The sequence below is a fragment of the Methylobacterium durans genome (genome assembly GCF_003173715.1).
GTDB classification, from domain to species: domain Bacteria; phylum Pseudomonadota; class Alphaproteobacteria; order Rhizobiales; family Beijerinckiaceae; genus Methylobacterium; species Methylobacterium durans.
In genome coordinates this window covers 3,646,176-3,757,349 of sequence record NZ_CP029550.1, presented here as the reverse complement: position 1 = coordinate 3,757,349, position 111,174 = coordinate 3,646,176, and the positions used below count along the sequence as shown (strand labels likewise).

The 111,174-nt window shown below is 70.4% G+C and carries 105 protein-coding genes, 1 tRNA gene, 1 other RNA gene and 2 pseudogenes (1 of these 109 cut by a window edge); 40 read left to right on the top strand and 69 right to left on the bottom strand.

Annotation, left to right across the window (positions count from 1 at the left end):
* The 3 genes in view from DK389_RS17200 to DK389_RS17190 are tightly spaced (at most 55 nt apart) and all read right to left on the bottom strand, a layout consistent with a single transcriptional unit that may run on beyond the window.
* Positions 1 to 769 carry the start of a glycosyltransferase family 2 protein gene (locus DK389_RS17200; RefSeq protein ID WP_109891386.1) on the bottom strand. The gene continues 1,244 nt to the left of window position 1, outside the view, so only the first 769 of its 2,013 coding nucleotides appear in the window; it begins with the start codon at positions 767 to 769; its stop codon lies off the left edge, out of view.
* A 48-nt stretch (positions 770 to 817) separates the two neighbouring features.
* A complete protein-coding gene (locus DK389_RS17195; protein WP_109891384.1) occupies positions 818 to 1,450 on the bottom strand; it encodes a hypothetical protein in 633 nt (210 codons plus the stop codon).
* 55 nt (positions 1,451 to 1,505) lie between these two features.
* Complete coding sequence (locus tag DK389_RS17190; RefSeq protein WP_109891382.1) at positions 1,506 to 2,000, bottom strand: invasion associated locus B family protein; 495 nt, start codon at positions 1,998 to 2,000, stop codon at positions 1,506 to 1,508.
* A 229-nt stretch (positions 2,001 to 2,229) separates the two neighbouring features.
* On the opposite strand from DK389_RS17190, the gene DK389_RS17185 reads away from it, so the two are divergent.
* Entirely contained in the window at positions 2,230 to 2,607 is a 378-nt protein-coding gene (locus tag DK389_RS17185; RefSeq protein WP_109891380.1) for a hypothetical protein, read from the top strand.
* A 95-nt stretch (positions 2,608 to 2,702) separates the two neighbouring features.
* Here the strand turns inward: DK389_RS17185 and DK389_RS17180 are convergent, their stop codons facing one another.
* From DK389_RS17180 to DK389_RS17145, 8 genes are all read right to left on the bottom strand, one after another.
* Complete coding sequence (locus DK389_RS17180) at positions 2,703 to 3,437, bottom strand: M48 family metallopeptidase (RefSeq protein ID WP_109891378.1); 735 nt, start codon at positions 3,435 to 3,437, stop codon at positions 2,703 to 2,705.
* 326 nt (positions 3,438 to 3,763) lie between these two features.
* Positions 3,764 to 5,146 carry a class II 3-deoxy-7-phosphoheptulonate synthase gene (locus tag DK389_RS17175; RefSeq protein WP_109891376.1) on the bottom strand — a complete coding sequence of 461 codons (1,383 nt, stop codon included), beginning with the start codon at positions 5,144 to 5,146 and terminating at the stop codon, positions 3,764 to 3,766.
* Positions 5,147 to 5,256: 110 nt separating this feature from the next.
* Positions 5,257 to 6,954, bottom strand: coding sequence for a methyl-accepting chemotaxis protein (locus tag DK389_RS17170; protein WP_109891374.1), 1,698 nt, complete (start codon positions 6,952 to 6,954; stop codon positions 5,257 to 5,259).
* A 351-nt stretch (positions 6,955 to 7,305) separates the two neighbouring features.
* Positions 7,306 to 7,599: an RNA polymerase sigma factor region1.1 domain-containing protein gene (locus tag DK389_RS17165; RefSeq protein ID WP_109891372.1), complete on the bottom strand. Its 294-nt coding sequence runs from the start codon at positions 7,597 to 7,599 to the stop codon at positions 7,306 to 7,308.
* Between the two features lie 58 nt (positions 7,600 to 7,657).
* Complete coding sequence (gene gor, locus DK389_RS17160) at positions 7,658 to 9,043, bottom strand: glutathione-disulfide reductase (protein ID WP_109891370.1); 1,386 nt, start codon at positions 9,041 to 9,043, stop codon at positions 7,658 to 7,660.
* Positions 9,044 to 9,149: 106 nt separating this feature from the next.
* Entirely contained in the window at positions 9,150 to 9,698 is a 549-nt protein-coding gene (locus tag DK389_RS17155) for a DUF2059 domain-containing protein (protein WP_109891368.1), read from the bottom strand.
* 83 nt (positions 9,699 to 9,781) lie between these two features.
* Positions 9,782 to 10,495, bottom strand: coding sequence for a ribose-5-phosphate isomerase RpiA (rpiA, locus tag DK389_RS17150; protein WP_109891366.1), 714 nt, complete (start codon positions 10,493 to 10,495; stop codon positions 9,782 to 9,784).
* A 128-nt stretch (positions 10,496 to 10,623) separates the two neighbouring features.
* Entirely contained in the window at positions 10,624 to 11,097 is a 474-nt protein-coding gene (locus DK389_RS17145) for a hypothetical protein (RefSeq protein WP_109891364.1), read from the bottom strand.
* Positions 11,098 to 11,358: 261 nt separating this feature from the next.
* Between DK389_RS17145 and DK389_RS17140 the strand changes: the two genes are divergently transcribed.
* On the top strand, positions 11,359 to 12,054 hold the full coding sequence (locus DK389_RS17140) for an HAD family hydrolase (RefSeq protein WP_109891362.1): 696 nt from the start codon (positions 11,359 to 11,361) through the stop codon (positions 12,052 to 12,054).
* A 189-nt stretch (positions 12,055 to 12,243) separates the two neighbouring features.
* On the opposite strand, the gene DK389_RS17135 is transcribed toward DK389_RS17140, so the two are convergent.
* The 5 genes from DK389_RS17135 to DK389_RS17115 form a co-directional block, all read right to left on the bottom strand.
* On the bottom strand, positions 12,244 to 15,468 hold the full coding sequence (locus DK389_RS17135) for an efflux RND transporter permease subunit (protein ID WP_109891360.1): 3,225 nt from the start codon (positions 15,466 to 15,468) through the stop codon (positions 12,244 to 12,246).
* A 245-nt stretch (positions 15,469 to 15,713) separates the two neighbouring features.
* Positions 15,714 to 16,175, bottom strand: a complete 462-nt coding sequence (locus tag DK389_RS17130; RefSeq protein WP_109891358.1) for a tellurite resistance TerB family protein — start codon at positions 16,173 to 16,175, stop codon at positions 15,714 to 15,716.
* Between the two features lie 80 nt (positions 16,176 to 16,255).
* Positions 16,256 to 16,453: a DUF3606 domain-containing protein gene (locus tag DK389_RS17125; protein ID WP_109891356.1), complete on the bottom strand. Its 198-nt coding sequence runs from the start codon at positions 16,451 to 16,453 to the stop codon at positions 16,256 to 16,258.
* A gap of 80 nt (positions 16,454 to 16,533) precedes the next feature.
* A complete protein-coding gene (locus DK389_RS17120) occupies positions 16,534 to 16,758 on the bottom strand; it encodes a YbdD/YjiX family protein (RefSeq protein WP_109891354.1) in 225 nt (74 codons plus the stop codon).
* 4 nt (positions 16,759 to 16,762) lie between these two features.
* Positions 16,763 to 18,820 (bottom strand): carbon starvation CstA family protein, encoded by a 2,058-nt coding sequence (locus DK389_RS17115; RefSeq protein ID WP_109891352.1) that lies wholly within the window; start codon positions 18,818 to 18,820, stop codon positions 16,763 to 16,765.
* 215 nt (positions 18,821 to 19,035) lie between these two features.
* On the opposite strand from DK389_RS17115, the gene DK389_RS17110 reads away from it, so the two are divergent.
* Positions 19,036 to 19,902, top strand: coding sequence for an NAD(P)-dependent oxidoreductase (locus tag DK389_RS17110; protein ID WP_109891350.1), 867 nt, complete (start codon positions 19,036 to 19,038; stop codon positions 19,900 to 19,902).
* Positions 19,903 to 19,906: 4 nt separating this feature from the next.
* Here DK389_RS17110 and miaA read toward each other — a convergent pair whose 3' ends face one another.
* Entirely contained in the window at positions 19,907 to 20,833 is a 927-nt protein-coding gene (gene miaA / locus DK389_RS17105) for a tRNA (adenosine(37)-N6)-dimethylallyltransferase MiaA (RefSeq protein WP_236960134.1), read from the bottom strand.
* A gap of 17 nt (positions 20,834 to 20,850) precedes the next feature.
* On the opposite strand from miaA, the gene serB reads away from it, so the two are divergent.
* Positions 20,851 to 21,747 (top strand): phosphoserine phosphatase SerB, encoded by an 897-nt coding sequence (gene serB / locus DK389_RS17100; RefSeq protein WP_109891348.1) that lies wholly within the window; start codon positions 20,851 to 20,853, stop codon positions 21,745 to 21,747.
* Positions 21,748 to 21,751: 4 nt separating this feature from the next.
* Here the strand turns inward: serB and DK389_RS32570 are convergent, their stop codons facing one another.
* The 8 genes from DK389_RS32570 to DK389_RS17065 form a co-directional block, all read right to left on the bottom strand.
* The gene (locus tag DK389_RS32570) at positions 21,752 to 22,603 is read right to left on the bottom strand and encodes a hypothetical protein (RefSeq protein WP_162560706.1); all 852 of its coding nucleotides are present in this window, start codon (positions 22,601 to 22,603) and stop codon (positions 21,752 to 21,754) included.
* A gap of 27 nt (positions 22,604 to 22,630) precedes the next feature.
* Positions 22,631 to 22,756, bottom strand: a complete 126-nt coding sequence (locus DK389_RS34995) for a hypothetical protein (protein WP_257791897.1) — start codon at positions 22,754 to 22,756, stop codon at positions 22,631 to 22,633.
* A 125-nt stretch (positions 22,757 to 22,881) separates the two neighbouring features.
* Complete coding sequence (locus DK389_RS17090; protein ID WP_109896494.1) at positions 22,882 to 24,420, bottom strand: Do family serine endopeptidase; 1,539 nt, start codon at positions 24,418 to 24,420, stop codon at positions 22,882 to 22,884.
* A 174-nt stretch (positions 24,421 to 24,594) separates the two neighbouring features.
* Complete coding sequence (gene hflC, locus DK389_RS17085; protein WP_109891344.1) at positions 24,595 to 25,560, bottom strand: protease modulator HflC; 966 nt, start codon at positions 25,558 to 25,560, stop codon at positions 24,595 to 24,597.
* Positions 25,557 to 26,723, bottom strand: a complete 1,167-nt coding sequence (gene hflK / locus DK389_RS17080) for an FtsH protease activity modulator HflK (RefSeq protein ID WP_109891342.1) — start codon at positions 26,721 to 26,723, stop codon at positions 25,557 to 25,559. Before hflK ends, hflC begins: the two co-directional genes overlap by 4 nt.
* A gap of 225 nt (positions 26,724 to 26,948) precedes the next feature.
* Entirely contained in the window at positions 26,949 to 27,452 is a 504-nt protein-coding gene (locus tag DK389_RS17075) for a dihydrofolate reductase (RefSeq protein WP_109891340.1), read from the bottom strand.
* Between the two features lie 15 nt (positions 27,453 to 27,467).
* Entirely contained in the window at positions 27,468 to 28,262 is a 795-nt protein-coding gene (locus DK389_RS17070) for a thymidylate synthase (RefSeq protein WP_109891338.1), read from the bottom strand.
* 83 nt (positions 28,263 to 28,345) lie between these two features.
* Positions 28,346 to 29,167 (bottom strand): CPBP family intramembrane glutamic endopeptidase, encoded by an 822-nt coding sequence (locus DK389_RS17065; protein ID WP_236960133.1) that lies wholly within the window; start codon positions 29,165 to 29,167, stop codon positions 28,346 to 28,348.
* Between DK389_RS17065 and ssrA the strand changes: the two genes are divergently transcribed.
* Together ssrA and DK389_RS17055 are read left to right on the top strand one after the other, a co-directional pair.
* Positions 29,159 to 29,529, top strand: a transfer-messenger RNA (tmRNA) gene (gene ssrA, locus DK389_RS17060). The two genes, DK389_RS17065 and ssrA, sit on opposite strands and share 9 nt — an antisense overlap.
* A 68-nt stretch (positions 29,530 to 29,597) precedes the next feature.
* Positions 29,598 to 30,227 carry an SspB family protein gene (locus tag DK389_RS17055; RefSeq protein WP_109896490.1) on the top strand — a complete coding sequence of 210 codons (630 nt, stop codon included), beginning with the start codon at positions 29,598 to 29,600 and terminating at the stop codon, positions 30,225 to 30,227.
* Positions 30,228 to 30,405: 178 nt separating this feature from the next.
* Here the strand turns inward: DK389_RS17055 and DK389_RS17050 are convergent, their stop codons facing one another.
* The gene (locus DK389_RS17050; RefSeq protein WP_109891336.1) at positions 30,406 to 31,794 is read right to left on the bottom strand and encodes a cytochrome P450; all 1,389 of its coding nucleotides are present in this window, start codon (positions 31,792 to 31,794) and stop codon (positions 30,406 to 30,408) included.
* A gap of 129 nt (positions 31,795 to 31,923) precedes the next feature.
* Here DK389_RS17050 and fumC point away from each other — a divergent pair, with 129 nt between their 5' ends.
* Genes fumC through DK389_RS17035 form a run of 3 tightly spaced genes read left to right on the top strand, consistent with a single transcriptional unit; the run spans position 31,924 to position 33,818 of the window.
* Positions 31,924 to 33,336 carry a class II fumarate hydratase gene (gene fumC / locus DK389_RS17045; RefSeq protein ID WP_109891334.1) on the top strand — a complete coding sequence of 471 codons (1,413 nt, stop codon included), beginning with the start codon at positions 31,924 to 31,926 and terminating at the stop codon, positions 33,334 to 33,336.
* A 60-nt stretch (positions 33,337 to 33,396) separates the two neighbouring features.
* On the top strand, positions 33,397 to 33,588 hold the full coding sequence (locus DK389_RS17040) for a DUF4169 family protein (protein WP_109891332.1): 192 nt from the start codon (positions 33,397 to 33,399) through the stop codon (positions 33,586 to 33,588).
* On the top strand, positions 33,585 to 33,818 hold the full coding sequence (locus DK389_RS17035) for a ribbon-helix-helix domain-containing protein (RefSeq protein ID WP_109891330.1): 234 nt from the start codon (positions 33,585 to 33,587) through the stop codon (positions 33,816 to 33,818). Before DK389_RS17040 ends, DK389_RS17035 begins: the two co-directional genes overlap by 4 nt.
* Positions 33,819 to 33,839: 21 nt before the next feature.
* Here DK389_RS17035 and DK389_RS17030 read toward each other — a convergent pair whose 3' ends face one another.
* Positions 33,840 to 34,640 carry a helix-turn-helix domain-containing protein gene (locus DK389_RS17030; RefSeq protein WP_109891328.1) on the bottom strand — a complete coding sequence of 267 codons (801 nt, stop codon included), beginning with the start codon at positions 34,638 to 34,640 and terminating at the stop codon, positions 33,840 to 33,842.
* Between the two features lie 88 nt (positions 34,641 to 34,728).
* Between DK389_RS17030 and DK389_RS17025 the strand changes: the two genes are divergently transcribed.
* Positions 34,729 to 35,706, top strand: coding sequence for an MBL fold metallo-hydrolase (locus DK389_RS17025; RefSeq protein ID WP_109891326.1), 978 nt, complete (start codon positions 34,729 to 34,731; stop codon positions 35,704 to 35,706).
* Positions 35,707 to 35,848: 142 nt separating this feature from the next.
* Here DK389_RS17025 and glcF read toward each other — a convergent pair whose 3' ends face one another.
* The 3 genes from glcF to DK389_RS17010 form a co-directional block, all read right to left on the bottom strand.
* Positions 35,849 to 37,198 carry a glycolate oxidase subunit GlcF gene (gene glcF / locus DK389_RS17020; RefSeq protein ID WP_109891324.1) on the bottom strand — a complete coding sequence of 450 codons (1,350 nt, stop codon included), beginning with the start codon at positions 37,196 to 37,198 and terminating at the stop codon, positions 35,849 to 35,851.
* 120 nt (positions 37,199 to 37,318) lie between these two features.
* The gene (locus DK389_RS17015; protein WP_109891322.1) at positions 37,319 to 38,503 is read right to left on the bottom strand and encodes an FAD-binding protein; all 1,185 of its coding nucleotides are present in this window, start codon (positions 38,501 to 38,503) and stop codon (positions 37,319 to 37,321) included.
* A 71-nt stretch (positions 38,504 to 38,574) separates the two neighbouring features.
* The gene (locus tag DK389_RS17010) at positions 38,575 to 40,029 is read right to left on the bottom strand and encodes a lipopolysaccharide biosynthesis protein (protein WP_109896488.1); all 1,455 of its coding nucleotides are present in this window, start codon (positions 40,027 to 40,029) and stop codon (positions 38,575 to 38,577) included.
* Between the two features lie 240 nt (positions 40,030 to 40,269).
* Between DK389_RS17010 and DK389_RS17005 the strand changes: the two genes are divergently transcribed.
* Positions 40,270 to 40,509, top strand: a complete 240-nt coding sequence (locus DK389_RS17005; RefSeq protein WP_109896486.1) for a hypothetical protein — start codon at positions 40,270 to 40,272, stop codon at positions 40,507 to 40,509.
* A 102-nt stretch (positions 40,510 to 40,611) separates the two neighbouring features.
* Here the strand turns inward: DK389_RS17005 and DK389_RS17000 are convergent, their stop codons facing one another.
* Both DK389_RS17000 and DK389_RS16995 read right to left on the bottom strand, forming a co-directional pair.
* On the bottom strand, positions 40,612 to 41,112 hold the full coding sequence (locus DK389_RS17000) for a GNAT family N-acetyltransferase (protein ID WP_109891320.1): 501 nt from the start codon (positions 41,110 to 41,112) through the stop codon (positions 40,612 to 40,614).
* A complete protein-coding gene (locus tag DK389_RS16995; protein WP_109891318.1) occupies positions 41,109 to 42,677 on the bottom strand; it encodes a glucan biosynthesis protein G in 1,569 nt (522 codons plus the stop codon). Before DK389_RS16995 ends, DK389_RS17000 begins: the two co-directional genes overlap by 4 nt.
* Before the next feature lie 696 nt (positions 42,678 to 43,373).
* Between DK389_RS16995 and DK389_RS16990 the strand changes: the two genes are divergently transcribed.
* Positions 43,374 to 44,540, top strand: a complete 1,167-nt coding sequence (locus tag DK389_RS16990; protein ID WP_109891316.1) for a type III PLP-dependent enzyme — start codon at positions 43,374 to 43,376, stop codon at positions 44,538 to 44,540.
* Positions 44,541 to 44,685: 145 nt separating this feature from the next.
* Complete coding sequence (locus DK389_RS16985; protein WP_109891314.1) at positions 44,686 to 45,237, top strand: GNAT family N-acetyltransferase; 552 nt, start codon at positions 44,686 to 44,688, stop codon at positions 45,235 to 45,237.
* A gap of 48 nt (positions 45,238 to 45,285) precedes the next feature.
* Here DK389_RS16985 and DK389_RS16980 read toward each other — a convergent pair whose 3' ends face one another.
* From DK389_RS16980 to fliL, 4 genes are read right to left on the bottom strand one after another with little or no spacing between them, the layout of a single operon-like run.
* Positions 45,286 to 46,149: a MotE family protein gene (locus DK389_RS16980; protein WP_236960132.1), complete on the bottom strand. Its 864-nt coding sequence runs from the start codon at positions 46,147 to 46,149 to the stop codon at positions 45,286 to 45,288.
* Positions 46,146 to 46,658 (bottom strand): DUF6468 domain-containing protein, encoded by a 513-nt coding sequence (locus tag DK389_RS16975; protein ID WP_109891312.1) that lies wholly within the window; start codon positions 46,656 to 46,658, stop codon positions 46,146 to 46,148. Before DK389_RS16975 ends, DK389_RS16980 begins: the two co-directional genes overlap by 4 nt.
* Before the next feature lie 4 nt (positions 46,659 to 46,662).
* Positions 46,663 to 47,880: a flagellar motor switch protein FliM gene (gene fliM / locus DK389_RS16970; RefSeq protein WP_109891310.1), complete on the bottom strand. Its 1,218-nt coding sequence runs from the start codon at positions 47,878 to 47,880 to the stop codon at positions 46,663 to 46,665.
* An 18-nt stretch (positions 47,881 to 47,898) separates the two neighbouring features.
* Positions 47,899 to 48,411 (bottom strand): flagellar basal body-associated protein FliL, encoded by a 513-nt coding sequence (gene fliL, locus DK389_RS16965; protein WP_109891308.1) that lies wholly within the window; start codon positions 48,409 to 48,411, stop codon positions 47,899 to 47,901.
* A 271-nt stretch (positions 48,412 to 48,682) separates the two neighbouring features.
* On the opposite strand from fliL, the gene flgF reads away from it, so the two are divergent.
* From flgF to flgH, 4 genes are all read left to right on the top strand, one after another.
* Positions 48,683 to 49,423, top strand: a complete 741-nt coding sequence (gene flgF / locus DK389_RS16960; RefSeq protein WP_109891306.1) for a flagellar basal-body rod protein FlgF — start codon at positions 48,683 to 48,685, stop codon at positions 49,421 to 49,423.
* 18 nt (positions 49,424 to 49,441) lie between these two features.
* A complete protein-coding gene (gene flgG / locus DK389_RS16955; protein ID WP_109891304.1) occupies positions 49,442 to 50,233 on the top strand; it encodes a flagellar basal-body rod protein FlgG in 792 nt (263 codons plus the stop codon).
* 63 nt (positions 50,234 to 50,296) lie between these two features.
* Positions 50,297 to 51,337, top strand: a complete 1,041-nt coding sequence (gene flgA / locus DK389_RS16950; protein WP_109896482.1) for a flagellar basal body P-ring formation chaperone FlgA — start codon at positions 50,297 to 50,299, stop codon at positions 51,335 to 51,337.
* 30 nt (positions 51,338 to 51,367) lie between these two features.
* The gene (gene flgH / locus DK389_RS16945; protein ID WP_109891302.1) at positions 51,368 to 52,114 is read left to right on the top strand and encodes a flagellar basal body L-ring protein FlgH; all 747 of its coding nucleotides are present in this window, start codon (positions 51,368 to 51,370) and stop codon (positions 52,112 to 52,114) included.
* A gap of 10 nt (positions 52,115 to 52,124) precedes the next feature.
* On the opposite strand, the gene DK389_RS33460 is transcribed toward flgH, so the two are convergent.
* The 3 genes from DK389_RS33460 to DK389_RS16935 all read right to left on the bottom strand — a co-directional run bounded on the left by DK389_RS33460 (position 52,125) and on the right by DK389_RS16935 (position 53,597).
* Entirely contained in the window at positions 52,125 to 52,301 is a 177-nt protein-coding gene (locus tag DK389_RS33460; protein ID WP_194075086.1) for a hypothetical protein, read from the bottom strand.
* A gap of 204 nt (positions 52,302 to 52,505) precedes the next feature.
* Entirely contained in the window at positions 52,506 to 52,925 is a 420-nt protein-coding gene (dksA, locus tag DK389_RS16940; protein ID WP_109891300.1) for an RNA polymerase-binding protein DksA, read from the bottom strand.
* 246 nt (positions 52,926 to 53,171) lie between these two features.
* Positions 53,172 to 53,597 carry a flagellar assembly protein FliX gene (locus DK389_RS16935; protein ID WP_109891298.1) on the bottom strand — a complete coding sequence of 142 codons (426 nt, stop codon included), beginning with the start codon at positions 53,595 to 53,597 and terminating at the stop codon, positions 53,172 to 53,174.
* 239 nt (positions 53,598 to 53,836) lie between these two features.
* On the opposite strand from DK389_RS16935, the gene DK389_RS16930 reads away from it, so the two are divergent.
* The 3 genes from DK389_RS16930 to DK389_RS16920 are packed head-to-tail and all read left to right on the top strand — an operon-like array spanning position 53,837 to position 55,820.
* Positions 53,837 to 54,961, top strand: coding sequence for a flagellar basal body P-ring protein FlgI (locus tag DK389_RS16930; RefSeq protein ID WP_418291950.1), 1,125 nt, complete (start codon positions 53,837 to 53,839; stop codon positions 54,959 to 54,961).
* Positions 54,962 to 54,997: 36 nt separating this feature from the next.
* Positions 54,998 to 55,348: a rod-binding protein gene (locus DK389_RS16925; protein WP_109891296.1), complete on the top strand. Its 351-nt coding sequence runs from the start codon at positions 54,998 to 55,000 to the stop codon at positions 55,346 to 55,348.
* Complete coding sequence (locus DK389_RS16920; RefSeq protein WP_109891294.1) at positions 55,341 to 55,820, top strand: hypothetical protein; 480 nt, start codon at positions 55,341 to 55,343, stop codon at positions 55,818 to 55,820. The genes DK389_RS16925 and DK389_RS16920 overlap by 8 nt, the downstream gene beginning before the upstream one ends.
* A 7-nt stretch (positions 55,821 to 55,827) precedes the next feature.
* Here the strand turns inward: DK389_RS16920 and DK389_RS16915 are convergent, their stop codons facing one another.
* The 6 genes from DK389_RS16915 to DK389_RS16895 all read right to left on the bottom strand — a co-directional run bounded on the left by DK389_RS16915 (position 55,828) and on the right by DK389_RS16895 (position 61,760).
* On the bottom strand, positions 55,828 to 56,196 hold the full coding sequence (locus DK389_RS16915) for a porin (protein WP_236960131.1): 369 nt from the start codon (positions 56,194 to 56,196) through the stop codon (positions 55,828 to 55,830).
* Complete coding sequence (locus DK389_RS16910; RefSeq protein ID WP_109891292.1) at positions 56,193 to 56,456, bottom strand: hypothetical protein; 264 nt, start codon at positions 56,454 to 56,456, stop codon at positions 56,193 to 56,195. The genes DK389_RS16915 and DK389_RS16910 overlap by 4 nt, the downstream gene beginning before the upstream one ends.
* A gap of 168 nt (positions 56,457 to 56,624) precedes the next feature.
* Entirely contained in the window at positions 56,625 to 58,436 is a 1,812-nt protein-coding gene (locus DK389_RS16905; protein WP_109891290.1) for a hypothetical protein, read from the bottom strand.
* Positions 58,437 to 58,444: 8 nt separating this feature from the next.
* On the bottom strand, positions 58,445 to 58,966 hold the full coding sequence (locus DK389_RS35285; RefSeq protein ID WP_335645474.1) for a flagellar basal body rod C-terminal domain-containing protein: 522 nt from the start codon (positions 58,964 to 58,966) through the stop codon (positions 58,445 to 58,447).
* Positions 58,879 to 60,321 (bottom strand): flagellar hook-associated protein FlgK, encoded by a 1,443-nt coding sequence (flgK, locus tag DK389_RS16900; protein ID WP_335645473.1) that lies wholly within the window; start codon positions 60,319 to 60,321, stop codon positions 58,879 to 58,881. Before flgK ends, DK389_RS35285 begins: the two co-directional genes overlap by 88 nt.
* Before the next feature lie 47 nt (positions 60,322 to 60,368).
* Complete coding sequence (locus tag DK389_RS16895; RefSeq protein ID WP_109896476.1) at positions 60,369 to 61,760, bottom strand: flagellar hook protein FlgE; 1,392 nt, start codon at positions 61,758 to 61,760, stop codon at positions 60,369 to 60,371.
* Positions 61,761 to 62,016: 256 nt separating this feature from the next.
* Between DK389_RS16895 and DK389_RS16890 the strand changes: the two genes are divergently transcribed.
* Positions 62,017 to 62,484 carry a BLUF domain-containing protein gene (locus DK389_RS16890; protein ID WP_109891286.1) on the top strand — a complete coding sequence of 156 codons (468 nt, stop codon included), beginning with the start codon at positions 62,017 to 62,019 and terminating at the stop codon, positions 62,482 to 62,484.
* A 62-nt stretch (positions 62,485 to 62,546) separates the two neighbouring features.
* Positions 62,547 to 62,999 (top strand): response regulator, encoded by a 453-nt coding sequence (locus DK389_RS16885; protein WP_109891284.1) that lies wholly within the window; start codon positions 62,547 to 62,549, stop codon positions 62,997 to 62,999.
* A gap of 4 nt (positions 63,000 to 63,003) precedes the next feature.
* Here DK389_RS16885 and DK389_RS16880 read toward each other — a convergent pair whose 3' ends face one another.
* Together DK389_RS16880 and DK389_RS16875 are read right to left on the bottom strand one after the other, a co-directional pair.
* Entirely contained in the window at positions 63,004 to 64,638 is a 1,635-nt protein-coding gene (locus DK389_RS16880) for a peptide chain release factor 3 (RefSeq protein ID WP_109891282.1), read from the bottom strand.
* A gap of 141 nt (positions 64,639 to 64,779) precedes the next feature.
* On the bottom strand, positions 64,780 to 65,523 hold the full coding sequence (locus DK389_RS16875; RefSeq protein ID WP_109896474.1) for an SDR family oxidoreductase: 744 nt from the start codon (positions 65,521 to 65,523) through the stop codon (positions 64,780 to 64,782).
* An 81-nt stretch (positions 65,524 to 65,604) separates the two neighbouring features.
* Here DK389_RS16875 and DK389_RS16870 point away from each other — a divergent pair.
* Positions 65,605 to 65,679: transfer RNA gene (locus tag DK389_RS16870), tRNA-Gln, on the top strand.
* Between the two features lie 120 nt (positions 65,680 to 65,799).
* Here the strand turns inward: DK389_RS16870 and DK389_RS16865 are convergent.
* Both DK389_RS16865 and DK389_RS16860 read right to left on the bottom strand, forming a co-directional pair.
* Positions 65,800 to 66,042: a hypothetical protein gene (locus DK389_RS16865; protein ID WP_109891280.1), complete on the bottom strand. Its 243-nt coding sequence runs from the start codon at positions 66,040 to 66,042 to the stop codon at positions 65,800 to 65,802.
* Between the two features lie 212 nt (positions 66,043 to 66,254).
* Positions 66,255 to 67,166, bottom strand: a complete 912-nt coding sequence (locus tag DK389_RS16860; RefSeq protein WP_109891278.1) for an alpha/beta fold hydrolase — start codon at positions 67,164 to 67,166, stop codon at positions 66,255 to 66,257.
* Between the two features lie 209 nt (positions 67,167 to 67,375).
* Here DK389_RS16860 and DK389_RS16855 point away from each other — a divergent pair, with 209 nt between their 5' ends.
* From DK389_RS16855 to DK389_RS16840, 4 genes and pseudogenes are all read left to right on the top strand, one after another.
* Entirely contained in the window at positions 67,376 to 68,467 is a 1,092-nt protein-coding gene (locus DK389_RS16855; protein ID WP_109891276.1) for an OpgC family protein, read from the top strand.
* Complete coding sequence (locus tag DK389_RS16850; protein WP_418291949.1) at positions 68,434 to 69,405, top strand: SGNH/GDSL hydrolase family protein; 972 nt, start codon at positions 68,434 to 68,436, stop codon at positions 69,403 to 69,405. The genes DK389_RS16855 and DK389_RS16850 overlap by 34 nt, the downstream gene beginning before the upstream one ends.
* A 96-nt stretch (positions 69,406 to 69,501) precedes the next feature.
* Complete coding sequence (locus DK389_RS16845; protein WP_109891274.1) at positions 69,502 to 70,965, top strand: oligosaccharide flippase family protein; 1,464 nt, start codon at positions 69,502 to 69,504, stop codon at positions 70,963 to 70,965.
* Positions 70,962 to 71,855 (top strand): annotated as a pseudogene (locus tag DK389_RS16840) (GNAT family N-acetyltransferase); the annotation flags it as partial. The gene DK389_RS16845 and the pseudogene DK389_RS16840, both read left to right, overlap by 4 nt.
* A 264-nt stretch (positions 71,856 to 72,119) precedes the next feature.
* Here the strand turns inward: DK389_RS16840 and DK389_RS16835 are convergent.
* Positions 72,120 to 73,622, bottom strand: a complete 1,503-nt coding sequence (locus tag DK389_RS16835; RefSeq protein ID WP_109891272.1) for an NAD(P)/FAD-dependent oxidoreductase — start codon at positions 73,620 to 73,622, stop codon at positions 72,120 to 72,122.
* A gap of 227 nt (positions 73,623 to 73,849) precedes the next feature.
* Here DK389_RS16835 and DK389_RS16830 point away from each other — a divergent pair, with 227 nt between their 5' ends.
* Positions 73,850 to 75,196, top strand: a complete 1,347-nt coding sequence (locus DK389_RS16830; protein WP_236960130.1) for a hypothetical protein — start codon at positions 73,850 to 73,852, stop codon at positions 75,194 to 75,196.
* A 56-nt stretch (positions 75,197 to 75,252) separates the two neighbouring features.
* Positions 75,253 to 75,648 (top strand): hypothetical protein, encoded by a 396-nt coding sequence (locus DK389_RS34360; protein WP_236960129.1) that lies wholly within the window; start codon positions 75,253 to 75,255, stop codon positions 75,646 to 75,648.
* A 60-nt stretch (positions 75,649 to 75,708) separates the two neighbouring features.
* On the opposite strand, the gene DK389_RS16825 is transcribed toward DK389_RS34360, so the two are convergent.
* From DK389_RS16825 to tpiA, 9 genes and pseudogenes are all read right to left on the bottom strand, one after another.
* Positions 75,709 to 76,092: a hypothetical protein gene (locus DK389_RS16825; RefSeq protein WP_109891270.1), complete on the bottom strand. Its 384-nt coding sequence runs from the start codon at positions 76,090 to 76,092 to the stop codon at positions 75,709 to 75,711.
* 32 nt (positions 76,093 to 76,124) lie between these two features.
* Positions 76,125 to 77,714 carry a S10 family peptidase gene (locus DK389_RS16820; protein WP_236960127.1) on the bottom strand — a complete coding sequence of 530 codons (1,590 nt, stop codon included), beginning with the start codon at positions 77,712 to 77,714 and terminating at the stop codon, positions 76,125 to 76,127.
* A 47-nt stretch (positions 77,715 to 77,761) separates the two neighbouring features.
* Complete coding sequence (locus tag DK389_RS16815; RefSeq protein WP_109891268.1) at positions 77,762 to 78,214, bottom strand: DNA polymerase III subunit chi; 453 nt, start codon at positions 78,212 to 78,214, stop codon at positions 77,762 to 77,764.
* A gap of 83 nt (positions 78,215 to 78,297) precedes the next feature.
* Positions 78,298 to 79,457 (bottom strand): annotated as a pseudogene (locus DK389_RS16810) (glutathionylspermidine synthase family protein).
* Positions 79,457 to 80,062: a DUF1190 domain-containing protein gene (locus DK389_RS16805; RefSeq protein ID WP_109891266.1), complete on the bottom strand. Its 606-nt coding sequence runs from the start codon at positions 80,060 to 80,062 to the stop codon at positions 79,457 to 79,459. The pseudogene DK389_RS16810 and the gene DK389_RS16805 overlap by 1 nt, the downstream one beginning before the upstream one ends.
* 14 nt (positions 80,063 to 80,076) lie before the next feature.
* On the bottom strand, positions 80,077 to 80,475 hold the full coding sequence (locus DK389_RS16800; RefSeq protein ID WP_109891264.1) for a DUF350 domain-containing protein: 399 nt from the start codon (positions 80,473 to 80,475) through the stop codon (positions 80,077 to 80,079).
* 13 nt (positions 80,476 to 80,488) lie between these two features.
* Complete coding sequence (locus DK389_RS16795; RefSeq protein ID WP_109891262.1) at positions 80,489 to 82,117, bottom strand: CTP synthase; 1,629 nt, start codon at positions 82,115 to 82,117, stop codon at positions 80,489 to 80,491.
* A gap of 180 nt (positions 82,118 to 82,297) precedes the next feature.
* A complete protein-coding gene (gene secG / locus DK389_RS16790) occupies positions 82,298 to 82,732 on the bottom strand; it encodes a preprotein translocase subunit SecG (RefSeq protein WP_109891260.1) in 435 nt (144 codons plus the stop codon).
* A 151-nt stretch (positions 82,733 to 82,883) separates the two neighbouring features.
* Positions 82,884 to 83,645, bottom strand: coding sequence for a triose-phosphate isomerase (gene tpiA, locus DK389_RS16785; protein ID WP_109891258.1), 762 nt, complete (start codon positions 83,643 to 83,645; stop codon positions 82,884 to 82,886).
* Positions 83,646 to 83,831: 186 nt separating this feature from the next.
* Here tpiA and DK389_RS16780 point away from each other — a divergent pair, with 186 nt between their 5' ends.
* Entirely contained in the window at positions 83,832 to 85,733 is a 1,902-nt protein-coding gene (locus DK389_RS16780) for a peptidylprolyl isomerase (RefSeq protein WP_109891256.1), read from the top strand.
* Between the two features lie 7 nt (positions 85,734 to 85,740).
* A complete protein-coding gene (trpE, locus tag DK389_RS16775; RefSeq protein ID WP_109891254.1) occupies positions 85,741 to 87,261 on the top strand; it encodes an anthranilate synthase component I in 1,521 nt (506 codons plus the stop codon).
* Positions 87,262 to 87,294: 33 nt separating this feature from the next.
* Here the strand turns inward: trpE and DK389_RS16770 are convergent, their stop codons facing one another.
* Positions 87,295 to 88,551 (bottom strand): methyl-accepting chemotaxis protein, encoded by a 1,257-nt coding sequence (locus DK389_RS16770; protein ID WP_335645472.1) that lies wholly within the window; start codon positions 88,549 to 88,551, stop codon positions 87,295 to 87,297.
* A gap of 287 nt (positions 88,552 to 88,838) precedes the next feature.
* Between DK389_RS16770 and DK389_RS35280 the strand changes: the two genes are divergently transcribed.
* The 7 genes from DK389_RS35280 to lexA all read left to right on the top strand — a co-directional run bounded on the left by DK389_RS35280 (position 88,839) and on the right by lexA (position 94,371).
* Positions 88,839 to 89,000 (top strand): hypothetical protein, encoded by a 162-nt coding sequence (locus tag DK389_RS35280; protein ID WP_335645471.1) that lies wholly within the window; start codon positions 88,839 to 88,841, stop codon positions 88,998 to 89,000.
* Positions 89,001 to 89,256: 256 nt separating this feature from the next.
* Positions 89,257 to 89,886: an anthranilate synthase component II gene (locus DK389_RS16765; RefSeq protein WP_109891252.1), complete on the top strand. Its 630-nt coding sequence runs from the start codon at positions 89,257 to 89,259 to the stop codon at positions 89,884 to 89,886.
* A gap of 61 nt (positions 89,887 to 89,947) precedes the next feature.
* A complete protein-coding gene (gene trpD, locus DK389_RS16760; RefSeq protein ID WP_109891250.1) occupies positions 89,948 to 90,961 on the top strand; it encodes an anthranilate phosphoribosyltransferase in 1,014 nt (337 codons plus the stop codon).
* A 9-nt stretch (positions 90,962 to 90,970) separates the two neighbouring features.
* The gene (gene trpC, locus DK389_RS16755) at positions 90,971 to 91,801 is read left to right on the top strand and encodes an indole-3-glycerol phosphate synthase TrpC (RefSeq protein WP_236960126.1); all 831 of its coding nucleotides are present in this window, start codon (positions 90,971 to 90,973) and stop codon (positions 91,799 to 91,801) included.
* Between the two features lie 13 nt (positions 91,802 to 91,814).
* Complete coding sequence (gene moaC, locus DK389_RS16750; protein WP_109891246.1) at positions 91,815 to 92,306, top strand: cyclic pyranopterin monophosphate synthase MoaC; 492 nt, start codon at positions 91,815 to 91,817, stop codon at positions 92,304 to 92,306.
* Positions 92,303 to 93,532, top strand: coding sequence for a molybdopterin molybdotransferase MoeA (locus tag DK389_RS16745; RefSeq protein ID WP_109891244.1), 1,230 nt, complete (start codon positions 92,303 to 92,305; stop codon positions 93,530 to 93,532). The genes moaC and DK389_RS16745 overlap by 4 nt, the downstream gene beginning before the upstream one ends.
* A gap of 113 nt (positions 93,533 to 93,645) precedes the next feature.
* Positions 93,646 to 94,371 (top strand): transcriptional repressor LexA, encoded by a 726-nt coding sequence (lexA, locus tag DK389_RS16740; RefSeq protein WP_109891242.1) that lies wholly within the window; start codon positions 93,646 to 93,648, stop codon positions 94,369 to 94,371.
* Here the strand turns inward: lexA and DK389_RS16735 are convergent.
* Positions 94,365 to 96,617, bottom strand: a complete 2,253-nt coding sequence (locus DK389_RS16735; RefSeq protein ID WP_109891240.1) for a ComEC/Rec2 family competence protein — start codon at positions 96,615 to 96,617, stop codon at positions 94,365 to 94,367. The genes lexA and DK389_RS16735 overlap by 7 nt on opposite strands.
* A gap of 157 nt (positions 96,618 to 96,774) precedes the next feature.
* On the opposite strand from DK389_RS16735, the gene gltX reads away from it, so the two are divergent.
* On the top strand, positions 96,775 to 98,202 hold the full coding sequence (gltX, locus tag DK389_RS16730; protein ID WP_109891238.1) for a glutamate--tRNA ligase: 1,428 nt from the start codon (positions 96,775 to 96,777) through the stop codon (positions 98,200 to 98,202).
* 213 nt (positions 98,203 to 98,415) lie between these two features.
* Entirely contained in the window at positions 98,416 to 99,705 is a 1,290-nt protein-coding gene (gltA, locus tag DK389_RS16725; protein WP_109891236.1) for a citrate synthase, read from the top strand.
* 90 nt (positions 99,706 to 99,795) lie between these two features.
* Here gltA and lpxB read toward each other — a convergent pair whose 3' ends face one another.
* The 8 genes from lpxB to rseP all read right to left on the bottom strand — a co-directional run bounded on the left by lpxB (position 99,796) and on the right by rseP (position 111,019).
* A complete protein-coding gene (gene lpxB, locus DK389_RS34355) occupies positions 99,796 to 100,953 on the bottom strand; it encodes a lipid-A-disaccharide synthase (protein WP_236960124.1) in 1,158 nt (385 codons plus the stop codon).
* Positions 100,950 to 101,831, bottom strand: coding sequence for an LpxI family protein (locus DK389_RS34350; protein WP_236960122.1), 882 nt, complete (start codon positions 101,829 to 101,831; stop codon positions 100,950 to 100,952). Before DK389_RS34350 ends, lpxB begins: the two co-directional genes overlap by 4 nt.
* Positions 101,832 to 101,839: 8 nt before the next feature.
* Positions 101,840 to 102,640 (bottom strand): acyl-ACP--UDP-N-acetylglucosamine O-acyltransferase, encoded by an 801-nt coding sequence (gene lpxA / locus DK389_RS16715; protein ID WP_109896468.1) that lies wholly within the window; start codon positions 102,638 to 102,640, stop codon positions 101,840 to 101,842.
* Between the two features lie 8 nt (positions 102,641 to 102,648).
* Positions 102,649 to 103,113, bottom strand: coding sequence for a 3-hydroxyacyl-ACP dehydratase FabZ (fabZ, locus tag DK389_RS16710; RefSeq protein WP_109896466.1), 465 nt, complete (start codon positions 103,111 to 103,113; stop codon positions 102,649 to 102,651).
* Between the two features lie 145 nt (positions 103,114 to 103,258).
* Positions 103,259 to 105,505, bottom strand: a complete 2,247-nt coding sequence (locus tag DK389_RS16705) for a hybrid sensor histidine kinase/response regulator (RefSeq protein ID WP_109891232.1) — start codon at positions 105,503 to 105,505, stop codon at positions 103,259 to 103,261.
* Between the two features lie 208 nt (positions 105,506 to 105,713).
* The gene (lpxD, locus tag DK389_RS16700) at positions 105,714 to 106,775 is read right to left on the bottom strand and encodes a UDP-3-O-(3-hydroxymyristoyl)glucosamine N-acyltransferase (RefSeq protein WP_109896464.1); all 1,062 of its coding nucleotides are present in this window, start codon (positions 106,773 to 106,775) and stop codon (positions 105,714 to 105,716) included.
* A 50-nt stretch (positions 106,776 to 106,825) separates the two neighbouring features.
* Positions 106,826 to 109,402: an outer membrane protein assembly factor BamA gene (gene bamA, locus DK389_RS16695; RefSeq protein ID WP_109891230.1), complete on the bottom strand. Its 2,577-nt coding sequence runs from the start codon at positions 109,400 to 109,402 to the stop codon at positions 106,826 to 106,828.
* 459 nt (positions 109,403 to 109,861) lie between these two features.
* Positions 109,862 to 111,019: an RIP metalloprotease RseP gene (rseP, locus tag DK389_RS16690; protein ID WP_109891228.1), complete on the bottom strand. Its 1,158-nt coding sequence runs from the start codon at positions 111,017 to 111,019 to the stop codon at positions 109,862 to 109,864.
* Between the last annotated feature and the right edge of the window lie 155 nt (positions 111,020 to 111,174).

Sequence of the window (111,174 nt, the reverse complement as noted above, 5' to 3'; positions counted from 1 at the left end):
CGCCGGGCGCTAGGAACAGGCAGGCGTCGGCGTCACCGCAGAGGTCGCCGAGCGCGTCCGAGGCGGCGCCGGGGCGCTGCTCCACGCGGGCGTCGTCGATGCGCGCGAGGCGGCTGCCGGTACCGTGCAGGACGAGGGCGTGCCAGGACGGGTGCGTCTGCGCGCCGAGCGCCGCCAGGGTGCGGGCGAGGCCGCCCCCCTCCCCTGCCCCGGCGCGGACGATCACGCGGACGCGGCGGGCGGGAGACGGCGCGTCGACGCCCGACGGCGTGCCGCGCGCCGCGGCCCAGGCCGTGTAGCGGTCGAGCGGCGTCACCGCGCAGGCGCCCCGCAGGATGTCGCGATAGCGGCGCGCATCGCGGCGGGCGAAGGTGTAGAGGGCGGGAACGAAGCGCTGCGGCCGCTTGAGGAGGCATTCCGCGAAGACGCTGGCATGGGTGCGCAGGCCAGCCCGCAGAAGGGTGGCCCCCGGCCCGAGGGCGAGGCGGATCTCCACGGTGTCCGGCGGAAGCAGGCCGAGCCAGTGCGCCACGCCCTCGGTGAGGCCCGGGAGGAGAAAGTCCTCTGGAGGAAGTCCCTCGCGCAGGAGCCGCAGCATCGGGCGAAGCGGGGGTGCGGCCGGGTCGCCGCGGATGCTCAGGGTGATCCAGCTCCCCTCCCCTCCTCCCGCCAGCACGAGGCGGCGGTCGAAGACAGGGTCGGCGGTGGCATGGAGCGAGAACGCGGTCTCGCGGCCGAGCCAGGGCCGTGCGCGCGTCGGGATCACCATCGGAATCGGCAGATCGGCCGGGTCAGGTCGGGGATAGCCGGGGCGCCCTCACTGGCTCGCGCCGGTCTGCTCGGGCGAGGTCGGCACCGCGGCGACGGGCGCCTTGCGGCGCGGCTGAGCCTTGCCGGCCTTCGGGGCGCTGCCGCCCAGTCCCACCTCGATCTCGTAGTCGCGGGTTATCGCGGCGGGCACGGAGAGATCCTCCTCGACCACCGAGAAGAAGCCCTGCGCCTCGCCGGGCGCTACGGTTGCCGAGAGGCGCCGGAAGCGGGAGGTAACGACCTTCTCGTCGGACTTGATCGCGATGGTGATCGGCACGTCGAAGCGGCCGGGCGCGCCGGCCGGGCCCAGCAGGACACGCCCCTCGACGCCGACCTTCACGGTGATCGATCCGTCCTCGCGCCGCGTGCACTCGCGGGCCAGCCGCCCGAGCGTGACCTGCGTGCGGATGTTCGGCTTGTCGGCCGAGCGGCCGGCGAGCGTCTGCAGCGCGGCGCCGCCCTCGGAGACACCGACCGGCGGACAGTACGGCGCCTCCAGCTCCTTCGGTTGCGAGGGCGGCACGGTGGTCCCGCCGTACTTGAACAGGTTGCTGAGGAAGTTGCCTTCCTCCGCGCGGGCGCCGGTGGCGACGAGCGCGAGCAGGAGCGCGGAGAGGCCCGCTTTCGACCGAACACGCATCACACCATCCTCCCGGCCGCCGCGTCGCCGTCTCGCGCGCATCCCATGGGCGGAACTACTTCAGATTGTCGAATCCGGCGCCGAAGCCCTTCATCGAGAGCGGAATGCCGACGCCCTCCTCCGGTGTCTGGAACACGATGAAGGTCGCCTGCGTGCCTGCCTTGAACTGGCGGATCAGGTTGTCGTCCATCACGACCTCGGCGACGCAGCCCGTGGTGAGGCAGCGCACGAAGCCGGCGCGCCCGACATCCGTCTGGTCGATCTTCAGGCCGAGGCCCGAGGGAAGCAGGATGCCGAGCGGGGCGACGACGCGCAGCAGGTAGCCGCGGTTGTCGGCGGTCTTCAGCACGATCACGACCAGGGTCAGGTTCGGGCGGTCCTCGGCGGCGAGGTACTGGACGAGGGCGCATTGCTCCGCCTTGGCTCCGGCCGGCGTCTCGCAGCGCAATTGCCAATCGTCGAAGGTCTTGCGCACCGTCCCCTGCGCCAGCGCTCCGGCGGCGCCCCAACCGGCGACCAGAGGCAGCGCGAGGGCGAAGGGCGCGGCCATGCGCCTGACACGATCGAGCCTCTTGCGCAGACCCACGCGACACATCCTTGCTGGAGCGCCCCGGCCGAGATACGGGCGCGGGGCCGGGAGCCCGGTGTTCCGACCATGCTCGGCCGTACCCTGTCAAGCGATCCGGCCCGGCTCATTTTCGCCACATTGTGCTACCCTTCGGCGGGGCCAAGCTCTAGATTGGGTCAACCTGCGGTTCTGATCCGGATCGAGCCAACCCATGCGTCACCTCCTCCTGCCGACCCTCCTTCTCGCTGCCGGCGTCACGCAGGCATCTGCCGAGGGGCTGCCCATCGGCGAGACGACCTATGTCGAGCGCTCCCTCAACCGCAGCGCGACGCTGACGGTCGAGCATCCCCCCGTATCGCGCAACCCCTACGGGCGGCGGGCGGGCTCGTCGGCGGAGATCGCGGGCTTCTGCCGGGACGGCGGCTACATCCGCCGCCGGGACGCCTACGGCCACGCCACGATCGTGCGGCAGCGGGAATTCTGCGACAGCGTGGCACCGCGCACGCTCAATCCGGGCGAGACCGATCCGCGCCCGACCTGGCCGGTGGAGCGGGTCTCGCGCGAGCGCGTGCTGCGCGCCAAGGGCTGATCGGGGCAAGGGTAGATCGGGCGCGGCAGGCTCGCACGCCCGATCGGACCTTACACGTCCACGCATCGGCCCGCGCAGGCCGCGCGTCGGTCACGTCAGCCGTACCGGTGGAGGCTCGCGCCGTTGTGCTTGAGCCAGGCTTCCGCCTCGTCCATGTGCGGGCAGATCCCTGCGACGAGCGACCAGAAGCGCGCGGAATGGTTCATCTCGCGCAGGTGCGCCATCTCGTGCGCGACGAGATAGTCGAGCACAAGGGGTGGCGCGAGGATCAGCCGCCAGGAGAAGTTGAGCTCGCCCCGCGCCGTGCAGGAGCCCCAGCGGCTGCGGGTGTCGCGCACTGTGACGCGCGACGGCCCCTGCCCGAGAGCGTCCGTGTAGCGCGTGATCGCCACGGTCAGATCGGCGCGCACCTCCCGCTGCAGCCAGTCCCGAACGCGCCGCGCCACGAAGGCCGCCTCGCAGGAAACGGAGATGACGGGTTCCTCACCGACCCGTTCCAGGCGGGTCGCTCCGCTGCGCAGTCCCCGCTGCGCGATCCGGTGAGGCACGCCGCGCAGGGGCAGGACCGATCCGGGCTCGAACGGGACCCGCGTCGGCACGCGGGCGAGCCGGGTCGCGATCCAGCCGCCGTGGCCCGCCGCGAAGCGCTGCGCGGTGGCGAGCGAGGTGCGCGTGGGCAGCGTGAGGATGACCTCGCCGGTCGCCTGGGAGACCCTGAGTGTCAGCCGTCGCGCCGCCGGGCGGCGCCGCAGGGCCACGCGGAAGGTCTCGCCTGCGAAGGCGATGTCGAGATGTTCCGGATCGGGCCGACGCAGGAGGGCGAGGGGCATGCCTAAGCTTAGCGCTCCAGCGGCCGGCGCTCCAGCCACGCTCGGCCACACGGGGCACCTTTTCGGCGGCGTCCGCCCCGTCGCCCCGCCGACCGAAACAGCCTGTGGATGAATGCGAGCGAGGTCCCTCTCAGGTAGGAACCCAAAATCTCGTCCGGCCGTTGAAGCGTGCTGAGTTCAACGGAGAGTTGCAATGCTGAAAGGCGGCTTGCTCTGGCTGATCGGGATCCCGCTTCCGATCATCCTGCTGATCTACTTCTTCACGAACTGGCTGCACTAGCAGCCCGGCGCGCCGCGGAAGTCTCCGCGGCGCGCCCGAACCCGTCTTACTCGGCCGCGTCGAGGCGCGGCCGCTCGAAGGCTGCGCGCTCGCGCTTCACGAGCTCGGCCGTCAGGAAAGCGACTTCGAGCGCCTGCTCAGCGTTGAGGCGCGGGTCGCAGTAGGTGTGGTAGCGGTCCTGCAGGTCGTCCGCCGTCAGGGCGCGAGCACCGCCCGTACACTCGGTGACGTCCTTGCCCGTCATCTCCAGGTGGATGCCGCCGGCGATCGTGCCCTCGGCGCGGTGCACGCCGAAGAAGCCCTCGATCTCCTGCATCACCCGCTCGAAGGGCCGCGTCTTGTAGCGGCCGGCCGAGATCGTGTTGCCGTGCATCGGGTCGCAGGCCCACACGACCCTGCGGCCCTCGCGCTCCACCGCCCGGATCAGGCCCGGCAGGTGCTCGCCCACCTTGTCCGCGCCGAAGCGGCAGATCAGCGTCAGCCGACCCGCCTCGTCGTCCGGGTTGAGGACGTCGATCAGCCGGATCAGGCCGTCCGCCGTCATCGAGGGTCCGCACTTGAGGCCGATCGGGTTCCTGATCCCGCGGGCATACTCGATATGCGCGTGGTCCGGCTGGCGGGTGCGGTCGCCCACCCAGAGCATGTGCCCGGAGGTGGCGTACCAGTCGCCGCTCGTCGAATCGACGCGCGTCAGCGCCTCCTCGTAGCCGAGGAGCAGGGCCTCGTGGCTGGTGAAGAAATCGGTGGTGCGCACCTCTTGGTGCGTCTCCGGGTTGATGCCGATGGCGCGCATGAAGTCGAGCGCGTCGCTCATCCGCTCCGCCACGTCCTGGTAGCGGGACGATTGCGGCGAATCCTTCACGAAGCCGAGCATCCAGCGGTGCGCGTTCTCGAGATTCGCGTAGCCGCCGGTGGCGAAGGCGCGCAGCAGGTTCAGCGTCGCGGCCGATTGCCGGTAAGCTTCGAGCTGGCGGCGCGGATCGGGGATGCGCGCCTCCTCCGCGAAGGTGAGCCCGTTGATGATGTCGCCGCGGTAGCTCGGCAGTGCCACGCCGTCCAACGTCTCGGTGGGCGAGGAGCGGGGCTTGGCGAACTGGCCGGCGATGCGGCCGACCTTCACGACCGGCGAGCCGCCCGCGAAGGTGAGCACCAGCGCCATCTGCAGGAAGACGCGGAAGAAATCGCGGATGTTGTCGGCGGAGTGCTCGTCGAAGCTCTCGGCACAATCCCCGCCCTGGAGCAGGAAGGCCTCGCCCGCCGCGACGCGGGCCAGCGACGCCTTGAGCTTGCGCGCCTCACCGGCAAAAACGAGCGGCGGGAACGTCGCGAGCTGCGCCTCCACGCCCTGAAGCGCGGCGGCATCCGGATAGGACGGCACCTGCTGGATCGGCAGATCACGCCACGTCTTCGGTGTCCAACGCTCGCCCATGTCCCGTCTCCCAGGCTCCTCATCCGCCTGATTGCGCGCACGAGAAAAGCCGCGCGCGAGCGCGGCTTATAGGAGGGTTTGCGGGGAGAAGCGAGTGCCGCGCTCCGCCCTCAGGCGGCCCGGATCGTGGAGAGGAACGTGCCGACCTCCGCCCCGAGTCGCTCGGACTGGCGCGACAACTCGGAGGCGGAGGCGAGAACCTGGCTCGCCGCCGCGCCCGTCTCCTCCGCCGCACCGGCGACGCCCGCGATGTTGCTCGTGACCTCTCTGGTGCCAGCGGCGGCCTGTGCCACGTTGCGGACGATCTCGCGGGTCGCGGCCCCCTGCTCCTCGACAGCCGCCGAGATCGACGTCGCCACGCCGCTGATCTCCTGGATACGGCCCGAGATGGCTCCGATCGCCCGGACCGCCTCCTGCATCGATCCCTGGATCTGCGAGACCTGCCCGTCGATCTCGCTGGTCGCATTGCCCGTCTGGGCGGCGAGCGCCTTGACCTCGCTCGCCACCACCGCGAAGCCGCGGCCCGCCTCGCCGGCCCGGGCCGCCTCGATCGTCGCGTTGAGCGCCAGGAGGTTCGTCTGGTCGGCGATATTCGAGATCAGGCTGACGATATTGCCGATGCGCGCGGCCGCCGCGCTCAGATCCTGCACGAGGCGCGCGGTGGCGTCCGCCTCGCGAGCCGCGGTGGCGGCAAGATCCGCGGAACCGGCGACCTGCCGCCCGATCTCGCCGACCGACGTGCCGAGTTCCTCCGCGGCTGCCGAGACCGTGCCGACATTGGTCGCCGCCTGCTCGGCCGCCGCCGCCACGGTCGTCGACTGGCTCGCGGTCTCGGTGGCCGTCGCGGTCATCTGCTGGGCGGTGGCCTGAAGCTCGGTCGCGGACGACGATACGAGGCCGACGATCACGCCCACGGCCGCCTCGAAACGGCCGGCCAGTTCCAGCATGGTGCGCTTGCGCTCGGCGATGGCCGCCTCGTCGGCCATACGGCGCTGTTCCGCTTCGTCGGCGGCCTTCCGGGCGACCATCGCCTTGATGCCGTCGACGGCGCGGGCGACCGCACCGACCTCGTCGCCGCGTGCAGCCTCGCGAATGACGGCCTCGGTCTCGCCCTTCGCCATGCGCTGCAGGATTCCGACGAGGTTCGCCAGCGGGCGCGTGATGCCCAGGACGACGATGAAGCCTGCGATGGCGGCAGCCGCCAGGAAACCGGCCATCGTGAGGCCGAGCAGCATGCGCGTCCCATCCGCGGCCTCCTCGGCGGCCTTCAGCTTGGCCGCCTGGAGCTCGTCGTTCAGCGTGACGGTCCGCGCGTCGAGCCACTCGACGATCTTGAGGCGCGCGGGAATGCCGACATCACGCGCGAGTGCGAACGCCTCGGTGTTTCGCTGCTGCCCGCTCAGTTCGGCGACGCGATCGAGCGTGCCGAAGAACGCCTCGACGTCCGCACGGACCTTCCTGTTCATCGCGCGCCGTTCCTCCGTATCGGCGAGGGCGATCAGACTGTCGCTCGCAGTCCGGGCGACGAGCATCGCCGCCTGCTGACGAGCGCGGAAACGGCCTCTCGCCTCGGCTGCGGATTCGAGGAGCATGTTCCGGTCCATCACCGCCGCCTCGATCAGACCGATCTGCACGCGCGCAAGGGCGTCCATGCGTGCGGTCTGAACGTCGACGATCGCCGCGGTCCGGTCCGAGAGTCCATTCATGACGGCGCGTGCGTAGCAGGTCAGCGCCGCGCCGATGGCCATGGTCAGGACGAGCGGGATGGCGATCTTCGAGACGATCCTCAAATTCTGCAACACTCTCATCGAAACGTCCCCGCCATATCGTCAATTCATCGGTGCTCCATCAAAATAGATCCTGCTTAAAAATTGGTTAAACTGCGCATATGTTTCGATCAATTCAACCGTCGATTTCGATGTTGATTTCGCTCAGTCAGAAGTTTTTCAATGTTGGCGCGCCGGAGCGGCAGGACGAGATCCGATCGCGAAATCCCGAGGCCCGCATCACGGCGTGATGCTCACAAGAGGCCGATCGGTGCGCGCCGAAGGGCGATCGCGCATTCCGAGCCGCGTCCCCCGTCAAAGGTCGCTCCCGGGAAGGATTCCGGCCGGTCGCGGCAGCGTGTCAGCGGGCTCTCTGCCCCTCAGGCCGGCCGCTCACTCCCCGTCCTCGACCTCGATGCCGTGCTCGGCCAGGATCCAGAAGATCGCCTCCAGATCCTCCGCGGTCACGTCGCGGGGCGGCAGCGCCTCCTCGAGGTCGTCGTAGGTGAGGCAGCGGGTGCGCTGCGTCTCGGCCTTGGCGAGCAGCCGGTCGACCGCCTGCCGGATATCCGGTGGCAGCGCGTGGTGGCTGGGGAGCCGGTAGGTGAAGGCGGGGCGCAGGGCATCGGCCAGCATCCCGTCGATGATGGCCTGCCGCCTTGCCTGCGCGTCGTCTCGCTTGCCCATGCAGGCCAATATGGACCGGGGGGAGCCGGCGTCGAGGGTGCGGAAATCGCCTGCGCGATCACCCGACCGCGACCGGCCGCTTCGTGACCGCGGGCACCCGCATGGTCACGAGCTCCTCGCTCGCGGTCGGGTGGACCGCGATGGTGCGGTCGAAATCGGCCTTGGTCGCCCCCATCGTGACGGCGATGCCGACGGCCTGGATGATCTCGCCCGCGTCGTGCCCGAAGAGGTGGACGCCCACCACCTTGTCGCTCGCGCAGTCGACGACGACCTTCATCAGCACCTTCTCGTCGCGGCCCGAGAGCGTCGCCTTCATCGGCCGGAAAATTGCCTTGTAGACCTCGACCGCGCCGTAGATCTCGCGCGCCACGTCCTCGTTGTGGCCGACGACGCCGATCTCGGGCGTCGAGAACACGGCGGTCGGGATCAGCCGGTGGTCGACGCACCAGGTCTTGTTGCCGAACACCGTGTCGGCGAAGGCGTGGCCCTCGCGGATCGCGATCGGCGTGAGGTTCGCCCGGTTCGTGACGTCGCCGACCGCGTAGATCGACGGCACCGTGGTGCGCGAGGTCGCGTCCACGGGAATCGCGCCCGCCCGGTCGAGTGCGATCCCGACCCGGTCGAGGCCGAGGCCCGCCACGTTCGGGCGGCGCCCGGTCGCGACCAGCACCTGATCGACCTCGATCTCCGCGCCGTCGCTGAGCCGGGCCGTGATGCCGCCCTCCCGCCGCTCCAGGCTCTCGACGGTCCGGCCGAGGCGCAGATCCATGCGCTTCGCGTAGGCCTCGCCAAGCGCGTCGCGGATCTCGTCGTCGAAGCCGCGCAGCAGCCGGTCGCCGCGGTGGAGCAGGGTCGTGCGCGTGCCGAGCGCCGCGAAGACGCCCGCGAACTCGACGGCGATGTAGCCGCCGCCGACGACGAGGATGCGCTCCGGCTGCGTCTCCAGGTCGAACACCTCGTTCGAGGTGATGGCGAGGTTCGCGCCCGGGATCACGGGCTCCTTCACCGGCGACGCGCCGACCGCGACCAGGATGAACCGGGCGCGGATGCGCTCGCCGCTGCCGACGAGCCGGACCGTGTGCGCGTCCTCGATCACGGCCCGCTCCGGAACGATCTCGACGCCCGCGCGCATCAGGTTGGTGTCGTAGATGCCCTCCAGCCGGGCGATCTCGGCGTCGCGGCGGCGCTTGAGCACGGACCAGTCGAAGCGGGGCTCCGGGACATTCCACCCGAAGCCCGCCGCGTCCTCGATCTCGTCGGCGAAGCGGCCCGCATAGACCATCAGCTTCTTCGGCACGCAGCCGCGGATGACGCAGGTCCCGCCGACCCGGTATTCCTCCGCGAGCTTGACCCGGGCCCCATACCCGGCCGCGATCCGCGCCGCGCGAACGCCGCCGGAGCCACCCCCGATCACGAACAGGTCGACGTCGAAAGATTCGCTCATGCGGTCATCCTGTCACCGGCCGCGCCCGCCCGCGGGGCACGGGCGCGGCGGGGAGATGGCCATCCCGGCGCCGAAGGTCCAGCCTCGCCGGGCTTGGCCTCAAGCCTCACTGAAGCTGGTGGCCGCGCTTGCCCATCTCGGCCCGCACCCGGACCATCACGTATTCCGAGACGTCCTGGGTCCAGGTCTGCATGGCGCCGACCATGTCGTCGAGAACCTGCGGCTGCGTCTCCACGTAGCGCTTGCCGGCGGGCGAGCGGAAGAAGGTCGCGATCTCCTGCAGCTCCGCCTCGCTGAGCTGCTTGGCGTAGATGCCGGCGGCGATCCCGATCATGCGCTGCTTCTGCAGCTCCATCTCGGGCTCCAGGCCCTTGAGTACCTCGTCGAGGTCCTTCTGCAGCTCGGGCCGCGTCAGCGCCTGCTTGCGGATCTGCTCGGCGAAGGCCGGGATGATCGAATCGAAGGAGCGCGCGATGCCGGAGCCGAGCATCACCTCGCGGGCCAGCGCGAGGTGATTCGGGGAGATGGCCGGGGTGGCGGGTTTGGCGGGCGGCTTCTGTGGGGCGGCCGCCGGCTTGTTGGCCTGCGCGAGGGCAGAGCCCGGGCCGGCGACGAGGAGGCTCGCCAGGGCGGCGGCGAGGATGCGGCGGGACATGGCGGGCGCTCCGAGCTTCGTCTGTTCGGTCTGGGAAAGGCGGACGCGCGGGCGGGATGCCGGCGCGGTGGTGGGAGAGGTGGTCAGCCGAGGCTGCCGAGGATCGTGACCTCGGCCGCGCCATCGCGATCGGCCGCGAGGATCGCGGCGGACGCGATGCCGAGGAACAGGCCGTGCTCGACCACGCCGGGCACGGCCCAGAGCGCGGCCGAGAGGGCCTCCGGATCGGGGATGCGGCCGAGATGGGCGTCGAGGATGTGGTGGCCGCCATCGGTCAGCAGCGGGGCGCCGTCGGCCGTCCGGCGCAGGGCGACCTCGCCCGCGCAGCCGGCGCGCGAGACGGCGGCCTCGACGGCGCGATGCGTGGCCGCGAGTCCGAACGGGTTGACCTCGATCGGCAGCGGGAACCGGCCGAGCGTCCCGACGCGCTTGGCCGCATCCGCGATCACCACCATGCGGCGGCTCGCGAAGGCCACGATCTTCTCGCGCAGCAGGGCCGCACCGCCGCCCTTGATGAGGCGCAGAGTGTCGTCGACCTCGTCGGCCCCGTCGATCGTCAGGTCGAGTTCGGGGACCTCGTCGAGGGTGGCGAGGCGGATGCCGGCGCGTGTCGCGGCCGCGTGCGTCGCCTCGGAGGTCGGCACGCCGACGATGTCGAGACCGCCGCGGACGCGCTCGCCGAGAAGCTCCACGAACGCGTTGGCCGTCGAACCGGTGCCGATGCCAAGGCGCATGCCAGGTTCCACGAGATCGAGCGCGCGGGCGGCCGCGGCCCTGCGCAGGTCGGGTCCGCTCAAAGGGAGCCTCCGGTGATCGGGGAACGGGTTGCGCGCATGTCTGCCACGGCGTCGGCGGGATCGAGGGCGCCGTTAGCACGCGCGCCGCCCGCGCAAAAGACGATGTTCGGTCGCGACGCCGCGTTCCGTCAGGGACGGCCGCCCTGCGGGGGCGTGGCGCTCGGCCCGGCGCGACCCGGCGCCGGCCCGGTCGTCGGCGCCTCGCCCGCGCCGCCGGCGGTCGGATTCGCCTGCGGCGTGCAGACCACGACCTCATCCTTCACCTGCACGTAGCAGATGCTCATCTCGCCGGTCCGGTAATTGACCCGGAACACGCCGGCCTCGCGGGTGTGGCGGGAGGCGACGAGACCGTACTCGCCCGGGGCTTGCGCCGCCGCGCCCTCCCCCGGACCGAAGCAGAGCGTCTGCCCGATGCCGCCGCCCTCGCGCAGGCCGTACTGGCAGGATGTGACCTCGCCCGTGACCTTGTCGATCCGGTAGACGCGGTTGAGGTCGATCTGGGGGGCCGGCACGAACTCGAAGGAGGCGGCGAGCGCGGGGCCCGCGGCGAGGACGCCGAGCGTGAAGCAGGCCGCGGGCAGGAACGGGATACGCGGAAGCATGGGGACTTGGTCTCGCGATGGGTGTCGCGATTCCCATCCGGGAGCTTTCGGGCGAGTCTGGGGCGAAGCCGCCCGGCGGCTGGCCCTGGCGCCGTGACGGGCCGAGTCCACCGCCGGGCCTGCCGCGCCGGTGTGCGCATCCGCGCGGGCACTTCCTCACCGCGAAGGATGTCCGGCGACGATCGCGGGACGATGTCCCGGGTTGCGGCGCGGCGCCACGGCCGCTAGCGAGGGGCAACTTCCCGAGAACCCGAGAGACCGATGTCCCTGTCGCCGATCGCCGTGTTCGACCTCGACGGCACGCTTGCCGAGACCGCGGGCGACCTCGTCGGCACGCTCAACGTCCTGCTCCGGCGCGAGGGCCTGCCGGCCCTCCCCCTCGAGGAGGCCCGCGACATGATCGGCGCGGGCGCCAAGGCGCTGATCCAGAGAGGCTTCGCCGCGGCCGGCGAGCCGCTTTCGACGGAGCGGCTGGAGCGCCTGTTCGACGCCTTCCTGGAGCATTACGGCGCGCATCTCTGCGACCATTCCCACCTCTACGACGGCCTCGTGGAGGCCCTCGACAGCCTGCAGTCGGACGGTTTCCTGCTCGCGGTCTGCACCAACAAGGTGGAGGAGCACGCGGTCGATCTCCTCGACCGTCTCGGAATCGGGCAGCGCTTCGCGGCCATCTGCGGCCGGGCCACCTTCCCGTTCTTCAAGCCCGACCCGCGCCACATCACCTCGACCATCGCGCAGGCGAAGGGCGATCCGGCCCGCGCGGTGATGGTCGGCGATTCACGCTCGGACGTCGATGCGGCGAAGGCGGCCGGAATCCCGGTCGTTGCCGTCACCTTCGGCTACACCGACACGCCGGTTCAGGAACTCGGGCCCGATCGGGTGATCTCGCATTTCAGCGAGCTCGCCGAGGCCGTCGAGGCGCTGGTGCCGAACGCGCGGGCCCACGCCGCGGAGTGAGCGGGCTCTTCCCTTCCCGCTGATCTGCGGCTTCCTCGAACGCTGCGTCGGCTTGCCGAGAGCAGGTCCCCTCGTCCGATCGGGTGAGCGGCAGAGTGTGGGGTGCGACAGATCCGGAAAGGCCGCATCCCTCACCCGGTCGGCTGACACCGACTCGACCTCTCCCGGACGGGAGAGGTGGGACGGCGGTCAGACGTAGTCCTGTGGCGGCCGAACGGCGCCCCGCCGCAGCAGCGTGTAGAGGAAGGGCACGAAGAGCAGGGTCGAGGGCGTGCCGAAGGCGATGCCGCCCATCACGGCGCGGGCGAGCGCCGCGTTCTGCTCGCCGCCCTCGCCCGTGCCGAGCGCCATCGGGATCAGCCCGAGGAACATCGCGCCCGCCGTCATCAGCACCGGCCGCAGGCGCGTCTCGCCGGCGAGCACCGCCGCCTCGACGGCGCTGCAGCCCGTGGCCTCCCGGTGCTCCTTGGCGAAGGTGACGAGCAGGATCGAGTTCGCCGAGGCGATGCCGACCGACATGATCGCGCCGAAGAGCGATGGGATCGAGAAGGTCGTGCCCGTCACGAACAGGCTCGCGACGATGCCGCAGAAGGCGAGCGGGAGAGCTGCCAGCACCACGAACGGGTCGCCCCAGCTCTGGTAGTTCACCGCCATCAGGAGGTAGACGGCGACCAGCGCGATCGCGAGGCCGATGCCGAGGCGGAAGAAGGCCGAATCCATGTTCTCGATCTGGCCGCGGAGCGTGATCTTGTCCGGCGCCGGCAGCGCCTTCTGCTCCTCGTCCACGATCCTCCGGATCTCGCGGGCGACCGAGCCGAGGTCGGAATCCTGCACCGCCGCGTAGATGTTGAAGGTCGGCGTCGTGTTGACGTGGTTGATCACCGTCTGGGTGCCCTCCCGCCGGATGGACGAGACGCTGGAGAGAAGGGTCAGCACGCCGGGCTGGTCGGACCCGCCCTGCACGAGCAGCGGCGTGTTCTGGAGGGCGGTCAGCGAATCGTTGCGGTATTCCGGCGTCTGCACCCAGAGCTGATAGGGAATCCCGGTCTTCGGATCCGTCCAGAAATTCGGCGTCACCTGGAAGGAGCCGGACAGCGAGACGTTCAGCCCTTGCGCCACCTGCTGCTGCGTCAGGCCGAATTCCGAGGCGAGGCGGCGGTCGACATCCACGAAGAATTGCGGCGTGTTGACGATCTGGTGCAGGTGCACGTCGACGGCGCCGCGGATCTCGCGCACTCGCCGGACGATGTTCTGCGCGACCTCGAGGTCCTTCTCGGCGTTGCGGCCGGAGACCTGGATGTCGATCTGCGCGAGCGTGCCGAAATTCAGGATCTGGGTGATGATGTCGGAGGGCTGGAAGTAGAAGGTCACGTCGGGGAAGCGCTCGCGCAGCACCTCGCGCAGGCGTTTCGTGTAGAGGGCCACCGGCCCGTGGCCCTCCTTCAGGTTGATGAGCATCTGACCGTCGTTGTAGGCGACGAAGGAGCCGTCCGAGAACGCGAAATTGTAGTTGTTCGAGGGCAGGCCGATATTGTCGAGGATCTGGTCGACCTCGTGCTCGGGGATGACCTCGCGCACCGTTTTCTCGACCTCGGCGAAGACCTGCTCGGCGGTCTCGATGCGCATGCCGGGCCGGGTGCGCAGGTGCAGCGTCATCTGGCTCGGGGCGACCTGCGGGAAGTAATCCTGCCCGACGAAGCGGAAGAGGCCGGCAGTCCCGACGAAGACCAGCGCCACCACGCAGACCGTGATCATTGGTCGGCGGATCACCGCGTGCAGGAGCCCGAGATAGCCCCGGTGGAAGCGGGCGAAGCGCGCCTCGAAACCGTGCCGGAAGCGGCCGGCGAGGGCGAAGAACGGGCGGCCGAGAAAGGCGAGCGCCCGTGAGACGCGCCCCTGGCGGGCCGGGGGCGTCTCGCCGTGGTGGAGGGCGTATTCGCGGGCGACCAGCACGTCGATCAGCACCGGCACCAGGGTGCGCGACAGCAGGTACGAGGTCAGCATCGCGAAGACGACCGCAAGCGCCTGCGGGGTGAACAGATATTTCGGCGTGTCGGTGAGCGCGAAGACCGAGGTGAAGGCCGCGCAGATCGAGAGCGTCGAGATCAGCGTCGGCTTGGCGATGCTCGCCGCGCCCTCGGCCACCGACTTGCGGAAGGGCTCGCCCTCCTCGAACAGCCGGTAGGTGTTCTCGATCGCCACCGTGGCATCGTCGACGAGGATGCCGACGGCGAGGGCCAGGCCGCCGAGGGTCATCACGTTGATGGTCTCGCCGAGCGCGCCCAGGATCGCGAGCGAGGTGAGGATCGAGAGCGGGATCGAGATCAGCACCACGATGGTGGAGCGCCACGAGCCGAGGAACAGCAGGATCGTGAGGCCGGTCAGGCAGGCGGCGATGGCGGCCTCGTGCATCACGCCCTCGATCGCCGCCGAGACGAAGACCGACTGGTCGAAGAGCGGCTTCAGGCTCATGCCCTCGGGCGCGGCGGCGCGAATGTCGGGCAGCGCCTTCTTGACGTTGTTGACAACGTCCAGCGTCGAGGCGGTGCCGTTCTTGAAGATCCGCATCAGGACCGAGTGCAGGCCGTCGGCGCGCACGATGTTGACCTGCGGCGGGCCGCCGTCGCGCACGTAGGCCACGTCGCGCACGAGGACAGGCTGGCCGTTCACGGTCTTGATCGGGATCTCGTTGAGCGCCTCGATCGCCTCGGGCGTCGCATTGAGGCGGATCGGATATTGCTGCTCGCCGATCTTGGCGAGGCCGGAGGGCACCGTCAGGTTCTGCGCCGACATCGCGTTCGTCACGTCGACCGGCGTCAGGCCGAGCGCCTGGAGCGCGTGCAGGTCGAGATCGACCATGATCTGCCGGGGCGTGCCGCCGAAGGGAGAGGGCAGCGTCGAGCCCGGCACCTGCACGAGACGCTGGCGGATGCGGTACTGCGCGTAATCGTAGACCTTGGTGAGGCTCTCCTTTGTCGAGGCGAGCGAGAGCTGGATCACCGGCACCGACGAGGCCGAGAAGCGCAGGATCACCGGCGGCTGCACGCCGGGGGGCATCGTCGCGCGGATCGAGTTCGTCGACGAGACCACCTGCGCGATGGCGAGATCGATGCTGACGCTCGGGTCGAAATAGACCTTCATCACCGACGTGCCCTGGAGGCTCGTCGATTCCATCCGGGCGATGTTGTTGACGTTGTTCGAGATTCCGTACTCGGAATAGGTCGTGATACGCCGCTCCATCTCGGGCGCGGACAGGCCGTTATAGGTCCAGACGATGACGACGACCGGGATGTCGACGGTCGGCAGCACGTCCTTCGGCGTCGTCACGATCGCCGCGATCCCGGCGAGCGTCATCAGCACGGCCAGCACGTAGACCGTGACCCGGTATTTCAGCGCGTAGAGTACGAGGCCCATATGGTCGTCGGCTCGGGTCGATCGTGCGTTCGCCGCCGCGCGCTTCGTCCACCCTGGGAGGGGTCGAGTGCGCGGAATGCGGACCGGGTCAGCGGTGTGCGACGTCCGGAGAGGTCGCCGCCCTCACCCGAGCCCTTCCCCGGACGAGAGAGGGAGCGCCGCGTCGGCCACAGGGCTCGATCAACGTTTCCGGATTGTGTCCGACGACATCTTCGTGCGCGGGCGCATCGCCGCAGGCGGCGGGATCAGCGCCCCGGCGCCCGCGCGTTTCCGGTTCCCAGGAGCCTGTCCTTGTCCACCACCAGCGCGCGGGCGATCTCCTCGAGCGCCCGGTGCTCGACCTCGCTGATGCCGCCGAAATCGGCCACGTCCGCCGCGATCAGGAACACGTCCTCGCGCTGGTCCACCGGACGATCCGCGATGGCCTCGACTAGGCGGATGTTCTCGACGCGGCCGGCCCGGGTCTTGGAGCGGGCGATGGCCTCGTAGAGCGCCTGCTCGATGCGCAGCGTGTCGTAGGACTTTTCCAGGATCGGGTTCGCGCGCATGCCGGTGATCGCCGATTCGATCTCCTCCTCGTCGATCTCGCCATCGGCCAGCGTCACGTTCGCGGCGGCCGAGACGGCGGCGTCGAGAAACACGGCGTCGCCCGCGTAGGACATGATGGTCCGGCCGAAGCGAAGGATCGCGTCCTGAAAGATGCTCATGCGTGCCTCCTGGACCTGGAGGAGGCTCGAAATCCCCTCGTCCAGTCAAGGGCTTCGGGGCAACATACCGGGTCCGATCCTCAGACGATCGCCTCGTGGCCCGGCCAGTCGCGGCCGAGATGGGCGGCGACGCGGGCGGGATCGTCGCCGACCGCCTCGACCGCGGCCTGCACCTTCTCCACCGGCACCATGAAGCGGCGGGCCCAGTAGGCGCGCTCCCAGGGCTCGGAGACGTTGACGATCCTCGGCTCGGGCGGGGCGGCGCTGTCCTCGGCCATGGTGGCTCCTCGACTGGGGCGGCCCTCTGCGAAGGGCCGCGACCCAGCGAGAACGTGCGAGCCGGCGCTTCGTGCCCTCCTCAGCAGCAGCGGAAGCCGTTGCGGTTGCCGACGCCGAAGCGGGCGTTCTCCCGGTTGCGGAAGAACTCCAGCTCCGTCATCGGCGCCTGATCGGGATGCGTCTTGCGGATGTGGCTGGCATAGGCCTCGTAGTCGCCCTGCCCGACCATCAGCCGCGCGCCGTCGCAGACGCATTTCGTCAGCGTCTGCCAGCGCTCGCGCAGGTTCTGCGACGACATTGCCATGGCCCTACTCCGCCGGGACCGCGCGGGCGTCCGACTCGAGCGCCGTCCAGCGGTCGGTCCGGAAGGCGCGGACGCAGGCGATGACGCCGAACACGGCGATCGAGACGACGAGCCCGACGAAGATGACCGCCAGCGCCGCATCGATGCGGTCGTTGAAGATGATCTGGCTCATCTGCTCGACGTTCTTGGCCGGCGGCAGCACCTTCCCCTCGGCGAGCGCGGTGCTGTAGCGGTCCGCGTGCGAGAGGAAGCCGATCCGCGGGTCGGCGTCAAAGATCTTCTGCCAGCCGGCGGTCAGCGTGCAGATGCAGAGCCACACGGTCGGGATGATCGTGACGAAGGCGTAGCGCTCGCGCTTCATCTTGAAGATCACCACCGTGCAGAGCGTCAGCGCCACCGCGGCCAGCATCTGGTTCGAGATGCCGAAGAGCGGCCACAGGGTATTGATGCCGCCGAGCGGGTCGGTGACGCCCTGGTAGAGGAAGTAGCCCCAGGCCGAGACGCAGAGCGCGGTCGCCGCGATGTTGGCGGCCCACGAGGTGGTGTCCTTGAACGCCGGCACCGCGAGGCCGACGAGATCCTGCACCATGAAGCGGCAGGCGCGCGTGCCCGCATCGACGGCGGTGAGGATGAACAGCGCCTCGAACAGGATCGCGAAGTGGTACCAGAAGGCCATCATCGCCTTGCCGCCGATGGCGGAGGAGATGATGTGCGCCATGCCGACGGCGAGCGTCGGGGCGCCGCCGGCGCGGGAGATAATCGTCGTCTCGCCGACGTCCTTGGCCGCCTCGGTGATCGCCTCGGGCGTGATGGCGAAGCCGAGCTTGGTCACCGCGGCCGCGGCGCTCTCCGGCGAGGTGCCGACGAGGGCGGCCGGCGAGTTCATGGTGAAGTAGACGCCCGGATCGATCACGCAGGCCGAGACCAGCGCCATCACGGCGACGAAGCTCTCCATGAGCATGCCGCCGTAGCCGATCATGCGCGCATCCGCCTCGTTGGCGATCAGCTTCGGCGTGGTGCCGGACGAGATCAGGCTGTGGAAGCCGGAGACCGCGCCGCAGGCGATGGTGATGAACAGGAACGGGAAGAGCTGGCCGGACCAGACGGGGCCGGTCCCGTCCACGAACTTCGTCATGGCGGGCATCTGCAGGTGCGGCGCGACGACGGCGATGCCGAGCGCGAGGCCGACGATGGTGCCGATCTTAAGGAAGGTCGAGAGGTAGTCGCGCGGAGCGAGCAGCAGCCAGACCGGCAGGATCGAGGCGACGAAGCCGTAGCCGATCAGCATCCAGCAGAGCTGGGTGCCGGTGTAGGTGAAGGCCGGGCCCCAGGTCGGGTGCTCGGCGACGCTGCCGCCGTAGACGATGGCGAGCATCAGCAGCACGAAGCCGAGGATCGAGACCTCGCCGATCTTGCCCGGCCGGATGTAGCGCGAGTAGACGCCCATCAGGATCGCGATCGGGATCGTCGCCATCACCGTGAAGGTGCCCCACGGGCTGCCGGCGAGCGCCTTGACGACGATCAGCGCCAGCACGGCGAGCAGGATGATCATGATCAGGAAGGTGCCGACGAGGGCGATCACGCCCGGCACGGTCCCGAGCTCGGCCCGGATCAGCTCGCCGAGCGAGCGCCCGTCGCGGCGCATCGAGACGAACAGCACGATGAAGTCCTGCACCGCGCCCGCGAAGACGACGCCGGCGAGGATCCAGAGCAGGCCCGGCAGGTAGCCCATCTGCGCGGCGAGCACCGGGCCGACCAGCGGTCCGGCGCCCGCGATGGCCGCGAAATGGTGGCCGAACAGCACGGTCTTGTTGGTGGGGACGTAGTCGAGCCCGTCGTTGTGGCGCACCGCCGGGGTCTCGCGCTTGGGGTCGAGCCGCATCACCTTGTCGGCGATGAAGAGCGAGTAGTAGCGGTAGGCGATGACGTAGACGCAGATCGCGGCGACCACGATCCAGAGGGCGTTGACGGATTCGCCGCGCTCCGTCGCCACGATGGCGAGGGCGGCGGCCCCGAGGGCTCCGATGAGGGCCCACGGCCCGTGTTTCGCGATCGCACCCATGGACGTTCACTCCAGAGCCGGTTCTTCTGGCCGGCCATCCGCTGTCCTTGTGGCGCAGATTTCCGCCGAGGAAAATACGTCCGGTCAGCGCGTTGCCTACATTGGGCGCGATTCTGTTGCCCGGCCAACGGATGTTCCGGCCCCGGTTTGACGCTGCCGCCCTGCGAACCTAATCAGGCCCCGGGCCACCGGGCCGCGAGGGTTGGAGACGAGCGATGGCGAAGGTGGCGTTCCTGGGTCTCGGCGTGATGGGCGGCCCGATGGCCGGCCACCTCGCGAAGAAGGGCCACGAGGTCACCGTCTACAACCGGACCGCCGCCAAGGCCGAGGCGTGGGTGCAGGCGAACGGGGGCGCCCGGGCGGACACGCCCCGCGAGGCGGCGCGCGACGCCGAGATCGTCTTCGCCTGCGTCGGCAACGACGAGGATCTGCGGGGCATTACACTCGGCGAGGACGGCGCCTTCGCCGGGATGAAGCGGGGGGCGATCTTCGTTGACCACACCACCGCCTCCGCGGAGGTGGCACGGGAGCTCGCGGCGGAAGCGGCCGAGCGCGGCATCGGCTTCGTCGACGCGCCGGTCTCGGGCGGGCAGGCCGGCGCCGAGAACGGCGTGCTCACCGTGATGTGCGGGGGCGACGCCGCCGCCTACGCCAAGGTCGAGGACGCGATCGGAGCCTATGCCCGCGCCTGCCGCCTGATGGGCCCGGCCGGCTCCGGCCAGCTCACCAAGATGGTCAACCAGATCTGCATCGCCGGTCTCGTGCAGGGCTTGTCGGAGGGCGTGCACTTCGCCAAGCGCGCCGGCCTCGACGTCGAGGCGGTGCTCGACGTGATCTCGAAAGGCGCAGCCGGCTCCTGGCAGATGGAAAATCGCGGCCGCACCATGAACGAGGGCCGCTTCGATTTCGGCTTCGCGGTCGACTGGATGCGCAAGGATCTCGGCATCCTCCTCGACGAGGCCCGCCGCAACGGCGCCTCGCTGCCGGTCTCCGCCCTCGTCGACCAGTTCTACGCGGAGGTTCAGCGGATGGGCGGCAACCGCTGGGACACGTCGAGCCTGATCGCGCGGCTGGAGCGCTGAGGGCTCACGCCCGCGCCTCGGCGAGGGCCGCCTCCGGGTCGGTCCAGGCCCACCCGTCCCCCATCTGGTGGCGGAACCACGTGAATTGCCGCTTGGCGTAGCGCCGCGTGTCGTTCTGCCCGCGCAGGATCGCCGCCTCCAGGCCGAGTGCCCCGTCGAGATGGGCGATGAGGCCGGGCACGCCGTGGGCGCGCATGATCGGCAGGAGCGGGTCGAGGCCGCGCTCGCGCAGGCGGGCCACCTCGTCGAGGGCGCCCGAAGCGATCATCGCCCGGAAGCGCGCGTCGATGCGCGCGCGAAGTGCGTCCCGGTCAGGGGCGAGGAAGATCTTCCGCAAGTGGAGGCCCGCGAGCGGGCCCGGCACGCGGCTGCCGTGGAACGCCGCGATGGGCCGCCCGGTGGCGGCGTGGATCTCCAGGGCGCGCATCACGCGGGCACGATCGCTCGGCCGCAGGCTCGCGGCACCGTCCGGGTCGAGCGCAGCGAGGTCCGCGTGGAGCGCCTCGCTGGGGCGGCCCTCGGCCCGCGCGCGGATCGCTGCGCGCACGGCGTCGGGCACGTCCGGCAGGTCGGAAAGCCCCTCCTCCAGAGCGCGGAAATACAGGCCCGTCCCCCCGACGAAAACGGGCAGGCGCCCCCCGAGCGCGGCGACGAGTGCGGCGGCATCGCGCGCGAAATGCCCGGCCGAGTAGTTCACGGCGCCGTCGACATGTCCGTAGAGCCGGTGCGGCGCGGCCTCCTCCTCCTCGGGGCTCGGCCGCGCGGTCAGGATGCGCAGATCGCCGTAGACCTGCATCGAATCCGTGTTGACCACCACGCCGCCGTGACGAAGCGCCAGGGCCGTCGCGAGCGCCGACTTGCCCGAGGCGGTCGGCCCTGCGATGAGGATGGCCGCCGGCTGATCGGCGGATGTCGGCACTGGCGACGGCAACAGCGGAACGCTCCCGGATGACCCTGGTCGCCAGCCTGATAGCAAACGCATCGCGGCCCGCCATCACGGATGCGGTTCTGGCCGAGGCCCGCGCCGTCCTCGGCACGGACCATCAGCCGCGCGTCCTCCACGGCGAGGTCGCGGCCGAGATCCTAGTCCCGGGCGGCGGCGCCGACGCCGAGGTGCTGACCGGGCGCCTGCGGCGCGCGCTGCGGGGCGAGCCCATCGACGTCGCCGTGCTGCCGGCGGGCCCGCACAGGCGCAAGCGCCTGTTCCTGGCCGACATGGATTCGACCATGATCGAGCAGGAATGCATCGACGAGCTCGCCGACATCGTCGGGCTGAAGGCGTACGTCTCCGCGATTACCGAACGGGCCATGCGGGGCGAGATCGCTTTCGAGCCGGCGCTCCGCGAGCGGGTGGCCCTGCTGAAGGGCCTGTCCGTCTCGGTGATCGACGCGCTGATCCGGGACCGGCTCTCCCTCACGCCGGGCGGCACAACGCTGGTGCGCACCATGCGGGCGCACGGCGCGCGGACCTGCCTCGTGTCCGGCGGCTTCACGCTCTTCACCGGGCCGATCGCGGAGAGGATCGGCTTCGACGAGCACCATTCGAACCGTCTCTGCGTGGCAGAGGGCCACCTGACCGGGCTCGTCGAGGAGCCGATCGTCGGCAAGGCGGCGAAGCGCGAGACCCTCGTGGGCCTGCGCGAGCGCCTCGGCCTCGACGCCGCGGAGACTCTGGCGGTCGGCGACGGCGCGAACGATCTCGACATGCTGGGGGAGGCCGGGCTCGGTGTCGCCTTCCGGGCGAAGGCGGCCGTCGCCTCGGCCGCGCAGGTGCGCATCGACCACGGGGATCTGACCGCACTGCTCTACCTGCAGGGCTACGCGGCGAGCGAGTTCGTCGGTTGAGGCGTCAGAACAGCCGCGCGGCGTGTTGTGGCCCGTGGACTTCCTCGAAGATGTCGGGGTCGACGAGGTCCTCGGGATGCTCGCCCGCCTCCCCGAACAGTTCCGCGAAGGCTCGGGAGCCGATCGCGGCTCTGCTGCGATCCATCGATTCCGCGAGTGCCGCGTTGAAGCGTTCGAGATAATCGTCGGGATCGATCGTCCCCTGCGCCATCTCGACGGCCAACGCGTCCTTTCTCGACCAGAACAACGTCTGCACCTGCACCAAGCGCTCGAAGCGGTCGCCATCGATGCCGGCAGCGGGATGCGCGTGAACCAGATCGCGCAGATCCTGGATTCTCCGAGACATCTCGGTTTCGAACACGTCGGACTCCATCGGTGAGCGTGGAGACGGGCTTCCTCGTGCGGGGACGCCGTCCGCACGTGCCAAACTCATGCCAGAAGGCGTCGGACCTGCACCATGTATCGTAGAGGTGCGCGGATAGCAGAGAGTTAATTCAGCCCAGGGGAGATTTCCATAAGGGCCGTAAACGACGAGCGACACATTGTAGCCTCTGGCACCCGAGATCTTGGCGCAATTGGCCGGGAAGAGGATCCGGTTGGCGGCCTGATGACAGACGCCGGTCACGCCGTAGATGATGCCGGCCGTCTCGCTGGGCGTTGCCAGACAATTCGCGATGTGTGAATCGCCGATATCGGCGCAGACCTGCGCGCCGCCGCGGTTGCGCCCGAAGCACCGCCAGACATAGCCGCAATCACTGGTGACGTAGGTGTGGTCGACTCGTCCGGGTCGCCCCGTTCCGACGCGCTGCGTGGATATCGCCCACCCTTTGAGGGCGGTGCTCGGAGATCCCGGCATGCTGGGACGACTCGATCAAGACGTGGCTCAGACCTCGACAAGGTCGGCAGGCTCGGGCGTTTTGGCAACCTCAGATTTACAGGCCCGCGAGTTTTTGAACAGGGCAAGGGACGGATCAACCGGCGCATCAATCTGAGATTTGATGTCCGCCACCTTATACATCCCGAGGATGCGTGCCGGATGGCTGCGTGGGGACACACCGTTCGACCGCCGCGAAAACGAGAAAGGCCGCCCCTTGCCTCGGGGCGGCCTTTCTCCGGCATCCTGCGGAAGAAGCCTTACTCGAGTCCGAGCGCCACGAAGCGCACGTCCCCGCCCGCGCTCGCGACGAGCAGCAGGACGGACTTGCGGCCCTCCTTCTTCAGCGCGTCGACCCGCTTCGTCACGTCGGCCGGGGCGCTCACCGCTTCCTGGCCCACCTCGACGATCACCTCGCCCGCCTGGATCCGCTTGTCGGCGGCCGTGGAGGAGGGATCGACCCGGGTGACGACCACACCCTTGACCGTATCCTTGATGCTATAGCGCTTGCGCAGCTCGTCGGTCATGCCCGACAGGTTGAGGCCGAGGGCCTGGCGCACGGCGCTCTCGGGCTCCGGCTGCTTCACGTTGGCGAGTTGCGGCTTCTCGCCGTCCTCCAGGCGGCCGAGCGTGACGGGCTTCGTCACCTCCTCGCCCTTGCGGACCACCACCACGTCGACCGTCTTGCCGACCGGCGTCGCGGCGACGATGCGCGGGAGGTCGCTCGACGCCTTGACGGCGCTGCCGTTGAACTTGGTGATGACGTCGCCGACCTCGAGGCCCGCGGTTCGCGCCGGGCCCTTGTCGTCGACGCCCGCAATCAGCGCGCCCTTGGCGCCGCCCTTGAGGCCGAGCGCCTCGGCGGTCGATTCGTCGACGTTCTGGATGCGCACGCCGAGCCAGCCGCGGCGGACCTCGCCGAACTCGCGCAGCTGGTCGATCACGGGCTTGGCGGTGCCTGAGGGAACCGCGAAGCCGATGCCGACCGAGCCGCCGGTCGGCGACAGGATGGCGGTGTTGATGCCGATCACCTCGCCGTCCATGTTGAACAGCGGACCGCCCGAATTGCCCTTGTTGATGGCCGCATCCGTCTGGATGTAATTGTCGTAGGGGCCGGACTCGATGTTGCGGCCCCGGGCCGAGACGATGCCGGCCGAGACCGAGCCGCCGAGGCCGAACGGGTTGCCGATGGCAACGACCCAGTCGCCGGGCCGCATTTTCTCCGAATCGCCGAAGGGGACCGCCTTCAGGGGCCGGTCGGCTGTCGGCTTCACGCGCAGCACCGCGAGGTCGATCTTCGAGTCCTTGCCGATGATCTCGGCCTTCAGCTTGGTGCCGTCGGACAGGATCACCTGGATGTCGTTGGCGTCGCCGATGACGTGGTTGTTCGTGACGACGATGCCCGCGCTGTCGATGATGAAGCCGGAGCCGAGGGAATTCGACTTGCGCTGCTGGCGGGGCGTCTCGTTGTCGCCGCGCTGCTCGCCGCCGCGATTGCCGCGCCGGTTGAAGAACTCCTCGAACAGGTCCTCGAAGGGCGTGCCGGGCGGCAATTGCGGCATGGTGCGCCCGCCCGTCGAGCGCGATTCCACCGTGGTCGAGGCCGAGATGTTGACGACGGCGTCGGTGATGCGCTCGGCGAGGTCCGCCAGGGATTCGGGGCCCTTCGCGAAGGCGGGCACCGGCACCGCGCTGCCGGCGACGGAGGCGCCGATGAGGATGGCGGCGAGGGCCGACCGGGCGTGGCGGCCCAACGCGGATGGACGGCGCGCTCCGGTGGCGCTCGCGACGGGTAGCATGATCGACCTCTTCAAAGGAGCGTTTCCCGACCTGTTCTTCCTGCGGCTCGCGGCGATTTGGCGGCAACCGCGCCGGGCTCGCGCATTAGATCGGCGGCCCGCTGCCGGGTTCAAGAGTGCGCGCGGACCCGCCGCGGCCGCTCGGGCCGCGGCGGATCCGCCTGCGCATCGCCGTCAGCGCGAGGCGCCGGCCGTGGAACCCGTCGATGCCCCCGGCTCGCCCGTGCCGCGGGGCGCCGTCCCAGCCTGCCCGGCCCGGCCCTGCGGATCGCCGAAATACCGGAAGAAGTCCGAATTCGGGCTGATCACGAGGCGGGTGTCCGAGCCCTTCAGGCCGGTCTCGTAGGCCTGCATCGAGCGGTAGAAGCTGAAGAAGTCCGGGTCCTTCGAGAAGGCCTCCGCCAGGATGCGGTTGCGGTCCGCGTCGCCCTGGCCCCGGAGCTGCTCCGACTTCTGGTTGGCCTCCGCCAGGATGACGGTGACGTCGCGGTCGGCCCGCGCGCGGATCGTCTGGGCGATCTGCTCGCCGTTGGCTCGGACGTCGGCCGCCTCGCGCTTGCGCTCGGTCTTCATGCGCTCGTAGACCGCCGAGCTGTTCTGCGCCGGCAGGTCGACGCGGGTCATGCGCAGATCGACGATCTCGACGCCGAGGCTCTTGGACTGACGGTTCACGTCCTCCTGGATCTCGTTCATCAGCCGCATGCGGTCGGTCTTCACGATCGCGTCACGGGTCGAGCGCGCGAGCACGTTGCGCAGCGCCGAGTTGGTGAAGCTGGCCAAGCGCTGGTTGGCGAGCCCGATATTGCCCACCGACTGGTAGAAGCGCAGCGGGTCGACGATCCGGTAGCGCGCGAAGGCGTCAACCTCGAGATTCTGCCGGTCGGCCGTCAGGAGGGCCTGGACCGGCAGGTCGAGATCGAGCACCCGCTTGTCGAAGATGATGACGTTCTCGACGAACGGCACCTTGAAGTAGAGGCCCGGCCGGTCCTCGCCGGTCTGGTTCAGGACGGCCCGCACCCGCCCGAGCTGCAGGACGAGGGCCTGCTGCATCTGCCCGACGGTGAAGACGGAGGCGTAGAGCCCGACCGCGATGGCCGCGACGAGGACGACGAGGCCGGTTCGGAGAGCGTTCCCGTTCATCGTGCCGCTCCACCCGCCTGCTGGCCGCCGCGGCCGCCGAATTCCGTCAGCGGCAGCACGGGCAGCACGCCCGCGGCCGCGTTGGTGCCACCGGGGCCGCCGCTCTGGTCAATGATCACCTTGTTCACGGAGCCGAACACCTTCTCCATCGTCTCCAGGTAGATGCGCTCGCGGCTCACCGCCGGCGCGTTCTTGTAGGATTCGTAGACCTGCTGGAAGCGTGCGGCCTGGCCGGTCGCGTCAGCGGTGGCCTGCGTCCGATAGGCCTCGGCCGCCTGCACGACCTGCGCAGCGCGGCCGCGGGCCTGCGGAACCTCACGGCTCGCGTAGGTCTTCGCCTCGTTCTGCAGGCGCTCGGCGTCCTGCTGGGCGGCGTTCACGTCGATGAAGGAGGGCCGGACCTCGGGCGGCGGCGTCACGCTGACGAGCTGCACCACCTCGATGCGCACGCCTGCGCCGTACTCGTCGAGGGCGCTCTGGACGATCTCCTTGACCTCCTGGGCGATGCTCGACTGCTCGTTCGTCAGGATCGCCTGGATGTTGCGGCGGCCGATCACCTCGCGCATGGCGCTCTCGGAGATCGCCTTGATGGTCCCTTCCGGGTTCTGCAGGTTGAAGACGTAATCCGACGCCTTCAGCGGGTTGACGCGCCACTGCACCTCGAAGTCGAGGTCGACGATGTTCTCGTCGCCCGTGAGCATCAGGCTCTCCTCGGGCACGTCCCGGGCCCGCGCCTGCGAGCCGACGCCCGAGCGGTAGCCGATCTGGATGGAGTTCACCTGGCCGACATTCGGCTTGACGACGCCGCCGATCGGGTACGGCAGGTTGTAGCGCAGACCCTCGCCCTTCGAGCCGACGTAGCGGCCGAAGATGGTCTCGATGCCGACCTGGTTCGGCGCCACCGTGTAGAAGCCGGTGAAGAGCCAGATCGCCACCGCCGCGACGCCGATGACGACGATGCCGCGCCCGCCGCCGAAGGAGCCGCCGGGCATGACGCCGCGCAGACGGTCCTGGCCGCGGCGCAGAAGGTCCTCAAGATCCGGCGGCGTCTTGCCCCCGCCGCCGTTGCCGGTGCCCCAGGGGCCGCCGCCGTTGCCGCTGCCGCGGCCCCAGGGTCCTCCCCCGCCGCTGCCGCCGCCACCGCTCTGATTGCTCCAAGGCATCCTTGAGGTCTACTCCAGCTCGTCCGGGCCAGGGCGCCGTCGCTGGCGCCGTGAGGGTGCCCAGCACCTGATTGGGCGCGCCCACTCCTGTCAAGGCTCGCTCCCGAGGCGGGAGGTGGGCACTTCCTCCCGTGAAGACAACCGCGACGCGGTGCCCATGCTCCACGCGGGATTAAGATGCGGGTCTCGGCGGACGCGACAGAGTACCGAGGCGCGGGGCCCGCCTCAGCGGACGCGCTCCAGATCGATGAAGGTGAAGGCGTGCTCGTCGTGCTCGCCCGCCGCATGCGCCTCGCGCAGGGTCTCCCGGAATGCGGACCGGTCGAAGGCGGGGAACAGGGTGTCGCCCGCGGGGGCGGCATCGACCTCGGTGAGGTGGATGCGGTCGGCATGCGGCAGGGCGATGGCGTAGATCTCGCCCCCGCCGACGACCATCAGCTCCGGTGCCGCACCCGCCGCGGCGAGCGCAGCCGTCCAGTCGCGCACCACGGTGGCGCCCTCGGCCGCGTAGGCGGGATCGCGCGTCAGCACGAGGTTGGCCCGCCCCGGCAGGGGCCGCCCGAGGGACTGGAAGGTCTTCCGCCCCATCAGGATCGGCTTGCCGAGGGTCAGGGCCTTGAAGCGGCGCAGGTCGCTGCGCAGGCGCCACGCCATGTCGTTGTCGCGGCCGATGACGCCGTTGCGGGCCACCGCGACGACCAGGGTGATGCGGGGGAGCGTGCCTGCCATGTGCCGGATCGCCCCTCAGACCGCCACGGGCGCGGAGATCGCAGGGTGCGGCTCGTATCCCTCGATCGCCACATGCGCGAAGCGGAAATCCGAGAGCTCGCGCACCGCGGGGTCGAGCCGCAGGCGCGGCAGCGGGCGAGGCTCACGGGTGAGTTGCAGGCGCGCCTGCTCCAGGTGGTTCAGGTAGAGGTGCGCGTCGCCGAAGGTGTGGACGAAATCGCCCGGCGCCAGCCCCGTCACCTGCGCGACCATCTGCGTCAGCAGCGCGTAGCTCGCGATGTTGAAGGGCACGCCGAGGAAGGCGTCCGCCGAGCGCTGGTAGAGCTGGCAGGAGAGCCGCCCCTCGGCGACGTAGAACTGGAACAGGCAGTGGCAGGGGGCGAGCGCCATCCGGTCGAGATCCGCCGGGTTCCAGGCCGAGACGATCAGGCGGCGCGAATCCGGGTTGCGGCGGATCTCGGCGACGATTTCGGCGATCTGGTCGACGGTGCCGCCGCCGGGCTTCTGCCAGGAGCGCCACTGCTTGCCGTAGACCGGGCCGAGCTCGCCCTCGGCGTCGGCCCACTCGTCCCAGATCGTCACGCCCTCGGCCTGGAGGGCGCGCACGTTGGTGTCGCCGGCCAGGAACCAGAGCAGCTCGTGGATGATCGAGCGCAGATGCAACCGCTTCGTCGTGACGAGGGGGAAGCCCTGGCCGAGATCGAAGCGCATCTGGTGACCGAACACGGAGAGCGTGCCGGTGCCGGTGCGGTCCTCTTTGCGCACGCCCTCGTCGAGGATGCGGCGCAGAAGCTGGTGATAGGCGTCCATCGGGCTCTGCCTCCGCGCCCGGTCTAGCCCGCCGTGCCGGCCCTGACGAGGCGCGCGGCCGGGTTATCCTCGCTGTGCCCGCCTCACCCGGCCGCCGGCCAGAGCACGTAGGCGATGAGCGCGAGGTTGCTCCATCCGTGCAGGGCGATGCAGGGCCAGAGCCGCCCGGTCCGCCAGCGCAGCCAGCCGAGCATGAGCGCGAGCGGCAGGAGGGAGACCGGCCGCGCGAGCCCCCAGGCCGAGACATGGGCCAGGGCGAACAGGAGGGCGGTCACGAGGATCGCCGCTGCGGGCGGCAGGAAGCCGCGGGCCTGCGCGAAGATCTCGCCGCGGATCAGGAGTTCCTCGGCCGCCGGCGCCACGATCACGACGTAGGCGAGCCAGGCCGCGACGGCGGCCGCGCTCAGGGTCGGCGAGAGCTTCACCCCGTGCGCGAAGGTGGCGCCGAACGCCTCCGCCGTGCCGGTGACCCAGGTGATGTGCAGGACGGGCCAGAAGAGCAGGATCAGGAGCAGGTGGCGCGCCCGCATGCCGTTCGGTCCTGTCCGGTCGAGGGCGAGGCGCGCGCGCCAGCCCGCCCCCTGGCGCCAGATCGCGGTCAGGAGAACCAGGATGGCGAGGTTGACCTGGAGCAGGATGTCGGCGGCGAGCTCGCGCCGGGCGAAGCTCGCCGCGCCGATGTTCGGCCGCCGGTCCGTGGGCAGGAGCGGATCGATTCCCTCGATCAGGTCCGCGCCCACCCGCACCGCGAGAATCGCCAGGATCTTGGCCACGCCGAGATAGAGGATGACGGCGGCGGCGAGGCCGAGGAGGCGCAGGAAGCCGGAGCCCAGCCGGCGGACGAGGGAGCCCTCCGGGGCCGGCGGCGCATCATCCGTGATCGGAGGGCTACGATCGGGCTTCAAAACCGGAGCGATCCCCCCTATATTCCCCTTGCCGGTCGCAAGACCGGCTATGGCGATAAACGTTCTTCGCAATAAACCTATCGGACCCGGGGGCGGTACCCGGCGCCTCCACCCGAACCCAGGGCCTATGGACGCAGCGGCGTTGGGTTTCGGCGGGGGCGAAATAGGATCGACGAGGGCGTAAAGGTTGAGCTTTCGCTCGGCATGGTTCCGCCGTTATCGGGCCATTGCAATAGTTGCCAACGACAACTTTGCTCCGGTGGCGGTGGCTGCGTAAGCAGTCCCCAAAACCGATCTAAAGTCCTAGCGGTTAGCATCGTTTAGGCGGGGTTCGGAGGCACCTGGCAACAGAAGCCTCCACTCGATTTTCCATCCGGTGCGCCCGACCGCGCGGCACTGCCGGCAGGTGGCCCGGGCAAAGCGACCGCAGATGGCAGACGACCTGATCCGTTACGATCTCCTGGTGCAGGATGCCCTGCGCGGCGTGGTCCGCAAGGTGCTCACGGACGCGGCCCGGGAGGGGCTCGCCGGCGAGCATCATTTCTACGTGTCGTTCCGAACCGAGGCGCCCGGCGTCCGGATGTCGCAACGCCTGCGCGAGAAGTACCCGCAGGACATGACGATCGTTCTGCAGCACCAGTTCTGGGACCTCGGCGTCACCGAGCATTCCTTCGAGGTCGGCCTGTCCTTCTCGGGCGTGCCCGAGCGGCTGCTCGTCCCCTTCGACGCGCTGACCGGCTTCTTCGACCCGTCCGTTCAGTTCGGCCTCAAGTTCGACCTCAGCGAGGGGTCCGAACTCGCCGAGGAGGAGGCACCGGCTGCCCCGGCGAAGCCCGGCCCGCGCGGCGCCGCCTCCGAGCCCAGCGAGACGAAGCCGAAGGCCGGCGGACTTGCCGCGATCAGCAACGGCGCCCCGAAGGTCGTCCCCGCCCTTCCCTCCGCTCCGGGCCAGGGCAAGACCGAGGAATCCAAGCCCGCCGCCCGCAAGGAGGGCGATGGCGAGGGCGCCGACACGGGCGCCGAAGTCGTCAGCCTCGACGCCTTCCGCAAGAAGAGCTGAGCCTCCCACCTCTCCCGTCCGGGATGTCTGAGTCGGCGGAAGCCGACCGGGTGAGGGATGCGACCTCTTCGGAAGGACCTGCGCCCCTGTCCCTCTCCCGAACGGGAGGAGGCCCGCGCCCGGTCCGTGACCGTCGCAGCGCCGGATCCGGCTGGCAGAACGGCGCCTCTCGCCTGCCCTACCCCCTCCGCTCGACCTGCATCCTCAGCCCGTGCTCCGGCCGCAGCGTCACGCGGTGGAGCGGCGTCACCGGCGCGTGGTCCGGCGGCAGGGTGAATCGCATCGCGCGCACCGCGTGCGCCAGCAGGATGACCTGTTCCTGCAGCGAGAAGCTCTGGCCGATGCAGACGCGCGGGCCCGCCCCGAAGGGCAGGTAGGCGTAGCGCGAGATCGATTGACGCGCGGGCCCGAGGAAGCGCTCCGGCACGAAGGCGTCGGGGTCATCCCAGAGCGTCCGGTGGCGGTGGAGCACGTAGGGCGCCACCATCACCAGCGAGCCGCGTGGGATCTTGATGCGCCCGATCCGGTCGTCGCGGATCGCCTGGCGGCTCATGAAGGGCACCGGCGGGAACAGGCGCATCGCCTCCTCCATCACCGCCTTCGTGAAGGGCAGGTCCGGGTAGTGGAAGCCGTCCTGCCCGGCCGCCGCGTCGACCTCGGCCTCCAACCGCGCGCGCGCGGCTCCGTCCTGCGACAGGCAGTAGAGCGCCCAGGTCAGGGCGTTCGCCGTGGTTTCGTGGCCGGCCGCGATGAAGGTGACGATGTTGGCCTTCACCTCGAGATCCGTGAGCCCCTTCCCGGTCTCCGGGTCCTGGGCGGCGAGCAGCAGGGTCAGCAGGTCCTGCGGCGCTGCGCCCGCCTCCATCAGATCGCGGCGCCGGTCGATCAGCGCGTCCACCACCTCGGCGAAGAAGCGTATGGCCGGACGGGCTCGCAGCCGCCCGATCCGCGGCACCATCGCGGGCACCCCGAACACGTCGAGCGGGTCGATCGGCCCGACCGCCTCCAGAAAGCGGGTGATGGCGCGCCCGAGGGCGTCCGGGTCGCTCGGCAGACCGTGGGTGAAGATCGTCCGCTCAAGGACGTCGAGGGTCGCCCGCGTCATCTCGAGTGCCACGTCGACCCGCATCCCGTCGCGCCGGGCGAGTCGCCGCGCGATCCGGGCGCCCGCCGCGTTCATGGCCGGCGCGAAGCCCTCGACGGTGCGCGCGTTGAAGATCGGCGCCAGCGTGCGCCGCTGCAGCCGCCACTCGTCACCCTCGGCCGTGAGGAGCCCGTTGCCGAGACCCGGCGCGAGGACACGCCGCTGCAGGTCGTCCTTGCGGTAATTGCGGGCGTTCTCGACGAAGAGGTACCGGATCAGGTCCGGGTCGCTCACCACCGTCACGCGCCCCATGGCGCCCTCGCCCGCCACCACGGGCGCGGTGAAATGGTCCTCCATCCAGGTCGTGATCGGGTTCGCGCGGGCGGCCCTCAGGAAGGCGAACAGGCCGAGCGGCTCCCGCAGGGGCGGCGGGACCTTCGGGCGGAAGCGCGCATCCGGCGGGCTGATGGTCAGGCTCTGCATCCAGCCTCGTTCGGTTTTGCACCGCCGAAACAGGCGGCGCGGTTTGTCAGGCGGGTCGAAAACCGCCATCGCGATTTAAGAACGCCTGCCGTAAGTAGGTGCGGCGCAAACCGAGACGTAGAGGCCACGATGTCGCCGCAGACCGAGATTGCCACCCGCACGGAATCCGACACGTTCGGGCCGATCGAGGTTCCGGCGCACCGCTACTGGGGCGCGCAGACGCAACGCTCGATCCAGAATTTCAAGATCGGCACCGAGCGGATGCCCGCGCCCCTCGTCCACGCCCTCGGCCTCGTGAAGCAGGCGGCGGCCCTCGTGAACAAGGATCTGGGCGTCCTCGAACCCCGGATCGCCGACGCGATCGCCGAGTCGGCTGCCGACGTGGTGGCGGGCGCCTACGACGACGAGTTCCCCCTCGTCGTCTGGCAGACGGGCTCGGGCACGCAATCCAACATGAATGCCAACGAGGTGATCGCGAGCCTCGCCAACGAGCGGCTCGGCGGCCAGCGCGGCGGCAAGTCGCCGGTCCACCCGAACGACCATTGCAACCGCGGCCAGTCCTCGAACGACACCTTCCCGACCGCGATGCACATCGCGGCCGCCCGCGAGATCAACGACCGCCTGATGCCGGCGCTGACGCACCTTCACGGCGCGCTCGATGCCAAGGCGACGGCCTTCGCGAGCGTCGTCAAGATCGGCCGCACGCACCTGCAGGACGCGACCCCCGTCACCCTCGGCCAGGAATTCTCGGGCTACGCCGCGCAGGTGGCGCTCGGCGGCGCGCGCGTGGCCGCGACGATGCCGGGATTGCTGGCGCTCGCCCAGGGCGGCACGGCGGTGGGGACCGGCCTCAACGCCCATCCGAAATTCGCCGACGCCTTCGCGGCGAAGGTGGCGGAGCTGACCGGCCTCGGATTCACCTCGGCCGACAACAAGTTCGAGGCGCTGGCGAGCCACGACGCCCTCGTCTTCGCGCAGGGCGCGCTGTCCTCGCTCGCCGCCGGCCTGTTCAAGATCGCCAACGACATCCGCCTGATGGGATCCGGGCCGCGCTCCGGCCTCGGCGAGATCGCGCTGCCCGAGAACGAGCCCGGCTCCTCGATCATGCCCGGCAAGGTCAACCCGACCCAGGCCGAGGCGCTGACGATGGTCTGCACGCAGGTGATCGGCAACGGCACCACCGTGTCCTTTGCCGGCAGCCAGGGCCATTTCGAGCTGAACGTGTTCAAGCCCGTCATCGCCAACGCGGTGCTGCAGTCGATCCGGCTCCTCGCCGATGCCGCGATCAGCTTCGCGGACAATTGCGTCGTCGGCATCAAGCCGAACGAGGAGCGCATCGCCGACCTGATGAGCCGCTCGCTCATGCTGGTCACGGCGCTCGCGCCCTCGATCGGCTACGACAAGGCCGCCGAGATCGCCAAGACCGCGCACAAGAACGGCACCACCCTGAAGGAGGAGGCCCTCCGTCTCGGCCACGTCACGGAGGCCGAGTTCGACCGGGTGGTCCGCGCCGAGGACATGCTGGCGCCGGGCGCCGAATAGGTTCAGCATCGGGCGGCGCGGGACGTCCCCCGCGCCGCGCGCGAGGACGAGGAGGCAGGCATGGGTGAGATCATCAACCTCCGCCAAGCCCGGAAATCGCGTGCGCGCGCGGCCAAGGCGGAGGAGGCCGCGCAGAACCGCGTCCTGTTCGGGCGCCCCAAGACAGCGAAGACGCTGGCCGAGGCCCGCAAGAGCCTGGAGCGCGACCGTCACGAGGGCCACCGCCTCGGAAACGACGATCCGGAGGCATGAGCGCGATCTACGTCGCGAAGCGCTCGGTCGTGATCGCTGGACACCGCACCAGCATCTCGCTGGAGGCGCCGTTCTGGGACGCGCTCCGCGAGATCGCGGGCGCCCGCGGGCTCTCGGTCCAGGCCCTCATCGGCGAGATCGACGCCGCCCGCGACGGCCAGAACCTGTCCTCGGCGATACGGGTCTTCGTGCTGGCCGCGATGCGCGGCGCGGCCTCGGCGCAACCCTGAGCCGGCGTCCACCGGGACATCTCATCCCCCGATCGACGTCCGTCGGCCCGGTGTCGGCCTGCGGATATGGAGAAGGCTGGCCGAGGCCGGCGCTCCGAAAGTTCGGCGGAAGTCGTGCGCGAAATGCGGCTGGTCGGCGAAGCCGGCCGCGTGGGCGGCCGCGGTGAAGTTCGCGCCGGCGACGATCTCGGCAATCGCCGCGCGCATCCGCAACCAGGCGCGGTAGCGCCGCACGGGGACGCCCGTCTCGCGCGTGAACAGGTGCTGGAAGCGGGAGATCGACAAGCCGGCCTCTGCAGCGAGGATCGTGGCCGGCGCGGCGCAGGAGAGGTGCGCCATGCGCGCGACGGCTCGCACGATCCTCGGATCGAGCGAGCGGTCGTCGCCGCGCCGCGCAAAGGCGATCAGGTCGCCGAGGGCAGGCGCGGCCATGTCCGCGCCCGTGCGGCTCTCGAAGAGTTCCCTGAGCAGGCCCGCGCCTTCGGGCTGGCCGACGAGGGCACCGTCGATCTCGCTCGCGCCCCGCAGCAGTCGTGAGAGAAGCTTGGGACCCTTGCCGGTCGGTTCGACATACAGCACCGCCAGGGGGTCGCCTCCGACGTCGAGTTCGTGCGCGGTGCCGGCCGGGATCATCGCGGCCCGGCATGTCCGCCAAGGGCCCTCACCCAGGCGGAGGCCGAAGGGCCCGTGCAGCCCGGCCAGGAAGACCGGCGCGCCGTGCTGATGGCTCGCATTGTAGCGGAGCGGCCCCGCGAAGAAGGTGTGCGCCCCCTCGACATGCCAGAGCGGCCCGTGGGCCGGATCGGCAGCACGTTCGTACAATCCCGCTCCCCTCCCCGGCTGCTAAGCCCGAGCGCTGCCGCTCCGCGAGCATAGGCGGACGGACGGCGCCGGGAAGAGGGATGATCCGATGAACGGACCGACACGCAGGCAGCTTGCCGCAGCAGCGCTCGGCGCAGCCGCGATGGCACGCACACCGGATGCTGCCGCCGCAGATGCTGCGGGCTGCTCGGCGGAGGGGATCTACCGGTTCCGGCTGGGCCGATTCGCCGTCACGATGCTTCTGGACGCATCGCCGTTGATCGAGGGGCCCTGGCCGATCGTGGGGGAAGGCCGGCAGCGCGCGGAGATGGCGGCGCTGATGCGCGAGAACCGCCTGCCCCCTGACCGCTTCCGGCCGGGATTCACGCCTGTTCTCGTCGAGACCGGCCGGCAGCGCGTCCTGTTCGATACCGGCAACGGCGCTGTCGGCTTCGTGCCGCGTCCGGCGGGGGGACGGCTTCGGGAGCGCCTGATGCGGGCGGGGTGCGCGCCGGACACCATCGATCTCGTGGTGCTCACCCACTGCCACACCGACCATATCGGAGGGCTCATGGAAGCCGGCATGTGCGTCTTCCCGAACGCACGCATCATCGTCGGGGCGTCCGAGCATGCGTTCTGGTCGATGGACGCACCGCTCGCGGCGCCGCCGGAGAGCAATGAGCTCACGTCCGCGCTCATGTTTCGCAGCCACCTGCTGCCCCTCCGCGGCCGCACGGAACTGATCACGGCCGGAGCTGAGGTCATCCCCGGAATCACCGCGCTCGCGGCTGGCGGACACACGCCAGGCCATCTCGCCTTCCACGTCGAGAGCGAGGGACGGCGCCTTCTCATCTGGGGCGACTGCGCCCACCACGAAGTCGCATCGCTCGCCCGGCCCGATTGGCACGCCCTATTCGACATGGACAAGGACGCGGGAGCGGCGACCCGGCGGCGGATCTACGACATGGCCGCGAGCGAGGATCTGGTGATCGCCGGCTATCACACCAGCTTCCCGTCGCTCGGTTACGTCGTCCGTGCCGGAGCCGCCTACCGCTGGATACCCGTCACCTACCAGCTCGAGCTCTGAGCCCGCGCGAGCCGGCGCGGTTCCCGTCTCCCGTTCGGGAACGGGACAGGATTGGGGGTGCGACCTCTCCGGATACGGTGAACCCCTCACCCGGTCGGCTGACGCCGACTCGACCTCTCCCAGACGAGAGGGGGAGGCGGCGCTACTCCGCCGCCATCGGGGCGACGCGCTCCGGCAGGTTCGACAGAGCCTCCGGCTTCGGGCCGCCGGTCGCCCAATCGAGCAACTCCACCGTGTGCACGATCGGCAGCGCGGTGCCTTTCCCGATCTGCGTCACGCAACCGATATTGCCGGTGGCGACGAGGTCGGGCTGCATCCGCTCGATGTTGGCGACCTTGCGGGCGCGCAGCCGCTCTGCAATCTCCGGCTGCAGGATGTTGTAAGTGCCGGCCGATCCGCAGCAGATGTGGCCCTCGGGCACGTCCTTCACCGTGAAGCCCGCGCGCTTCAGAAGGTTCTTCGGCTCCGTCCGGATGCCCTGGCCGTGCTGCATCGAGCAGGCGGAGTGATAGGCGACCACGAGGTCGGTCTCGATCACCGGCTCCATCAGGCCGAGGCTCGCAACGTACTCCGTCACGTCCTTGGCAAGACCCGAGACGCGGGCCGCCTTCTCCGCGTAGGCCGGATCGTTGCGGAACATGAAGCCGTAATCCTTGATCGTCGTGCCGCAACCGGAGGCTGTGACGACGATGGCGTCGAGCCCCGGACCGTCGATCTCGGCGATCCAGGCGTCGATGGTGCGCTTGGCGAAGGCGTGAGATGAATCCTCGCGGCCCATGTGGTGGGTCAGCGCCCCGCAGCAGCCCTCGCCCTTCGGTTGCACTACCTCGACGCCGTGGCGGTTCAGAAGGCGGATCGCCGCCTCATTGAAATCCGGCCGCAGCACGCTCTGGGCACAGCCCCTGAGCAGCGCGACGCGGCCGCGCGGCGCGTTGGTGTTGGCTGGCGGCGGGAACACGCCCGGGCGGTCCGTCGGGTTGCGGCCGGGCAGCGCGCCCGGTGCCAGATCGAGCATCGCGGCGAGGCGGTTGCCGATCCCCGGCAGGCGCGCGACCACCGAGCGGAAGGGTTGCCCGATCTTGGCGCCGAGAAGAGCGAGCCGGAAGCGGTTTGGATAGGGAAGCACCGCCGCGAGCAGCGCGCGCAACCAGCGGTCCTCGGCGGGCCGCGCGTAGGTCGTTTCGATATGCGCCCGCGCATGATCGACGAGGTGCATGTAATGCACGCCGGACGGGCAGGTCGTCATGCAGGACAAGCAGGACAAGCAGCGGTCGATGTGCTTCACCACCTCGGCGGTGGCAGGCTTGCCGCCTTCCAGCATGTCCTTGATCAGGTAGATGCGCCCGCGCGGGCTGTCGAGCTCGTCGCCGAGCAGCAGGTAGGTCGGGCAGGTCGCGGTGCAGAAGCCGCAATGGACGCAGGTGCGCAGGATCTTCTCCGAGGCCGCCATGGCGGGATCGGCGAGCTGCGCGAGGCTGAAATTCGTCTGCACGGTCGTTTCCTCGACACGGTCCGGCGAGTCTCGTGCGCCGCCTGGACCGGACCCATCACTCTCGAATGAGAATCATTACACCATTGCGGGCGGGCGCGATGGTGCTCGATGTCGCGCTGCTCAGATCCCGGCGTACATCCGGCCCGGATTGAAGATGCCCGCGGGATCGTGAGCCGTCTTCAGGCCCTGGCTGACCCGCATCAGCGGCTCCGCCATCGGCTCGAAGACCGGCACGACGGCGCGGACGGGCTCGGGCGCGCGCAGCAGGGTGGCGTGGCCGCCGATGGGCCTCAGCACCGCCCGGATCGCGCTCGCGCCCGCATCCTCCCCGACATCGGTCGCGACCCAGATCAGGCCGCCGCCCCAATCGTAGAACCAGCGCGCGGACACATTCCGCCCGACCGCCGCGGCGACAGCGGGCCCGTGCGTCGGCGCCGTCGACAGGCGCCAGACCGCCTCGCCGGACCCGGCGAAGAAGCTTGCATCGCGCACGGCCGTCCAGAGCGTGCCGGCGGCCTCGCCCTCGACCAGGGTCACCGGCCCGAAGCGCTTGAGGAGGCGGCGGATCTCGCCCGCACGATAGTCGAGCGAGGCGGAGAAGCCCTCGATCCGCATCAGCGTCAGCGCGCGCGCATCCGCGATGCCGGCCGGAAGATGCGCTGCCCCCGTCAGTTCGAATGGAGAGCCGAGAGCGGCGCACAAGGCTTCGACGGCACGGGCGTCATCGAGCCCCTCGAGGACGAGGGTGAGCACGCGCTCCTGCACGGGCAGGACCTTGAAGATGACTTCGGTGAGAAATCCGAGCGTGCCCCAGGAGCCGGCCATCAGCTTCACGAGGTCGAGCCCCGTGACGTTCTTCATCACTCGGCCGCCCGACTTGATGACCTCGCCGCGCCCGTTGACGAACCGCACGCCGATCAGGCTGTCGCGGGCTGCGCCTGCATTGATGCGGCGGGGTCCCGAATTGTTGATCGCCGCCACCGCCCCGATCGTCGGCTCACCGGACGAGCCGAGAAGCGCGCGGTGGTCCACGGGCTCGAAGGGCAGCATCTGGCCGCGCCCGGCGAGTAGATCGCGCACCTCGGCAAGGGGTGTTCCGGCGCGGGCGCCGACGACCATCTCGGCCGGCTCGTAGAGCGTGATGCCGGAGAGCCCGCGGGCGGAGAGCGTGGCCTCGTCGTGCGGCGGCCGGCCGATCGCGGCCTTGGTGTCGCCGCCGATGAGCCGCAGGCGCTCGGCCCTGCCGGCCGCATCCCGGACGATCTCAGCCGCCTCGTCCTCGCCTCGCGGCTCGTATGAACGCATCGCTTCCTGCCCGACCCGGGTCCTCGTTTCAGGCCCGTTTAGGCGCGATCATGCGGGTTTGCACCCGGGATTCAAGCCGTTGAGGATTCAGCGGGCGCCGGGTGTCGCTTCCGGAAGCGGTCCTCGACGACGCTGCGCAGGCCCGCGATGTCGAAGCACCAGACAAGGGCGCTGTAGAGCGCCGCACCCAGGGGAACGCCGAGCGCGAGGGCGGTCACGGGAGGCAGGGTTCGCAAGGGGGCGAGCGCCAGCCCCATGACGAGGCATGCCACACCGGCGGACGCGATCTCACGCCAGGGCAGACGCAGGCGGTCCGGTCCCGTGAGGGCACGAAGCGCGAGGGCGACGAAGGCGGCCGCGAGACCCGCCGTCTGCGCCACAGCGATCCCGGTCGGCCCGAGATAGGCCGGCAGCACCAGCAGTCCGGCACCGTTCACCGCAAGGCCCAGCACGGCGGCCGCGATGACGGGCATCGTCCGGCGCCGGATCTGGAACACCGGATTGAGGGCGAAATTCATCATCGCGAGACAGAACAGGCCGGGGATCAGCAGCATCGCGTAAGTCGCGAACGGCCCCCGATAGGCCTCCGGCACGACGAGCGCCTGCAGCGCCGGCAGCACCGCCCAGAAGCCTACGGCACAGGGCAGCAGCAGCGCCACGACGGTCGCGACGTTCCGGGCCACCTGTCGCTCGGCCTCGGCGACGCCGTGATGCTCCTCGGCGCGTACGGCGAGCTGGAACAGCAGGAGGTCGAGGGCGGTGCCGAGGGTGCTGAGGCTGCGCAGGGTCACGTCCGCCGCGAGCGCGAAGTAGCCGGCCTCGGCGAAGCCCGCCTGCGCGGCGATCGTCGCGCGGTTGAAGAAGGGCATCGCCTGATAGGCCGCGTTCGCCGCGATCAGGGGGAGTCCGTAAACCATGAACAGGCGCCACGTCTCATGCAGGCGCACCCGGTGCACGGGCGCGTCCGCGTCGCGCAGCGGGCCTCGGAGCAGCAGGACCGTGGCACATTGGCTGATCGCGAAGGCGACGAGGACGTAGGCCGGCTGCGGCAGGTACCAGGCTGTCGCCGCCATCAGGGTGAAAGCGACCGCGTTCTTCACGGCCACGAGGCTGAAATAGAGGCCGCCGTCGAAGCGGGCGCGCGCCAGGGCCGCGTGATAATCGAAGACGCCGATGCCGAGGGCCGCGAGCGCGGTGCCAGCCAGGAGCGCGCCGCGGCTCTCGGGACCCGCCTCGACGCCGAACCCGGCGCAAAGGAGCGCGGCGGCGAGCAGGACGAGGCCGAGGGCGGCATAGGCGCGGTCGAGACCGTGGCGGATCCACGGCTCGTTCGCACGCACGCGAGCCGAGTAGAAGCGGGTTGCGGAGAGCCGCAGCCACTCGAACAGAACGGTGTTGAGGACGATGGCTCCGGCCGTCGCCAGCGCGAAGCGCCCGAAATCCGCCGGTCCGAGGAGCTTCGCGATCACGAGCCCGAGGATGAAGTTCAGCCCGGCGTTCAAAACGAAGGCGGCGATCACGGCCATCATGGCCCCCTGGACGAACATCCCGCGGCGGAGCGACGGGACGCATCGGCATTCCTTATCCGGCGACGCGTAAGATTCCCCTAATCCGGCACCAAGATGACGGAGGGGCGCGGGAAAGGGCCCCTCCGCGCACCCTCAGGATGCACCGCTCGCGCCAATGTTCCGGACGGGGCGATAGGCCCGGAACTGTCCCGCTAGGGTTGTCGTTGCTTGCGCAGTTTCAACTCCATGGAGGAATTCATGCGCAATCAGCTCCTCGCAGCCGCGACGCTCCTGACGCTTCTCGGCGCCCAGGCCGCGACGGCCGAGACCACGGTCATCCGCCGCGACGCTCCAGACACGGTGGTCGTCGACCGCCCGTCGACCGAGCGCAAGACTGTCGAGACCCGAGAGACCGGCGACGGCTGCGCCTCGAAGACCGTCTCGAAGACGAACGAGTACGGCGACCGCAAGACGGTCCACAAGGAATCGTGCGACTGACGATCGAAGACGGGGTCGCGACCTCCGATTCTCGCCGTGATCCCGGGGCTGCTCGGCAGCGTCCGGGATCCGGACCGACCGAGGAATCACGCCGGCGGAGGGTCAGCCCGCCTCAGCCAGCGCCTTCTCGTAGCGCCAGGCCTCCATGCCGTCCTCGTAATATCCCGGCTTGATCGCGAAGCGGTGATAGCCGCGCCGCTCGTAGAGCCGGATGCCCGCGGCGTTGTCGGCACGCACTTCGAGGCGCAGATGCGTGCAATCATGGGCGCGGGCATCCTCCTCCGCGGCATCGAGGAGCCGGCCGCCGAGGCCGAGCCCGATGCGGCTCGGCGCCACCGCGATCGAGGACAGGCGCGCCCGCCGGCTTCCCTTCCGCCGCTCCAGGGTCGCAGCACCCACGAGAACCAGCTCACCCGAATCGTCCTCCGCGAGGGCGACCAGCAGCGTCATGCTTGGCGAGCCGATGGCGTGACGGATCGCCCGCCGCTCCGCCCGATCGCTCGCGAAGGCGGCATCCTCGAGTGCGACGAGCGCGTCGAGGTCGTCGCGCGTCGCCGCGCGGATCTGGATCGCGGGCGGTCGGCTCGGCGCGAGCGTGGTCACGCGGCCGCCCAGGCGTAGGTCCAGGTCTCGGTCAGCGCACGGCCGCCCGTTCTGAGAAAGGCCCTCAGCTCGGAGGCGTCCCCGTCGGATCCCAGGCTGACATCGATCGCCGCACGCAAGCCCTTGATGTGCGGGTTCGGGGTGAGCGAGGTCGCCACTACCCGCCCGCGCGACGTCGTCGCAACGACCTCGACCCCGCTCGGGTCCGGCAGGTGATAGGCGAGATCGCCCCCGGTGAAGTCGACGAGGAAGCGGCGCGTGAGCGCGGGAGCAGCGTCGCCCACCCGGGCCGCGCCGCTCGCCGCCGCGCCGACCACGTAGGTGTTGGCGACGCGGGCGTTCCGGTGGAGGTCGTCGCGGCCGATGGCGCGCATCCGATAGGCCATGCGAAGGGGCGTGCCGGGGCGCATCGGCTCCTTTGGCCGCCAGCCGGCGACGATGTTGTCCGCCGTCTCGTTGTCGGTCGGCAACTCCATCAGCATCACGCTGCCCTCGCCCCACGACCCTTCCGGTTCGACGAAGTAGCCCGGACGGCGGTGATAGTTCGCCTCAAGATCCTGGTAATTCTCGAAGCTGCGGTCGCGCTGCATCAGGCCGAAACCCCTTGGATTCGCGTCCGCGAAGCTGGAGATCCGGCGCAGCTTCGGGTTGTCCAGGGGCCGCCAGAGCCACTCGCCCGTGCCGGCCGCCATCAGAAGCCCGTCGGAATCGTGGAGTTCGGGCCGATAATCGTCCGAGGCCTGACGGTCGTTCTCGCCGATGAAATACATCGAGGTCAGCGGTGCGAGGGCGACCGTCGCGAGTTCCCGGCGCGGGTGCAGGGCGGCGAGGACCGAGACGCTCGTCTCCTCGCCGGGCCGCACTATGAACCTGTAGGCCCCGGCCACAGAGGGGCTGTCGAGGAGCGCGTAGACGACGAGCGGATCCGAATCCGCCTCGGCCGCTTCCACCCAGAATTCCCGGAAGAAGGGAAATTCCTCGGGCCCATCGATGCCCTCCACATCGACCGCGAGGCCGCGCGCCGAGAGCCCGTAGAGCTGATCGCGACCCAGGAAGCGGTAGTAGCTGGCGCCGAGGAAGACGATCAGCTCGTCGAGGGCGTTCGGCTTGTTGAGATCCGTGTGGATGCGCAGGCCGGCGAAGCCGAGATCGACCGGCAGCGGCTTGTCGATCTTCGTGCGGCCGAAATCATACAGGCTCGGTTGGTAGGCGATCGGTGTCGAGACGCCGTGCCGAACGAGGTTCACCGTCACGGGCCGCTTGAACAGGAAGCCCAGGTGGAAGAGTTGCAGCCTGAAGGGGCTGCCGGGTGTGTTGAGGAGCGCCTTGTCCGGCCTGAACCGGATGTCGCGCCAGGCGTCATAATCGAGCTTCGAGAGCTGTGCCGGCAGGGTCGGCTCGCGCAGGTCGAACGGAGCCGACGCGAGTTCGCGGGCGCGCGCCTCGACGGCCTCGAAACCGAAGGCTCTCGGATTCCGGCCCTCCGCGCCGGCGGTCGCGGCGGCGGGGGCGAGAGTGGCGGCCGCGAGGCCCGCGACGACGGCGCGGCGGTTCAGCTCGGTCATGATCCTCGTCGCGTTGAATGGGATGCGGCAGCCCTGCCGAACCTAGCGCGGCCGTGCTTCCGGGAGGTCAGATGCCCCCTCCCCCGGCCCTTGAAAAGGCCGGGCGTGGGACGCCGCGGCGTTTCTGCAACAAATCCGTGAAAGAGCGGGGATTTCCGGGCCTACGGCCGCGTTTTTCCCTTGTGACGGGAGGCCGCCGCACGTATATCGCGCTTGCCCAATTTCGCACGTGCCTGTGGCCGCGTGTCGGTTGGTGGGCATCCGGTCAACTGCCGGACAGCCGCCAGGGGTCTTAAAGGATCGATGGTCGAAAGGGTGGATTCCCTCCGGCCGGCATCCAGGTGGCAACACCGGACCCCGACAACAACCGGCAGCCGGAGGCGAAACCGGCGAACCCCGCTCTCCACGGGGGACGCAGCTTAAAGCAACGACGAACGGGCTTTTTTGGTCTCGTCGGCCCTCCAAAGGCCGGCACCGAAGAGGCTTGTTTCTCTTTGCCCGGCGTGCGGTTGGGGTCTCCCCTTCCAATCCACGGCAGCTTCCGGGTGCTCTGCGCCCGCTCGGTATTGCGTGTCTCCAAAGCACGCGAGCCCGCGCGACGCATCGCCCCCTGACGCCGGCGGTCGTTATCGGCCGCCAGACATTCGACATCGCGCCCCGCGTGAGGGCGCCTGCGAACCTGTGGTGGGGACGTCCATGACCGATCGCATCCGCGACTTCCTGCGCGCACGCCGCGACCTCGGCCGCGACGAGGGACCCGTGATGGTCCTCGACCTCGACGTCGTGCGCGAGAACTACACCGCGTTCGCCCGCGCGCTACCCGACACCCGCGTCTTCTACGCGGTAAAGGCGAACCCGGCGCCGGAGGTGCTGCGGCTCCTCGCCGAGATGGGCTCCTGCTTCGATACGGCCTCGGTTGTCGAGATCGAGATGGCGCTCGCTGCCGGCGCCACCGCGGATCGCATCTCCTTCGGCAACACCATCAAGAAGGAGCGCTGCATCGGCCGCGCCCTCAAGCTCGGCGTGCGCCTCTTCGCCGTCGATTGCGAGGCCGAGGTCGGGAAGATCGTTCGCGCAGCCGAGGCGTCGGATATCGAGCTCGGCGACGTGAAGGTGTTCTGCCGCATCCTCTGCGACGGCGCGGGCGCCGAGTGGCCGCTCTCGCGCAAGTTCGGCTGCGTGCCGGAGATGGCGGTCGGCGTGCTGGAGCACGCCCACCGGCAGGGGCTCCACGCCTACGGCGTGTCGTTCCATGTGGGATCGCAGCAGGCGAACACGGAAGCTTGGGACGGAGCGCTTGCCTCCGCCTCCATGATCTTCCGCGAATGCGCACTGCGGGGCATCGGCCTCTCGATGGTCAACCTCGGCGGCGGCTTCCCCACCAAGTACCTTAAGCAGGTGCCGGGCGTGGAATCCTACGGCGACGCGATCTTCCGGGCGCTCACCAAGCACTTCGGCAACCAGATCCCCGAGACCATCATCGAGCCGGGCCGCGGAATGGTCGGCAATGCCGGCATCATCGAGGCCGAGGTCGTGCTCGTCTCGAAGAAGTCCGATGCCGAGGACGAAGTGCGCTGGGTCTACCTCGACATCGGCAAGTTCGGCGGTCTCGCCGAGACGATGGACGAGTCGATCCGCTACGCGATCCGGACCGATCACGACGAGGACCGGATGGCGCCCTGCGTCCTCGCCGGTCCGACCTGCGACTCCGCCGACGTCCTCTACGAGAAGGTGCACTACCCACTCCCGGTCTCCCTCTCGATTGGCGAGAAGGTCCTGATCGAGGGAGCGGGCGCCTACACCACGACCTACGCTGCGGTGGCCTTCAACGGCTTCCCACCGCTCGAGCAGATCGTGATCTGACAGCGAACCCGGGCGGCCCAACCCGCCCGGCTCCAGCGCATCGCCTGCGCCCATCCGAACCTCACCGTCCCGGACGGCCGGCCTCGAGAACGAGGCGGGTGCGAGGGCTGTCGCATCTCCCCAGAACCTCCGGGAGGCCACGGCCGTGATTGAGATCCGCGAAGAGCACCTGAGCGACGTCGCAGGGCGCGAGCGCCTGCTCGATGCCTGCTTCGGCTCATCCCGCTTCGCCAAGACCTCCGAGCGCCTGCGCGAGGGACGCCTGCCGGCGCGCGGACTCGCGCTGACCGCGACGCGCCGCGGGCGGCTCGTCGGCACCGTGCGGCTCTGGCACGTCGAAGCGGGCCCCGCCCGTCCGGCCCTCCTCCTCGGGCCGCTCGCGGTCGATCCGGCTATCCATGGCCAGGGCCTCGGCAAGGTGATGATGCACGCCGCCCTCGGCCGCGCCGAGGCGCTCGGGCACGGCGCGGTGCTGCTCGTCGGCGACGCGCCCTATTATGCCCGCTTCGGCTTCACGCCGGACGCGGCCGCCGGCCTGTGGCTGCCCGGCCCGTTCGAGCGGGAGCGCTTCCTCGGCCTCGAATTGCGGGCGGATGCACTGGCCGGAGCGGAGGGCTTGGTGCGCCCGACCGGCATCCCCGCCTCGACGGAGGCCGTGCCGGCCGTCGCGGCCGAGGCGCGACGACGCGCCGCCTGACAGGAACGGCGGGCTCCCTCGCCCTTGAGAGAGCCTGCGCGGATCGCCCTAACGTCCCGGCTCGATCGCCGGCAATTCGTTCGGCGGCAATGCCGGACCGGCGCTGGCCTGGGCCTGCGGCCCGGCAGTACCGCGGGCGCGGTTGGCGAGCGCCACGGTCAGCTTCTCGGCCGCGTCGGGCTGCATCACCGCGAGCACCTCGGCCATCTTGCGCGGGTTCATCGCGAGCACGATCGGCACCAGCACGTCGTGGTTGAGCCGGTCGAAGACGCGGGCGGCGTCCTTCGGCTTCATCGTCTCGTACATCGTGACGATGTTGCGCAGGCCCGCCTTCTCGGCCTCGGCGCGCTTCACGCCTCCCGTGTCGGCCTTGTCCTCCGCCTGCTTGAGATCGGTGAGCCCGCTCTCGAGCTTGCGTTCGGCCTCGCCCAGCATCTGCTCGCGCAGGTCGAGATCCTGGCTGCGCTGCTTCAGCGCATCGCGCCGGGCGCCGAGCTTTTCCAGGATCGCGCGCTCGGCCGGCGAGACCGGCTCGGGCATCGGCGGCTGCGCTTGCGGCGGCGGCTCCGGCGGCTTCTCCTTCTCCGGCTCCTTCGCGCTGACGGACCCCGTGGTGGTCGGGTCCAGCGGCTCGTAGCCGGTCCGGGCCTCGGCCAGGACGCGGGCGAAGCTCGGCAGGTCGGCGCCGGGCCTGTCGATATCGGTGCCGATCGCGACGAGCTTCAGCACGAGAAGCCCGCCGGCCGCGAGCGTCACGGCGTCGATCAGGCGCAGACGGAACGGGCGCTGCGGGCGGCTGCGGGCACGACCGAGGGGCGTGCGGGCCCGGGCGGCCTTCGCGAGACCCGAAGCGCTGGGCGGGGTTGCGGTCGTGCCGGTCGCAATTGTGCCCGTGGCAGGCTTCTCGCTCATGCGGCGCGGCTCCGGATGCGGCTCAGCGCCCGCTCGGACATCGCGAGCGCCGCGGCGGCAGCGGCGCCGAGACGCTCGCCGTTCGGGCTCTCGGGAATCGCGGGTGCGGCGACGACCGGCGGAGCGGGCTCGGGGGCAGGCTCGGGCCGAAAGGCGGCTCGCGGCTGGATCTGGGCCGCCGACCGGAACTCGGCGACGATCGCGCCAATCCGGGCGATCACGCCCTCGCCGGCCTGGACCTGCGCCGCGATGTCGGTTGCGTAGCGCTCGGCGGTGCCGAGGCGCTCGGCCAGGGTCCGATCGCCCTCGGCGAGCGCGCCGCGCAGACCGACGATCGCCCGCTCGGCATTGCTCGTCGCCACCATCAGGTCGCCGATCGTCTGGCGGAGCGCCGCCTCGTCGCCCTTGAGCTGCGCGATCCGGCGCGAGAGCCGGAGCGAGGTCACGATCGTCGCCATGAGGAGCACGGCGACGAGGACATCCGCGAGGAGCGTGACCAGGAGACTCATGACGCTACCCGTCGTTACGATTGTTCATCGAGGCTTCGAAGGCCTGCAGCGTGGTGCGCGAGCGGCGCAGGGGCCGCGTCACCTGCACCGCGATGTTGTCGTCGACCCGCCCGATCCGGCCCTGCGTCAGGGCCCAGTCGCCGCAGCGGACGGTGATCAGGTCCGTGGGCTTGGCGTCGAACATCAGGGTATCGCCGACCTTCAGCGCCATAACGCGCTTCAGGGGCAGCATCATCTCATGCAGCACGGCGTCCATCGTGACGTCCGCCTGCCAGATCTCGGTGGCGAGATGGCCTTCCCAGACCTGATCGCGCCCGAGCTTCTCACCCATGAAGCTCTGCATGAGCAGTTCACGGATCGGCTCGATCGTCGCGTAGGGAAACAGGATCTGCAGGAGGCCGCCGCGCCCGTCCATGTCGAGGCGCAGGCCGATCAGGATCGCAGCGTTGGCGGGCCGCGTGATCGTGGCGAAGCGCGGGTTCGTCTCGATCCGGTCGATCAGGAACCGCACCGGCGAGAGCGGCTGGAACGACAGCTCCAGGTCGCCGAGGATGATCTCGACGAGGCGCCGTACGAGCTGCATCTCGATCGTCGTGAAGGGCCGCCCGTCGAGCCGGCTCGACGAGCCGCCGCGCTTGCCGCCGAGCAGAAGATCGAGGGTCGAGTAGGCGAGATTCGACTCGACCGTGACGAGGCCGGAATTCTCCCACGCATCCGCCCGGAAGACGCCGAGCAGGGTCGGCAGCGGGATCGCATTGAGGTAATCGCCGAACCGAACAGAGGTGATGTTGTCGAGCGTGACCTCGACGTTGTCCTGGAAGAAGTTGCGCAAGCTGGTCGACAGCAACCGGATCATCCGGTCGAAGACGATCTCCAGCATGGGCAGGCGTTCGTACTGAACGACGCCCGAATCGACGATGGCACGCACGCCGCCCGCGCCCGACGCCGACAGCTCGCGCAGCGAGAAGCCGAGGACGCCGTCAATCTCTTCCTGGTTGAGGATGCGGTCGTTGCCGGCGAGTTCGGGGAGATTGTCGGTCTCCCCATCCTCGATCATCGTCGCCCACTCGGCGGCGACGTCGCTGGCGTTGCGGGTGGTGCCCTGCTCGGCCAGCGCCGCACCCCATTCCTCGGCGAGCGACGCGTCGCCCCCGCCCTCGCCGTTCTGCTCGAGCAGCGCGGCGGACCAGTCGTCCTCCATATTGGGATCGTCGGGTTCCATGGTGCTCTCGACAATCCGCTACTGGATGATCACGTCCTTGAAGAGCACCGCCTCGACCCGCGCAGGGTGCAGCGCGATGTTGACCCGCCGCAGCAATTCCTCGCGCAGCCGGTAGAGGCCGATCGAGCCGGAGAGGTCGCTCGCACGGATCTCCCGCATGTAGACCTGAAGCGTGTCCTCGACCCGCGGCATCAGCGGTTTCACCTCGGCCTCGACCTTGGCGTCGCGCAGCTCGAGCGCGATCCGGAGCTTGGCGAAGCGCGCCTTGTCCTGACCGAGTTCGGGGGTGAGGTTGAGCACCATCTCACGCACGTCGAGGAAGACGGCCGTCTTGCGCACTTCCACCGGCTGGGCGGCCTGCTCTGCCTCGGCGTGGGCCGCGGCCCGCTTCTTCATGACGAAGAAGCCGCCGCCTCCACCGATTGCGAGCAGGGCCGCGACGGCGATGACGACGAGCTTCTTCTTGCTTTTCGGGGCTTCGCCCTCACCGCCCTCGCCTTCGGCGGGCGCCTTCTTCGGCTTCTTGGCCATGACGCGTCTTCGGAGCTCCGGCGCCGGAACCGCGGGTTGTGTGCGGAGTCCGGTCCTACGATCAGGTATTCGCGCGTACGGTTAATGACCGGTTAAGCCGGCAATTCCTGCCGGGCGATGTTTGCCGGGAGGCGCATCCGGGACACAGTCGGGGGATGGGCGCCTGCGTCGCAAACCATTGCGATAAAGAGCGAAACGGAACCTTTGCCTGTTGGCACGCCGGATGCGGGTAACGTTAACGGCGCCGCCCGCGCCGGTCCGGGTTCAAGCGATGCAGAACGCCCTCTTCGTCGGTACGTCGAGCCAGGTCGCGCTCCAGCGCGAGCTCGACGTGATCGCCAACAACATGGCGAACGTCTCGACCACCGGTTTCAAGGCCCGCAACACCCGCTTTCAGGAATATCTGATGCCGGTGGCGAGCGCGGATTCCTTCAAGACGTCGGACCGGCGCCTCTCCTACGTGATCGATCAGGGCACGGTGCTCGATCTCGGCCAGGGACCGATCGAGCAGACGGGCAACCCGCTCCATGTGGCGATCCGGGGCGACGCCTTCCTGACGGTGCAGACACCGCAGGGGCCGCGCTACACCCGCAACGGCGCCTTCGAGCTCGATGCGCAGGGCAACCTCGTCACGAGCGATGGCTACGCCGTCCAGGGCGAGGCCGGCCCGATCGCGATCAACCCCCAGGAGACGGGTCTCTCGATCGGTCCGGACGGCACGGTCTCGACCAATCTCGGCATCCGCGGCCGCATCCGCCTCGTCACCTTCGCCAACGCGCAACGGCTCCAGAACGAGGGCGCGAACCTCTATTCCTCCGCCGACCAGCCTCAGCCCGCCGGCCTCGCGGGCCGGCTCGAGTCCGGGGCGCTCGAGCGCTCCAACGTCAAGCCAGTCATCGAGATGACCCGCCTGATGGACGTCAACCGCAGCTACGCGATGGTCTCCAGTGTGATCTCGCGCCTCGACGATCTGCGGGGCACGGCGATCCGCCGCCTCGCCGACGTCGCCTGAACCCGGGAGTAGGCCGACATGCGCGCCCTCTACGCCGCTGCCACCGGCATGGCGGCCCAGGAACTCAACGTCCAGGTCATCTCGAACAACATCGCGAACCTGCGCACCACCGGCTACAAACGGCAGGCCCCGCATTTCCAGGATCTGCTCTACCAGAACCTGCGCCGGTCCGGCTCCTCGACCTCGGACCAGAACACGCAGCTCCCGGCGGGCCTCGCCCTCGGCTCCGGCGTGAAGACGGTTTCGACGGCCCGGATCATGTCGCAGGGGACTCTGACCTCGACGGAGAAGGATTACGACGTCGCGGTCCGCGGCGAGGGCTACTTCCGGGTGACCATGCCGGACGGGCGCACCGCCTACACCCGCGACGGCTCGTTCGACCTCTCGGCGCAGGGGCAGCTCGTGACACGCGACGGCTACCTCGTCGATCCCGGCGTCACCGTGCCGAACACCGCGACCTCCGTTCAGATCAGCGCCACCGGCGCCGTGCAGGCGACGCTGCCGGGCCAGACCGCGCCGCAGGCGCTCGGCCAGTTCCAGCTCTCCCGCTTCGTCAACAAGGTCGGCCTCGAATCGATCGGCGACAACCTGTTCGTCGAGACGGCCGCCTCGGGACCCGCCATCAACGGCCTGCCGGGCTCGGAGGGCTTCGGCAACCTGCAGCAGGCCTATCTTGAGGAGGCGAACGTCAACGCCGTCACCGAGATCTCATCGCTGATCGCCGCGCAGCGCGCCTACGAGATGAACTCGAAGGTCGTGACCGCCGCCGATCAGATGCTCTCCACCACCTCGCAGATGTTCCGCAGCTAACCGAACAGCGTGCGCACGATGCCCGTTCTCGCCGACCCCCTCGACTCGAACCCGACCGACCTGATGCTGGCTCTCGCCGATCAGAGGCAGCCGCGCGTCGCGCCCCTCTCCGTCGGCGTGCTCGGGCGCCTCACCGCCACGCTGATCGCGCTCGCGGCCATCGGTTACTTCACGCTGCCGGCCTTCGCGGCCGACGCGCTCCGCCTGCGCGGCGACGTGACCGCCCGCGGCGACGTGCTGACCCTCGGCGATCTCGTCGAGGGAGCGGGCACGGGCATCGCCGGCAAGCCCCTGTTCCGGGCGCCAGCGCTCGGCGCCACCGGCACGATCCAGAGCCGCCGCATCCTCGACGCGGTCGCCGCGCTCGGGCTCGGCCCCGTGGAGACCGGCGGCCGCGTGCAGATCGCCGTCCAGCGGGCCGCCCGCCGCGTCGGAGCCCCGGAGATCGAGGCCGCCCTGAAGCGGGCGCTCGAGACGGGCCAGGGCCTCGATCCGCGCGTGCTCAGCATCCGCCTCGACGGCGAGACGCCGACGCTGCTCGCGCCCGTCGACCTGAACGGCGCGGCCGCCGCCCTCGACGTGGTCTACGAGCCGCGCTCACGCCGCGTCTCGGGCCTGATCAGCCTCGGCGAGCGGCAGGCCTCGCTGCGCGTCTCCGGCCTCGTCGTCGAGATGCGCGAGGTCGCGGTCCTCGCCCGCGCCGTGAAGAGCGGCGAGCCGATCACGAGCGCCGACGTCACGCTCGAGCGCCGCCCCCGCGAGGGATCGCCGCCCGACGCGCAAGGAAATCTCGCCGCCATCGCCGGCGAGGTCGCCCAGCGCACGCTCGCCGCCGGGACGGTCCTCCGCATGAGCGACACCGCGCCGCCGGAACTCGTCGGCCGCGGGGAGGCCGTCACCATCGTCTACGAGACGCCGGGCGTCAGCCTGTCGATGCGGGGGCAGGCGAACGAGGCCGGCCGCCTCGGGTCGACGGTCAGCGTGCTCAACGTCGCCTCGAAGAAGACGCTCCAGGCCGTCGTGGTCGGGGCCGCCCGCGTCTCCGTCGGGCCCGCTGCCCCGCAGCGCCAAGCGAGCGCGGGCCTGCCCGCGCCGATCCGCTGAGATCAACGTCCCGAACGAGTGATGCGTCCAATGCCCGTCCTCCACCGCCCCCTCGTCCTCGCCGCCCTGGTCGCCGTCTCGGCCGGTCTCGGCGCCTGCAACACGGCCGACCGCCTCTCCCAGGTCGGCGAGCGGCCGGCCCTGTCGGCGATCGAGGATCCGACCGCCCAGGCCGGCTACAAGCCGGTCCGCCTGCCGATGCCGGAGGTGCAGCCCGTCTCCTACGCGCCGAACTCGCTCTGGCGGACGGGATCGCGGGCCTTCTTCAAGGATCAGCGCGCGGCGCGGATCGGCGATCTCGTGACGGTGAAGGTCAACGTCACCGACAAGGCGAACCTGAACAACGAGACCAAGCGCTCGCGCCAGAACACCGAAGGCTTCGGATTGCCGAACGCCTTCGGCCTGGAAAACGGCGCGAAGACGGCCGGCATCGCCGCCGACAAGCTCATCAACGCGACCTCCACCAGCGCCAGCGATGGCGCCGGGTCGGTTCAGCGCGCCGAGCAGGTGACGACGAACATCGCCGCCATCGTCACGCAGGTGCTGCCGAACGGCAACCTCGTCGTCGAGGGCAAGCAGGAGATCCGCGTCAACTTCGAGGTCCGTGAACTCGTCGTGGCGGGCGTTGTCCGGCCCGAGGATATCGAGTCGGACAACACGATCGACTCGGCCAAGATCGCCCAGGCGCGCATCGCCTATGGCGGCCGAGGACAGATCACGGATGTGCAGCAGCCCCGCTACGGTCAGCAGATCGTCGACATCCTGCTGCCGTTTTGAGGATCGTCCCTCAATGCTCCGTGCCGGGCCGGTTGGGGCGCGGCTCGGCGCCATGCTGTTGCGTGAAGGACGAGCGGAGCGGATCGTTCTTCGACGCGGCGACCCGCGAGCGCTGCCACATGGCGAAGCCGATGCCGATGACGAGCGTCGCCACAGCGAGCACGATGATCAGTATGTTGTTGTCCATTTCCACATCCTCGCGTGAAGTTTCTGCGTCGGGAATGGACGGCCGCGCTCAAAGTTCCTGCGTTATATTAGTCGAAGCTTGTCCGTACTGCGCCGCATTGCAGCGAAAACAGAGCAGAGCCTGGTTTTCTTTCCCACCCAAGCGGAAGACCCTGCCGTGCCGCCGATATTCGCGGAACGAAAGGCAGGCTTTGTACGCTACCGCTCAGTCGTCCCGGTAAACCCGCTCGCGGCGCTCGTGGCGCTCCTGAGCCTCCAGGGACAGGGTCGCGATCGGCCGGGCGTCGAGCCGCTTGAGCGAGATGGGCTCGCCCGTCTCCTCGCAATAGCCGTAGGACCCGTCCTCCAGGCGCGCGAGCGCGGCGTCGATCTTGCCGGTGAGCTTGCGCTGCCGGTCGCGGGCGCGGAGTTCGATCGCCCGGTCCGTCTCCGAGGAGGCGCGGTCGGCGAGGTCGGGGTGGTTCTCGTTCTCGCTCTGGAGCGCGACCAGGGTGTCCTGCGCCTCGCGCAGGATGTCGTTCTTCCAGCCGAGCAATTTGCGCCGAAAGTACTCGCGCTGCCGCTCGTTCATGAAGGGCTCGTTGTCCGTCGGAACGTAGCCGTCCTCGAGCGTCACCTTCGCCATCGTCGCCCTCACACTTCCCGTATAGTCGGTCCGCAACGATATTTTCGAGCCGTATAGTCGAGGTCTCGGGTCTCGACAACGGATGTCGTCCGTCTGGCGTCATCAGGGCCGTGGATGCCGCACGGAATGCGGCAAACACGCCACGGTGGCAGGCCCTGCAACGATGGTGACGACATCAGTCTTTGGCTCGCTCCATCACCGGGATCAACCAATCCAGAGGCTTCACGAAGTCCTTCGTCGAACGTGTCAGCCGGCTCGCGATCTCCCGAGCTTCGCGAGTTCGACGGCCGCCCGCAGTTCGATCTCGGCCATGAGCGTATCGAGGCGCGGATCCCCGCTGAGGCTCGCCCGCTCGGAGAGGCGCCGGGCGACGACCTGCAATTCATGCGCCGGCACGCGGCCCATCAGGATCGCCGCCTTGAGCCGGTCGAGACCGTCGAGGAGGTCGTGGCCGCGGCGGGCGAAACGGCGGCGACGGTCGCCGGGAGATTCCTCACCGTTCTGGAGCATCAGCACGGCGTCGAGGCCGGCCAGCGTCGTGGTGGCGGCCGGTGCGTGGGCGGAACCGCCGGCCTCCGAGGCGTCGAGGCTGAAGGCGCGCCCTCCCTCGGTCCGGCGGCCCGCGGATGCGGCGGCCGGTCCCTGGGCGGCAAGGCGGGTATCGACACGCATCTCAGCTCACGGATCCGAATTCGGCGGGCGCCCCGTCGCCCGTCGCGAAACTGTCCGGCGACGATGGTTAACCGACGGTAAACGGCTCGGCAGATCCTGCCGGGTCGGCAGGACAGGCCCGGGCCACCGGCGACCACTGGCGCGGCGACCCCGAGATAAAGCCTTTCACCATCAGACACTTCTGTCATCTCATGGGGTGGCACGGTCCTAGCAGGGTCGAGGGAACCCGTTTCCGTGCGATGCCCGGCATGCCCTTCAACCTCCGTACGATCTGGCTTCTGACACTCGGCGCCCTGCTCGCATGGACGGGCCCGGCGCTCGCCCTCTCGCGGGTGAAGGATCTCGCCTCGATCGAAGGCGTGCGCCAGAACCAGCTCGTCGGCTACGGCATCGTTGTCGGTCTCAACGGGACCGGCGACACGCTCAACAACATTCCCTTCACCAAGCAATCGCTCCAGGCGATGCTGGAACGGCTCGGCGTCAACACCCGCGGCGCCACGATGCGCACCCAGAACCTCGCGGCCGTGATGGTCACCGCGAGCCTTCCGCCCTTTGCCGCGCAGGGCACCCGCATCGACGTGACGGTCTCCTCGCTCGGCGACGCCAAATCGCTCCAGGGTGGCACTCTCCTCGTCACGCCCCTGCTCGGTGCCGATGGCGAGGTCTACGCGCTGGCACAGGGATCGGTGGCGATCGCGGGCTTCGCCGCCGAGGGCGAGGCAGCCAAGATTACCCGGGGTGTCCCGACGAACGGGCGCATCGCGAACGGTGCCAATATCGAGCGCGAGATCGCGTTCCGGTTGAACGACGCGCGCTCCCTGCGTCTCTCCCTGCGCAACCCCGACTTCACCACCTCGAAGCGGATCGCCGCTGCCATCAACGATTTCATGGGGGCGGACACCGCCGAGCCGAGTGATCCGGCCACGGTCACGATCCAGATTCCAGCCCGCTACCAGGGCAACATGATCCGCCTCGTCACCGACGTGGAGCAGCTCAAGGTCGAGCCCGACCAGACCGCCAAGGTCATCGTCGACGAGCGGTCCGGCATCATCGTGATGGGCCGCGACGTCCGCGTCTCGACGGTCGCCATCGCGCAGGGGAACCTGACCGTCACGATCACCGAGCAGCCGCAGGTCAGCCAGCCGAACCCGCTGTCCAACGGCGAGACCGTGATCGTGCCCCGCAGCGCCGTGAAGGTCGATACGGGCGACGGCAACAAGCTCGCCCTCGTGAAGGAGGGCGTGACCCTGCGCGAGCTCGTCGACGGGCTGAACGCCCTCGGCGTCGGCCCCCGCGACCTCATCTCGATCCTTCAGGCCATCAAGGCAGCGGGCGCCCTCCAGGCCGACATCGACGTGATGTGATGGCCTCCACCCCTCTCCCTGACGCGAGGTGAAACGATGCTCCCGCTCGCAACCTTCGCCGCCTCGGCGGCCATCGGTGTCGGCAAGGCGATCGCCGGCTCGGTCGCGGCCGCCGCCGCGAAGCCCGACGCGTCCGAGGCCAGCAAGGCCAAGGCCCGCAAGACCGCAACCGAGTTCGAATCGATGTTCCTGGAGCAGTCCCTCGACCGGCTGACGCAGTCCGAGGGGACGGACGGGCCGCTCGGCGAGAACGGCACCGGAGGCGGCGTCTACCGCTCGATGCTGACGAAGGAATACGCGACGCAGGTCGTCAAATCCGGCGGCGTCGGCATCGCCGACCAAGTCTACCGCGAGATGATGCGCCTGCAGGAGGGCAGCCGTGGCTGACCGGGCCGGAACACAACCCCGCATTGCAGATCGCGCCGCCGCAGAGGCCCTCGTGGCCGAGATGATCGCGATCATGAGCGATCTCGAAACGGTCCTCGCCGCGGAGTGCGATCATATCAAGGTCGGGCGGCTCCGCGACGGACTCAGCCTCTCCGACCGCAAGGGCGCCCTCGCGTCCGCCTACCTCCAGGGCCTCGAGAATGTGAAGCTCAATGCCGTCGCGCTCGCCCGCTTCGCGCCGCAGGGGGTCGCGGCGCTGAAGGCGGCCCACCAGCGCTTCACGCAATCCGTCGCGGCGAACCAGACCGTGCTCGCGACGGCCAAGACCGTGTCGGAGGGCCTGATCCGGTCGCTCGCCGACGAGATCGGCCGGAACCGCGCACCGACCGTCTACGGCGCGCCCTCGGTCGCGCCCTCTCCCTACGGCAGGGGTACGAGCAGCGGCCCGCTGGTGCTCTCGCGCAGCCTCTGAGCGCCCGTCAGGGGCGCCCGTGCCCCATGCGCACGAAGGCGCGCACCGGGCCGATGTCGGATTCGGTGCGCGTGTCGATCGCGAAGCGGCCCGCGGCCGAGGGCGCGGCCCGCGTATCGGCGCCCGCCCGGACGTCGAGCCCGGCGCCGACCCGGCCCGACAGGCGGAAGCAGGTACGGCTGCCCTTCTGGCGCACGAAGCCGGCTCCCTGCTCCGGGCAGGGTTCGAGCGCGTCGGCCGCGGGCCTGCGCGCCGGCTCGCGTGCCAGCGCGGGCAGCGAGCCGACGAGAACGGCCGCGAGGAGCGCGGCTCCGAGGTGACGGGATGGGATGCGGAGCCCGGCGACGGTCCGCCGCGTCGTGCCCGAACGCGTCACGCCGCGCGACGCGCGAGATCGCGATGCAGGTCGTCGATATGCCCCTCGACCGCGTCGAGGAAGGCGTCGAACTCGGGCGCGCGGAGCCTCAGGCGGGCGAGGTCGCGCAGGAGGATGTCGAGGGCGATGACCTTGTCCCCGGGCTCGGGAAAATCCGAGACGTAGGCATCCACGGCGGCCTCGGCCTCCAGGACCGCCCAGGCCCGCGACCCGTCCGCGACGTGGCGAACGGCCTCGATCGGCTGAGCAAGCTGTTGCATGGCGTCCTCCCGCTCGGTCCTGCGGCGTCCTTTCCCACCGCGAGCGATCTGCTGACGCCCTCAAGGCGGCGACAATATGGTCGCGCGGGAGGATGCCGGCACTCGGGCGAGGGATCGGCTGGGGCTGGCTGTCACCGCACGGTGCGGGAGCGGACCGAATGATCCCGATCAGAGGTAGTTCACGAGCGAGAGCTTCGAGAGCATCGAGGTGACCTGATAGCTCGCCTGGAGACGGTTCTGCACGGCGAGGAGCTTCGCCGCCACGTCCTCCATCGGCGCGGTCTCGATGCCGTCGAGGCTGTCCTGAAGCGTCGCACGGGTCGTGCGGTTGTGATCCTCGGCGCCGGAGAGCGCGGCCGAGGCGAGGCTGTAGTCGCTCGCGATCTCGGGCAGGCCGGGGGAGGTCTTGGCGTTCGTCAGGATCGCCGAGGTGCGGTCGGCGAGCGCCGCGAAGCGGTCGTTGGTGACGGCGCCGGCCGGATCGGCCAGCATCTCGACGGCGAGCGCCGCCATTCCCGCGAGCGCCTCCTGGAAGGCCGGCTCGTTGGCGCGCCCGCCCACCGCGAGGTCGCGGTTCGCTCCGATCCGGACGGCGGCGGTGTCGCGGGCGGCCGTGCCCGAATCCTCGCCCTGGTACCAGATCACGGTCTTGTTCTGCGGCGCCTGGGCGAAGACCGGGGTGCCGGACGCGGACGTGGTGATCCGCCGCGGCTCGAACCCCGCCACCGGAGAGCCCGCGAAGAAATCCTTCGAGGCGCGCGTGGTCGAGCTCGCCGAGAGAGGGCCGGAGGCGGCCGTCTGCAGTGCGGTCTTCAGGGTGTTGCCGAGATTCTGCGCGGTCGCCGCCGTGTCCGCGCCGATCACGAACTCGCCGGGCGAACCCGTCGCGGGCGGGGCCTTGGCGGTCAGCGTCACCTTCGTCGTCGTGCCGTCGTGCAGCTTCAGGCTGATCGTGACCGTGTCGCCGGGATTGGGCTGCGTGTTCACCGCGATGTCGTAGGCGGCCGGCTGGCCGCCGCTGAAGGTCGCAGTGATGGCGGGCGTCGCCGCGCTCTGGAAGCTCGCGACCTCGCCGCCGAGCGCGTTGAGGGCGGCGCTCGCGGCGGCCGCGCTCGGGTAGAGGGGAAAGCTGTCGGTCGAGCCGGGCGGAACGGGGTTGCGCACCGTGAGGTCGAGGGTCTTCTGGCTGCCATCCGGCTGGTTGACGACGACGCGGAAGCTCTCGCCCACCTGCGGGGCGCGATTGAGGGCGGCCGTGGTCGGGGCGGAGGCGGAATTCTGCGTCACCGCGATGCCGGTGCCGGTGGCGACCGGCGCCTGGGCGAAGCGGAATCCGAAATTGGCGCGGCTCTCCCCGGTCGGGTCGTTCGGGTCCTCGCCGAGCCGGAGCGTGGTGCCGCCGGCGGGAGCCGGGGTCAGCTTCAGCCGGCCGGTATTGTCCGGCGCGCCGAGATCGGCCGCCTTCTGCTCCTGCACGAGGGTCGTCAGGCCCGCGAGTCCCTTCGCCGCGTCGCCCTTGAGGATGGTGTCGCTCGACAGGACGGGCGGGATGTCGGTGATGCGGCCGCCGAACAGGTACTGGCCGGCCGATTGCTGGTTCAGCGTGTCGAGGGCGGCATCGAGGGTGGTGCGGGCGAGCTGCGCGTTGGTGGTCGCGCTGGCGCTGCCCAGGATGTTGTTGCTCAGGCCCGTGCCGAGGGTGGTCGAGAGCTGGATGACTTGGCTCACGCTCGCGCTGGCGAGCGCGACCCGTGTCTTCGCGCTGTCGATCGCCGCGTCGTAGCCGTCGAGGGCGCTCAGGGTCGCGTGGGCGCTCAGGCTGGTGACGCGCCCGGAGCCGAGCCCGCCATAGGTCTCCGAGGCGCGCCCCGTCGAGAGCTGGGTCGAGAGCGTGTCGATCTGGTCCTTCAGGTTGACGATGTTCTGCGTGTTCCGGTTCGTGATGTAACTGCCGGCCGCGAAGGAGGAGATCGTCGTCATGGCTGCCCTCAGATCCGCAGGAGGGTGTCGAGCATGTCGCGGGCGGCGGTCAGCACGCGGGCATTGGCGGTGTAGGCGGTCTGCAGCTCGATCAGGCGTGACATCTCCTCGTCGATGTTGACGCCCGCGCTCGCCGAGAACCTCCCTTGAGCCGTGGCGAGCGCCACGCTCTGGCCCTCGTTCAGGCTCTGGGCGTTGACCGAGGCCGCGCCCTGCGCCGCGACGATGTCCTGCGCGAAGCCGATGACGCTGGCGCTGTGCGGAGCGTCGATGCCGCCGATCCCGCTCGCCGACGAGAAGGTCTGCTTGGCGCCCGTCAGGGCGTCGTACAGGAAGAGCGGACGCACCGTGTCCGGCGAGGTGCTGGTGGCGCTCGCCGCGACGAGGCTCGCCGTGTTGTTGGCGACCGCCGGGTTCACGGCGAGGCGCTGCGCCAAGCCGGTCAGCTGCGAGCCGCCGTCCAGGAACCCGGTGACGAGGGCGTTCGTCCCGTCGGTGAAGAGCGGGATGTAGGGAAAGCCCGACGACACGTCGCTCGCGGAGAACGGCACGGTGATGCCCGCACGCCCCCCGCGACGTCCCAAGTGCCGGGGCTCGCGAAGCGGACCGTCGAGCCGCCGACCGTGCTCGCGGTGATGTCGAGGGCTGGCGTGGTGCGCGCCCCGATCGCCGTGAGGGCGGCCTGCAGCGCCGAGCCGTAGCTCGCGGGACCGCCGGAAATGTCGAAGGTCTGCGCGAGCGCCGAGGAATCGACCGTCTGCGACGGGTCGACCGGCCGGGTGGCCGAATTCGAAGCGACCAGGATCACGTTGCGCACCGCGCCGCCGGCGAGCTGGACCGGCACCGTGATCGTGTTGCCGGCCTTGATCCCGGACACATCGAGATCGACCTGCGGGCCGGTGGCCCCGTTGGTCACGGTCCCCGCGACCTGCTTGTCGGTGAGCGCGCGCGCGAGGCCGGCGGCGAGGTCGTCGAGCTGGCGCTGCGCCTGCGGCAGGATCGTGTCGCGCAATTCGAACTCGGCCGCGATCGTGCCGGAGCGCAGGGTGCCGGGCTCGCCGAGATCGATCACGGCACCGCCCGGCGTCGTCGCCGTGATGGTGCCGACGCCGCGCTTGGCCGGGTCCGAGGAATAGGCGGAATTGGCGTTGAGCGTGCCGCGCCCGTCGAAGCTGAGGGTCGCGGCAAGGCCCCGGTCGACCAGGGTGACGCCGGAGGTCGTCAGCACGCTCACCGTGCCGTCGCGCTGCGCCACCGTCTTCACGTCGAAGTAGCTCGAGAGCTGCGTGATCTGCTGGTCGCGCTGGTCGAGGATCGCCGCGCGGACCGCGTCGTCCGAGGTGCTGGTGGCCTTGATGTTGAGATCGGCGATCGAGGCGAGGATGTTGCTCGCGTCCCGCGTCTCGGTGCCGAGACGGCTCTCGACGCCGCTGCGGAGCTCCTGGACGCTGTCGGCGATGCTGCCGATCTGGCCCGCGAGCGTCGCCGCGCTCTGCACCGCGGTCGTGCGGGCAGCCGTCGAGTTGGTGTTGGCGGCGAGCGTCTGCAGCGCCTGCGTGAAGGTGTTGAGGACCCCGTCCAGCGCCGTCGCGGAGCCCGGGGTCCCGTAGAGCTTGTCGATCTGCGCGATCACGTCGGCCCGGACAGCGGTGTAGGCCGCACCGGCGGATTCGAGGCGAAGCTGCTTCAGCGCGGCCTCGTCGAAGGTGCGCGTCACCGTGCCGACGGCGACGCCGTTGTTGCCGGCCCCCTGCGAGACCGGCGTCAGGGTGCGGCGGACGTAGCCCGCCGTGCCCGCATTCGCCACGTTCTGCGAGACGATCCCGATGGCGGCCTGCATGGCCTGCAGGCCGGCCGTCGCCGTGCCGAGGGCGTTCACCGACATGTCACCCCTCCCGGCCGGGCTCGCTCATGGATCGCGGCACGCCGCCGTCAGCGGATCACGTTGAGCAGATCGGACATCATCTGCTGCGCGGTCGACATGACGCGCGTGTTCGCAGAGTAGGCCTGCTGCGTTACGATCATCTTAGAGAATTCACCGGCAATGTCGGTGTTCGACTGCTCGACGTTGCCGCCGACCACCGTCGAGCCCTGCAGCCCGGTCAGGGGCACGCCGGAATCGATCGTCTGCTGGTAATTGCCCTCGGAATCCGGCTTCAGCCCGTCCGGATTGACGAAGCGCACCAGGCCGACGGTGGCGATGGGCAGGGCCGACCCGTTCGAGTAATTGCCGACGATCTTGCCGTCGGCCGTCACCGAGACGTTGTTGAGATCACCCTTGGTGTAGCCGTTCTGCGAGAGCGTGTTGGTGCTCGATTTGCCGGTCGCGTCGGAATATTCGGTGAGCCCGTTCTTGCCGATGTTGACGATGACGTTGCCGAGGCTGGTGTTGTCGACCGTCAGGTTCGCGATCGTCACCTTGGCGGGCATCGTCGGGACCGCCTGGCCCGCGAGATCGAAGCCGAAGCCGGTGCCGGCATTCGTCCAGGCGGTGCTCGCGCCGGTACCGCTGCTCGTGTTCGCGTAGTAGAGGTTCCAGACCGCAGGCTGCGTGGTCGACGCGTCCTGGATCTTCGCCCAGCGGGTCGTCAGCGAGAGCGGGGCGCCGCTCTCGGTGTAGACCGTCAGCGAGGGGCCGGCGATGCTGTTCGAGATGAAGTCCGCGGCGTTCGCCGCCGGGATCTGGAGCCCGTCCGTACGCGTGCCATCGACCGCCATCACGACCGGCGACGGCGTGATGGTGGCGGGCGGCGCGTAGAGAGCGGAGCCCGTCGTCGGGGAATTCGCCGTGATGGGCGTCTTCGGCAGGTTCGCCGTGTAGGTGATCTCGGTCGAGGCCCGGGCCGGCAGGGTCGCATTCGAGACCTTGACCGGGCCGGTGGTCGTCACCTGTCCGGTGACGGGATCGAGGTTCTCGCCCTGGAGGTAACCGCCCGCGCCGTTGACGAGGTAGCCGTCCTTGTCGACCGTGAAGTCGCCGCGCCGCGTGTAGAGGTTGGCGCCCGAGAAGCTCGGCTGGCCGTTGGCGTCGCCGGTCTTCTTCTGCACCACGAAGAAGCCGTCGCCGTTGATCGCCATGTTGGTGGAGACGTTGGTGGCCGCGATGTTGCCCTGCAGCGTGTTCGTCAGCTGCGCCTGGGCCAGCACCGTGCCGGCGACCTCGTGCTTCGGCGTCTGCTCGGCGATGAGATCGACGAAGCTCGTGTCGATGCGCTTGTAGCCCGTCGTCTGCGAGTTCGCGATGTTCCCCGAGATGTTGCCGATGGCGTAGGACTGCGCCTTCAGTCCGGTGACCGCCGTCTGCAGCGCGGTGAAGATATCCATGGCTTGATGATCCGGCCTGAACGCGATGGGCACCGCGATGCGACGGGTGCCCGCCTTCTCGGGCTGGCAATGCCCGTGCCAGCGCCAAGCCATTGAAATATCAGGGACCTGCGGCGAGGCCCGGCAGGAATGACGCGGCCGCGCCGTGCCCGGCCGGCAGCTTTTGCCGGGCGGCGCCGGGCCCGTCGCCCCGTTTACGGGCCGTTATCGCCGGACTGTCTAGAATGGTCCCGAACGTTGGCGGACCAATGCAGTCATGCGCGCGAAACGGACGAGCCTCGTCCACCTGATTTATTTCTCACGTCTGAACCTGTCCTCGGATCCGCAGCTCCGCGCGAGCCAGCTCGGCGACATCACGCGGCAGGCGCAGAAGAAGAACGAGTTCGCCGTGATCACGAGCTTCCTGCTCATCGAGCAGAATTTCGCTGCGCAGGTGATCGAGGGCGAGCGGACCTCGATTCAGGAGGCGTTCAACCGGATCGTCGAGGACCAGCGCCACCGCGACGTCCAGATCTGCGAGTGGCGCGAGATCGCCAAGCGCGAGTTCGTGCATTCCTTCAAGACCGGCCTGCGCAACACCGCGACCGAGACCCTGTTCAACAAGGCCAACCTCCTGCCGATGCTCCAGCGCGGCACGCCGAAGGCGAGCGCGATCCACGGCCTCGCGATCGGCCTCCAGGCCGACGCGATGTCGAAGCAGGGCATCGACCACCTGTTCATCTGAGACCGACATCCGCCGCGACCCACCGCCCGACGCCGACGCCCTGACCCGAGCCGGTACCGCCCATGACCGACACGCCCCCGATCCTCGTCGTGGACGACCAGGAGAAGCTCCTGAAGCTCGTCGTCATGCTGATGAACCGCCTCGGCTTCCCCGAGGTCGAGGGCGTGACGAGCGGGCCGGACGCGCTGGCGCTGATGCGCGAGCGCCGCTTCGCCCTCGTGATCGCCGACCTCGACATGGAGCCGATGGACGGGATCGCGCTGCTCCGGGAGATCCGGGGCGACGACGCCCTGATGAACACCCCCTTCATCCTCACCGAATCGTCGTTCGACTTCGAGGACATCAACGTCGCCCATCAGGCGGGGGCGGACGCCTTCATCCTCAAGCCGTTCGACATGTCGGTGCTGAAGAGCAAGCTGAAGCAGGTGCTCAACCGCAAGCCGCGCCGGCGCGAGGCGCCGCTGGCCACGGAATCGACGCTGAGCGTCGACTTCCCGATGCTCGGCAAGTTCTGAGGCCTCAGCCCGCGCTCTTCTGGTAATCCTTCACGTCGGTGAAGCGGATCTTCTCCCAGCGCTCCTCCTCGTAGCGGAGCGAGAACGCGGTCGTCGCCATGAAGACGGGGGCGCCGTCGAGGTCGCTCGCCATCGAGGAGCCGTGCGCACCGATGAACCGGTCGAGCTCGGCCTCGGTGTCCGCGGAGATCCAGCGGCAGACCGTGAAGCGGGTGGCGTCGTAATCCACCGGCAGCCCGTACTCCGCCTGGAGGCGCTCCTTCAGCACGTCGAGCTGGAGCGCGCCGACCACGCCGACGATGGCCTGCGAGCCGTCATGCGGCAGGAAGACCTGCACGACGCCCTCCTCGCCCATCTGCTGGAGGGCCTCGCGCAGCTTCTTCGCCTTCATCGCGTCGGTGAGCTTCACGCGGCGCAGGATCTCGGGGGCGAAGCTCGGCACGCCGCGGAAGACGAGTTCCTCCCCCTCGGTGAGCGTGTCGCCGATGCGCAGGGTGCCGTGGTTCGGGATGCCGACGACGTCGCCGGCGAAGGCCTCGTCGGCGATGGCGCGGTCCTGCGCGAAGAAGAATTGCGGCGCGGAGAGCGAGATCGGCTTGCCGGTGCGGACGAGCCGGGCCTTCATCCCGCGGTTCAGCCGGCCCGAGCAGACCCGCATGAAGGCGATGCGATCCCGGTGGTTCGGGTCCATGTTCGCCTGGATCTTGAAGACGAAGCCGGTCATGCGCGGCTCGGTCGGCTCGACCTGCCGCTTGTCGGCGTCCTGCCCGCGCGGGGGCGGGGCGAAGCGGGCGAGCCCGTCGATGAGGTCGCGCACGCCGAAATTGCGCAAGGCCGAGCCGAAGAACACGGGCGTCAGGTGCCCTTCCCGGAAAGCCTCCAGGTCGAACGCCTTGAGGCCGCCCTCGGCGAGTTCCGCCTCCTCGCGCCAGCCGGCCGCCTCGCCGTCCTCGGTGAGGAGCTGGTCGAAGAGCGGGTCGTCGAGCCCAGAGACGGCGACCAGACCGGCATCGTCCGCGGCGTCGAGCCGGCGAACCCGGTTCGAGCCGAGCTCGTAGGTGCCCGCGAAGCTGCGCCCGCGGCCGATCGGCCAGGTGACCGGCGCCACGTCGAGGGCGAGGGTCTTCTCGATCTCGTCCAGGAGATCGAACGGGTCCCGGGCCTCGCGGTCGAGCTTGTTGACGAAGGTGACGATCGGGATGTCGCGCAGGCGGCAGACCTCGAAGAGCTTGCGCGTGCGCGCCTCGATGCCCTTGGCCGCGTCGATCACCATCACGGCCGAGTCGACTGCCGTCAGCGTCCGGTAGGTGTCCTCCGAGAAGTCCTCGTGGCCCGGCGTGTCGAGCAGGTTGAAGACGCAATCGCCGTACTCGAAGGTCATCACCGAGGTGACGACCGAGATGCCGCGCTCCTTCTCGATGCCCATCCAGTCGGAGCGGGTCGAGACGCGGTTGCGCTTGGCCTTCACCTCGCCGGCAAGCTGGATGGCGCCGCCGAACAGCAGCAGCTTCTCGGTGAGCGTGGTCTTACCCGCGTCCGGGTGCGAGATGATCGCGAAGGTGCGGCGCCGGGAAACCGGATCGGCGGGTGCCTTGGGCTCGGCCTTGGCTTCGCCCGGGTTCTGCGTCTGCATCAGCATGGCGGACAACGGCTCTCGCGCCCCGCGCGGGGCGTTCGTCTTCTCGGACCGACGGGTGTCCAGGAATCGCGCCCGGCCGCAGCCGGGCGCCGTGAGGCGCTATGTATGGTCATTGCGGCGGATTGGCAAAGGCGGCGCCCGTCAGCCGCGGCCGATATAGGGCATCTTGGTCGCCACCACCGTCATGAACTGGACGTTGGCCGCGAGCGGCAGCCCGGCCATGTAGACGACGGCGTGGGCGACGTGGGCCGCGTCCATCACGGGCTCCGGCCGCATGGATCCGTCAGCCTGCCGGGCGCCCTCCGCGAAGGCGCGCGTCATGTCGGTCTCGGCGTTGCCGACGTCGATCTGGCCGCAGGCGATGTCGTGGGCGCGCCCGTCCAGCGACGTGGCGCGGGTGAGTCCGGTGATCGCGTGCTTCGTCGCCGCGTAGGGCGCCGAGTTGGGCCGCGGCACCTGCGCGGCGATCGAGCCGTTGTTGATGATCCGCCCGCCGCGCGGGTCCTGCGCCTTCATCGTCCGGAACGCGGCCCGGGTGCAGAGGAAGGCGCCGGTGAGGTTCGTGTCGACGCTCGCCCGCCAATCCTCCAGGCTCACCGCGTCGATCGCGACGGCCGGCGTGAACACGCCCGCATTGTTGAACAGCACGTCCACCCGCCCGAAGGCCCGCACCGTCTCGGCGAACAGGCGGTCGACGGAATCCGGATCGGTCACGTCCGTCGCGAGCGGCAGCGCGTCGGCGCCGATCTCGGCCGCGAGGCTCTCCAGCGGGTCCCGTCGCCGGCCGGCGAGAGCCAACGCGTATCCGGCTCGCCCGAGCCCCAGCGCCACCGCCCGGCCGATGCCGGATCCCGCACCCGTCACGATCGCCACCGGCTTGTTCATCTCGGCATCCTCCTCACGCACCCGATCCCGCATCCCTGTTGCCTCCGGCCGCGCCGCCGTCTAGACAGCGCGGGCCGATGGTGGGGCGTCGCCAAGTGGTAAGGCAGCGGTTTTTGGTACCGCCATTCCCAGGTTCGAATCCTGGCGCCCCAGCCAATTTCCCGCCCCAGCCAAAGTCACACCGAGCATCGACGGAACCGAGGTTCGAGTCATCCGACGTGGGGGGTCGGCCGCGCACCGCGCGTGCCGGGCGAATTCCGAGCGGGGATGCGGAAGCTAGGCCGGGCGCCGCTCCGGGGGTGCCGGCAGATCCTCTCGGTCGCCCAGGAGGCGGCGGCCGGAGACGAGGACCTGAACGATGTGCGCCCCGGCGCCGAAGGCGCGAGCCCGGGTCTCGAGCTGTCGCAGCTCCGCGACGAGTTCCGCCTTGGGCCGGCTCGCATCGCTCAGCGCACTCACGACGAGTTCCGTGACGGCCCGCTTCAGCGGCGCCACCTCGTGCACATCGAACTTGAACAATTCCTGCATCGGCGCTGCCCGAACGCCCTGCGGCAGAGGATGCGCGCGGGCTCTGATCAAGGTTCGGAGTCACCAAGGATTGCGCTTGAACTGTGACGGGCCCGATCTTGTCCCCTCTCCGCGCGATCACGGAGCGAATTGGTACGAAACAACGTCCCGCCGAGTGCGCCTCGTCTGCAACGATACATTGAGATCGGCGGAGCGCCGGGCGCTCAGGGACGCGCCAAGCCGAGCGCCGCCGCCACGACCGCGTCGGCGCGCGCGTGGTGGAGCATGTGGCCGACACCGTCGAGCGCATCGTGGCGCGCGCCGGGGATGAGGCGCGCCGCGGTGCGACCGTGCAGGTGCGGGCTCACGACGAGATCGGCATTCCCCGTCAGAACGTGCACCGGGCAGCGGCAGGTCGCGTAGGCGAACGCGCTCCGGGTCAGGCCCGGCCAGAGCGCCGCGGCATCCTCCCCGTTCGCGATCATCGCCTCCGGCCGACGCGCGTAGGCGAACGGGAAACGGGCGGCGAACACCTCCGGCATGCGCTGGGGCAGAAACATCGCCCGCCAGAGGAGCGGCAGCAGCGCCGAATCGAGGGCCGCGCCGGGGCCGTGGGCGAGCATGTCGCCGGAGATCGACACTGCGCGCGGTCCGAACAGAACCTGCTCGAGCCGCGCCTCCGGAAAGCAGATGGGGGCAAGCGCCAGCACGCCCGCCAGGGCCTCAGGCCGCCCGAGGCCGAGGGCGAGCGCCACGGCCCCGCCGAAGGAATGCCCGGCGACGAGCGGTCTGCGCAGGCCGAGCGCGTCCATCGCTTCGCCGAGGATCTCGGCCTGGCGCCAGGGCGTCGCGTCGGCGAGGCGCGCCCGCGAGCTCCCGCCGTGGCCGGGTCGGTCGAAGGCGATCACGCGGAAATGGCGGGCGAGCACGGACATCGGCCCGAGCCACATGTCGTCCAGCACCATCAGCGCGCCGTGGATCAGGACGAGGTCCGGCCCCTCGCCCGCCTCGACATAGGCGACGCGGTGCCCGGACGGCGTCGTGACGACGGCGCGCGCGACGGGGTCGGAGGGACCGAGGGCGGGGACGTGCGGTCGCGACGCGTTCTCGCGAGCCTGCACCAGCGGCTGATCCATCAAAACCTCGTTCGGAATGGCACCCGCGTCACGGGCGTCGCTCGGGCAACCGCCCCGTCGCCCGCCGGTTGCGCGCTGCGACGCCGCGTCTCCACCGGATGTCCACTTTGCAGAACGCGCAGCATGGTCCTATCAGAGCCGGCCCGCGGATCGATCCGGCTGCGCAGGGCCCAGCCGCCGCCTCATTCCAGCCCGGAGCCGCCACCGCGATGCGGGATGCAAACGCCATCGACTTCTGGCGGGGCCTCGCCCTCGTGACGATCTTCATCAATCACATCCCGGGCAACACCTTCGAGCGCTACACCTATTCGCAGTACGGCATCTCCGACGCGGCCGAGCTGTTCGTGTTCCTGGCCGGCTGGTCGATCGGCATCGCCACCCGGAGCCGAGACGGCCGTCCCGAGCCGGCGTCGCGCTCGGTGCTGCGGTTGATGTCGCGCACGATCGAGGTCTACCGGGCACAGATCACCGTCATGGCGATCGCGCTCGCCATGATCGCGGGGACCGCCCTCCTCCTCGACAACCCGCTCATCCTCGAATGGCACAATGCCGGCACCTTCTTCGCCGATCCGATCCAAACGATCGTCGGTGTGGTGCTGCTCACGCATCAGCTCGGCTTCTTCAACATCCTGCCGCTCTACGTCGTGCTGCTCGGCATCGCGCCATTCTTCATCCTGCTGGCGCGGGTGAGCCGCGTCGCGGCGCTCGTCCTCTCCGCCGGCCTCTACCTCACGAGCCTCGTGGAGGAATGGAACCTGCCCTCCTGGCCCGGCCAGGGCGACTGGTTCTTCGATCCGCTCTGCTGGCAGCTCCTGCTCGTGCTCGGCTTCGTGCTGGAGGACTGGAACCGGCAATCGGACACCCTGCGCCGCCTCTCGCGCCGGCTGATGCCCCTCGGGATCGCTCTCGTGCTGCTCGGCATCGTCCTCTCGGTGCTCGAGCTGCGGCCGGACCCGCTCCTCGTGCCCGAGCCGCGCCTCATTTTCGACTTCGACAAGACCTATCTCTCGCCCGCGCGGCTAATCCATTTCCTCGGCGTGCTGCTCGCATTCCAGGCGGTCTATCCTGTCCTGGCGCCGCGGATCGGGATGGTCGTTCAGTATTTCACGAGCCTCGGCCGGAACTCGCTTGCGGTGTTCTCCATGGGCTCGGTATTCAGTCTGGCCGGACAGCTCTTGCGGTTCTGGACAGGTGGTGGCCTCCTGATCGACCTGTCCATCGTCGCTTTCGGTTTGTTCGCACTGGGTTTCACCGCATGGTTCGTCGAGTGGCGTTCCCGCAGACCGCGGATCCAGACGTGAGAACGACGATGCGCGGCCTCCGGCCGGTCCTGCTCCCGCTCGTGGCGCTTTTGCAGATCGGGTCCGCCCTTGCGCAGGCGCCGGAAGCGCCGCCGGAGCCGCCGCGCCCGGCACCCACCGTCGTCTCGCCGCCGACCGCCGCCGCGGCGCCGGCCGGCGAGCCCCTCGACCCGAGCCTCTCGCCCGAGTGCCGGGTTCCGGGCTCGAAGCTCTACACGCTGGCCAAGCTCCAGTCGGTGAAGGCAGCGCTCAAGGAGAAGCGGCCCGTGCGGGTGCTCGCGGTCGGCTCGAACTCGGCCGGTCCCGGCGCCTCGGCGAGCTATCCCGTGAAGCTCGAGACGGCGCTGGAGCGCTCTCTGCCCGACGTCGACGTCGTCGTGGAAGCCCGCGGCCTCCAGGGCGAGATCGCCTCCGGCGCCGCCGAGCGGCTGCGCAGCATGGTGGCGGACGTGGAGCCCGATCTCGTGGTCTGGCAGGTGGGTACGCACGACGCGTTGGCCCGTGTGGAGCTCGACTCCTTCGCCGACGCCCTCGACGACACGGTGAAGTGGATCAAATCCCACGACATCGACGTCGTTCTGGTCGATCCCGTCTACACCGCCAGCCTCGCGCAGGACGAGTACTACCTCAGCATCGTCCGCAAGGTGCAGGAGGTGGCGGCCCGCGAGGGCGTGCCGCTGGTGCAGCGCTACGCCGCCATGCGCTTCCTCTCCGGCCGCACCGACAAGGGCGAGGACCACATGCTCGGCCGCCAGTTCCGGTTGAACGATCTCGGCCTGCGCTGCATGGCCGAGCACGTCACCCGCGCGATCACGCTCTCGCTCCTCCAGCCCGACACGACCGGCACCGCCGGGCCCGTCCTCGGCAAGAGCCTGCTGCCCGGCGTCAAGGATGGAATCCCCGGTCCACAGGTGAATCCCACCCCCGACGCCCATTGAGGCCTCCCCGAGGGGTTCTCTTAACCCGCCCGCAAGAGGGGATCCTTTAAGCGGTCCTGTCGGGCTCGCCGCCCTCGCGCTGCTCGGGGTGTCGGCATGGCTGCGGGTCTCAGAACAAGCCGGGAGGTCGGCGCGGCCGGCGGCGGGGCGGATGCCCGGTTCGGGCCCGTCGTCCCGCCGCGCTCCCCCTCCCGCACGGGCGCGGTGAGCACCGCCCCCGCGCGACTCCCGCGTCTCGCCCTCGATCGCCTCCGCTCCGTCCGGGCGGGGCCGGCCCGCGCAGCGCTCGACGTCTTCGCGATCCGCATCCTCGCGGCTGGCCTCGCCTACGGCGCGCAGGTGCTGATGGCACGCCTGATGGGCGGCGCCGAGTACGGCGTCTTCGCGACCGTCTGGGTCTGGGTGGCGATCCTCGGCCACGCGGCGACCCTCGGCCTCTCGCAGGGCGCCTGCCGCTTCCTGCCGGCGGCGCAGGCGCGCGGGGAGCTTGCCGAGACGCGCGGCTTCCTCGTCGCCGCGTCCGCGGTGACCGCCTTCGTCGGCCTCTCACTCGCCGTGCTCGGCCTCGGGCTCGTCGCCCTCGCGGACTCGCCGATCGGCGGTGCGTACGCCCTGCCCATCCTCATCGCGGCGCTCGTCCTGCCGCTCTTCGCCCTGCAGGATCTATGCGAAGGGATCGCCCGCAGCCAGAACTGGGCGGTGCTGGCGATCGGGCCGACCTACCTGCTGCGGCAGGGCCTCGTGATGGGCGCGATGATCGTCGCGATCCTGGCCGGGGCGCCGGCGGAGGCGTGGGTCGCGCTCGCGTGCACGCTGGTGGCGACCGGCCTGTCCGCCTTCGTGCAGGCGGTCCTGCTCCTGCGCCGGCTGCGGGGCGTCGTCCCGCCCGGCCCGCGTCGGTTCCGATGGCGCGCCTGGCTCGGCGCCTGCCTGCCGATCGCGGCGACAGACCTCGCCGGAGCCGCCTTCGGCTTCATCGACGTGGTCATCCTCGCTGTCCTGATGCCGCCGGAAGCGGTCGGCCTCTACTTCGCGGCGACGCGCATCCAGCAATTCGTGCTGTTCGTGCATTTCGCGGCCTCGGCGGCCACCGCCCAGCGCTTCAGCGCCGCGCACGCCCTCGGGGACCGGGCGGCGCTCGCGGGCCTCGTCGGCACGCAGGCGCGCGCCACCTTCGCGGCGACGTCCGTCGTCGGCCTGGGGCTCGTCACGGTGGGACCGCTCCTCCTCGGCCTGTTCGGGCCCGACTTCGCGGCGAGCCTGACGCCGCTCGCGATCCTCGTCGCCGGGAGCGTCGCGGCGAGCCTGTTCGGCCCGGGCGAAGATCTCTTGACCATGCTCGGCGGCGAGCGGCTCTGCGCCGCGATCACGCTCGGCATGCTCGCCGTCGCCGCGGGCGCGAGCTTCCTTCTCATCCCCCCGTTGGGCGTGGCGGGCGCGGCTCTCGCGATGGCGGCCGCCACGGTGCTGCGCGGCTTCGCCCTGGCGCTCGCCGCGCGCGCCGTGCACGGGCTCGCGACGCCGGTCTGGGCGGGGCTTCGAGGAACGACGCGATCATGATCCCTCTGCCCCGAACCGGCGCGCTCCGCACCGAGATCATCAGCCTTGCCGAACTCGACCGCTCGGCAGCCGCATGGGACGCGCTCGTGCGGCGCGCGCAGCGGTCGCACCCGCATTTCAGCCGCCACGTCCTCGCAGCGCACCGGGCGGCGGGCCTCGCCCCAGAATCCGCGCGCGTCGTCACGGTCTGGCGGGGGAACCGGCTCGAAGCCGCCCTGCCCTTCGCGCTGCGCCGCGACCTCTCCGGCCTCGGCGCACGCACCGCGCGCCCCTTCCTCTCGGCCTTCGTCACCGCCACGGCGCCGCTCGTCGCCGCGGACGGCGATCCAGCCGAGATCCTGGCCGCTCTCAGCGACGGGCTTGCCGCCGCCACGGGCAGCCAGGCGTGGCGCTGGCCGCTGCTGCCGACGGGTTCACCCGGCGGCGCAGCCCTCCTGGCAGCCCTGCGGGACGCGGGCTGGGCCATCGGCACGGTCTCGTGCTTCGATCGACCGGTCTTGGAGCGGCGCCCGACCTACCAAGCCTTCCTCGACGGGCATCCGCACCGGTCGCGCCTGAAGGACCTGCGGCGACGTGAGCGCCGCATGGCGGATCTCGGCGTGGTCGCGTTCGAGACGGCGACCGGCGGCGAGGCCCTGACCCGGTCGGTCGAGGCGTTCCTGCGGCTCGAACGATCCGGCTGGAAGGGTTCGGCCGGCACGGCGATGGCCTGCAGCCCGGCGACGGCAGCGCTGGCCCGCGCTCTCTTCGCGGAGGGCGCAGGACCCGTGCAGCCCCGCGCCGACACCCTGAGCCTCGACGGGCAGCCGGTCGCGATCAGCCTCGCCCTGGTGGCGGGAAGGACCGCCACGCTCCTCAAGACCGCCTTCGACGAGGATCGGCGGGCGCTCGCGCCCGGCCTCCTCCTCGAGGAGCGGATCGTGCGCGCGATGCACGACACGGGTTTCGCGGACAGGCTCGATTCGGCGACCCTGTCGGGCTCGGCCCTCGAGAGCTTGTACCGGGACCGGGAGAGCGTGGCGGACGTGATCGCCCTCCCCCCGGCTGCGGCGGCCTCCCGCTGGAGCGCCGCCTGCGCCTCGCGCGCTTCGAGGAGGCGGCGCGGATCGAGGCGAAGCGCCTCCTGCGCCGCAGCTGAGGGTTCCGGTCGCCCCTCAGGCGACCCTGCGGGGCACGAGGCGCTCGCTGCCGAGCGCCTCCTCGGCCCCGGACACGCCGGCCTCGGTGTATTCCGCGTCCTCGTTGACGCTCCAGATGTCGTGTCGACGGTGGCCGGCGAGGATGTTCTCGACGGTCAGCATCGCCGTCATCATCGCGTGGTCCTGGTTGTTGTACTTGTGCATGCCGTTGCGGCCGACGAGGTGCAGGGTCGGGAAATCCCGCTCCAGCTCCAGGCGCACCATCGCGACGTTCTGGCGGTAATCCTCGTCGTAGACCGGGTAAGCCTTCGGCTGGCGCACCACGCAGGCGTCCACGACGTCCTCGGGCGCGATCAGGCCGATCTTGCCGATCTCGCGCTTGGCGAGCGCCACGAGGTCGGCGTCCGAGGACGTCCAGAGCCCGTCGCCCTCGAAGCAGAAATACTCGAGCCCGAGGCAGGTGTGGTCGGCGTCCGGCACCATCTCGGGCGACCAGGAGCGGAAGTTCTGCACGCGCCCGACGAGAACCGACGGGTCGTGAATGTAGATCCAGTTGTCCGGGAAATCGGCGCGGCTGCGCGCGATCAGCGCCACCGTGAGGAAGTCGCGATATTGCAGGGCGCGGGCCTGGAAGGTGCTCATCGGGCGCGGCTTGATCGCCTCGACCAGTTCCCGCACGGGCGCCGACGAGATCGCGTGGCGTGCCGTGTAGGTCTCCCGCGAGCCGTCCCCGCGCTGGACCGAGACCGTCCACACGCCGGTCGCCGCGTCGTAGCTGAGGCCGTCGACGCCGCGGTCGAGCAGCACCCGCCCGCCCTGGGCGGCGATCTTGGCCGCGGCCGCCTCCCACATCATGCCGGGGCCGCGGCGCGGATAGCGGAACGACTCGATCAGCGTCTTGATCACCGGCTCGCCCGGCTTTGCACGCGGCTTCAAGCCGAGCGAGCGGATCAGCGCGTCGCGGATCGCCGCGCCGAGGTCGAGGCCCTTGATTCGCTGCGCCGCCCAGTCGGCCGAGATCGCGTCGCAGGACATGCCCCACACCTTCTCGGTGTAGGTCTTGAAGAAGATCGAGAACAGGCGCTCGCCGAACTGGTTGCGGACCCACTCGTGGAAGCTCCGCGGCTCCCGGATCGGGCGCGCCCGCGCGTAGAGGTAGGACGCGACACAGGCCGCGCTCTGGAGGAGGCCGAGATTTCTCAGCGCCTCGAACGCCTTGAGCGGGTAGGCGTAGTATTTGCCCTTGTAGTAGATCCGCGACAGGCGCGGGCGCTCGATGAAATCGTCGGGCAGGATCTCGTCCCAGAGATCGACCACGGCCTTCGCCTTGGAGAAGAAACGGTGGCCGCCGATGTCGAACAGGTAGCCATTGTGCGAGACGGTGCGGCTGATGCCGCCGACCTGATGCGGGTCGCGTTCGAGGACGAGCACGTCGCGCCCGTGCTTCGACAGCAGATATCCGGCCGTGAGCCCGGCGGGACCGGCGCCGATGACCAGCGTCTCGGTGTGGTAGCTCATTCGCTGCTCCGGCATCGGGGCCCCTCGGCCCTAGCGCCGACACGGCGCAGTTCGCTGGAGAGCTTGCAGGCCGGATGGTTAAGGAAGCGCTCAAGCGCGCGGCGCCCGCGCGCGTTCCGCAGGATTGACCGCAGCTTAACCCGGCCGCGCTAGGCTTCCCCCGATCCCACGAACGCCGTCGAGAGGGCCGTCATGGCAGCGATCGAGACCTGTGCCCGGCGCGCGCCATGCTGAGCGCCGCCGCTCCGGACCTTGCCGGCGCGCGGCCCGCGCGGCTGAGCCCGAACCTGCTGCTCTGGCTCCTCGTCGCCGTCTCGGCGCTGACGCTCGTGACGCCGGCCGAGATCCTCGCGACGGTCGACCACCTCTCCGTGCGCGACACCGATGACGCCATGCGCCTCGCCGAGGTGCGCGACCTCGTGATGGGCCAGGGCTGGTTCGACAACACGCAGTACCGGTTCGTGCCGCCGGAGGGCGTGCCGAGCCACTGGTCGCGCCTCGTCGATGCGCCGATGGCGGCGCTTCTCTTGCTGCTGACCCCGCTTACCGGACAGGCGCTGGCGCTCGGGCTGACGGCGGCGTTCTGGCCGCCCGTCCTGCTCACGCTCTACGCCGTCGTTCTCCACCGGGGCGTGCGCACGGATTTCGGCCCGCAGACAGCGATGCTCGCCATCGTGGCGGCGCTGCAGACCTTCGGCCTGACGCTGCAATTTGCCCCGGGCCGGGTCGATCACCACAATGTCCAGCTCTTCGCGATGCTCGGCCTCGCCCTCTGCGTGATCCGGGGCGGGGGACGCGCGGGAACCGTTGCGGGCCTCGTCACCGCTCTCTCCCTCGCGGTCGGCCTGGAGGCGCTTCCCTTCATCGCGGTCGGCGCCCTGTTCCTGATGATCGACTGGGTGCGGCGCGGCCGCGAGCGCCTTCCGGCCTTCCTCGGCTTCGGCGCCAGTCTCGCCGTAGCGGCGCCCTTTCTCTACGCGCTCCAGACCGCGCCGCATCTCTGGCCGGTCGCGGCCTGCGACGCGCTCTCGCCGCCCTGGCTCTGGCTCGCGGCCGGGGGCGGCCTCACCGCGCTCACCTGCGCCGCCACGGACAGACGTCTCGCGACACCGCGGGCGCGTCTCGCCTTCGCCGGGATGCTCGGCATTCTCGTCGTCGCGGGCTTCGCCGCGTTCTACCCGGCCTGCCTCGGGGGTCCCTTCACCGGCATGCCGCGTCTCGTGAAGGAGAAGTGGCTCGACACCGTCAACGAGATGATCTCGCTCCGCAGCTTCGTCGCGCAGCAGCGCTGGGAGATCTTCGCTTTCTATCCGTCGCTGCTGGTCGCCAGCGTCGTTGCCACCGTCCGGGCGCACCGCGGCGCGCCGGAGCATCGCCGCTACTTCGCCGTCGCGGCCCTGTTCCTGTGGCCCGGCCTCGCCATCGGCATCGTCCAGTTCCGGGGCACCTACATCCCGATGGGCATCCTGCCCCTCGTCGCCGCGCCGGTCTTCGCGCGGGCAATCGCGCTGGCGGGTCCATCCGCGATCCCCCCGCGCGCCGGCTCGGCGCCGCGGCCCTCGCCCTCTCGCTGATCAGCACCGTCTGGACGCTGCCTTTCCACGCCGCCGCGCTCCTGCGGCCCCTCGAAATGGAAGACCGCGCCGGGACGGCCCTGCGCTGCCTGACGCCCGAGGCGGTGACGCCGCTCGCCGACCTGCCGCCGGGAACAATGCTCGCGCTGATCCGGATGGGCCCGGCGATCCTCCTGCACACGCCCCACGCGATCGTCGCCGCGCCCTACCACCGGGCGATCTCCGGCCTCGTCGCCGGCATCGAGGGCCTCGGCGGCAGCGAGGCGGACCTGCGCCGCCACGTGGCCGCGCGCGGCATCACCTATCTCGTCGCCTGCCCCGGACAGCCGGCCCTCGACATCGGACCGGAGAAGGCCTTCGCGACCCGGCTTGCCGAGGGCGAGGCGCCGCCCGCATGGCTCGAACCCTTGGACGTCCCCGGGACCTTCCTGAAGGTCTGGCGCGTGCGCTGATCCCGCGGCGGCGAAACCCGACGCGCGGCACCGCCGACGCGGGTGCGCCCGGGGCGCGTCTCAGCGCACGATCCGGTCGAGGCGGTTGTTGACGAAGAAGTACAGCTCCTTCGCGCCGGGCTCGTTGTAGAGCACCTGGACCTCGCGGCCCGAGCGCCCCTCCCCGACGAGCACGTCCGTCGGCGGCTTGCCCTTGAGGCGGACGAGGTCACACTCGCCGATGCCGGGCTCGATCGCGGCCGCTGCCCCTTGCGCGACTCCGCTGCACTGGCCGTCGGGCCCGAGCACCGGCCCGCTGAAGGTGGGCGCCGCCGGTGCCGGCGCCGGCGCACTCGGCGGAGGCGGGGGCGCGGCGCGCTCGGTGCTCTGGCAGGCGGTGAGCGCGGCTGCAATCAGGAGGATCGGCAGGGCTCGCGTTCTCTGCGCGGAGAATCTGGGCGTCACGGCAAGTCTTCGTGTCACGGCAAATCTTCGCGTCACGGCATGTCCTTGTGCGTCTCGCTGGCGGCCGGGGCCCCCTGCGGCTGCGGCGCACTCGCCCGTGCGCGCAGGGCCTCGGCGTAGAGATTGGCCACGTCCTGCCGGAAGGCGGCGCGGGCGTCCGGCCGGGAGTAGAACATGTGGCCGCCGGGATAAACGGCGAGGCTGAGCCGCTTGGCCCGGCCGTAGCTCGGCATCTGGTCGATGATCAGCTTCGAGGTGAAGTACGGCGTGACGAGGTCGGTGAAGCCGTGGGCGACGAGGACGCGCAGGTTGCCGTCGAGCGCCAGGACACCGCGGAGCGCCCCGACCGCCTCCGGCGCGCTGCGGCCGCCGCCCCAGGTCCAGCCGCGGTTGACCGCGCCGTTGAGGAGCTCGTAGCGCATGTTCGGCACCCGCCAGTTCAGCTGCTTGGCATAGAGGTCGATCATCGCGCTCGTCAGCGGCGCCTGGATCGCGGTCAGCAGCGGGTCCTCGAAGCCCGAATGCGGTGCGTTCGGTTCCGGGTCCCAGCCCGTGACGCCGGTGTCGTAGGCGCTGGCGACGCGCCCGGTCGCCCGGTCGATCTCCCGCTGCACGCTGTGCGCGGTCAGGCGGCCCGCCTGCGCCCGCACGAAGCCGGCGTCGAGCCCGGTGAGCGCGGCGACCTTGTCCGTGAGCCGCGACACAGCCTCGGAATCCGTCGGACCCTTCAGCAGGTCGGCGAGATAGGCGCCCGTCGCGTAGCTCTCGGCCTCCGCGAGGTTGGCGCGGTCCGGCACCGTGCCGCGCCGCTCCAGAGCCGCCGCGGCGAAGGAGGGCAGCCGCGTGACGTGGCCCCAGGGATTGGTGCGGGGCGGCTGCAGCCAGCCGAAATCGAGGACCGGCGAGAGCAGGACCATCCCGGACAGGCCGATCCCGACATCCTCCTGGAGCTTCGCGGCGATCAGCGGCCCGCGGAAGCCGCCGTAGCTCTCGCCGACGAAGAATTTCGGCGCGCCCATGCGATCGTTCGCCCGCAGGTAGCGGGCGATGGCGGCGGCGAGCACGGAAGCGTCGGAATCGATGCTCCAGTACTTCTTGGCGTCGCCGTCCGCGGCGCGGCTATAGCCGGTGCCGACCGGATCGATGAAGACGAGGTCGGTGAAGTCGAGCCAGGTCCCGTCGTTCGGCACGAGGCCGACCGGCTGCGAGGGGCTGATGCTCGCCCCGTCCGCAGGCAGACGCCAGGGTCCGATCGCGCCGATGTTGAGGTAGGCGGAGGCCGCGCCGGGGCCGCCGTTCAGGGCGAAGGTGACCGGACGCTCCGCCTCGCCCTGACGCGCGGGGCACGTGAAGGCGATGTAGGCGATCTCGGCCTGGAGCTTGCCCGCCTCGTCGACGAGGGGCAGGCTGCCGGCGACCGCCGTGAAGGTGAGGCTGCGCCCGTCCGGGAGGGTCACGCTGTGCTCGGTGGTCGAATCGGCCGGGAGCTTGCGGCCCTCGGGGCCGCGCTGCTCGGCCTGCCGCTGCGGAGGAGCACCCTGCGGGCCGCCCTGGGCTGCGAGCGGGCTCGGCCCGGAAAGGACGAGGGCCAGTGCGGCGGCCCAGGCTGCGAAGCGCGTCACGGCGTTCCTCCCATGCCGCGGCGGAGCGCGGTCTGTCACACTCGGACTCAGGCCTTCTTCTGCCAGCGCCCGCTCTCGTCCTGCTGCCAGTAGGCGACCGCGTGGCCGCCTTCCTTCGCCTGCTTCCACTGCTCGCGGGCGCGGAGCAGCGCGTCCTGATCGGTTCCGTCGAACAGGATGCAGATCCGCTCGTAGCTGCCGGCATCCGCGGGCAGGTCGGCTCCCTCGACGAGGAAGCGGATCGAGGCGGCGTTGGGGTTGGTGTCGCGCAGCGTCAGCACAACGGGCTGGCTCGCCGCGTCGGTGTCGCGGTCGGTAGCGTGGGGCAGGAAGCTGTCGTCGCTGAAGGTCCAGAGCTGGTCGTCGAGCGCCTGGAGCCGCTCCTCGCTCGCGGCCTGGACGGCGGCGCGCCAACGACGCTCCAGCGAGCGCTCCAGGAGGTTCGGCAGCACCTTCTCCAGGGGCTGGCGCTGCATGTGGTAGAACAGGATCTCGGTCACGGTCTCGATAGATAGGGTCCCCTCGCCGCGCCCGGAAGCACCGCGCCGCGTCTGCGCTCCGGACCGAGCGTCGCAGCGGCCCTTCAGGGCAGGATCAGATGGGGCACGAACAGGGCCCCGTCCGTCGTGATGAGCCCCGCGCTCTCGCGGATGCAGAGGCCGGCGGGCTCGTCGCCGACGATCCAGGACCCGATCACGGGGTATCGCCCATCGAAGTCCGGCAATTCGGCGAGGCCCTGGTGGACCGACCCTTCCGCGCCGTAAGGGCCGCCGCAGGCCGCGATGAGCGCGCCGTCGCGCCGGATCTCGATATTGGCGCCCTCGCGGGAGAGGATCGGCTTGCGCGCGAAGCTGCCCCCGAGCGCGGCCCGGGCTGGGTCGCTCTCGAAATAGGCGGGCAGCAGGTTCGGATGGTGCGGCGCCATCGCGTGAAGGTGCGGCAGCAGCCCCTTGCTCGACAGGACGGCCTTCCAGGGCGGCTCCAGAAAACGGGTCCCGGCATCCCCGACGTGTGACCCGAACGGGTCCCGGAACGCCCATTCCCACGGATACAGCTTGAACAGAGCGGGAATCGCCTGATTGTCCGGATCGACGAAGCGGCCATCCCCATCGAGGCCGATCTCGGAGAGATCGAGGAAGCGCGTGGCGAGGTCCGCCTGCCGGGCGCAATCCTCGAGATAGGCGACCGTGGCCCGATCCTCGGGGCGTCCACGTCACAGGCGAGCGCGAGATGGCCGCCTGGAACCACGGCGCGCAGGCGCCCGATCAGCCGTTCGTGGAGGATGTTGAACTGATCCGCCCCCGCTGGCAGGCGGCCGGCGGCGAGCATCTGCTCCAGCCACAGCCATTGGAAGACGGCGCTCTCGTAGAGGGCCGTCGGCGTGTCGGCATTGTATTCGAGGAGCTTCGCGGGGCCCGCGCCGCCGTAGCTCAGATCGAGGCGGCCGTAGAGGCTCGGGTCCCGTCGGCGCCAGCTCGCGCGGACGGCATCCCAGGCTGTTTCGGGGAGACCGAGCGAGACGAGGACGCGCTCGTCGTCGACCGCCCGGTCCACGAAGGCGAGGCAGAGCGCGTGGAGGTCCGCGCTCGCCGCCTCGATGTCCTGCTCGATCTCCGCGAGGCTGAATGCGTAGGCATGGCTCTCGTCCCAATAGGGCGCGCCGCCGATGCTGTGGAAGTGGAAGCCCGCTGCCGCGGCGGTCTCGCGCCAGTCGGGCCGCTCGCCGAGGCGGAGGCGGCGCATCAGCCGCCGCTGGAATGGGCGCGGCCGGTCGCGCCGAAGCCGCCAAACGAGACCGGGCGAACCGCGGCCGAGGAGACGCGCGCGCTGGCGCTGCGGCCGCCGCTGCCCGTCGCGATGCGGCCGCCCGAGCCGGTGCAGTAGCCGCCTCCGCCGCCATGCCCGGCGGCCTCCGGCGCGTGGTCGAAGACGGGCTGCGGCGGCAGATCCTGCTCGGCCCGCCGCCCGATCACGTAACCGGCCATGACGGGCAGGTAGCGGCCGCCCGGCGCCAGCCCGGCCGCGGTGTCGGCGAGGCAGTGGCCCCTGCCGTGGTGGCTCTCGCAGGCCGGCTCGCTGCTGTAGCGCGGGGCGGCGGAGGGGTAGGCCGCGCGGGCGGTGGCGTAGTCGCGCCGGCAATCCGCATCCGTGCGGATCCGCCCGGCGGCGCAGGCCTCGGCGCTCGGGTAGACCAGCACGTCCTCCTCGCGCTGCGAGGGATCGAGGGCGCCGAGCCCGATCGCCGCGGCACCGGCCCCGCACAGGAGCAAGAGGGAGATCGTCTGCGACCGCTTGGGTCCCGGCCAGCCCTCGGGCCGATCGGTGAGGATGCCGCCCTGCCGCGCCATCGCCCGGAACCTCCTCAGTAGGTCATCGCGGCGGCGTCGATGAGACCGCCGGCGATCGATGCCGCCGCGAGGAGGATGGCGCCCGCGACCTCTCCCCGCGCGATGCGCGCCGAGAGGTCCGGCACCAGGAGCCGGACGAGCCAGTAGATCAGGATCTGCACGACGAGGGCGACGAGGCCCCAGATGATGCAGTCGAGCAGCGTCTGCGCGTTGTAGATCGCCATCGAGAGCGGCAGGGCGTAGCCGATCAGGCTCGCGCCGAGGGCGATCGCGGCCGCGTTGTTGTCGGCCCGGATGAGCGCGATCTCCCTGTGGGGCGTCGCGGTGAGGTAGACCGCGAGATAGAGCCCGACGAGGCCGAGCGCCGCGGCGAAATAGGCCAGGAAGGCGGGAAGTCCGGAGATCGAGACCATCCCGCCGCGATCCTCAGACCAGCCGGCTCTGCTCGATCGCCGCGGCGATGAAGCCCTTGAACAGCGGGTGGGGCTCGAAGGGCCGCGACTTCAACTCGGGATGGAACTGCACGCCGATGAACCAGGGGTGCCCCTCGTGCTCGATCGTCTCGGGCAGGAGGCCGTCCGGGGAGGTGCCGGAGAAGCGCAGGCCCTTGGCCTCCAGACATTCGCGATAGGCCATGTTGACCTCGTAGCGGTGCCGGTGGCGCTCGGAGATCTCGGTCGCCCCGTAGATCTGCGCGATCTTCGAATCGGGCCGCAGATCGGCCTTGTAGGCGCCGAGCCGCATCGTGCCGCCGAGATTGCCCTCGGCCGCGCGCCGCTCCAGCTCGTTGCCCCGCAGCCACTCGGTCAGGAGCCCGACCACGGGCTCCGGGGTCTCGCCGAACTCGGTCGAATTGGCGTCCGCGATGCCGGCGAGCGAGCGCGCGGCCTCGATCACGGCCATCTGCATCCCGAAGCAGATGCCGAAATACGGAATCCTGCGCTCGCGGGCGTAGCGGGCCGCGCGGATCTTGCCCTCGGCGCCGCGCTGGCCGAAGCCGCCGGGCACGAGGATGCCGTTGAGTCCTTCGAGGAAGGGCGCCGGGTCCTCGCGCTCGAAGACCTCGGACTCGATCCATTCGAGGTTCACCTTCACCCGGTTGGCGATGCCGCCGTGGGTCAGCGCCTCGGTGAGCGATTTGTAGGCGTCCTTGAGCCCCGTGTACTTGCCGACGATGGCGATCGAGACCTCGCCCTCGGGGTTCCGCACCCGCTCGGAGATGGTGCGCCACTTCTCCAGCTTCGGCTCGGTGTCCGTGTCGATGCCGAAATGGGCCAGCACCTCGCGGTCGAGGCCGGCCTCCCGGTAGGAGAGCGGCACGTCGTAGATCGAGTCCACGTCGCGCGCCTCGATCACGGCCGTCTCGCGCACGTTGCAGAATAGCCCGAGCTTGCGCCGCTCGTCGGCGGGAATCGGCCGGTCGCAGCGGCAGAGCAGCATGTCGGGCTGGATGCCGATCGAGCGCAGCTCCTTCACGGAGTGCTGCGTCGGCTTCGTCTTCAGCTCGCCGGCCGACGGGATGTAGGGCAGGAGCGTCAGGTGCACGAAGGCGGTGGCGCCCCGGGGCAGTTCCTGGCTGAGCTGGCGGATCGCCTCGAAGAAGGGCAGTCCCTCGATGTCGCCGACCGTGCCGCCGATCTCGACGAGGACGAAGTCGAACTCCTCGTTGCCGTCGAGGACGAACGCCTTGATGGCGTTGGTGACGTGGGGGATCACCTGGATCGTGGCGCCGAGATAATCGCCCCGGCGCTCCTTGGTGATGATGTCGAGGTAGATCCGGCCCGTGGTGATGTTGTCGGCCCGCGTCGCCGGGACGCCGGTGAATCGCTCGTAATGCCCGAGGTCGAGGTCGGTCTCGGCGCCGTCGTCGGTGACGAAGACCTCGCCGTGCTGCGTCGGGCTCATCGTGCCCGGATCGACGTTCAGATAGGGGTCGAGCTTGCGGAGCCGGACCCTGTAGCCCCGGGCCTGCAGGAGGGCCGCGAGCGCCGCCGAGGCGAGACCTTTTCCGAGCGAGGAAACCACGCCGCCGGTGATGAAGACGTACCGCGTCATGGGCCTCGGTCCTTAACGAATGCTCGGTGATTTGCCAAACCGCAAAATGCTCGCGCCGCGCGATCCTTGTGGAACGCGCAACGCGAGGTTACGGCCTTGAAGGGGCGAGGAAATTCGGAGGCGACGCCGGGGCGATCCGAGGATCGGGCACCGGCGCCGGACCGTGCGGCCCGCCGCCGATCAGCGCGATTGCGGCGCGTCCGGCGGACCCGAGGGGGCCGGCGCAGGTGCGGCGGGGGCCGCGGGCGCGGGCGCCGCCGGAGCCTGCGTGCCGCCTTCGCTCCCGCCCTGGCGGCGGAGCGTGTCGAGCAGGTTGTCGGCGTTCGGGGCCGATGGCGCCGGCTGGCTCGTTCCCGCACCCTCCAGGATCGATTTCGGGGCCGCGCTCCGGTGCGAGAGAACGGCGAGCGTCATGCTGGTGGCGAAAAACAGGGCGGCGAGGATCGCGGTCGCCCGCGTCAGGGCATTCGCCTGCCCGCGCCCGGTCATGAAGCCGGAGACGCCTCCGCTGCCCCCGCCGCCGAGGCCGAGGCCGCCCTCGGAGCGCTGCAGCAGCACCACCGCGATGAGCGCGAGCACGATGAGAAGATGTACGACGATCAGGACGGTCTGCATCGAAATTCCAGAAGCGGCGTGCGCGGCCCGGCGACCCGACGGGCATCGGAAACGCAGGCGGAGCCGGCATCCCGAGACACCGGCCGCATAACCCGCGGGCCATTACACCAGATATGACCTGTCGCCAACCGCGCAACCGCGCGGTTCGGGTTCAGGCGTAGGCTGCGGCGATCCCGAGGAAATCCTCGGCGACGAGGCTCGCGCCGCCGACGAGGGCCCCGTCGACGTTCTCGACGGACATCAATTCGCGGGCGTTGCTGGGCTTCACGGAGCCGCCGTACAGGATGCGGATGCGACCTGCCTCCGGGCCGACGAGCTGCTCCAGCATCTCACGCAGCGACGCGTGCACCTCGGCGATGTCGGCCGGCGTCGGCGTGAGGCCGGTGCCGATCGCCCAAACCGGCTCGTAGGCGATCACCGTGTCGACCCCGGTTGCCCCCTTCGGCACGCCGATGGCGAGCTGCGCCCGCACGATGTCGAGGGTGCGGCCCTCCTCGCGCTCGTCCTTGGTCTCGCCCACGCAGATGATGCCGCAGAGGCCCGCCCGCCGGGCGCCGAGCGCCTTGGCGTGGACGCCGTCATCCGTCTCGTGGTGATAGGCGCGCCGCTCGGAATGGCCCACGATCACATAGGTCGCGCCGAGGTCGGCGAGCATCTCGGCCGAGATCGACCCCGTGAAGGCGCCGCTGGGCTTGGCGTGAAGGTTCTGGCCGCCGATGGCGATGTTGGAGCCCTCGGCCGCGGCGACGCAGGACGCGATCAGCGTCGAGGGCGGGCAGATCAGGAGGTCGATCCGCTCCGCGAGGTCGGGCGTCAGCCCGTGACGGACGGATTCAACCACAGCAATCGAACTGCGGGTTCCGTTCATCTTCCAGTTGCCTGCAACCAGAGGGCGCCGTCCCTGCCGTGTCATCGCTGTCCTTCGCGCTACGCAACACCCGCCGGGGCCTAGCAGAGCAAGCTTGGGCGTGCAAACCGCCGGCACCCTTTGCTGATGCTCGCGGATGGTCTATCGCGGGCGACCGCAATTTCTACAACACCGGCACGCCCGCCGCGAGCACCGCCCGCGCGGGAACGACGACAGACAGGCCCGCGTCCGATGCTCCAGAACATGCGCAGTGCCAGCCAGCACTGGCTCGGCAAGATCGTCCTGACGATCGTGTTCACGCTGCTGATCGCGGGCGTCGCGATCTTCGGCGTCGAGGAGTTCTTCCGCGGCGGATCGAGCAGCACCGTCGCCACCGTGGGCAAGACCCAGATCTCGGCCGAGGCCGTGCGGGCGGCCTACCAGAACCAGCTCCAGCGCTATCAGCAGCAGCTGCGCCGCAACCTGACGCCCGACCAGGCGCGGGCGCTCGGCCTCGACCGGCAGGTGATGTCGCAGCTCGTGACGGAAGCCTCCCTCGACCAGAAGACCCGCGATCTCGGCCTCGCCGTGCCGGATGCGGCGGTGCTGCGCGCGATCCACGAGGAGAAGTCGTTCCAGAACGCCGAGGGCAAGTTCGACCCCTCGCTGTTCTACCAGACGCTGCAGCGCGCCGGCCTCAACGAGGGCCTGTTCGTGCGCGAGCAGCGCTCGGTCATCGCCCGCCTGCAGCTCGCCGAGGCCGTCGCGGCCGACATCCACGTGCCGCAGGCGATGCGGGAGGCCGTGCACCGCTATTCCACCGAGCGTCGTGCCGCCGCCTACCTGCGCCTCGCGCCCTCGGTCGCGGGCGAGATCCCGGCGCCGACCGAGGCGGAGCTCGAAGGCTACTACGGGGCCAACAAGGCGAACTTCCGGGCGCCCGAGCGGCGCAGCGCCAACCTCCTCGTCCTCAGCCCGGACACGCTGGCCAAGCCCGAGGCGGTGACCGAGGAGGAGGTGCGCAAGGTCTATGACACCCAGAAGGACCGGTTCGGCTCGCCCGAGCGCCGCACCATCCAGCAGATCGTCTTTCCCGACGAGGCGGCGGCCGAGGCCGCGCGCAAGCCGATCGAGAGCGGCGAGAAGCCCTTCGAGGCGGTGGCGATCGAGCGCGGCGCGGACCCGAAGAACCTCTCGCTCGGCACCCTGACGAAAGCCGAGCTGTTCGATCCGGCGGTGGCCGAGGCCGCCTTCGCCCTCCAGCAGGGTGCGGTCAGCCAGCCGGTGAAGGGCCGCTTCGGCACCGTGCTGCTGCGCGTCACCGGCATCGAGCCGGAGAACCGCAAGCCGCTGGCGGAGGTCGAGCCCGAGATCCGCAAGGCCATCGCCGAGCAGCGCGCCCGCAGCGGCATCGACGCGACCCACGACGCCATCGAGGATCAGCGCGCGAACGCGAAGCCGCTCGCCGACATCGCCAAGGAGCGGGGTCTGCCCCTCGTCGCGGCCGAGGCGATCGATGCGCAGGGCAAGGACCCGGCCGGCCAGCCGGTCGCTGGAATCCCCGATCCGGACACCACCTTGCCGGCCGTGTTCCGCGCCGAGATCGGCGGCGACAACGAACCGCTGCGCACGAAGTCCGGCGGCTACGTCTGGTTCGACGTGACCAAGATCGACCCCGCCCACGACAAGCCGCTGGACGAGGTGCGCGAGCAGGCCGTCGCCGGCTGGCGGGCCGCCGAGGTGACGCACCGCCTCGGCGTGAAGGCGCGGGAACTTCAGGAACGCCTCGAAAAGGGCGAGACGCTCGAGGCGGTCGCAGGCTCGGTCGGCGTCAACGTCGAGATGGTCGAGGATCTCGCCCGCAACCAGTCGAAGGACAACCTCGACGCGGACGTCATCAACCGCATCTTCGCGACCTACGTCGACAAGGCCGCCTCCGCCCCGTCCGGCGAGGCGCGCATCCTGTTCAAGGTCACCTCGGCGACGATGCCCGCCTACGTGCCCGGCAGCCCGAGCGACAAGACGATCGAGTCGAACTTCCGCACGGCCCTCGCCGACGACGTGCTCGGCGAGTACATCGCCGAGGTCCAGAAGAAGGCCGGCGTCAGCATCAACCAAGCGGCGTTCCGGCGCGCGATCGGCGGCGAGTACTGAGGCGGCGATGGCCTCCGACGATCCCTACGAGGCCTTCGCGGCCGGCTACGAGGCCGGCCGCCCGGCCCTCCTCAACCTGACGCTGGTCGCCGACCTCGAGACGCCGGTCGCGGCCTTCCTGAAGCTCCGGGCCCGTCACGCGGGCGCGGCCTTCCTGCTGGAATCCGTCGAGGGCGGCGCCGTGCGCGGGCGCTACTCGATGATCGGGCTCGATCCGGACCTGATCTGGCGCTGCCGGGACGGCCGGCCCGAGATCGCCCGCGGCCCGGATCTGTCGGCATTCAGCCCCGACGACCGGGCGCCGCTCGACAGCCTGCGCGCGCTCATCGGCGAGAGCGCGATCGGCGAGGAGGCCGGCATCGACCTGCCGCCCATGGCGGCGGGCCTGTTCGGCTATCTCGGCTACGATATGGTGCGCGCCATGGAGGCTTTGCCCGAGCCGAACCCGGACCCGCTCGGCGTGCCGGACGCGGTGCTGGTGCGCCCACGCGTGATGGTGGTGTTCGACGCGGTGCGCGACCTCATCACCGTCGTCAGCCCGGTGCGGCCTACGGGTGGGATCTCCGCCCGGGCGGCCTACGAGGCGGCGCAGGCACGGCTTGAGCAGGTCGCCGGCGCCCTCGAAGGTCCGCTTCCGATCGAGGCGCGCGCCGATCTCAGCAACGTGCCGCCGCCCGAGCCCGTCTCAAACACCCCGCCCGCGGATTACGCGGGGATGGTCGCTCGGGCGAAGGAGTACATCGTCGCGGGCGACATCTTCCAGGTCGTGCTCTCGCAGCGCTTCGAGGCGCCGTTCACGCTGCCGGCCTTCGCCCTCTACCGCTCGCTGCGGCGGACCAACCCGGCGCCGTTCCTCTGCTACCTCGATTTCGAGGGTTTCCAGGTCGTCTGCTCGAGCCCCGAGATCCTGGTGCGGGTGCGGGACGGCAAGGTGACGATCCGGCCGATCGCGGGCACCCGCCGCCGCGGCGCCACGCCCGCCGAGGACAAGGCGCTCGCCGAGGAACTCCTGGCCGACCCGAAGGAGCGCTCCGAGCACCTGATGCTGCTCGACCTCGGCCGCAACGACGTCGGACGCGTCTCGCGGATCGGCAGCGTTACCGTGACCGGCTCGTTCTTCCTCGAATATTACAGCCAGGTTATGCACATCGTCTCGAATGTCGAGGGCGAGATCGACCCCGCCCGCGACAACCTCGACGCGCTGGCGGCGGGATTCCCCGCCGGAACGGTGTCGGGCGCGCCGAAGGTGCGGGCGATGGAGATCATCGACGAGCTGGAGCGGGAGAAGCGCGGACCCTACGGCGGCTGCATCGGCTATTTCGGGGCCCGCGGCGAGATGGATACCTGCATCGTGCTCCGCACGGCGATCGTGAAGGACGGTCGGATGCACGTCCAGGCGGGAGCCGGCATCGTCTACGATTCCGATCCGGCCGCCGAGCAGCAGGAATGCGTCAACAAGGCGAAGGCCCTGTTCCGTGCCGCCGAGGACGCGGTCCGCTTCGCGGCCCAAGCGAAGCGCGGGCAGTAGGGGCCGGCCCACCATGGCCGTCGCGCGTTCGGATCAGGCCGCCTTCACGTCGGCGAGGAAGCTGCGGACTGACTGACCCAGGGTTGCCGAGTGGATCGCGAGTTCGCGAGCGGCGCCCAGGACCTGCGTTGCCGCCGAGCCGGTCTCCCCCGCCCCCTTCCGCACGTCGCCGATACGGCCCGTGACCTGCTCCGTGCCGCGCGCCGCCTCCTGCACGTTGCGGGCGATCTCCCGCGTGGCGGCCCCCTGCTCCTCCATCGCCGCGGCGACCTGCGTCGCGATGTCCGCCATGCCGTCGATGGTGGTCCCGATGCCGCGTACCGCGTCAACGGCGCCGCGGGTCGCGCCCTGAATCGCGTCGATCTGCCCGGCGATCTCGCTGGTCGCCCGGCTCGTCTGGGCCGCGAGTTCCTTCACCTCGGTCGCGACCACCGCGAAGCCGCGCCCAGCCTCGCCCGCTCGCGCCGCCTCGATCGTCGCGTTCAGGGCGAGCAGGTTGGTCTGACCCGCGATGTCGGAGATCATCGCGATAACCGCCCCGATCTTCTCGGCGGTCTCCGCCAGGGCGTGGATCGTCGCATCGGTCTCGCGCGCAGCAGCGACCGCCGTGCCGGCGATCTCCGCCGAGCGGGCGACCTGATGCGTGATCTCCTGGATCGATGTCGCGAGCTCCTCGGTGGCGGACGCAACGGTCTGGACGTTGCCGGAAGTCTGGTTGGCCGCGGCGTCTACGGCGACCGCCTGCCGGTTCGTCTGCTCGGCGATGCCCGTCATGGCATCGGCGGTGGCCTCCATCTCGGTCGCGGCCGCGGTGAGGCTGTCGGTCAGATTGCCCGCCTCCCGCTCGAAAGCCCGGGTCAGCCCGTCGAGGCGCTCGGCACGGCGCATCTTCGCGGCATCCTCATCGGCCTGGATCGCGGCGAGGCGCCGGGCCTCGACCGCGTTCTTCCTGAAGACGGCGAGCGCGCGGGCCAGGGCGCCGATCTCGTCCCGACGTTCGGCCCCCGCGACGGCGACGTCGAGATCGCCGGCCGCGAGCGCAGCCATCGCTCCGGTCACGCGGCCGAGGGGACGTACGATCGCACCGATCGCGATGGCGGCGGCGAGGCCGAGGACCACGACGAGGCCGCCCCCCGCCGCGGCCACGAGTTGCAGGGACGAACGGGTCGCGGTCCGCTCCGCCCTCTCCCGGGATTCGGCGAGTTCCCGCTCGATGGCCTCCATCCGCGTGGCGACGCGCTCGGTGATGGTTCGCCGGATCGGAGCGGCCTCGTTCTGCGCGACGGCCATGGCAGCCTTGTCATCCCCTTGAGGCCGAGCGCCGTCGAGCGATCGAGGATGATGAAATATCCGTCGATGAGCGCGCGAATTTCCTGGTTCGTCGCCCGGCGCTCAGGCGTGTTCGCGAGCGCAGTCAGCTTGTCCATCGCGGCGAGGGCCGAGATCTTGGCCTTGTCCTGGCGCGACTTGTAGCTCGCGATCCTCCCGGAGTCGCTCTCGATGATGATGTTGCGGTTCTGGAGCGCTGTCTCCGTGACGTCCGCCGCGACGCGGAGGATGTTCTCCTGCCGCGCCACTTGGACGTCGATGAGGCCATCGATCTGCTGGGCCAGGCCGGCGAGCGCGTGCCACGCGAACACGACGAGGCCGAGCGTGACGACCAGCGAGATGGCGAGTGGGATCGCGATCTTGCCCAACAGCTTCACATTGTCCAAGCCCCGCATGTCCGCCTCTCCTGATGCCCCAACGTCCTGCTACCGATTTGGAACGATGTTGGTTTAGAGAGGCTTAAATTTCCGTATTAGCCGACACGCTGATCAGTATTGATTGCATTGCAGCATGATTTATTGTCTGTTTTTGATCATCTTCTGTCTGTCAGAACCTAAATTGCGCGCAATATGCTCAAATGATCGCCGCCGGGCATAACGCTGCAACCGCGAGGCCGCGCAGCGACCACACTTGACCGGCGCGGCCTCAGGCCCCAATCCCGGAGCCATGAAGCCGGCCGCGCAATCCGACGTCCTCGTGATCGACAATTACGATTCGTTCACCTGGAACCTCGTGCACCTGATCGGGCCGCTCTGCGGCTCGATCTCGGTGGTGCGCAACGACGCGCTCGGCGTCGCGGAGGTCCGGGCGCGCAAGGCCGACGCGGTGATCCTGTCGCCGGGCCCCTGCACGCCGAACGAGGCGGGCATCTGCCTTGACGTGATCCGCGAACTCTCCGCCGAGACGCCGATCTTCGGCGTCTGCCTCGGCCTGCAGGCGATCGGGCAGGCCTTCGGCGGCGATGTCGTGCGCGCGCCCGCGCCGATGCACGGCAAGGTCTCTACGATCGAGCACGGGGCAGGCGGCGTCTTCCGCGGCATCAACGGGCCGCTCCAGGCCACGCGCTACCACTCCCTCGTCGTCGATCGGGCCGGCTGCCCCGACGATCTCGCCGTGACGGCCGAGGCCGATGGGCTGATCATGGGGCTGGAGCACCGGACACGGCCGGTCCACGGCGTGCAGTTCCACCCCGAGAGCATCCTCTCGCAGCACGGGACGCAGATCCTGCGCAACTTCCTGGAGATAGCCGCGGCCTGGAACGCGGAGCGTGACAAGCACGCGAACGACGTGCATTGACGCTGCAGACCGGGACGCGCCGACGCGCGGCGCGCCGGCATCGACAGACCGCGTCCGGCGCATGGAATCCTTCAAGCATCCCCTGGCCAAGGCCGCTTCCGGGCAGTCCTTGAGCCGCGACGAGGCGCGCGCCGCCTTCGACGATCTCCTCTCCGGCGAGGTGACGCCGGTGCAGGCGGCGGCCTTCCTCGTCGCCCTGAAAGTCCGCGGCGAGACGGTCGAGGAGATCACGGGCGCCGTCGAGGCGATGCGGGCCCGGATGGTCCCGGTGTCCTCCGTCGCGGGCGCCGTCGACATCGTCGGCACCGGCGGCGACCATTCGGGCAGCTACAACGTCTCGACGCTGGCGGCGATCGTCACGGCCGCCTGCGGCGTGCCGGTCGCCAAGCACGGCAACCGGGCCGCCACCTCGCGCTCGGGCGCCGCGGACGTGCTGGCCTCCCTCGGCGTGAAGCTCGGCCTCGATCCGGAGGGCCTCGGCCGCTGCCTCGATCAGGCCGGCCTCTGCTTCATGTTCGCGCAGACGCACCACGGCGCCATGCGCCACGTCGCGCCCGTGCGCTCGCAATTGCCGGTCCGCACCATCTTCAACCTGCTCGGCCCCCTCTCGAACCCGGCGGGCGTCACCCGCCAGCTTCTCGGGGTCTCGACGCCGGACTGGGCGGAGCCGCTGACCCAGGTGCTCTCGGCCCTCGGCAGCCGCCGGGTCTGGACCGTGCACGGCTCGGACGGGCTCGACGAGATCACCGTGACGGGTCCGACCGCGGTAGTGGCCCTGGAGGACGGGCACATCACGCGCTTCCGCATCGATCCCCGCGAGGTCGGGCTGCCGCTCGCGACCCTGGAGGATCTGCGCGGGGGCGATCCCGACCACAATGCCCGCGCGCTCGGCACCGTCCTCGACGGCGCCCGCAACGCCTACCGGGACATCGCCGTTCTCAATGCTGGGGCCGGCCTCGTGGTCGCGGGGGCCGCCTCGACGCTCGCCGAGGGCGTCGCGCGCGCCGACGCGGCCATCGCCAGCGGGGCGGCACGGGCCACGCTCGCCCGCCTCGTCGAGGTTTCGAACGCCTGAGGGATGCCGATGTCCGAGACCGCAACCACGGGCGCGACGGGACAGACCGTCCTGGCCCGGATCGAGGCCTACAAGCGGCGGGAGATCGCCGAGGCGAAGCTGCGCGTCTCCGAATCGGAACTGGAGGCGCGCGCCGCCGCTCAGACCCCGCCGCGGGGCTTCGCGGACGCGATCGGCGCCCACATCGCGGCCGGACGTTCCGCCCTCATCGCGGAGGTGAAGAAGGCCTCGCCCTCGAAGGGGCTGATCCGGGCCGATTTCGACCCGGCGACGCTCGCGGCCGCCTACGAAGCCGGCGGCGCGACCTGCCTCTCGGTGCTCACCGACGAGCCCTCGTTCCAGGGCCGCCCCGACTATCTCGTGGAGGCGCGGGCCGCCTGTACCCTGCCGGTGCTGCGCAAGGACTTCATGTTCGAGCCCTATCAGGTGCTCGAGGCGCGGGCCTGGGGCGCCGATTGCGTGCTCGCGATCATGGCCTGCCTCGACGACGAGGAGGCTTCGACGATCGTCGAGACGGCGCACGACCTCGGCATGGACGTGCTGGTGGAGGTGCACGATGCCGAGGAGCTGGAGCGGGCGATCCCCCTCGGCACGCGCCTCATCGGCATCAACAACCGCAACCTGAAGACTTTCGAGGTCTCGTTCGACACCGCGATCCGCCTCGCGCCCGGAATCCCGAAGGATCGCATCCCCGTGGCCGAGAGCGGCATCGCCGGCCACGCGGACGTCGTCCGCCTCGCGGAGAACGGCCTCCACACGGTGCTCGTAGGCGAGAGCCTGATGCGGCAGGCGGACCTGACCCGGGCGACCCGCGACCTCCTGTTCGGCGAGACGGCGTGATCCGGACCAGCCCATGACCGGCCTCACCCATCTCGACGCCACCGGCGCGGCCAACATGGTCGACGTCACCGACAAGGCCGCGACCACCCGCACGGCGCTCGCCGAAGGGGCCGTGGTGATGCTGCCCGAGACGCTCAGGCTCATCCGCGAGGGCGATGCCAAGAAGGGCGATGTCATCGGCACCGCGCGGCTTGCCGGCATCATGGCGGCCAAGCGCACGCACGAGTTGATCCCGCTCTGCCACCCGCTCCTGCTCTCGAAGGTCCACGTGACCTGCGAGGCCGACGACGCGCTCCCCGGCCTTCGCCTCACCGCGGAGGTGCGCGTGCAGGGCCCGACCGGCGTCGAGATGGAGGCGCTGACCGCGGTCTCGGTCGCCTGCCTGACGGTCTACGACATGGTGAAGGCGGTCGACCGCGGCATGCGTATCGAGGGCATCCGGCTGCTGGCCAAGGACGGCGGCCGATCGGGCAGCTACCGCGCGGACGCGGAGGCCGGCGCGTGAGCGGGCTCCTGCCCGTCGCGGAGGCGCTGGAACGCATCCTCGCGAGCGTGGCCCGGCCCGTCGAGGCCGAGCGCGCCGGGATCGCGGCCGCCGCCGGGCGAACCCTCGCGGAGCCGGTGGCGGCGCAGCGCACCCAGCCGCCCTTCCCGGCCTCCGCGATGGACGGCTACGCCGTGCGCGCCGCCGACCTCGACAGCGTCCCGGCCCGGCTGCGTCTCGTCGGCACGAGCGCGGCGGGCCACGGTCATGCCGGCCGGATCGGTCCGGGGGAGGCCGTGCGCATCTTCACGGGCGCGCCCGTGCCGGAGGGCGCGGACGCGATCCTGATCCAGGAGGATGCGGAGGCCGAGGGCGACAGCGTGATCGCGCGGGAGCGCGTGGCGGCCGGCCGCTTCGTGCGCCCCGCCGGGCTCGATTTCCGCGCGGGCGAAGCGCTGCTCCAGGCCGGCGACAGCCTCGACGCGCGCCGCCTCGCGCTGGCGGCGGCGGCGGGTCACGGGGAGGTTTCGGTGCGCCGTCGACCCCGCGTCGCCATCCTCGCCACCGGCGACGAGCTGGTGGCGCCGGGGGCGCCGGCGGCCTGGGACCAGATCGTCGCCTCGAACGCGCTCGCGCTCGCCGCGCTCGCCCGCGCCGCGGGCGCCGAGCCGATCGACCTCGGCATCGCGGGCGATAGCCTGCCGGCGCTGGAGGACGCGATCCGCCGCGCGCGGGAGGCCCGCGCCGACCTCTTCGTGACGCTCGGCGGCGCCTCCGTCGGCGATCACGATCTTGTCCAATCGGCGCTCGCCCGCGAGGGGCTGGAGCTCGGCTTCTGGCGCGTCGCGCTGCGACCCGGCAAGCCGCTGATGCACGGCCGGCTCGGCGAGATGCTGGTGATCGGGCTGCCCGGCAACCCGGTCTCGGCCATCGTCTGCGGGATGCTCTTCGTGGTGCCGGCGATCCGCGCGCTCCTCGGCGATCCGCGGGCCGGCGCCGACCGCAGCGAGCCGGCGATCCTCGGGCGCGCGCTTCCGCGAAACGACGGCCGGGCCGACTACATGCGGGCGCGCCTCGACACCGCGCCCGACCGGCTCCCCGTCGCACATCCCGAGACGCGACAGGATTCGTCGATGCTCTCGGTTCTCGGTCAGGCCGAGGCGCTCCTCGTCCGCCCGCCGCACGCGCCCGCGGCCGAGGCCGGCGAATCCTGCCGCATCATCCGGCTCGACCGGGGCATTCTCTGATCTCATCAGTATCGCCAAGCTGCGCTTGCGGAACACTTGCGGAACGTTTAACCTGTTCGCGCTTTGTTTCCGCGACCGCACGCCGCGTCGCCTCCGAGAGATGAGTCTGCCCCATGCTGACGCGTAAACAGCTGGATCTGCTCCGTTTCATCCAGCAGCGGATGCGCGAGAGCGGCGTCCCCCCGTCCTTCGACGAGATGAAGGATGCCCTCGACCTCAAATCGAAATCCGGCATCCATCGGCTCATCACCGCACTCGAGGAGCGCGGGTTCCTCCGCCGTCTGCCGAACCGGGCCCGGGCGATCGAGGTGATCCGCATGCCGGAGAGCCTGGGTCAGGCCGCCACCGGCACGGGCAGCGAGGTGCGCCGCTTCACGCCGAGCGTCGTCGAGGGCGGGCGCGCGCGGGCACCGGCCGCCAAGATGCCGATGACGCAGGCGACCGACGAGAACGGGCGCGCCCTGACCATCCCCGTGATGGGGCGGATCGCGGCCGGCACGCCGATCTCGGCGATCCAGAACCAGAGCGCGTCCATCACGCTCTCGCCGGACTTCCTGGCGGGCGGCGAGCATTACGCGCTCGAAGTGCGCGGCGATTCGATGGTCGAGGCCGGCATCCTCGACGGCGACCTCGTCGTGATCCGCAAGCAGGACACGGCCAATACCGGCGACATCATCGTGGCGCTGATCGACGACGAGGAGGCGACGCTGAAGCGCCTGCGCCGCCGCGGCTCCTCCATCGCACTCGAAGCCGCGAACCCGGCCTACGAGACCCGCGTGCTCGGGCCCGACCGGGTCCGCATCCAGGGCCGCCTCGTCAGCCTCGTGCGTCGCTACTGAAGGGATTCGGCTCCGGACTCCGGCGCCGCGTCCGCTTCCTCGGAGGCGGCCTCATCGGGACGTTGCCGCAGGACGGCGGGGCTCGGCTGAGCCGGACGTGACGCGAGGGGCCGCCACGGCAGCGAGCGTGCGGTCTCACGGGCGCCGGAGACCACTGGGCCCGATGCGTCCAGGCGGATCGCCACGGCGCCCGAGCGCGCGAGCGCGGCGCGATCGATGACGAGGCCGGCCGCGCAGCCCGCCGGGGCGCTGTGCGGGGTGATGAGGATGTCCGCCCGCGCGCAATCCTCGGGCAGCGCCCGCTTGTCACGCGCGAGCGCGACCTGCCGCCCGTCGAACGCCCTCAAGGTGCAGCCGAGCCGGTCGCAGGTTGCCCCTTCCCCGGCCTCGGAGGCTCTGCGCGCGTCGCCGTCCGCCTTCAGCCACTGTTCGAGGACGAAGGACGAGGGCCGGCCGAGGGCAATGAGGCGGCCGCTGCCCCCCCGAACCGCCGCTCCCCGGCCCTCCCGGTCGATGAAGATGTCGTGGCGCTCGGGCGCTGCCGCCGTGAGGAGCCCGAGCGCGACCGGGACGATCGCGATCCGGCGCAGGCGCGAGACGGGCAGGACCGCGACGAGGAGGCCGAGGGTCAGCAGAGCCAGGCCGCCGACCCCGAAGGCCGGCACCACGATCGTGGCCTGCCCGAAGCCACCGATCCAGCCGGAGATCGCGAGCATCCCGCGGACCGCCTGCCCCATCAGCCACCAGACCGGCTGATCGAGGGCAAACGGGTAGGCGAGGATGCCGAGCACGGCGGCTGGCATCACGGCCAGCGAGACGAGGGGCAAGGTCAGCGCGTTGCCGACGAGGCCGAAGGGCTGGATCGTCTGGAAATGGAAGGTGGCGAAGGGCGCCGTCGCGATCTGCGCCACCAGCGTGGTGAGCAGAGTACCGAAGACGGCCGTCGATGCGAGGCCGATCGCACGCCCCGCAAGGCCGTCGCCTGCACGCCGCAACAACCGGCCATCGATGAAGCGCGCGCAGGCGGTCAGCCCCGCCACTGCCCCGAACGACATCTGGAAGCTCGGGCCGAGCAGGGCCTCCGGCTCGCGCGCGAGCGCCACGAAGGCCGCCAGCGCGAGGTTGCGCATGTTCAACGCCGGCCGATCGACCAGGATGGCGCCGAGCATGATCAGGGTCATGATGAGAGCCCGCTCGGCGGCGACGTCCCAGCCGGAGAACGCGCAATAGGCGGTGACGCCCGTCATCGCGAAACCGGCGGCGATCTTCTTGATCGGCCACAGCAGGGCGAGATGCGGGACGAGCGCCAGCGCGGAGCGCACCAGCCAGAACACGACCCCGGCGGCCAGCACCATGTGGAGGCCGGAGATCGAGACGACATGGTAGATCCCGGCGGCCCGCAGCACGTCGTTCGTCTCGGGCGCGATGAGCCCGCGCTTGCCCGTCACCAGCGCCGCCGCGACGGCGCCCGCCTGCCCGCCATTCGCGTCGGTGATGCGCCGCGTCAGCGCGTTGCGCGCCCCGTCGATGGCGGCCGAGAGGCGCAGGGCCGGCGGCACCGGCTCGGGCGCCGGCCGCACCTCGATCGCCCCGAGAAGGGAACCCACGGCGCCGATGCCGCGGAAGAAGGCGTCGCGCCCGAAATCGTAGCCGCCCGGGCGGGCCGGTTCCGGGGGCGGCAGCAGGCGGGCCTTGGCCGCGATGAAATCGCCGGGCTTGAGCGCCTGCTGCGTCCGGTAGGTCACGCGCACGCGCAGGGGCCGCGCCTCGGGCGGCAGGCTCCCGAAGCTCGCCAGACGGACGATCAGCCGCGCCCCCTCCTCCCGCTCGTCGAGGGCCTCGATCAGCCCGGTCAGCGGCGCAATGCTCGTCCGCGCCAGGATCGGGCCCGAGACCCGCGCCACGCGCCACGCCGCCGCCCCGAAGCCCAGGAGCGCGGCGGCGAGGGCGAGCACCAGGGCGAGTCCGGCGGGCCGCGCTCCGAGGAGGGGCGTCAGCGCGAGGCACAGAGCCGCGGCGATCGGGGCAGCCCAGAGCGCCGGCTCACCGCCCGTGAGAGAGAAATAGGCGAGGATGCCCCCGCCGAAGGCGACCGCGAGCCAGGGGAACAAGCGCCGCTGCCCGGCCTCCTGCGCCAGTTCCGCCGCGAGCCAGCCGCGCGTTGCCGACACCCAGAGGCCGAGAGGGGGCAGGCGGCCGGCCGCGCGGATCGCGAGGGTCCCCTTCCCTGCCGCCCCCTGCGCCATCGCTTGCCGCACCGTCCGCGCGCGGGATTGGAAAGTCCGCCCCGTGCGACGATTTCTTAACGCGTCCGTCCGCGCATGCTACAGGCCCGCGGCCGGGCCGGTCGATCCTTCCCGCCCGAACGTCGCCCGCCCGTCCACTCGAACATCAGCCGGCCCGATGTCCTCTGCCGTCGTCACGCGTTTCGCACCCTCGCCCACGGGCTACCTGCATATCGGCGGCGCCCGCACCGCCCTGTTCAACTGGCTCTACGCGCGCCGGCACGGCGGCCGGATGCTGCTGCGCATCGAGGACACGGACCGCGAGCGATCGACGCAAGGGGCGATCGACGCGATCCTCGACGGGATGCGCTGGCTTGGCCTCGATTGGGACGGCGACGTCATCTACCAGTACGCCCGCGCCGCGCGGCATCGGGAGGTCGCCGAGAGCCTGCTCGCGTCCGGCCGCGCCTATCGCTGCTACGCCACGCCCGAGGAACTCACGCAGATGCGCGAGAACGCCCGGGCCGAGGGGCGTCCGCTGCGCTACGACGGGCGCTGGCGCGACCGCGATCCCTCGGAGGCCCCGGAGGGCGTGAAGCCGGTGATCCGCCTGCGCGCGCCGACCGAGGGCGAGACCGTAGTGGAGGACGCGGTGCAGGGCCGCGTCGTCTGGCAGAACCGGGATCTCGACGATCTCGTCCTGCTGCGCTCGGACGGCAACCCGACCTACATGCTCGCCGTCGTCGTCGACGACCATGACATGGGCGTGACCCAGGTGATCCGCGGCGACGACCACCTCACCAACGCCGCGCGCCAGGGGCAGATCTACCAGGCGCTCGGCTGGGACATGCCGAGCATGGCGCATATCCCGCTGATCCACGGGGCGGATGGGGCGAAGCTCTCCAAGCGCCACGGGGCGCTCGGCGTCGATGCCTACCGCGACCTCGGGTACCTGCCGGCGGCGCTCCGCAACTACCTCGTCCGGCTCGGATGGAGCCACGGCGACCAGGAGGTGTTCTCGACGGAGGAGATGATCGCGGCCTTCGACCTCAAGGCGATCGGCCGCTCGCCCGCGCGCTTCGACTTCGCCAAGCTCGAGAACTTGAACGGCCTCTACATCCGCGGCTCTGAAGACGCAGCCCTCGTCGATGCCATCGAGACCATCGTGCCGAGCATCGGGGCTGCGCGCGGCCTCTCGACGCCGCTCGCGCCGGAGCTGCGCCGACGCCTCGCCGCGGCGATGCCGGGGCTGAAGGAGCGGGCCAAGACGCTCGTCGATCTCCTCGACAGCGCTTACTACCTCTACGCGCAGCGCCCGCTCGTCCTCGATGACAAAGCGAAGGCTCTGCTCGGCGACGACGGCCGCGCGCGTCTCGCCGCCGTGCTGCCGGCGCTGGAAGCGCTCGCCGAGTGGAGTGCGGCCTCGACCGAGGGCGCCGTCCGGGCCTTCGCGGAGATCCAGGGCCTGAAGCTCGGACAGGTCGCGCAACCCCTGCGGGCCGCCCTCACGGGCCGCACGACCTCGCCGCCGCTCTTCGACGTCATGGCCGTGCTCGGCCGCGACGAGAGCCTCGGGCGCCTGCGCGACCAGCTCCCGGGAGCCTGAGCGCCGCGCCTGCGGCATAGGGGCTCCGGCCCGGATTTCGCTTGCCGTTCCCCGGCGGATGTCACCCGCCCCGTTGATGGCGCTCGGCTGATCCGCTAACCCGATGGTCCTGTGAGCAACTGCAGCAATGCTGCCGTTCCGCACCGGACCCGGGCCTCCGGCTCAGCCGCCGCCCGGGACGGCGCCACGTTGCCAGGAAAGGTCCACGCCTCCATGAGCGCATCCAGCACGATCACCGTGGACGACAAGCAGATCGAGTTGCCGGTCAAGACCGGGACGATCGGGCCCAGCGTCATCGATATCGGCAAGCTTCACGCGAAGACCGGCGTCTTCACCTTCGATCCGGGCTTCACCTCGACCGCCTCCTGCGAGTCGAAGATCACCTACATCGACGGCGACGCGGGCGTGCTGCTCTACCGGGGTTACCCGATCGAGCAACTGGCCGAGCACGGCGACTTCCTCGAAACCTGCTACCTGATGCTGTTCGGCGAATTGCCGACGCCTTCGCAGAAGGCCGATTTCGATTACCGCGTCACGCGCCACACCATGGTGCACGACCAGATGAACCGCTTCTTCCAGGGCTTCCGCCGCGACGCCCACCCGATGGCGGTGATGGTGGCCTGTGTCGGCGCGCTCTCGGCCTTCTACCACGACTCGACCGACATCTCGGACGAGCAGCAGCGCATGGTCGCCTCCATGCGCATGATCGCCAAGATGCCGACGCTCGCGGCGATGGCCTACAAGTACTCGATCGGCCAGCCGTTCGTGTATCCGAAGAACGAACTCGATTACACCTCGAATTTCCTGCGGATGTGCTTCGCGGTGCCGTGCGAGGAATACCAGATCAACCCGATCTTCGCCCGAGCGCTGGACCGGATCTTCATTCTCCACGCCGATCACGAGCAGAATGCCTCGACCTCGACGGTGCGCCTCGCCGGCTCCTCGGGCGCGAACCCCTTCGCCTGCATCGCGGCCGGCATCGCCTGCCTGTGGGGGCCTGCGCATGGCGGCGCCAACGAGGCGGCCCTCAAGATGCTGATGGAGATCGGCACGCCGGACCGCGTGAAGCAGTACGTCGACAAGGCGAAGGACAAGAACGACCCGTTCCGCCTGATGGGCTTCGGGCACCGGGTCTACAAGAACTACGATCCCCGCGCGCGGATCATGCAGAAGACCACCCACGAGGTTCTCGGCGAACTCGGCCTGAAGGACGATCCGCTGCTCGAAGTGGCGATGGAGCTGGAGCAGATCGCCCTCAAGGACGATTACTTCATCGAGAAGAAGCTCTATCCGAACATCGATTTCTACTCGGGCATCACCCTGAAGGCGATGGGCTTCCCGACCGACATGTTCACGGTCCTGTTCGCGCTGGCCCGCACCGTCGGCTGGATCGCGCAATGGGCCGAGATGATCGAGGACCCGTCCCAGAAGATCGGCCGGCCGCGCCAGCTCTATATCGGGCCGGACCAGCGCGAATACGTGCCGATCAACAGCCGCGGCTGAGCCAGGGACGCGAATGCGGCGAACGGGGGCGCTTCGGCGCCCCTTTCTCTTGCCAGGGCTCCGGCGCGCCGCTCCAACCGGAGGATCGCGTCAGGCGGCCCGACCGGCCCGGACGGCGAGGACGAGGCGGGCGGCCTCGTGGCTCGGAGCGAGGCCGTCGGGCAGGCCCATCAGACCGTCGAGGCGCTCCAGCGCCCCGATCTGGCGCTCGCGCTCGGGACCGCCGCGCACCAGCGGCACGAGAGCGTCGGCCAGCGCCGCGGGGGTGCAATCCGCCTGCACGAATTCGGGCATCGCATTCTCGCCGAGGATCAGGTTCGGCAGCACGATCGTCGGCACCTGAATCAGGCGGCGGGCGATCACCTCCTCGATGCGCGAGACCTTGTAGGCCACCACCATCGGGACGCCCGCGAGCGCGAGTTCGAGGGTGACCGTGCCGGAGGCCGCGAGCGCCGCGCGGGCCTGCCGGAAGACCGCGTGCTTGCCCGCCTCCCCGTGCACGAGCCGCACCGGCACGTCCCACCCGGTGGCGAGGCGCTCGATCAGGGCGCGATGGCGGCTCACCGCAGGCAGCAGCGCCTCGATCGGGCCGGCCCGCTCGGCGATCAGCGCCAGCGTCCGGCCGAAGACCGGCATCAGCCGCTCGATCTCGGAGCGGCGCGAGCCCGGCAGCACGGCGAGCCGCCAGGGCTCGCGCGCCCGCTGGTCCCGCTCCTCCGGCCCGGGGCGCAGCTCGCTCAGGCGCTCGATCAAGGGGTGGCCGACATAGGTGCAGGCCGGGCCGCCGAGGCGGCGATGCGCCTCGGGCTCGAAGGGCAGGAGGGCGAGCACGTGATCGATGAAGGGGCGCATCTTGGCGGCCCGCCACGGACGCCACGCCCAGACGCTCGGCGAGACGTAGTCGACGATCGGCAGATCCGGCAGGCGCTGGCGGACGCGCCGCGCCACCGCGTGGGTGAAGCCGGGGCTGTCGATGATGACGAGCACGTCGGGCGCACCCGCCACCACGTCGTCCACGGTCTCGCGGATGCGGCGGAGCAGCGTGCGGGCGCGGGCGAGGACGGGCAGGTATCCCATCACCGCGACGTCGTCGATCGGGAAGAGCGAGGCGAAGCCCTCCGCCTCCATCGCCTCGCCGCCGACGCCGCCGAACCGGATCGGCTCCGGCGCGCGGGCGCGCAGCGCCCGCATCAGCTTGGCACCGAGCTGATCGCCCGAATCCTCACCCGCGACCAACCAGACCTTCACCGGGCGCCGTCCAGGCCGACGAGGAACATCCCGAGACGGTCGGCGGCCGCGACCGTCTCGGCTCGGTCGATGACGAGGGTGCGGCCCGCCTGGATGGCGAGGCCGGCGCAGCCCGCGGAGGCAGCGTTGCGGACCGTGCGCGGCCCGACGGCCGGCAGGTCGATCCGCAAATCCTGGCCCACCTTGGCGAGCTTGACGAGGACGGTGGCGGGCGAGGGCCGGCCGAAGCCGAACGGCTTGCGGAGGACGGCGCGGGCCCGCGCGAGCATCCGGTCCGTCCCCTCCGGCCCCTCCACCGCGACGACGCGGTCCGCCGCGACCACGGCCGCCTGGCCGACGTCGAAGGGCGAGAGCGCGTCGAGGAGCGCGCGGCCAGTGAGGATCGAGGCGCGCGCGCCCTCGTCCGGCCCGAACTGGCCGAGCCGCCCCGCGGGGCTGAGGAGGTCCGGCGCGACCTCGTGCACGCCGAGCACCCGGTGGCCGTTCTCCTCCAGCAGCGCCAGCACCGCGCGAAGCAGGCGGTCGTCGCCGCCGCCCGCGATGGCGCGGAGCGCGTCGCGGTTGCGCACGACCGCCGCCGCGTTGAAGATCGCGGCGGGGCTCGGCCGCGTGACGCCGCCGGCCGGCACGATCGCGGCCGGCCCCCATTCTTTCAGGATCCGCAGGGTGCCGGCGATGTCGAGGAGATCGACCGTGGCGTCGGCCCGGGCCCGCAGGCGCCGGTCGGTGAAGCCGCGCACGCCGAGCACCTTGAAGGGACGCGCCGCCCGCTCCAGCGAATCGGCCACGAGCTCCGGCAGCCGGCCCGCGCCCGCGACGAGGACGAGGGAGCCCGCCTGCGCCGCCGCTTCGGCAGCCTGCGGGCGCTCGGCGGCCATCGCCGCGCTCAGGCCACGCTCGCGGGCGTCTCGCGGGGCGTGCAGATCGAGCGCCTGCCGCCCGCGCGGATGAAGGCGAGGATCTCGTTCACGGCCGCGTGCTTCTCGAACTCGGTGGCGACGTCCTCGACGCGCTCCATCAGCGTGCCTTCCGGCGCGAACAGGGCCCGGTAGGCCCGGCGCAGGGCGTGGATGTCCTCGCGGGCGAAGCCCCGCCGCTGCAGGCCGATGATGTTGAGGCCCGACAGGTAGGCGCGGTTGCCGAGCACCATGCCGTAGGGGATGCAGTCGTTCTCCAGTCCCGAGAGGCCGCCGACGAAGGCGTGCGCGCCGACGCGGGCGAACTGGATCACCGCCGCGCCGCCGCCGAGGATCGCGTAGTCGCCGACGGTGCAGTGGCCGGCGAGCATCACGTTGTTCGAGAAGACGACGCCGTCGCCGACCCGGCAATCGTGGCCGACGTGGGCATGGGCGAGGAAGGTGCATCGGTCGCCGACCACCGTCTCCAGGCCACCCCCGGCCGTGCCGGGGTTCATGGTGACGCCCTCTCGGATCAGGCATTCCGCGCCGATCCGGAGGGTCGAGGCCTCGCCCCGGTACTTGAGGTCCTGCGGCGGATGGCCGATCGAGGCGAAGGGATAGATCCGGGTGCGGGGGCCGATCGCGGTGTCGCCCGCCACCACGACGTGGCTGACGAGCTCGCAGCCCTCGCCCAGCACGGCCTGAGGCCCGACATGGCAGAACGGGCCGATCCTGACGCCGTCGCCGATCCGGGCTCCGTCCTCGACGATGGCGCTCGGGTGGATCATGTCCACGCTCACTCCGTCACCAGCATGGCGCCGATCTCGGCCTCGGCCACGAGGGTGTCGCCGACGCGCGCCTCGCCGCGAAACCACCACATGGTGCGCCGCTGATTCAGCTTCCGCATGTGATAGCGCACCGTGTCGCCGGGCACGACCGGCTTGCGGAACTTGCACTTGTCGATCGTCATGAAGAAGACCTGCTTGGTGCGCACCTCGTCCGTCATGATGTGACGGCAGCAGATGGCTCCCGCGGTCTGCGCCATGCCCTCGATCAGCAGCACGCCCGGGAAGACGGGCAGGTTCGGGAAGTGCCCGGTGAATTGCGGCTCGTTGATCGTGACGTTCTTGATGCCGATGCAGCTCTCGTCGCGGTCGATCTCGATGATCCGGTCGATCATCAGGAACGGGTAGCGGTGGGGGAGAAGCTCCAGAACCTTCTGAATATCGGCCGAGCCGAGTTCACGCGCCGTCTCGCTCATCGGGTCCTGCACCTCATCTCGTTTCCGGCGCCGCGCTGCGGGCCGCGCGCTCGTCCATCGAAGCTGAGAGCCTCTTCGTCAGAAAGTGCGGCGGACGCAAGACCCGAGGTGAGCGGGCCGCCTCGACGCGCGCGCCGGCCCGGGCTCAGGCTTCGGTCAGTACGGCGCGCACCTTGCGGCCGAGGCTCGCCGCCGTGAACGGCTTGACGATGAGGTCGACGCCCTCGTCGAGCCGCCCGTGATGAATGATGGCGTTGCGGGTGTATCCGGTGGTGAAAAGCACCTTGAGGCCGGGCCGCCGGCACAGGGCCTCGTCCGCGACCTTGCGGCCGTCGAGGGGGCCGGTCAGCACGACGTCGGTGAAGAGGAGCGCGATCTCGGGCTCCGTCTCGATCAGGCGCAGCGCCTGCGGCCCCTCCGCGGCCTGAAGCACGCGGTAGCCGGCCTCTTCCAGGGCCGCGACCGTGAAGGCCCGCACCATCGGGTCGTCCTCGACCGCGAGCACGGTCAGGCCGGGCTGGGGCGCACGCTCCAGCACCCCCGGAATGAGCGTCGGGGTCTCCATCGGCGAGCGCAGATCGCCGAGGGGTTCGGCGGAGCCGCGGGCCAGCCGGGGGAAATAGAGCTTGATCGCCGTGCCCTGCCCGACCTCGGAATAGATCGCGACGTGGCCACCGGTCTGGCGCATGAAGCCGTAGACCTGAGCGAGGCCGAGGCCCGAGCCCTTGCCGGGCGGCTTCGTCGTGAAGAATGGCTCGAAGACGCGGCTCGTCACCTCGGGCGGCATCCCGGTCCCGGTGTCGCAGACGGCGACCATGACGTACTGGCCCGGGCGCAATTCGTCGTGGTGGGCGGAATAGGCCTCGTCGAGAAAGGCGTTGCCCGTCTCGATGGTGAGCTTGCCGCCCTCCGGCATGGCGTCGCGGGCGTTGACCGCGAGGTTGAGGATCGCGCTCTCCATCTGGTTCGCGTCGGCCTGGGTGAGCCAGAGGCCGCCCGCGAGCACCGTCTCGACCGCGACCTGCTCGCCGAGCGTCCGGCGGAACAGGTCGGACATGCCGGCGACCAGGCGGTTCGCGTCGACCGTCTCCGGGTTGAGGGGCGATTGGCGCGAGAAGGCGAGGAGGCGATGGGTCAGGGTGGCCGCCCGGCGCGCGCCCTCCATCGCGTTGTCGATCCCGCGCAGGAGGCGCGCATCCGCGTCGGCCCCGCGCCGCTGGGCCATCTCCAGGTTGCCGATCACCACGGTCAGCAGGTTGTTGAAATCGTGCGCGACGCCGCCCGTCAGGCGGCCCACCGCCTCCATCTTCTGCGCTTGGCGAAGCTGCTCCTCGGCCCGGCGACGCTCGGTCGCCTCGGCCGTGAGAGCATCGGCCGCTTCCCGCCAGCGCCGTGTCGCGAGGTCCTGCCGGCGCATCTGGCGCAACGCGAGGAGCGAGACGCCGAACAGGCCCGCGGCCGCGAGCGCGGCCACGAGCGTGTATCCGATCATGTGCGCCTTCCAGGCCTCCAGCACGCCCGCCTCGCTGACGCCGAAGCCGATATAGACCGGATAGGGCGCCACGCGCCGGTAGGAGAAGATGCGGGTCACGCGGTCCACGGCCGAGACGGCCCGGTACGGCCCGTCGTCGCCGCGGCCGATCGCCTGCATCATCGGCGCGCTCGGCGGCAGGGTCATCAGCCCCGTCGTCGGCTCCCGCGCGAGGATCTCGCCATCGGAGCGCACGAGGACGACGTTGTGGGCGAGGTCGGGGTCGACCTCCCGGTAGAAGGTCTCGAAGTAGCTGCGATCGACCGAGAGGGCGATGGCGCCCTGGAAGCTGCCGTCCGGGCTGTAGACCCGGCGCGAGACGTTGAAGACGGGCTGGCCGGATTGCCGGCCGATGACCGAGCGCGAGACGTGGATCTCGCTCTGGTCGGTCGCGCGGAGCGCCTGGAACCAGTCGCGGTCCACGTAGCTGACGCTCGCGTCGGCCGGGTGGGATCGGCTGCTCGCGCGCAGGCGCCCCTCCGCGTCGACGATCGTCAGCGTCGCGACCTGCTCGTAGCTCTTCTGGAGATCCGCGAGGAAGCGGTGCAGGTCGAGCCGATCCTCCTCCGACGACCAGTCGATGAAGCGCAGCCGCCCGTTGATGCGGTCGATGATGAGCTTCTGCGTCTCGAAGACCTTGATCGCGTGCTCGTGCAGGACCCGGAGCGTCCGCTCGACGCGACCGTCCGCCTCGCGCAGCACCTCGCCGCGATTGTGCCAGCCCGCCAGCGCGAGCAGGAAGGCGGGGAGCAGGATCGAGACGACGAGGAGCGCTCGGCCGGCCCGGATCGCGGTGCCGCCGGAGGACGCTTCCGCGGAGGGCGCCGTCCTGCGCGTCTCCGACGCCTGCCTCTGGCCCATGATGTCGTGTGGCCCCCGCCGAATCGGTGCTCAACCGAGCTGTCTGACCTTAGCCATGCACGCAGTCGCGGATAGATGGCGCACAAGCCACTCGCGCCCACGCGGGCGCTGCCCGAGCCATGCCCCGGGCCGCCTTCCCGGCGCGTCACCGCGATCACTCAAAACCGAGGCGTTCGCGATTTCGTGCGCAATCGCCTCCGCGCCCGCCTCAATCGGCGGATTCGTCCCGCTCATCCCGCCCCGAGCGCTCGGCGAGCCGGGCGAGCGTCGTGAGCTCGCGAAACCACGCGCGGACGGGCTTGGCCGGCGTGCCGCCCCACCGGCTGCCCGGGGGCACATCCTTGTTGACGTTCGAGGAGCCGGCGATCTGCGAGCCGCGGCCGATCCGCAGGTGGCCGACGACGCCGACCTGGCCGCCGAGCACCACGTAATCCTCCAGCGTCGTCGAGCCCGAGATACCGACGCCGGAGACGATGACGCAGTGCCGCCCGATCACGACGTTGTGGGCGATCTGGACGAGGTTGTCGATCTTCGTCCCCTCCCCGATCACCGTGTCGCGGCTCGCGCCCCGGTCGATCGTGGTGTTGGCGCCGATCTCGACATCGTCCTGCACGATGACGCGGCCGACCTGCGGCACCTTGATGTGGCTCGCGCCCATGGCGAAGCCGAACCCGTCCTGGCCGATGCGGGCGCCGGGATGGACGATGACGCGGTTGCCGACGAGAGCGTGGGTGAGGGTCGCGCCGGCGCCGATGCTGCAGCCGCGCCCGACCCGGACGTTCGGGCCGATCGCGGCGCCGGGCCCGATCACGCTGCCCGAGCCGACCTCGGCGCCGGGCCCGATCACCGCGCCGGGATCCACCCGCACGTCCTCCTCGAGGCGCGCGTCGGGGTGGACATGGGCGCCCGGTGAGACGCCGCGGCTGCCGAAGAGCGAGCCCGGACGCATCGCGTCGGGATGGAGCCGGGCGAGCAGGCTCGCGTAGATGCGGTAGGGATCGCGGGTGACGAGAGCGACCGTGCCTGCGGGCACCCGCGCGGAGAATCTCGGCGAGACGAGGCAGATGCCCGCCCGCGTCGCGGCGAGCGCGTCGCCGTAGCGGGCATTGTCCATGTAGGCGAGGTCGGTGGGGCCGGCGCTTTCCAGCGGCGCCGCGCCGGTCACGGCGAGGTCCGGATCGGCGCCCTCCGGCAGGGAGAGGCCGGCCGCCTCGGCGATGGCGCCGAGGCTCAGCGAATCGTTCGCGGTGAAGAAGACGGGATCGGACATGACGAACAACGCGCCACCCGGGATTCCCGGGCGGCGCGCGACCCTTTGTCTTAGAAGCGCGAGCCGCCCGAGAAGCGGAACGCCTGGATCTGATCCTTACCGACGCGGCCGAACTGGGTCAGGATGCCCTCGTCCTTGGTGAGCGCGTAGGCGTAGTCGAAGCGGATCGGTCCGAGCGGCGAGTTCCACAGGATCGAGGCACCGACCGACGAGCGGATCTTGGTGTTGTCGCGGACGTTCACGCATTCCGGCTCGACGCCGATGGTGAGCGCGTTGAAGTTGCAGACGCCGCCCGGCGCGAGACCGTTGATGAAGGCGTCGCCGTTGACGTTGAAGGTGCGGCGGCCGTGATAGCCGAACAGCGTTCCGGCATCGGCGAAGACGGCGCCCTTGATGCCGAGATCGCGCGGGATACCCCAGATCGGGAACTGCACCTCGACGGTGCCGCCCACGTAGGTGGAGCCGCCGATCGCGTTCGAGCGGCTGTCGGCGATGCCGACGTCGCGCGGGCCGATGCCGTTCGGGGCGAAGCCGCGGACCAGCGACGGGCCGAGGAAGAACTGGTCGGTGATGCGGAGCGGGTTTCCGTCGAGCGCCGAGATGTGGCCGCCCTGGAACCGGATGAAGCCGACGACGTCCTCCCAGATCTCCTTGTAGTACCGGGCCTCGCCGGTCACGCGGAAGAACTTGGAATCGCCGCCGAGGCCGGCCACGTCGGGCTTCAGCTCGGCGTAGATGCCGTTGCGGGGCGAGCCGACGTTGTCGAGGGTCGAGTAGGCGAGCGTCAGGCCGGCGAGCGAGGTCAGCGTGCTGCCGGTCGAGCCCTTGAGCGCGATCGAGGCCTCGCCGTTCAGGGCGCAGTTGCCCTGGTTGATGGTGGCGAAGTTGTACTGCGCGAGGCCGCCGACATTCTGGCCGTTCAGCACGGTCCCGGCCGGGTAGACGTTGGTGAAGCCCGGGATCGGGTTCGAGCAGTCGTTGTAGGGCCGCTTGATCGAGTTCGGGATCGTCAGCTCGGTGTTGTAGAGCGAGTAGCGCATCGTGACGCCGAACTCTTCCGTGATCGGCAGGCCGATGCGGAGCTGGCCGCCGTAGACGGTCGTCTCGTAGCGCGAGTAGCGGGTCAGGTCGCTGTACTTGTAGAAGGCGTCGAAGCCTGCGGCGAGACGGTAGCCGAGGAAGTACGGCTCGGTGAACGAGAAGTCGAAACCGCGGGAATATTGGCCGCCGGTGCCGGCGACGCGGACGTACTGGCCGCGGCCGAGGAAGTTCGACTCGGAGACCGAGACCTCGCCGATGATGCCGTCCTGCGTGGAGTAGCCGCCCGCCACGGAGAACGAGCCGGTGGGCTGATCCTCGACGTCGATGTTGATGACGACGCGGTCGGGCGCGGAGCCGGGCTCGTTCGATAAGCGGACCTTCTTGAAGAAGCCGAGGCCGTTCAGGCGGCGCTCCGCCCGGTCGGTGAGGACGCGGTTATAGGCGTCGCCCTCGCCGATATCGAGCTCGCGGCGGATGACGTAGTCGCGGGTGCGGGTGTTGCCGCGGATGTTGATGCGCTCGACGTAGACGCGCGGGCCGTCCTCGACGACGAAGCCGAGGGAGACCTGCTGGGTGGCGCGGTCGCGCTGGCCGGTCGGGCGGACCTGGGCGAAGGGATAGCCCTGGCGCGCGATCTGCGTGGTGACGCCGGTCAGCGTCTTCTCCACGTCCTCGGCGTTGTAGACGTCGCCGACCGAGGCGCGGATCTCGCCCTCGAGGCCGGCCGTGTCGAGGCCCGGCAGGCGGGAATCGATCGCCACGGCGCCGACGCGGTACTGCGCGCCCTCCTCCACCGTCACGGTGATGACCCAGCCGGACTTCTCGCCCTCGGGCGCCTCGACGTAGCGCGCATCGGCGTTGACGATGCGGAAATCGGCGTAGCCGTTCTTGAGGTAGTAGCGGCGCACCACGTCGAGATCGGCCGTGATGCGGTCCGGATCGTAGACGTCGGAGGTCTTGACGAAGCTCAGGAGGTTCATCTCCGAGGAGCTCATCAGATCCTTGAGCTTACCCTCGGAATAGGCGCTGTTGCCGACGAAGTTGATCGCGACGATGCCGGTCTTGTCGCCCTCGTCGACCGTGTAGATCACGTCGACGCGGCCGTTGGGCAGGTCGACCGTGCGGTAGCTCACCTTGGCGCCGCCGCGGCCGGCCCGGCGGTAGACCTCGCGGATGCGCTGGATGTCGGCGTTGATCGTGTTGACGCTGAACGGGCCGCGGGCCTTCGCCTCGACGACGCCCTCGAGCGTGGCCTTCTCGACCTTCTTGTTGCCCTCGAAGACGACGCGGTTGATCAGGTTGTTCTCGCGCACCGTCACGACCGTGCGGCCGCCGCTCTGCGAGACCCGGACATCCGAGAACATGCCGCTCGCCAGGAGGTTGCGGCGGGCTTCCTCGGCGGAGCCGGATGCGGTTCCGGTGACGTAGGAGCGGATCGTGTCGGAATCGACGCGGCTGTTACCCTGGACGACGATCTGCTGCGCCTGCGCGGCCCCGGCCAGCGCGACGCCGGTTGCGGCGGCGGCGACTAGGACGATGGCCCGTTCCACCGACTTCCGCCGGCGCTTCCCCGTCATCGACATCATGTAATCGCCCGTCTGTGTTTTTATCGGCACGGGTTCGCACCCGCAGACAGGCAGCCGTTACCCGACCGTCCTGCCATCTGGTCCCAGCCCAGCTTCTAGCGGGATTCCCTACCGAAGCAAACGCTCCGAGGAACCCGCTCCTTGGGATTTTGGGAGGTCGTGGCCTTCGCGCCACTTAACGATGCGGGAAGTTTTTCGAGGATCGCAAATCAGGGTGAATGCCGCGTAAATCCGCGAATTTCCGAGACATTTCAAAACGGTGCGCGATCGGGTCAACGATCCGTTAACCTTTCGGGCGGTCGCCCGCGCCGGCGTCGCGCGGCCGAATATGGCCGAAATCGGCCCTCGGGGCGGCATGCCTGCGACGGCCGCCGGCTGGGAATGCATTCAGCACCCCGAACGCGCGAAGGGCCCGCCACGGCGGGCGGGCCCCAGGCGGGCTACAGGTTCGGGCCGCTCTCAGGTCCCGCGGCCCCAGGAGGCGCCGAGATTGAGGATGTCGTTCCAGGCGGCGAACAGCATCAGCATCAGCACCAGGGCGAGACCGATCCGGAAGCCGATCTCCTGGGCGCGCTCGCTGAGCGGCCGGCCGCGCACGGCCTCGAAGGCGTAGAACATGAGGTGGCCGCCATCGAGGAGCGGTACCGGGAACAGGTTGAGGAGGCCGATCGAGACCGACAGCAGGGCGACGAGCCCGACGAGGCCGCCGACGCCGCCCGCCTTGGCCACCTCGCCGGAGACCCGGGCGATGCCGATCGGGCCCGAGAGCTGGTCGGCGGATTCGCGTCCCGTCACCAGCTTGCCAAGATAGTCGAAGGTGCGATCGACCACGAAGTAGGTCTCCTGCACGCCGAGCACGAGCGACTGGACCGGGCCGTACTGGACGAGCTTGGCCTCGCTGCCCTTCGGACCCTGGATGCCGAGGCGGCCGAGGCGATGGCGGCCGAAGGGCGTGCGCTCCTCGTAGACCTCCGGCGTCGCGACGACCTGCGTCTCGCTGCCGGCGCGCTCCACCGTGAAGGTGAGCGTCGAGTCCGCGCTCGCCGAGACCGTGCGCTGCATGGCGATGAAATTGCCGACCGGCTTGCCGTCGATCGCCTTGATGACGTCGCCCGGCTCGAAGCCGGCCCGCGCCGCGGCGCTGTTGGGCATCACCGCCTCGACGCGCGGCGGCAGCTCGTAGCGGCCGCTGAGCCAGATGGCGCCGCCGAACAGCGCGATGGCCAGGATGAAGTTCGCGATCGGGCCCGCCGCGACGATCGCCGCGCGCTTGGCCACGGGCTGGGTCGGGAAGCTGATCGCCCGCTCGCGCGGGCTCATGCGCGCCACCGCCTCCGGGTCCGGGATGCTGGCGCCGTTGGCGTCGCCGTAGAATTTCACGTAGCCGCCGAGCGGGATGGCGCAGAGCTTCCAGCGGGTGCCGTGCCGGTCGTTGAAGCCGAAGATCTCCGGCCCGAACCCGATCGAGAAGGCGTTGACGCCGACGCCGCACCAGCGCCCGACCAGGAAGTGACCCATCTCGTGCACGAAGACCACGATGGTCAGCACGATCAGGAAGGGGATCACCGCGCCGAAGAAGCCCGCGGCGGTGCCGCCCATGGCGTTCAGAAAGTCCATGCGTCGTTCCTCGGGGCCCGGTTCAGGGGCCGTGTCCTTGCGCCTTGCAACCGTCTAGCAGATCGGGAGGCCGCCAAGCCAACGCAAACCCGCGTGAGGCGGCAGCAACGTCGCACGCGTCCTGCTCGCGGGCGACCCACCCGCTCCGGCGGCGC

Excerpts from the sequence above, each read along its gene's own strand:
- gltX (WP_109891238.1), top strand. The coding sequence starts at position 96,775 with ATGTCCTCTGCCGTCGTCACGCGTTTCGCACCCTCGCCCACGGGCTAC.
- moaC (WP_109891246.1), top strand. The coding sequence starts at position 91,815 with ATGACCGGCCTCACCCATCTCGACGCCACCGGCGCGGCCAACATGGTC.
- DK389_RS17170 (WP_109891374.1), bottom strand. The coding sequence starts at position 6,954 with ATGAGAGTGTTGCAGAATTTGAGGATCGTCTCGAAGATCGCCATCCCG.
- DK389_RS17055 (WP_109896490.1), top strand. The coding sequence starts at position 29,598 with ATGGCAGACGACCTGATCCGTTACGATCTCCTGGTGCAGGATGCCCTG.
- bamA (WP_109891230.1), bottom strand. The coding sequence starts at position 109,402 with ATGATGTCGATGACGGGGAAGCGCCGGCGGAAGTCGGTGGAACGGGCC.
- flgK (WP_335645473.1), bottom strand. The coding sequence starts at position 60,321 with ATGTCGGTGAACGCCCTCGGCACGGCGACGGCCGGCCTGCAGGCCATG.
- DK389_RS17195 (WP_109891384.1), bottom strand. The coding sequence starts at position 1,450 with ATGCGTGTTCGGTCGAAAGCGGGCCTCTCCGCGCTCCTGCTCGCGCTC.
- flgA (WP_109896482.1), top strand. The coding sequence starts at position 50,297 with ATGCTGGCTCTCGCCGATCAGAGGCAGCCGCGCGTCGCGCCCCTCTCC.
- DK389_RS16905 (WP_109891290.1), bottom strand. The coding sequence starts at position 58,436 with ATGACGACGATCTCCTCCTTCGCGGCCGGCAGTTACATCACGAACCGG.
- tpiA (WP_109891258.1), bottom strand. The coding sequence starts at position 83,645 with ATGACACGGCAGGGACGGCGCCCTCTGGTTGCAGGCAACTGGAAGATG.
- DK389_RS16890 (WP_109891286.1), top strand. The coding sequence starts at position 62,017 with ATGCGCGCGAAACGGACGAGCCTCGTCCACCTGATTTATTTCTCACGT.
- DK389_RS17145 (WP_109891364.1), bottom strand. The coding sequence starts at position 11,097 with ATGCTTCCGCGTATCCCGTTCCTGCCCGCGGCCTGCTTCACGCTCGGC.
- DK389_RS16935 (WP_109891298.1), bottom strand. The coding sequence starts at position 53,597 with ATGCGTGTCGATACCCGCCTTGCCGCCCAGGGACCGGCCGCCGCATCC.
- DK389_RS17075 (WP_109891340.1), bottom strand. The coding sequence starts at position 27,452 with ATGGCAGGCACGCTCCCCCGCATCACCCTGGTCGTCGCGGTGGCCCGC.
- DK389_RS16885 (WP_109891284.1), top strand. The coding sequence starts at position 62,547 with ATGACCGACACGCCCCCGATCCTCGTCGTGGACGACCAGGAGAAGCTC.
- DK389_RS16835 (WP_109891272.1), bottom strand. The coding sequence starts at position 73,622 with ATGAGCTACCACACCGAGACGCTGGTCATCGGCGCCGGTCCCGCCGGG.
- serB (WP_109891348.1), top strand. The coding sequence starts at position 20,851 with ATGACCCTGGTCGCCAGCCTGATAGCAAACGCATCGCGGCCCGCCATC.
- rseP (WP_109891228.1), bottom strand. The coding sequence starts at position 111,019 with ATGGACTTTCTGAACGCCATGGGCGGCACCGCCGCGGGCTTCTTCGGC.
- fliM (WP_109891310.1), bottom strand. The coding sequence starts at position 47,880 with ATGGAACCCGACGATCCCAATATGGAGGACGACTGGTCCGCCGCGCTG.
- DK389_RS17035 (WP_109891330.1), top strand. The coding sequence starts at position 33,585 with ATGAGCGCGATCTACGTCGCGAAGCGCTCGGTCGTGATCGCTGGACAC.
- DK389_RS16795 (WP_109891262.1), bottom strand. The coding sequence starts at position 82,117 with ATGACGCGGTACGTCTTCATCACCGGCGGCGTGGTTTCCTCGCTCGGA.
- DK389_RS16770 (WP_335645472.1), bottom strand. The coding sequence starts at position 88,551 with ATGGCCGTCGCGCAGAACGAGGCCGCTCCGATCCGGCGAACCATCACC.
- lexA (WP_109891242.1), top strand. The coding sequence starts at position 93,646 with ATGCTGACGCGTAAACAGCTGGATCTGCTCCGTTTCATCCAGCAGCGG.
- lpxA (WP_109896468.1), bottom strand. The coding sequence starts at position 102,640 with ATGATCCACCCGAGCGCCATCGTCGAGGACGGAGCCCGGATCGGCGAC.
- DK389_RS16780 (WP_109891256.1), top strand. The coding sequence starts at position 83,832 with ATGCTCCAGAACATGCGCAGTGCCAGCCAGCACTGGCTCGGCAAGATC.
- DK389_RS16880 (WP_109891282.1), bottom strand. The coding sequence starts at position 64,638 with ATGCTGATGCAGACGCAGAACCCGGGCGAAGCCAAGGCCGAGCCCAAG.
- DK389_RS17130 (WP_109891358.1), bottom strand. The coding sequence starts at position 16,175 with ATGAGCATCTTTCAGGACGCGATCCTTCGCTTCGGCCGGACCATCATG.
- DK389_RS16765 (WP_109891252.1), top strand. The coding sequence starts at position 89,257 with ATGAAGCCGGCCGCGCAATCCGACGTCCTCGTGATCGACAATTACGAT.
- DK389_RS17010 (WP_109896488.1), bottom strand. The coding sequence starts at position 40,029 with ATGGCCGTGATCGCCGCCTTCGTTTTGAACGCCGGGCTGAACTTCATC.
- DK389_RS17110 (WP_109891350.1), top strand. The coding sequence starts at position 19,036 with ATGGCGAAGGTGGCGTTCCTGGGTCTCGGCGTGATGGGCGGCCCGATG.
- secG (WP_109891260.1), bottom strand. The coding sequence starts at position 82,732 with ATGCAGACCGTCCTGATCGTCGTACATCTTCTCATCGTGCTCGCGCTC.
- DK389_RS17175 (WP_109891376.1), bottom strand. The coding sequence starts at position 5,146 with ATGGGCGAGCGTTGGACACCGAAGACGTGGCGTGATCTGCCGATCCAG.
- hflK (WP_109891342.1), bottom strand. The coding sequence starts at position 26,723 with ATGCCTTGGAGCAATCAGAGCGGTGGCGGCGGCAGCGGCGGGGGAGGA.
- DK389_RS17155 (WP_109891368.1), bottom strand. The coding sequence starts at position 9,698 with ATGTCCCGCCGCATCCTCGCCGCCGCCCTGGCGAGCCTCCTCGTCGCC.
- lpxD (WP_109896464.1), bottom strand. The coding sequence starts at position 106,775 with ATGTCCGATCCCGTCTTCTTCACCGCGAACGATTCGCTGAGCCTCGGC.
- flgF (WP_109891306.1), top strand. The coding sequence starts at position 48,683 with ATGCAGAACGCCCTCTTCGTCGGTACGTCGAGCCAGGTCGCGCTCCAG.
- DK389_RS17125 (WP_109891356.1), bottom strand. The coding sequence starts at position 16,453 with ATGGCCGAGGACAGCGCCGCCCCGCCCGAGCCGAGGATCGTCAACGTC.
- DK389_RS16930 (WP_418291950.1), top strand. The coding sequence starts at position 53,837 with ATGCCCGGCATGCCCTTCAACCTCCGTACGATCTGGCTTCTGACACTC.
- fumC (WP_109891334.1), top strand. The coding sequence starts at position 31,924 with ATGTCGCCGCAGACCGAGATTGCCACCCGCACGGAATCCGACACGTTC.
- DK389_RS32570 (WP_162560706.1), bottom strand. The coding sequence starts at position 22,603 with ATGCCGGGATCTCCGAGCACCGCCCTCAAAGGGTGGGCGATATCCACG.
- DK389_RS17180 (WP_109891378.1), bottom strand. The coding sequence starts at position 3,437 with ATGCCCCTCGCCCTCCTGCGTCGGCCCGATCCGGAACATCTCGACATC.
- gltA (WP_109891236.1), top strand. The coding sequence starts at position 98,416 with ATGAGCGCATCCAGCACGATCACCGTGGACGACAAGCAGATCGAGTTG.
- DK389_RS17190 (WP_109891382.1), bottom strand. The coding sequence starts at position 2,000 with ATGGCCGCGCCCTTCGCCCTCGCGCTGCCTCTGGTCGCCGGTTGGGGC.
- DK389_RS33460 (WP_194075086.1), bottom strand. The coding sequence starts at position 52,301 with ATGGACAACAACATACTGATCATCGTGCTCGCTGTGGCGACGCTCGTC.
- DK389_RS16830 (WP_236960130.1), top strand. The coding sequence starts at position 73,850 with ATGCTGAGCGCCGCCGCTCCGGACCTTGCCGGCGCGCGGCCCGCGCGG.
- DK389_RS17135 (WP_109891360.1), bottom strand. The coding sequence starts at position 15,468 with ATGGGCCTCGTACTCTACGCGCTGAAATACCGGGTCACGGTCTACGTG.
- DK389_RS16990 (WP_109891316.1), top strand. The coding sequence starts at position 43,374 with ATGACCGATCGCATCCGCGACTTCCTGCGCGCACGCCGCGACCTCGGC.
- DK389_RS17115 (WP_109891352.1), bottom strand. The coding sequence starts at position 18,820 with ATGGGTGCGATCGCGAAACACGGGCCGTGGGCCCTCATCGGAGCCCTC.
- trpE (WP_109891254.1), top strand. The coding sequence starts at position 85,741 with ATGGCCTCCGACGATCCCTACGAGGCCTTCGCGGCCGGCTACGAGGCC.
- DK389_RS16735 (WP_109891240.1), bottom strand. The coding sequence starts at position 96,617 with ATGGCGCAGGGGGCGGCAGGGAAGGGGACCCTCGCGATCCGCGCGGCC.
- DK389_RS16875 (WP_109896474.1), bottom strand. The coding sequence starts at position 65,523 with ATGAACAAGCCGGTGGCGATCGTGACGGGTGCGGGATCCGGCATCGGC.
- fliL (WP_109891308.1), bottom strand. The coding sequence starts at position 48,411 with ATGGCCAAGAAGCCGAAGAAGGCGCCCGCCGAAGGCGAGGGCGGTGAG.
- trpD (WP_109891250.1), top strand. The coding sequence starts at position 89,948 with ATGGAATCCTTCAAGCATCCCCTGGCCAAGGCCGCTTCCGGGCAGTCC.
- dksA (WP_109891300.1), bottom strand. The coding sequence starts at position 52,925 with ATGGCGAAGGTGACGCTCGAGGACGGCTACGTTCCGACGGACAACGAG.
- fabZ (WP_109896466.1), bottom strand. The coding sequence starts at position 103,113 with ATGAGCGAGACGGCGCGTGAACTCGGCTCGGCCGATATTCAGAAGGTT.
- DK389_RS17015 (WP_109891322.1), bottom strand. The coding sequence starts at position 38,503 with ATGCGTTCATACGAGCCGCGAGGCGAGGACGAGGCGGCTGAGATCGTC.
- DK389_RS17140 (WP_109891362.1), top strand. The coding sequence starts at position 11,359 with ATGTCCCTGTCGCCGATCGCCGTGTTCGACCTCGACGGCACGCTTGCC.
- flgH (WP_109891302.1), top strand. The coding sequence starts at position 51,368 with ATGCCCGTCCTCCACCGCCCCCTCGTCCTCGCCGCCCTGGTCGCCGTC.
- DK389_RS34360 (WP_236960129.1), top strand. The coding sequence starts at position 75,253 with ATGGAAGACCGCGCCGGGACGGCCCTGCGCTGCCTGACGCCCGAGGCG.
- DK389_RS34350 (WP_236960122.1), bottom strand. The coding sequence starts at position 101,831 with ATGGCCGCCGAGCGCCCGCAGGCTGCCGAAGCGGCGGCGCAGGCGGGC.
- DK389_RS16980 (WP_236960132.1), bottom strand. The coding sequence starts at position 46,149 with ATGAGCGAGAAGCCTGCCACGGGCACAATTGCGACCGGCACGACCGCA.
- DK389_RS16705 (WP_109891232.1), bottom strand. The coding sequence starts at position 105,505 with ATGGGCCAGAGGCAGGCGTCGGAGACGCGCAGGACGGCGCCCTCCGCG.
- DK389_RS16995 (WP_109891318.1), bottom strand. The coding sequence starts at position 42,677 with ATGACCGAGCTGAACCGCCGCGCCGTCGTCGCGGGCCTCGCGGCCGCC.
- DK389_RS16895 (WP_109896476.1), bottom strand. The coding sequence starts at position 61,760 with ATGGATATCTTCACCGCGCTGCAGACGGCGGTCACCGGACTGAAGGCG.
- DK389_RS17185 (WP_109891380.1), top strand. The coding sequence starts at position 2,230 with ATGCGTCACCTCCTCCTGCCGACCCTCCTTCTCGCTGCCGGCGTCACG.
- DK389_RS16855 (WP_109891276.1), top strand. The coding sequence starts at position 67,376 with ATGCGGGATGCAAACGCCATCGACTTCTGGCGGGGCCTCGCCCTCGTG.
- DK389_RS17050 (WP_109891336.1), bottom strand. The coding sequence starts at position 31,794 with ATGCAGAGCCTGACCATCAGCCCGCCGGATGCGCGCTTCCGCCCGAAG.
- DK389_RS17005 (WP_109896486.1), top strand. The coding sequence starts at position 40,270 with ATGCGCAATCAGCTCCTCGCAGCCGCGACGCTCCTGACGCTTCTCGGC.
- DK389_RS16910 (WP_109891292.1), bottom strand. The coding sequence starts at position 56,456 with ATGCAACAGCTTGCTCAGCCGATCGAGGCCGTTCGCCACGTCGCGGAC.
- flgG (WP_109891304.1), top strand. The coding sequence starts at position 49,442 with ATGCGCGCCCTCTACGCCGCTGCCACCGGCATGGCGGCCCAGGAACTC.
- DK389_RS17070 (WP_109891338.1), bottom strand. The coding sequence starts at position 28,262 with ATGGACGCCTATCACCAGCTTCTGCGCCGCATCCTCGACGAGGGCGTG.
- DK389_RS16845 (WP_109891274.1), top strand. The coding sequence starts at position 69,502 with ATGGCTGCGGGTCTCAGAACAAGCCGGGAGGTCGGCGCGGCCGGCGGC.
- trpC (WP_236960126.1), top strand. The coding sequence starts at position 90,971 with ATGTCCGAGACCGCAACCACGGGCGCGACGGGACAGACCGTCCTGGCC.
- DK389_RS17165 (WP_109891372.1), bottom strand. The coding sequence starts at position 7,599 with ATGGGCAAGCGAGACGACGCGCAGGCAAGGCGGCAGGCCATCATCGAC.
- hflC (WP_109891344.1), bottom strand. The coding sequence starts at position 25,560 with ATGAACGGGAACGCTCTCCGAACCGGCCTCGTCGTCCTCGTCGCGGCC.
- DK389_RS16805 (WP_109891266.1), bottom strand. The coding sequence starts at position 80,062 with ATGGCGCGGCAGGGCGGCATCCTCACCGATCGGCCCGAGGGCTGGCCG.
- DK389_RS16925 (WP_109891296.1), top strand. The coding sequence starts at position 54,998 with ATGCTCCCGCTCGCAACCTTCGCCGCCTCGGCGGCCATCGGTGTCGGC.
- DK389_RS17090 (WP_109896494.1), bottom strand. The coding sequence starts at position 24,420 with ATGCTACCCGTCGCGAGCGCCACCGGAGCGCGCCGTCCATCCGCGTTG.
- gor (WP_109891370.1), bottom strand. The coding sequence starts at position 9,043 with ATGAGCGAATCTTTCGACGTCGACCTGTTCGTGATCGGGGGTGGCTCC.
- DK389_RS17120 (WP_109891354.1), bottom strand. The coding sequence starts at position 16,758 with ATGGCAATGTCGTCGCAGAACCTGCGCGAGCGCTGGCAGACGCTGACG.
- DK389_RS17040 (WP_109891332.1), top strand. The coding sequence starts at position 33,397 with ATGGGTGAGATCATCAACCTCCGCCAAGCCCGGAAATCGCGTGCGCGC.
- DK389_RS16860 (WP_109891278.1), bottom strand. The coding sequence starts at position 67,166 with ATGGATCAGCCGCTGGTGCAGGCTCGCGAGAACGCGTCGCGACCGCAC.
- DK389_RS16975 (WP_109891312.1), bottom strand. The coding sequence starts at position 46,658 with ATGAGTCTCCTGGTCACGCTCCTCGCGGATGTCCTCGTCGCCGTGCTC.
- DK389_RS17025 (WP_109891326.1), top strand. The coding sequence starts at position 34,729 with ATGAACGGACCGACACGCAGGCAGCTTGCCGCAGCAGCGCTCGGCGCA.
- DK389_RS16800 (WP_109891264.1), bottom strand. The coding sequence starts at position 80,475 with ATGGTCTCGATCTCCGGACTTCCCGCCTTCCTGGCCTATTTCGCCGCG.